At 61.1% G+C, this 114,199-nt stretch carries 95 protein-coding genes and 2 other RNA genes (1 of these 97 cut by a window edge); 42 read left to right on the top strand and 55 right to left on the bottom strand.

Annotated features, from left to right (window positions below):
- The 3 genes from HBO24_RS09610 to HBO24_RS09600 form a co-directional block, all read left to right on the top strand.
- Nucleotides 1-552, top strand: partial view of a mechanosensitive ion channel domain-containing protein gene (locus HBO24_RS09610; protein ID WP_057439525.1) — the 3' portion only. 273 nt of this gene lie to the left of the window's left edge; only the last 552 of its 825 coding nucleotides appear in the window; the start codon falls outside the window, past its left edge; it ends in the stop codon at nt 550-552.
- A gap of 86 nt (nt 553-638) precedes the next feature.
- A complete protein-coding gene (gene sigX / locus HBO24_RS09605; protein ID WP_057439524.1) occupies nt 639-1,229 on the top strand; it encodes an RNA polymerase sigma factor SigX in 591 nt (196 codons plus the stop codon).
- Nucleotides 1,230-1,336: 107 nt separating this feature from the next.
- Entirely contained in the window at nt 1,337-2,317 is a 981-nt protein-coding gene (locus tag HBO24_RS09600) for an OmpA family protein (protein ID WP_057444927.1), read from the top strand.
- A 60-nt stretch (nt 2,318-2,377) separates the two neighbouring features.
- Here the strand turns inward: HBO24_RS09600 and cobA are convergent, their stop codons facing one another.
- The 8 genes from cobA to HBO24_RS09560 form a co-directional block, all read right to left on the bottom strand.
- Nucleotides 2,378-3,115 (bottom strand): uroporphyrinogen-III C-methyltransferase, encoded by a 738-nt coding sequence (gene cobA / locus HBO24_RS09595; protein ID WP_115128713.1) that lies wholly within the window; start codon nt 3,113-3,115, stop codon nt 2,378-2,380.
- Nucleotides 3,116-3,126: 11 nt separating this feature from the next.
- A complete protein-coding gene (locus HBO24_RS09590) occupies nt 3,127-5,835 on the bottom strand; it encodes a nitrate reductase (protein WP_170059604.1) in 2,709 nt (902 codons plus the stop codon).
- Entirely contained in the window at nt 5,835-6,152 is a 318-nt protein-coding gene (gene nirD, locus HBO24_RS09585) for a nitrite reductase small subunit NirD (RefSeq protein ID WP_057439522.1), read from the bottom strand. Before nirD ends, HBO24_RS09590 begins: the two co-directional genes overlap by 1 nt.
- Nucleotides 6,149-8,602 carry a nitrite reductase large subunit NirB gene (gene nirB / locus HBO24_RS09580; RefSeq protein WP_120733858.1) on the bottom strand — a complete coding sequence of 818 codons (2,454 nt, stop codon included), beginning with the start codon at nt 8,600-8,602 and terminating at the stop codon, nt 6,149-6,151. Before nirB ends, nirD begins: the two co-directional genes overlap by 4 nt.
- 272 nt (nt 8,603-8,874) lie before the next feature.
- Nucleotides 8,875-10,542 (bottom strand): bifunctional protein-serine/threonine kinase/phosphatase, encoded by a 1,668-nt coding sequence (locus tag HBO24_RS09575; protein WP_170044412.1) that lies wholly within the window; start codon nt 10,540-10,542, stop codon nt 8,875-8,877.
- Entirely contained in the window at nt 10,542-11,753 is a 1,212-nt protein-coding gene (locus tag HBO24_RS09570) for a nitrate/nitrite transporter (RefSeq protein ID WP_057960340.1), read from the bottom strand. Before HBO24_RS09570 ends, HBO24_RS09575 begins: the two co-directional genes overlap by 1 nt.
- A gap of 247 nt (nt 11,754-12,000) precedes the next feature.
- Nucleotides 12,001-12,576: an ANTAR domain-containing protein gene (locus tag HBO24_RS09565; RefSeq protein WP_057439520.1), complete on the bottom strand. Its 576-nt coding sequence runs from the start codon at nt 12,574-12,576 to the stop codon at nt 12,001-12,003.
- 13 nt (nt 12,577-12,589) lie between these two features.
- Entirely contained in the window at nt 12,590-13,816 is a 1,227-nt protein-coding gene (locus HBO24_RS09560) for a CmpA/NrtA family ABC transporter substrate-binding protein (RefSeq protein WP_120733854.1), read from the bottom strand.
- 246 nt (nt 13,817-14,062) lie between these two features.
- Here HBO24_RS09560 and HBO24_RS29815 point away from each other — a divergent pair, with 246 nt between their 5' ends.
- The 4 genes from HBO24_RS29815 (at nt 14,063) to HBO24_RS09540 (ending at nt 17,150) form a co-directional block, all read left to right on the top strand.
- Nucleotides 14,063-14,932, top strand: coding sequence for a secretin N-terminal domain-containing protein (locus HBO24_RS29815; RefSeq protein ID WP_262152992.1), 870 nt, complete (start codon nt 14,063-14,065; stop codon nt 14,930-14,932).
- A gap of 194 nt (nt 14,933-15,126) precedes the next feature.
- Complete coding sequence (locus tag HBO24_RS09550; protein ID WP_170044408.1) at nt 15,127-15,549, top strand: winged helix-turn-helix domain-containing protein; 423 nt, start codon at nt 15,127-15,129, stop codon at nt 15,547-15,549.
- The gene (locus tag HBO24_RS09545) at nt 15,546-16,010 is read left to right on the top strand and encodes a transglycosylase SLT domain-containing protein (RefSeq protein ID WP_128592856.1); all 465 of its coding nucleotides are present in this window, start codon (nt 15,546-15,548) and stop codon (nt 16,008-16,010) included. Before HBO24_RS09550 ends, HBO24_RS09545 begins: the two co-directional genes overlap by 4 nt.
- Before the next feature lie 90 nt (nt 16,011-16,100).
- Complete coding sequence (locus HBO24_RS09540) at nt 16,101-17,150, top strand: quinone-dependent dihydroorotate dehydrogenase (RefSeq protein WP_057960337.1); 1,050 nt, start codon at nt 16,101-16,103, stop codon at nt 17,148-17,150.
- A 142-nt stretch (nt 17,151-17,292) separates the two neighbouring features.
- On the opposite strand, the gene HBO24_RS09535 is transcribed toward HBO24_RS09540, so the two are convergent.
- A complete protein-coding gene (locus tag HBO24_RS09535) occupies nt 17,293-17,508 on the bottom strand; it encodes a ribosome modulation factor (protein WP_002553055.1) in 216 nt (71 codons plus the stop codon).
- A gap of 534 nt (nt 17,509-18,042) precedes the next feature.
- Here HBO24_RS09535 and rlmKL point away from each other — a divergent pair.
- On the top strand, nt 18,043-20,313 hold the full coding sequence (gene rlmKL / locus HBO24_RS09530) for a bifunctional 23S rRNA (guanine(2069)-N(7))-methyltransferase RlmK/23S rRNA (guanine(2445)-N(2))-methyltransferase RlmL (RefSeq protein WP_057439518.1): 2,271 nt from the start codon (nt 18,043-18,045) through the stop codon (nt 20,311-20,313).
- 135 nt (nt 20,314-20,448) lie between these two features.
- Complete coding sequence (locus HBO24_RS09525) at nt 20,449-22,848, top strand: GGDEF domain-containing protein (protein WP_170059602.1); 2,400 nt, start codon at nt 20,449-20,451, stop codon at nt 22,846-22,848.
- Nucleotides 22,849-22,995: 147 nt separating this feature from the next.
- On the opposite strand, the gene dacB is transcribed toward HBO24_RS09525, so the two are convergent.
- Nucleotides 22,996-24,456 carry a D-alanyl-D-alanine carboxypeptidase/D-alanyl-D-alanine-endopeptidase gene (gene dacB / locus HBO24_RS09520; RefSeq protein WP_115128706.1) on the bottom strand — a complete coding sequence of 487 codons (1,461 nt, stop codon included), beginning with the start codon at nt 24,454-24,456 and terminating at the stop codon, nt 22,996-22,998.
- Nucleotides 24,457-24,693: 237 nt separating this feature from the next.
- Between dacB and HBO24_RS09515 the strand changes: the two genes are divergently transcribed.
- Entirely contained in the window at nt 24,694-25,038 is a 345-nt protein-coding gene (locus tag HBO24_RS09515) for a YggL family protein (protein ID WP_057444922.1), read from the top strand.
- Between the two features lie 53 nt (nt 25,039-25,091).
- On the opposite strand, the gene HBO24_RS09510 is transcribed toward HBO24_RS09515, so the two are convergent.
- Nucleotides 25,092-26,282, bottom strand: a complete 1,191-nt coding sequence (locus tag HBO24_RS09510; RefSeq protein WP_057439514.1) for a benzoate/H(+) symporter BenE family transporter — start codon at nt 26,280-26,282, stop codon at nt 25,092-25,094.
- 219 nt (nt 26,283-26,501) lie between these two features.
- Here HBO24_RS09510 and HBO24_RS09505 point away from each other — a divergent pair, with 219 nt between their 5' ends.
- The gene (locus HBO24_RS09505) at nt 26,502-27,266 is read left to right on the top strand and encodes a GntR family transcriptional regulator (RefSeq protein WP_170059601.1); all 765 of its coding nucleotides are present in this window, start codon (nt 26,502-26,504) and stop codon (nt 27,264-27,266) included.
- Nucleotides 27,267-27,509: 243 nt separating this feature from the next.
- On the opposite strand, the gene guaD is transcribed toward HBO24_RS09505, so the two are convergent.
- The 4 genes from guaD to xdhA form a co-directional block, all read right to left on the bottom strand.
- On the bottom strand, nt 27,510-28,814 hold the full coding sequence (guaD, locus tag HBO24_RS09500) for a guanine deaminase (RefSeq protein ID WP_170059600.1): 1,305 nt from the start codon (nt 28,812-28,814) through the stop codon (nt 27,510-27,512).
- A gap of 7 nt (nt 28,815-28,821) precedes the next feature.
- Complete coding sequence (xdhC, locus tag HBO24_RS09495) at nt 28,822-29,664, bottom strand: xanthine dehydrogenase accessory protein XdhC (protein WP_057439511.1); 843 nt, start codon at nt 29,662-29,664, stop codon at nt 28,822-28,824.
- Nucleotides 29,665-29,779: 115 nt separating this feature from the next.
- Nucleotides 29,780-32,179, bottom strand: a complete 2,400-nt coding sequence (xdhB, locus tag HBO24_RS09490; protein WP_170059599.1) for a xanthine dehydrogenase molybdopterin binding subunit — start codon at nt 32,177-32,179, stop codon at nt 29,780-29,782.
- Nucleotides 32,172-33,620: a xanthine dehydrogenase small subunit gene (gene xdhA, locus HBO24_RS09485; protein WP_057960331.1), complete on the bottom strand. Its 1,449-nt coding sequence runs from the start codon at nt 33,618-33,620 to the stop codon at nt 32,172-32,174. Before xdhA ends, xdhB begins: the two co-directional genes overlap by 8 nt.
- Nucleotides 33,621-33,887: 267 nt before the next feature.
- On the opposite strand from xdhA, the gene HBO24_RS09480 reads away from it, so the two are divergent.
- The 7 genes from HBO24_RS09480 to HBO24_RS09450 all read left to right on the top strand — a co-directional run bounded on the left by HBO24_RS09480 (nt 33,888) and on the right by HBO24_RS09450 (nt 43,631).
- Complete coding sequence (locus tag HBO24_RS09480) at nt 33,888-34,547, top strand: GntR family transcriptional regulator (RefSeq protein ID WP_057439508.1); 660 nt, start codon at nt 33,888-33,890, stop codon at nt 34,545-34,547.
- 2 nt (nt 34,548-34,549) lie between these two features.
- On the top strand, nt 34,550-38,038 hold the full coding sequence (gene smc, locus HBO24_RS09475) for a chromosome segregation protein SMC (RefSeq protein WP_170059598.1): 3,489 nt from the start codon (nt 34,550-34,552) through the stop codon (nt 38,036-38,038).
- Nucleotides 38,039-38,291: 253 nt separating this feature from the next.
- Nucleotides 38,292-39,155: a cell division protein ZipA gene (gene zipA, locus HBO24_RS09470; RefSeq protein WP_057444921.1), complete on the top strand. Its 864-nt coding sequence runs from the start codon at nt 38,292-38,294 to the stop codon at nt 39,153-39,155.
- Nucleotides 39,156-39,243: 88 nt separating this feature from the next.
- Nucleotides 39,244-41,601 (top strand): NAD-dependent DNA ligase LigA, encoded by a 2,358-nt coding sequence (gene ligA, locus HBO24_RS09465; RefSeq protein WP_170059597.1) that lies wholly within the window; start codon nt 39,244-39,246, stop codon nt 41,599-41,601.
- Between the two features lie 155 nt (nt 41,602-41,756).
- Complete coding sequence (locus tag HBO24_RS09460) at nt 41,757-42,923, top strand: putative zinc-binding metallopeptidase (protein ID WP_170059596.1); 1,167 nt, start codon at nt 41,757-41,759, stop codon at nt 42,921-42,923.
- Nucleotides 42,924-43,067: 144 nt separating this feature from the next.
- An RNA gene (gene ffs, locus HBO24_RS09455) (signal recognition particle sRNA small type) lies at nt 43,068-43,164 on the top strand.
- 80 nt (nt 43,165-43,244) lie between these two features.
- A complete protein-coding gene (locus HBO24_RS09450) occupies nt 43,245-43,631 on the top strand; it encodes a DUF6538 domain-containing protein (RefSeq protein WP_233092128.1) in 387 nt (128 codons plus the stop codon).
- A gap of 26 nt (nt 43,632-43,657) precedes the next feature.
- Here the strand turns inward: HBO24_RS09450 and HBO24_RS09445 are convergent, their stop codons facing one another.
- The 3 genes from HBO24_RS09445 to HBO24_RS09435 all read right to left on the bottom strand — a co-directional run bounded on the left by HBO24_RS09445 (nt 43,658) and on the right by HBO24_RS09435 (nt 46,010).
- Entirely contained in the window at nt 43,658-44,188 is a 531-nt protein-coding gene (locus HBO24_RS09445) for a hypothetical protein (protein ID WP_170059595.1), read from the bottom strand.
- 58 nt (nt 44,189-44,246) lie between these two features.
- Nucleotides 44,247-45,428: a DUF4236 domain-containing protein gene (locus HBO24_RS09440; RefSeq protein ID WP_170059594.1), complete on the bottom strand. Its 1,182-nt coding sequence runs from the start codon at nt 45,426-45,428 to the stop codon at nt 44,247-44,249.
- Nucleotides 45,429-45,542: 114 nt separating this feature from the next.
- Nucleotides 45,543-46,010, bottom strand: a complete 468-nt coding sequence (locus tag HBO24_RS09435; protein ID WP_170059593.1) for a hypothetical protein — start codon at nt 46,008-46,010, stop codon at nt 45,543-45,545.
- A gap of 208 nt (nt 46,011-46,218) precedes the next feature.
- On the opposite strand from HBO24_RS09435, the gene ffs (HBO24_RS09430) reads away from it, so the two are divergent.
- Nucleotides 46,219-46,315, top strand: an RNA gene (gene ffs, locus HBO24_RS09430) — signal recognition particle sRNA small type.
- Between the two features lie 147 nt (nt 46,316-46,462).
- Here ffs (HBO24_RS09430) and HBO24_RS09425 read toward each other — a convergent pair.
- Together HBO24_RS09425 and HBO24_RS09420 are read right to left on the bottom strand one after the other, a co-directional pair.
- A complete protein-coding gene (locus tag HBO24_RS09425) occupies nt 46,463-47,365 on the bottom strand; it encodes a DUF2167 domain-containing protein (protein ID WP_170059592.1) in 903 nt (300 codons plus the stop codon).
- Nucleotides 47,366-47,555: 190 nt separating this feature from the next.
- Nucleotides 47,556-47,870, bottom strand: a complete 315-nt coding sequence (locus HBO24_RS09420; RefSeq protein ID WP_029298195.1) for a helix-turn-helix transcriptional regulator — start codon at nt 47,868-47,870, stop codon at nt 47,556-47,558.
- A 458-nt stretch (nt 47,871-48,328) separates the two neighbouring features.
- On the opposite strand from HBO24_RS09420, the gene HBO24_RS09415 reads away from it, so the two are divergent.
- Together HBO24_RS09415 and HBO24_RS09410 are read left to right on the top strand one after the other, a co-directional pair.
- Nucleotides 48,329-49,894: a PAS domain-containing methyl-accepting chemotaxis protein gene (locus tag HBO24_RS09415; protein WP_170059591.1), complete on the top strand. Its 1,566-nt coding sequence runs from the start codon at nt 48,329-48,331 to the stop codon at nt 49,892-49,894.
- A gap of 18 nt (nt 49,895-49,912) precedes the next feature.
- Nucleotides 49,913-51,604 carry an EAL domain-containing protein gene (locus tag HBO24_RS09410; protein ID WP_170059590.1) on the top strand — a complete coding sequence of 564 codons (1,692 nt, stop codon included), beginning with the start codon at nt 49,913-49,915 and terminating at the stop codon, nt 51,602-51,604.
- Here the strand turns inward: HBO24_RS09410 and HBO24_RS09405 are convergent.
- The gene (locus HBO24_RS09405; RefSeq protein WP_170059589.1) at nt 51,583-52,350 is read right to left on the bottom strand and encodes a transporter substrate-binding domain-containing protein; all 768 of its coding nucleotides are present in this window, start codon (nt 52,348-52,350) and stop codon (nt 51,583-51,585) included. The two genes, HBO24_RS09410 and HBO24_RS09405, sit on opposite strands and share 22 nt — an antisense overlap.
- Before the next feature lie 134 nt (nt 52,351-52,484).
- Between HBO24_RS09405 and dnaX the strand changes: the two genes are divergently transcribed.
- The 5 genes from dnaX (at nt 52,485) to HBO24_RS09380 (ending at nt 58,106) form a co-directional block, all read left to right on the top strand.
- Nucleotides 52,485-54,536 (top strand): DNA polymerase III subunit gamma/tau, encoded by a 2,052-nt coding sequence (gene dnaX, locus HBO24_RS09400; protein WP_169960516.1) that lies wholly within the window; start codon nt 52,485-52,487, stop codon nt 54,534-54,536.
- A gap of 66 nt (nt 54,537-54,602) precedes the next feature.
- A complete protein-coding gene (locus tag HBO24_RS09395; RefSeq protein WP_057439500.1) occupies nt 54,603-54,941 on the top strand; it encodes a YbaB/EbfC family nucleoid-associated protein in 339 nt (112 codons plus the stop codon).
- A 141-nt stretch (nt 54,942-55,082) separates the two neighbouring features.
- Complete coding sequence (locus HBO24_RS09390) at nt 55,083-56,108, top strand: NADP-dependent oxidoreductase (protein ID WP_057439499.1); 1,026 nt, start codon at nt 55,083-55,085, stop codon at nt 56,106-56,108.
- 58 nt (nt 56,109-56,166) lie between these two features.
- Nucleotides 56,167-56,769: a recombination mediator RecR gene (gene recR / locus HBO24_RS09385; protein WP_057439498.1), complete on the top strand. Its 603-nt coding sequence runs from the start codon at nt 56,167-56,169 to the stop codon at nt 56,767-56,769.
- Between the two features lie 188 nt (nt 56,770-56,957).
- Complete coding sequence (locus HBO24_RS09380; protein WP_057439497.1) at nt 56,958-58,106, top strand: acyl-CoA dehydrogenase family protein; 1,149 nt, start codon at nt 56,958-56,960, stop codon at nt 58,104-58,106.
- 82 nt (nt 58,107-58,188) lie between these two features.
- On the opposite strand, the gene HBO24_RS09375 is transcribed toward HBO24_RS09380, so the two are convergent.
- Both HBO24_RS09375 and fnr read right to left on the bottom strand, forming a co-directional pair.
- The gene (locus HBO24_RS09375; RefSeq protein WP_057439496.1) at nt 58,189-58,737 is read right to left on the bottom strand and encodes an adenine phosphoribosyltransferase; all 549 of its coding nucleotides are present in this window, start codon (nt 58,735-58,737) and stop codon (nt 58,189-58,191) included.
- Between the two features lie 90 nt (nt 58,738-58,827).
- The gene (fnr, locus tag HBO24_RS09370; RefSeq protein WP_170059588.1) at nt 58,828-59,562 is read right to left on the bottom strand and encodes a fumarate/nitrate reduction transcriptional regulator Fnr; all 735 of its coding nucleotides are present in this window, start codon (nt 59,560-59,562) and stop codon (nt 58,828-58,830) included.
- A gap of 154 nt (nt 59,563-59,716) precedes the next feature.
- Between fnr and HBO24_RS09365 the strand changes: the two genes are divergently transcribed.
- On the top strand, nt 59,717-60,187 hold the full coding sequence (locus HBO24_RS09365; RefSeq protein WP_057439494.1) for a hypothetical protein: 471 nt from the start codon (nt 59,717-59,719) through the stop codon (nt 60,185-60,187).
- Nucleotides 60,188-60,193: 6 nt separating this feature from the next.
- On the opposite strand, the gene hemN is transcribed toward HBO24_RS09365, so the two are convergent.
- The 16 genes from hemN to ccoN (HBO24_RS09285) all read right to left on the bottom strand — a co-directional run bounded on the left by hemN (nt 60,194) and on the right by ccoN (HBO24_RS09285) (nt 75,057).
- Nucleotides 60,194-61,576, bottom strand: coding sequence for an oxygen-independent coproporphyrinogen III oxidase (gene hemN, locus HBO24_RS09360; protein WP_057439493.1), 1,383 nt, complete (start codon nt 61,574-61,576; stop codon nt 60,194-60,196).
- A 102-nt stretch (nt 61,577-61,678) separates the two neighbouring features.
- Nucleotides 61,679-62,362, bottom strand: coding sequence for a sulfite exporter TauE/SafE family protein (locus HBO24_RS09355; protein WP_057439492.1), 684 nt, complete (start codon nt 62,360-62,362; stop codon nt 61,679-61,681).
- Complete coding sequence (gene ccoS, locus HBO24_RS09350; RefSeq protein WP_057960320.1) at nt 62,355-62,582, bottom strand: cbb3-type cytochrome oxidase assembly protein CcoS; 228 nt, start codon at nt 62,580-62,582, stop codon at nt 62,355-62,357. Before ccoS ends, HBO24_RS09355 begins: the two co-directional genes overlap by 8 nt.
- 22 nt (nt 62,583-62,604) lie before the next feature.
- Nucleotides 62,605-65,055 (bottom strand): heavy metal translocating P-type ATPase, encoded by a 2,451-nt coding sequence (locus HBO24_RS09345; protein ID WP_170059587.1) that lies wholly within the window; start codon nt 65,053-65,055, stop codon nt 62,605-62,607.
- A gap of 96 nt (nt 65,056-65,151) precedes the next feature.
- A complete protein-coding gene (locus HBO24_RS09340) occupies nt 65,152-65,691 on the bottom strand; it encodes a FixH family protein (RefSeq protein ID WP_057960318.1) in 540 nt (179 codons plus the stop codon).
- Between the two features lie 14 nt (nt 65,692-65,705).
- On the bottom strand, nt 65,706-67,121 hold the full coding sequence (gene ccoG / locus HBO24_RS09335) for a cytochrome c oxidase accessory protein CcoG (protein WP_057439629.1): 1,416 nt from the start codon (nt 67,119-67,121) through the stop codon (nt 65,706-65,708).
- Between the two features lie 207 nt (nt 67,122-67,328).
- Nucleotides 67,329-67,739 carry a type II toxin-antitoxin system VapC family toxin gene (locus HBO24_RS09330; protein WP_057439489.1) on the bottom strand — a complete coding sequence of 137 codons (411 nt, stop codon included), beginning with the start codon at nt 67,737-67,739 and terminating at the stop codon, nt 67,329-67,331.
- Nucleotides 67,739-67,993, bottom strand: a complete 255-nt coding sequence (locus HBO24_RS09325; protein WP_029300038.1) for a type II toxin-antitoxin system Phd/YefM family antitoxin — start codon at nt 67,991-67,993, stop codon at nt 67,739-67,741. The genes HBO24_RS09330 and HBO24_RS09325 overlap by 1 nt, the downstream gene beginning before the upstream one ends.
- Before the next feature lie 142 nt (nt 67,994-68,135).
- Nucleotides 68,136-69,110 (bottom strand): cytochrome-c oxidase, cbb3-type subunit III, encoded by a 975-nt coding sequence (gene ccoP / locus HBO24_RS09320; protein ID WP_057439488.1) that lies wholly within the window; start codon nt 69,108-69,110, stop codon nt 68,136-68,138.
- A complete protein-coding gene (locus HBO24_RS09315) occupies nt 69,107-69,292 on the bottom strand; it encodes a CcoQ/FixQ family Cbb3-type cytochrome c oxidase assembly chaperone (RefSeq protein ID WP_003175465.1) in 186 nt (61 codons plus the stop codon). Before HBO24_RS09315 ends, ccoP (HBO24_RS09320) begins: the two co-directional genes overlap by 4 nt.
- 5 nt (nt 69,293-69,297) lie before the next feature.
- Nucleotides 69,298-69,906 carry a cytochrome-c oxidase, cbb3-type subunit II gene (gene ccoO / locus HBO24_RS09310; RefSeq protein ID WP_057439487.1) on the bottom strand — a complete coding sequence of 203 codons (609 nt, stop codon included), beginning with the start codon at nt 69,904-69,906 and terminating at the stop codon, nt 69,298-69,300.
- Nucleotides 69,906-71,348: a cytochrome-c oxidase, cbb3-type subunit I gene (gene ccoN / locus HBO24_RS09305; RefSeq protein WP_057439486.1), complete on the bottom strand. Its 1,443-nt coding sequence runs from the start codon at nt 71,346-71,348 to the stop codon at nt 69,906-69,908. The genes ccoO (HBO24_RS09310) and ccoN (HBO24_RS09305) overlap by 1 nt, the downstream gene beginning before the upstream one ends.
- Nucleotides 71,349-71,871: 523 nt before the next feature.
- Complete coding sequence (gene ccoP, locus HBO24_RS09300) at nt 71,872-72,795, bottom strand: cytochrome-c oxidase, cbb3-type subunit III (protein WP_057439485.1); 924 nt, start codon at nt 72,793-72,795, stop codon at nt 71,872-71,874.
- Nucleotides 72,792-73,010, bottom strand: a complete 219-nt coding sequence (locus tag HBO24_RS09295) for a cbb3-type cytochrome c oxidase subunit 3 (RefSeq protein ID WP_057439484.1) — start codon at nt 73,008-73,010, stop codon at nt 72,792-72,794. The genes ccoP (HBO24_RS09300) and HBO24_RS09295 overlap by 4 nt, the downstream gene beginning before the upstream one ends.
- A 3-nt stretch (nt 73,011-73,013) precedes the next feature.
- A complete protein-coding gene (gene ccoO / locus HBO24_RS09290) occupies nt 73,014-73,622 on the bottom strand; it encodes a cytochrome-c oxidase, cbb3-type subunit II (RefSeq protein ID WP_029300055.1) in 609 nt (202 codons plus the stop codon).
- Nucleotides 73,623-73,632: 10 nt separating this feature from the next.
- Nucleotides 73,633-75,057, bottom strand: a complete 1,425-nt coding sequence (gene ccoN / locus HBO24_RS09285; protein ID WP_029300057.1) for a cytochrome-c oxidase, cbb3-type subunit I — start codon at nt 75,055-75,057, stop codon at nt 73,633-73,635.
- 79 nt (nt 75,058-75,136) lie between these two features.
- Between ccoN (HBO24_RS09285) and HBO24_RS09280 the strand changes: the two genes are divergently transcribed.
- A complete protein-coding gene (locus HBO24_RS09280; protein ID WP_057439483.1) occupies nt 75,137-75,829 on the top strand; it encodes an alpha/beta family hydrolase in 693 nt (230 codons plus the stop codon).
- A 103-nt stretch (nt 75,830-75,932) separates the two neighbouring features.
- On the opposite strand, the gene HBO24_RS09275 is transcribed toward HBO24_RS09280, so the two are convergent.
- The 9 genes from HBO24_RS09275 to acnA form a co-directional block, all read right to left on the bottom strand.
- Nucleotides 75,933-77,498, bottom strand: a complete 1,566-nt coding sequence (locus HBO24_RS09275) for a PAS domain-containing methyl-accepting chemotaxis protein (protein ID WP_057960312.1) — start codon at nt 77,496-77,498, stop codon at nt 75,933-75,935.
- A gap of 84 nt (nt 77,499-77,582) precedes the next feature.
- Complete coding sequence (locus HBO24_RS09270; RefSeq protein ID WP_170044391.1) at nt 77,583-78,755, bottom strand: glycosyltransferase family 4 protein; 1,173 nt, start codon at nt 78,753-78,755, stop codon at nt 77,583-77,585.
- On the bottom strand, nt 78,752-79,960 hold the full coding sequence (locus tag HBO24_RS09265) for a glycosyltransferase family 4 protein (protein ID WP_262152995.1): 1,209 nt from the start codon (nt 79,958-79,960) through the stop codon (nt 78,752-78,754). The genes HBO24_RS09270 and HBO24_RS09265 overlap by 4 nt, the downstream gene beginning before the upstream one ends.
- Nucleotides 79,961-79,991: 31 nt before the next feature.
- Nucleotides 79,992-80,804 carry a hypothetical protein gene (locus HBO24_RS09260; RefSeq protein WP_128592863.1) on the bottom strand — a complete coding sequence of 271 codons (813 nt, stop codon included), beginning with the start codon at nt 80,802-80,804 and terminating at the stop codon, nt 79,992-79,994.
- Nucleotides 80,728-84,399: a glycosyltransferase gene (locus HBO24_RS09255; RefSeq protein ID WP_233092192.1), complete on the bottom strand. Its 3,672-nt coding sequence runs from the start codon at nt 84,397-84,399 to the stop codon at nt 80,728-80,730. Before HBO24_RS09255 ends, HBO24_RS09260 begins: the two co-directional genes overlap by 77 nt.
- A 22-nt stretch (nt 84,400-84,421) precedes the next feature.
- The gene (gene wecC / locus HBO24_RS09250) at nt 84,422-85,684 is read right to left on the bottom strand and encodes a UDP-N-acetyl-D-mannosamine dehydrogenase (protein ID WP_170059585.1); all 1,263 of its coding nucleotides are present in this window, start codon (nt 85,682-85,684) and stop codon (nt 84,422-84,424) included.
- Nucleotides 85,681-86,820 (bottom strand): UDP-N-acetylglucosamine 2-epimerase (non-hydrolyzing), encoded by a 1,140-nt coding sequence (wecB, locus tag HBO24_RS09245; protein ID WP_057444914.1) that lies wholly within the window; start codon nt 86,818-86,820, stop codon nt 85,681-85,683. Before wecB ends, wecC begins: the two co-directional genes overlap by 4 nt.
- A gap of 219 nt (nt 86,821-87,039) precedes the next feature.
- A complete protein-coding gene (locus tag HBO24_RS09240; protein ID WP_057438512.1) occupies nt 87,040-87,831 on the bottom strand; it encodes a CPBP family intramembrane glutamic endopeptidase in 792 nt (263 codons plus the stop codon).
- Between the two features lie 149 nt (nt 87,832-87,980).
- Nucleotides 87,981-90,722, bottom strand: coding sequence for an aconitate hydratase AcnA (gene acnA, locus HBO24_RS09235; RefSeq protein ID WP_170059584.1), 2,742 nt, complete (start codon nt 90,720-90,722; stop codon nt 87,981-87,983).
- Between the two features lie 190 nt (nt 90,723-90,912).
- Here acnA and rlmM point away from each other — a divergent pair, with 190 nt between their 5' ends.
- Entirely contained in the window at nt 90,913-91,986 is a 1,074-nt protein-coding gene (gene rlmM, locus HBO24_RS09230; RefSeq protein ID WP_170059583.1) for a 23S rRNA (cytidine(2498)-2'-O)-methyltransferase RlmM, read from the top strand.
- Between the two features lie 23 nt (nt 91,987-92,009).
- A complete protein-coding gene (gene tusA, locus HBO24_RS09225) occupies nt 92,010-92,261 on the top strand; it encodes a sulfurtransferase TusA (protein WP_057438513.1) in 252 nt (83 codons plus the stop codon).
- Here the strand turns inward: tusA and HBO24_RS09220 are convergent.
- The gene (locus HBO24_RS09220; protein ID WP_262152996.1) at nt 92,258-93,643 is read right to left on the bottom strand and encodes an MATE family efflux transporter; all 1,386 of its coding nucleotides are present in this window, start codon (nt 93,641-93,643) and stop codon (nt 92,258-92,260) included. The genes tusA and HBO24_RS09220 overlap by 4 nt on opposite strands.
- Before the next feature lie 142 nt (nt 93,644-93,785).
- Here HBO24_RS09220 and pdxB point away from each other — a divergent pair, with 142 nt between their 5' ends.
- Complete coding sequence (gene pdxB, locus HBO24_RS09215; protein ID WP_057438514.1) at nt 93,786-94,928, top strand: 4-phosphoerythronate dehydrogenase PdxB; 1,143 nt, start codon at nt 93,786-93,788, stop codon at nt 94,926-94,928.
- Nucleotides 94,929-94,991: 63 nt separating this feature from the next.
- Here pdxB and HBO24_RS09210 read toward each other — a convergent pair whose 3' ends face one another.
- On the bottom strand, nt 94,992-95,165 hold the full coding sequence (locus HBO24_RS09210) for a PA1571 family protein (RefSeq protein ID WP_032863322.1): 174 nt from the start codon (nt 95,163-95,165) through the stop codon (nt 94,992-94,994).
- Between the two features lie 245 nt (nt 95,166-95,410).
- Between HBO24_RS09210 and HBO24_RS09205 the strand changes: the two genes are divergently transcribed.
- Nucleotides 95,411-97,186 carry an ABC transporter transmembrane domain-containing protein gene (locus tag HBO24_RS09205; RefSeq protein WP_164844806.1) on the top strand — a complete coding sequence of 592 codons (1,776 nt, stop codon included), beginning with the start codon at nt 95,411-95,413 and terminating at the stop codon, nt 97,184-97,186.
- 63 nt (nt 97,187-97,249) lie between these two features.
- On the opposite strand, the gene HBO24_RS09200 is transcribed toward HBO24_RS09205, so the two are convergent.
- Entirely contained in the window at nt 97,250-99,178 is a 1,929-nt protein-coding gene (locus HBO24_RS09200) for a transglycosylase SLT domain-containing protein (protein ID WP_170044388.1), read from the bottom strand.
- A 212-nt stretch (nt 99,179-99,390) separates the two neighbouring features.
- On the opposite strand from HBO24_RS09200, the gene HBO24_RS09195 reads away from it, so the two are divergent.
- Nucleotides 99,391-101,307: an ATP-binding cassette domain-containing protein gene (locus tag HBO24_RS09195; RefSeq protein WP_170059581.1), complete on the top strand. Its 1,917-nt coding sequence runs from the start codon at nt 99,391-99,393 to the stop codon at nt 101,305-101,307.
- Between the two features lie 178 nt (nt 101,308-101,485).
- Here the strand turns inward: HBO24_RS09195 and HBO24_RS09190 are convergent, their stop codons facing one another.
- A complete protein-coding gene (locus HBO24_RS09190; RefSeq protein ID WP_057438517.1) occupies nt 101,486-101,923 on the bottom strand; it encodes a universal stress protein in 438 nt (145 codons plus the stop codon).
- 95 nt (nt 101,924-102,018) lie between these two features.
- On the opposite strand from HBO24_RS09190, the gene HBO24_RS09185 reads away from it, so the two are divergent.
- On the top strand, nt 102,019-102,456 hold the full coding sequence (locus tag HBO24_RS09185; RefSeq protein ID WP_057438518.1) for a hypothetical protein: 438 nt from the start codon (nt 102,019-102,021) through the stop codon (nt 102,454-102,456).
- 105 nt (nt 102,457-102,561) lie between these two features.
- On the opposite strand, the gene HBO24_RS09180 is transcribed toward HBO24_RS09185, so the two are convergent.
- On the bottom strand, nt 102,562-102,903 hold the full coding sequence (locus HBO24_RS09180) for a hypothetical protein (RefSeq protein WP_157717225.1): 342 nt from the start codon (nt 102,901-102,903) through the stop codon (nt 102,562-102,564).
- A 17-nt stretch (nt 102,904-102,920) separates the two neighbouring features.
- Between HBO24_RS09180 and fadB the strand changes: the two genes are divergently transcribed.
- The 6 genes from fadB (at nt 102,921) to HBO24_RS09150 (ending at nt 110,348) form a co-directional block, all read left to right on the top strand.
- Nucleotides 102,921-105,068: a fatty acid oxidation complex subunit alpha FadB gene (gene fadB / locus HBO24_RS09175; protein WP_057438519.1), complete on the top strand. Its 2,148-nt coding sequence runs from the start codon at nt 102,921-102,923 to the stop codon at nt 105,066-105,068.
- Between the two features lie 29 nt (nt 105,069-105,097).
- Entirely contained in the window at nt 105,098-106,273 is a 1,176-nt protein-coding gene (gene fadA / locus HBO24_RS09170; RefSeq protein ID WP_005786153.1) for an acetyl-CoA C-acyltransferase FadA, read from the top strand.
- Nucleotides 106,274-106,368: 95 nt separating this feature from the next.
- Entirely contained in the window at nt 106,369-106,605 is a 237-nt protein-coding gene (locus HBO24_RS09165; protein ID WP_029300088.1) for a DUF1653 domain-containing protein, read from the top strand.
- Between the two features lie 114 nt (nt 106,606-106,719).
- A complete protein-coding gene (topA, locus tag HBO24_RS09160) occupies nt 106,720-109,341 on the top strand; it encodes a type I DNA topoisomerase (RefSeq protein ID WP_057438521.1) in 2,622 nt (873 codons plus the stop codon).
- A 129-nt stretch (nt 109,342-109,470) separates the two neighbouring features.
- The gene (locus tag HBO24_RS09155; protein WP_057438522.1) at nt 109,471-109,992 is read left to right on the top strand and encodes a DUF6586 family protein; all 522 of its coding nucleotides are present in this window, start codon (nt 109,471-109,473) and stop codon (nt 109,990-109,992) included.
- A 122-nt stretch (nt 109,993-110,114) separates the two neighbouring features.
- Entirely contained in the window at nt 110,115-110,348 is a 234-nt protein-coding gene (locus tag HBO24_RS09150; RefSeq protein ID WP_026136850.1) for a hypothetical protein, read from the top strand.
- Between the two features lie 150 nt (nt 110,349-110,498).
- Here the strand turns inward: HBO24_RS09150 and sulA are convergent, their stop codons facing one another.
- Both sulA and lexA read right to left on the bottom strand, forming a co-directional pair.
- On the bottom strand, nt 110,499-110,978 hold the full coding sequence (gene sulA / locus HBO24_RS09145) for an SOS-induced cell division inhibitor SulA (protein ID WP_170059580.1): 480 nt from the start codon (nt 110,976-110,978) through the stop codon (nt 110,499-110,501).
- Between the two features lie 10 nt (nt 110,979-110,988).
- Nucleotides 110,989-111,597, bottom strand: a complete 609-nt coding sequence (gene lexA, locus HBO24_RS09140) for a transcriptional repressor LexA (protein ID WP_029300096.1) — start codon at nt 111,595-111,597, stop codon at nt 110,989-110,991.
- Between the two features lie 263 nt (nt 111,598-111,860).
- Here lexA and HBO24_RS09135 point away from each other — a divergent pair, with 263 nt between their 5' ends.
- Together HBO24_RS09135 and nagZ are read left to right on the top strand one after the other, a co-directional pair.
- Complete coding sequence (locus HBO24_RS09135) at nt 111,861-112,568, top strand: TetR/AcrR family transcriptional regulator (RefSeq protein WP_057438524.1); 708 nt, start codon at nt 111,861-111,863, stop codon at nt 112,566-112,568.
- A gap of 140 nt (nt 112,569-112,708) precedes the next feature.
- A complete protein-coding gene (gene nagZ, locus HBO24_RS09130; protein WP_170059579.1) occupies nt 112,709-113,719 on the top strand; it encodes a beta-N-acetylhexosaminidase in 1,011 nt (336 codons plus the stop codon).
- The last annotated feature ends 480 nt before the right edge of the window (nt 113,720-114,199 follow it).

The following is a 114,199-nucleotide window of genomic DNA, read 5'->3' as shown; positions in this document are numbered from 1 at the left end:
GTTTTGCTGATTTTTCTGGTTTCTGCGGCGCAATCACTTGGACTTGAGCGAGTTTCAGCTACGCTCGACATGCTTGCGCTGTATTTGCCGAAAGTATTCGGCGGCGCGCTGGTGTTGCTGGTGGGTGTGTTGCTGGCGCAACTGGCCAATGGGCTGGTGCGCGGCGCTGCCGAGGGTGTAGGCCTGGACTATGCCGGCGGCCTGGGGCGAATTGCCCAGGGCCTGGTGATCATCATCAGTATTTCGGTGGCGATCAGCCAGCTGGAGGTCAAGACTGACCTGCTTAACCATGTGATTGTGATCGTTTTGATTACCGTTGGTCTGGCCGTTGCGCTGGCCATGGGGTTGGGAAGCCGGGGAATTGCCGGGCAGATTCTTGCGGGAATTTATGTGCGTGAGTTGTATCAGGTGGGGCAACACGTGCGTGTTGGCGAGGTCGAAGGGCAGATTGAAGAGATCGGTACGGTGAAAACCACGGTGCTGACCGATGATGGCGAACTAGTGTCGCTGTCCAATCGGGTTCTGCTGGAACAGCAGGTCAATAGCCGCTAACCCGGTAACCCTGCTAATGTACGCCGCCGCAAACCTGGGTATCCAGGCTGTGGCGGACATTGACCTGACTGTCGGCACGACTTGTTTTGAATAAAGCCCAAACGCTGTCCACGCGCTATGACCCCCGTGAGCTCTCTGATGAGGAGTTGGTCGCGCGCGCGCACACGGAGCTGTTTCACGTAACACGCGCGTACGAAGAATTGATGCGCAGGTATCAACGCACTCTGTTCAACGTTTGTTCAAGGTATTTAGGGAACGATCGTGATGCGGATGATGTCTGTCAGGAAGTGATGCTCAAGGTGTTGTATGGCCTGAAGAACTTCGAGGGTAAATCGAAGTTCAAAACCTGGCTCTACAGCATCACGTACAACGAGTGCATCACGCAGTATCGTAAGGAACGGCGAAAGCGTCGCTTGATGGACGCGTTGAGCCTTGACCCCCTTGAGGAGGCGTCTGAAGAAAAGACGCCGGCACCCGAGGAGAAGGGCGGGCTTGATCGCTGGTTGGTGCATGTGAACCCAATTGACCGGGAAATTCTGGTGCTACGATTTGTCGCAGAACTGGAATTTCAGGAAATTGCTGACATTATGCATATGGGTTTGAGTGCTACAAAAATGCGTTACAAACGTGCTCTTGATAAATTACGTGAGAAATTTGCGGACAGTACTGAAACTTAGTTCGGTGCAAATATCTCTTACGTGTAGGCAAGTTCTGTTAGACTTGTCGCCGAGTTGTCCCCCGGTATGTGGGACTGCTTTACAATCACCAGATGGGGATTTAACGGATGAAACTGAAAAACACCTTGGGCTTGGCCATTGGTTCTCTTATTGCCGCTACTTCTTTCGGCGTTCTGGCACAAGGCCAAGGCGCAGTTGAAGGCGAGCTGTTCTACAAGAAGCAGTACAACGATAGCGTCAAGCACATCGAAGACGGCTTCAATCCTGGCGCTCGCATCGGTTACTTCCTGACCGACGACCTGTCCTTGAACCTGTCCTACGACAAGACCAACCACACCCGTTCGACTGACGGTACTGGCAACCAGAAGATCAAAGGTGATACCGGCAGCCTCGTTGCTCAGTACCACTTCGGTCAAGCTGGCGTCGACTCCCTGCGTCCATACGTAGAAGGTGGTTTCGGTCACCAGAGCCGTGGCAACGTACGTGCTGACGGCCACACCGGTCGCGATCAGACTACTTTCGCTACCGTTGGTACCGGCGTTAAGTACTACTTCACCAACAACCTGTACGCTCGTGCCGGTGTTGAAGCTGACTACGGTCTGGACAACGGCAAGTGGGACTACTCCGCACTGGTCGGCCTGGGCGTAAACTTCGGCGGTAACGCTGGCGCAGCTGCTCCAGCTCCTACCCCAGCACCAGCTCCAGAGCCAGTTCCAGAGCCAGAAGCTCCGGTTGCTCAGGTTGTTCGTGTTGAGCTGGACGTGAAGTTCGACTTCGACAAGGCCGTTGTTAAGCCTAACAGCTACGGCGACGTGAAAAACCTGGCCGACTTCATGGCTCAGTACCCAGCTACCAACGTAGAAGTTGCTGGTCACACTGACTCCGTCGGTCCAGACGCCTACAACCAGAAGCTGTCCCAGCGTCGTGCTGACGCTGTTAAGCAAGTCCTGGTTAAAGATGGCGTAGCTCCTAGCCGTATCACTTCGGTTGGTTACGGCGAATCCCGCCCAGTTGCTGACAACGCAACTGAAGCTGGTCGCGCTGTTAACCGTCGTGTAGAAGCGTCGGTTGAAGCTCAAGCTCAGTAATTACTGAGTGCTAGAAAAAAGCCCGGCTTAGGCCGGGCTTTTTTTCGCCTGCCATTTGCCTCAGGCGCTTGCCAGCAAGGCGGCTTCCACGGCTGTGGCTGCTACCGCGCCGATCACCAGGATGGCTGGGCTCTTCAAGGCAAACCCCTGGGCATCCTCCTGCATGCGCGCCAGGGAACTGCGGCATTCGCGCTGCTGGGGCATCGAGGCGTTCTCGATCATGGCCACCGGCATATCTGCGGCCATGCCTCCTTCCAGTAACTGCTGGGAAATCTCTGCAAGCTTCGCCACACCCATGTAGACCACCAGTGTCGTGCCACCCTCGGCCAGTGCCCGCCAATTAAGGCTGCTGTCGTCCTGGGTATGGGCAGTGACAAGCGTCACGCCACGACTGATTCCCCGCAGTGTCAGCGGTATGTCGCAGTTTGTTGCACCCGCCAGCCCGGCCGTGATGCCATTGACCAACTCCACGCTGACCCCTCGCGCCTTCAGCCAACTGGCCTCTTCGCCGCCGCGTCCGAAAATGCACGGATCGCCGCCCTTCAGGCGCACCACGCATTTACCCTGGCGCGCATAACGCAGCATCAAGCGATGAATGAAATCCTGGGGTGTGGAGCGGCACCCCCCGCGCTTGCCGACGGTAATCACCTGCGTACCGGGGCAATGCTCAAGTACCGCCGGGTTGACCAGATCATCAATCAGCACCACATCGGCCTCGTGCAGGGCCCGTACTGCCTTGAGGGTCAACAACTCCGGATCACCTGGGCCTGCGCCCACCAGCCAGACTTTTGCATTCATAGGTATTGCCCTCACACACTGATAGCGATTGGCTGCGAGGTGCTTGCCAATAGCCGTTTGATTTCGGGGACGCAGGAGCCACATTGCGTGCCGCAGCCCAATGCTTGTTTCAGCCCGTCCAGGTTCAGGCCGCGGCCGATGCCGGCGCATATCGCGCTTTCACTGACGTTTTTGCAGTTGCAGAGAATTCTGTTGCTGGTCGTTCCACCACCGGGCGGCGCGCTTAGCGGTGCCAGCAGCCAGCGGCGTAACTGTTCGTCGGCGCGGCCTTCCAGCCACAGGCTTTGCAGCCAGTGGCGGGCGAGGGTTTCGCCGGCCAGGCGGATCGCGGTAATCCGGCCTTTCTCGATCTTTACCCGTTTACCGATGGAGCGGCGCGGGTCGTCATAGGCCATGACCGGGCCGTCATTGAGGCCCAGCAATCGGTCGATGCTGTTGAGCAGTTGCAGATCCGGTGCTTCGGTATGGGCAGCCCGCACCAGCAGGGCCGGCCGCTCACGCCCGGTCAGGCTCAGGCTGACATAGGCAAAACGCTCACAAAGGGGGCGCAAGGCTTCGAAGTGTTGCTGCACATCGCCCTCGATCAGCGCGAACAAGTGCCAGGGCAATTGCACGGCTTCCAGGCGTACGCCGCTGTGTTTGAGTTCCGGCTGTTTCGACAGTGGGTCGAACGCCGGCTGGGTCAGCGCATTGACGCCACCCTTAAGGAAGCGATCGCCCCAATGCATCGGCAGGAATGCCTGGCCGGGTCGCACGCTGTCATCACTGGTCACCGCCACAATCACGTTGCCGCGACGGCTTTTGAGATTGACCAGGTCGCCTTCTTTGAAACGGTGCCGGCGCAGTTCGTCCGGGTGCAGGCTGAGCGATGCTTCGCTGACATGGCCAAAGAGTTGCGCCGCCGTGCCAGTACGGCTCATGCCATGCCATTGGTCACGCAGGCGGCCGGTGATCAGGGTCAGTGGAAAACGCGCGTCACGCTGCTCTTTGGCGGCGCGATAAGGATCAGCGACAAACTGCGCACGACCACTGGCGGTCGGGAAGATGCCATCGGTGTACAGCCGTGGCGTGCCGGCCTGGGCCTTTGCGGGAAACGGCCATTGCTGCGGGCCGATGCGGTCGAGCAGGGCGTGGCTGAGGCCCGACAGGTCCAGGTCCTGACCACGGGTCAGCTGTTTGTATTCATCAAACACCTGCGCGGGCGTTTCAAAGGCAAACAGGCCGGTTTTTTGAGGACGCAAGCGGCGCTCCAGGCGCTGTGCGAAATCCACGGTAATCGCCCAGTCTGGTCGCGCTTCACCCGGTGGGGCGATGGCCTGGCGCACGTGGGAAACGCGCCGTTCGGAGTTGGTCACGGTTCCTTCTTTCTCGCCCCAACTGGCGGCGGGCAACAACAGGTCGGCAAAGGCGGCGGTTTCTGTGGTACGGAAGGCCTCCTGCAACACCACGAACGGGCACGCGGCCAGAGCCTGGCGCACGTTGTTCTGGTCTGGCAACGATTGCGCGGGGTTGGTGCAAGCGATCCACAACGCTTTGATCTTGCCGGCCTGTACCTGCTCGAACAGTTCAATGGCGGTCAAGCCGGTGCTGCAGGGCAGTTGTTCAACCCCCCAGTAGGCGGCCACTTCGGCGCGATGCTCAGCGTTGCCGGCGTCGCGATGGCCTGGCAGCAGGTTCGACAGGCTGCCGGTCTCCCGGCCGCCCATGGCGTTAGGCTGGCCGGTCAGGGAAAAGGGCCCGCAACCCGGGCGGCCAATGGTGCCGGTGGCCAGGTGCAGGTTGATCAGCGCACTGTTTTTAGCGCTGCCAGCGGTGGACTGGTTCAACCCCATGCACCACAGCGACAGGAAGCTGGGCGAGGTGCCCACCCACTGTGCGCACTGGCGCAGTTGTTCGACACTGATCCCACATAATTGCGTGACCATCTGTGGCGTGTAGTCATGGACCAGCCGCTTCAACTCCACCAGACCCTCGGTATGAGCCTGGATAAAGTCGCGGTCGATCCAGTCTTCCCACAGCAACAGATGCAAAATCCCATGGAACAACGCCACATCAGTACCGGGCAGGATTGCCAGGTGCATATCCGCCAAGTCGCAGGTGTCGGTGCGCCGGGGGTCGATGACCAGCACTTTCATCTCGGGTCGGCGTGCCTTGGCCTCTTCCAGCCGGCGAAACAGTACGGGGTGGGCGTAGGCCATGTTACTGCCGACGATCATCACGCAATCGCTGGCCTCCAGGTCCTCATAGCTGCACGGCGGCGCATCGGCGCCCAGGCTGCGCTTGTAGCCGACCACTGCCGAAGACATGCACAGCCGGGAATTGCTGTCGATATTGTTGGTGCCCACCAGGGCCCGCGCGAGTTTGTTGAAACTGTAGTAGTCCTCGGTCAACAGTTGCCCGGAGATATAGAACGCCACGCTGTCGGGGCCATGCTCGGCGATGGTGTCGGCGAATACATTGGCCGCGTGTTCCAGGGCCGTGTCCCAGTCGGTGCGGCCGCGGGCCAGCTCTTTGCCCAGGCGCAGCTGCGGGTACAACGCCCGCGCCGTCAGATCGCCGGTCAGGTGCAGGCTGGAACCCTTGCTGCACAACTTGCCGAAGTTGGCCGGGTGTGCCGGATCGCCGCTGACCCCGAAGATCTGCGTGCCATCGTGCTCGATCAGCACGCCGCAGCCGACCCCGCAGTAGCAGCAGGTCGATGCCGTGACCTGGCGGTTCATCAACCTGCGTCCCGCAGGGCCAGCATCACCCGGCCGTTTTCCACCCGGGCGTGGTGATGGTGGGCGCAGCCGATATCCGGTGCCTGGGCTTCGCCGGACGCCAGGTCGATCTGCCAGTTGTGCAGCGGGCAGGCCACGCGTTTGCCATAGATCAGCCCCTGGGACAGCGGCCCGCCCTTGTGCGGGCAGCGGTCATCGAGGGCGAACACTTCATCGTCACTGGTACGAAAAATCGCGATTTCCCCTTTCGGGCCACTGACAATGCGCGAGCCCAGGGAGTTGATTTCTTCGAGGGCGCAGATATCCAGCCAGTTCATAGCACTACCTCCAGCTGTTTGACGGCGATGGTGTCGAATTCCTTCTTCAGCAGCGGCTGCTCCAGGCGCTCTTTCCACGGGTCTTGTTCAAACGACAGGGAGAATTGCAGGCGCTCATTGAGGGCCTGGCGCCGCGCCGGGTCTTCCAGCACGGCCTTCTTGATGTGGTCCATGCCCACCCGTTGCAGGTAGTGCACGGTGCGCTCCAGGTAGAAGGCTTCTTCGCGGTACAGCTGTAGGAAAGCGCCGTTGTACTCACGTACTTCTTCGGCGGTCTTGAGCTTGACGAAAAACTCCGCGACCTCAGTCTTGATCCCGCCATTGCCACCGATATACATCTCCCAGCCCGAGTCGACGCCGATAATGCCCACATCCTTGATTCCGGCTTCCGAGCAATTGCGCGGGCACCCGGACACCGCCAGCTTGACCTTGTGGGGCGACCACATATTGAACAGGTCATGTTCCAGCTCAATGCCCAGTTGCGTGGAGTTCTGCGTGCCAAACCGGCAGAACTCGCTGCCAACACAGGTCTTCACGGTGCGGATGGATTTGCCGTAGGCATGCCCGGACGGCATATCGAGGTCTTTCCACACCCCGGGCAGGTCCTGTTTCCTGATGCCCAGCAAGTCGATGCGCTGGCCGCCGGTGACCTTGACCATCGGCACGTTGTACTTGTCGGCCACATCGGCAATCCGGCGCAGCTCGGAAGGATTGGTCACACCGCCCCACATCCGTGGGACTACCGAGTAGGTGCCGTCTTTCTGAATGTTGGCGTGGGCCCGTTCGTTGATCAGGCGCGATTGCGGGTCGTCCTTGGCTTCGCCCGGCCAGGTGGAAATCAGGTAGTAGTTGAGTGCCGGGCGGCAGGTGGCGCAACCGTTGGGCGTACGCCAGTTCAGGTAGCTCATGGTGTCGGCGATGGTCAGCAAGTGCTGGTCGCGAATGGCCTGGCGGATTTGCCCGTGATTGAGGTCGCTGCAGCCGCAGATGGCTTTTTCGCTTTTGGGTTTGACGTCGGCGGCGCCGCCCACGGTGTTGATCAGGATCTGCTCCACCAGCCCGGCACAGGAGCCGCAGGAGCTGGCGGCCTTGGTGTGTTTTTTCACCTCATCGACACTGAACAGGCCCTGTTCCTGGATCGCCTTGACGATGGTGCCCTTGCACACCCCGTTGCAGCCGCAGACTTCGGCGTTGTCGGCCATGCTCATGGCTTTGTCCTGGCCTTGGTGGCCTACATCGCCCAGGGCGTTTTCGCCGAACATCAGGTGATCGCGGATCTCACTAATGCCATGGTTCTCACGGATCTGCCGGAAATACCAACCGCCGTCGGCGGTATCGCCGTACAGGCAGGCGCCGACCAGTATGTCGTCCTTGATCACCAGCTTCTTATAGACGCCACCGATAGGGTCGGAAAGGGTGATGGTCTCGGTGCCTTCGCCGCCCATGAAGTCGCCAGCAGAAAACAGGTCGATGCCGGTGACTTTGAGTTTGGTCGAGGTCACCGAGCCTTTGTAAGTGGCGAAGCCCAACTGCGCCAGGTGGTTGGCACAGACCTTGGCCTGCTCGAACAGCGGCGCCACCAGGCCGTAGGCAATCCCACGATGGCTGGCGCACTCGCCGATGGCATAGATGCGCGGGTCGTAGGTTTGCATCGTGTCGTTGACCAGAATCCCACGGTTGCACGGGATGCCGGACTGTTCCGCCAGCTCGGTGTTGGGGCGGATACCGGCAGCCATCACCACCAGGTCAGCCGGAATCACCTCGCCATTTTTGAACTGCACCGAGCCCACGCGACCATTGCCGGCGTCATGTAGGGCCTGGGTCTGTTCGCACAGGCGAAACACCAGGCCCCGGCTTTCCAGTTCGGTTTGCAGCAACTGGCCGCTGGTCTTGTCCAACTGGCGTTCCAGCAGCCATTCGCCGATATGCACCACGGTCACGTGCATGCCGCGCAACATCAGGCCATTGGCCGCTTCCAGGCCCAGCAAGCCGCCACCGATGACCACCGCGTGCTTGTGGGTGCGGGCGGTGTCGATCATGGCCTGGGTGTCGGCGATATCGCGGTAGCCTATTACACCCTGCAAGGTATTGCCGGGGATCGGCAGGATAAACGGGGTCGAGCCGGTGGCGATCAGCAGGCGATCGTATTCGGCTTCCGTGCCGTCTTCGGCGATGACTTTGCGCTTGACCCGGTCGATCTGCACCACCTTGCGGTTGAGCAGCAGCTTGATGTTGTTTTGCAGGTACCAGTCCAGGTCGTTGAGCACGATCTCTTCGAACGTCTGCTCACCGGCCAGCACCGGCGACAGCAGGATGCGGTTGTAGTTGGTATGGGGCTCGGCACCAAAGACCGTGATGTCATACAGTTCGGTGCTCAGCTTCAGCAGTTCTTCAAGGGTGCGAACCCCGGCCATGCCGTTGCCGATCATCACCAGTTTGAGTTTCTTCATGTCGTTCTCCGCAGTGGCTCGACAAATCACGCGCAAACAAAAAAGGCGTCCCGCTAGTTGCCTAGCGAGGACGCCTTTGTCCTGGTCCCGTTCTCTCGGGAAAGCCCCACCTTCGTCGTTGAAGGGGGGGCTGTATGTGGGGGTGTTGCAGAAGCTAATGCAGTGGTTGTGCCAAGTCGCGCAACGCCGGGTTTACTGGGGTTTTAGTGGATGCTCCAAGGTCTTTACGCACCATTTGAAGGCAGGACGCCCACAACTGGCGCACCTGCCTCCTATAGGGATAACAGATACAGCAACAGCAGATTGATCAGCAACGACACCAACGCCAGGGTTTGCCAGACCTTCAGCGGCTCGCGCTCCAGCAGTGGCCGTGGGCGCAGGCTCAGTTCGCGGCGGTCGGCCTGTTCCAGCACCAGCAGCCATTCCTCGGCGGTTTCGTAACGTTGGGCCGCTTGTGCCGCCACCGAGCGCTCCAGGCTCTGTTGCAACCAGTCGGGCAGGTCGGGTCGATAACGGCTGGCACTGACAGGCGTGTTGAAGCGGGGGCGCTGGAACGCTTCGATTTCACCGTAGGGATAATGCCCGGTCAGCAGGTAATACAGGCTCACGCCGACGCTGTACAAATCCTGCTGCGGTGTCGGACGTTCGCCGCTGAAGGCTTCGGGGGCGATAAAGCTGGGGGTGCCCGGCAACAGGTGAGCGCGGTCTTCGGATAAGCCGGGGCAATAGGCCAGGCCAAAATCCAGCACCCGCAGTTCGCCGTCCTCCCCCAACAGCAGGTTTTCCGGCTTGATGTCACGGTGCAGGATTTGCCGGCGATGCAGCATGCCCACCGCCCGCAGCAAGCGCTCGGCGATGGACTGCCATTGCGCCAGCGGCAAGGGGCCTTGCTGCTGGAACAGTTCGGCCAGGGTCTGCCCGCTGTATTCACGCATCACATAGTACAAATGCTGACGCCCGCTGCCCGGATGGACTTCAGGAAATGCCCGTCCCGCCACCCGGCGCAAAAACCATTCTTCCGCGAGCAGGGCCTGGGCCGCATCGTTGTCATCGTCGCGACCCGGGGCCAGGGTTTTCAGCAGCCAGGCTTGCTGCTGGGTATCACGTACCCGGTACAGCAACGACTGCCGACTGTGCGCCAGCACGCACTCCACCTGCCAGCCTTCAAAGGCTTGCCCGGCCTTCAACGGCGGCGGCAGTGGCCACTGCTGCAACTGCACCAGCGCATCACCCAGGGTCGCGGCGCCAAGCTGGTCGATGCGCACCAGCAGGGCGCTGGCATTGTCCTGGCTACCCGCCAGGTGCGCCGCATTGACCAGGGTGTTCACGGCCAGATCCAGATCGGCCTGTTCGCGCAGGATCGCGCGGATGCTGTGATCGGCCAGGGTCGCCCATACCCCGTCGCTGAGCAGCAGGAAGCACTCGCCCTGGCGCAGTTCACCGTCGAGAAAATCCACCACCAGATGCTGGTCCAGGCCCAGGGCGCGCTTGAGCACATGTTGCATGCCCGGTTGCTCCCAGACATGTTCTTCAGTGATGCGCTGCAACTCGCCCGCGAACCAGCGATACACCCGGCAGTCACCGACATGGGCCAAGGTAAAACGCTGGCCGCGAAACACCAGGGCGCTGAGGGTGGTCAGCAACGGCTGGCCGCCGCCATTGGCCTGCAGCCAGCGATTTTGTGCAAGCAACAGGCGGTCCAGGGCCTGGGCCACGCCCCAGGTTTGCGGCGTGGCGTAGTAGTCCAGGGCCAGGGCCTGCAAGGTCGAGCGCGCGGCCAGGCCGCCGTCGGCGCATTGGCTGACACCATCGGCGATGGCACACAGATAGCCCTTGCTCGCGGCCAGCTCCGGGGCCGGGGTGACCAGGCGCAGGGCGTCCTGGTTTTCCGCGCGCGGCCCAATGGCGCTGGCCTGGGCCACGCTCAGTTGCAGGCTCATCAGACCCGCGCTGCGGTGACGGCAGCCGAACCCCAGGTGGTCCTCCAACGCCGCTTCACGCCATACAGGCCGAACCACGCCAGCACGCCCAGGCTGGCGAACAGCCACAACGCCAACTGATAGCTGCCGGTGCTTTGCTTGATTGCGCCCATACCCGCCGCCAGGGCGAAACCGCCGATACCGCCGGCCATACCGATCAACCCGGTCATCACGCCGATCTCCCGGCGAAAGCGCTGGGGCACCAACTGGAAGACCGCGCCGTTACCGGCCCCCAGGCCGAGCATGGTGCATACGAACAGGGCCAGTGCAGCGTAGGAACTCGGTAGGTTGAAGCCCACTGCCGCGATGCACACCACCGCCACGCCGTACATACCCAGCAGGGTGCGGATCCCGCCGAATCGGTCGGCCAGGGCGCCGCCCAGGGGCCGCATCAGGCTGCCGCCGAACACACAGGCGGCGGTGTAGTAGCCGGCAGTGACCGGGCTCAAGCCATATTGGTCGTTGAAGTAGCCGGGCAGGGCGCTGGCCAGGCCGATAAAGCCACCGAAGGTCACGCTGTAGAAGAACATGAACCACCAACTGTCGCGGTCGCCCAGGGCCTTGAAGTAGTCGGCCATGGATTTGGCTTTCGGTCGCTCAGGGGCATTGCGCGCCAGCCAGGCGAATACGATCAAGGTCAGGACCAGCGGGATCAGGGCAAAGCCAAACACGTTGCTCCAGCCAAAGGCGGCGGCGATCAGCGGCGCCAGCAATGCGGCGAACACCGTGCCGGAGTTGCCCGCCCCGGCGATGCCCATGGCCTTGCCCTGGTGTTCGGCGGGGTACCACTGGGAGGCCAACGGCAGGGCCACGGCAAACGAGGCCCCGGCCATGCCGAGAAACAGCCCCAGCAGCAGCGCCTGTTCATAGCTGTGGATCCCCAGTTTCCAGGCACAGAACAGCGCCACAATCACGATCACCTGGCCGATCAGGCCGGCGGTCTTGGGCGACAACTTGTCTGCCAGCATGCCCATCAAGAAGCGCAGGATCGCGCCCGCCAGGATCGGTGTGGCAACCATCAGCCCGCGTTGCTGGGTGGTCAGTTGCAGGTCGGCGGCGATCTGCACCGCCAGCGGGCCCAATAGATACCAGACCATGAAACTCAGGTCGAAATACAGGAACGCGGCAAACAAGGTCGGGGTGTGCCCGGATTTCCAGAAGCTTGATTTCATCACGCACCTCAGATTGGGGATCTTGTAGAAGGCCTGGTGATGGAACGGCCAGCGAAGGCCGCCCCACCCAAACGAAAAAACGCCGCCACCGGGTTCGCCTGGGCAAACCGGATGTGCGACGTCTTTGTCGTGGAGGGGCAACCGCCGTTGGCTACCTGGGGTGTATGGTTTGCAAGTCTTGCGCCAATCGTGACACTGCCATCGCGGGCAAGCCCGTTTCCACAGTGGGCGAGGGTAGTTGTGTGTCTCAGCCTAACAATTCACTCATGGCAATAATCTGCTCGGCCACCTGGATCAACTTCTGCTGGCGGCTCATGGCTTGGCGGCGCATCAGGGTGTAGGCCTGTTCTTCATTGCAGTCCTTCATTTTCATCAGCAAACCCTTGGCCAGCTCGATGCGCTTGCGTTCCGCCAGTTGCTGGTCGCGGGCCTGCAGCTGCGCACGCAGGGCCTGATCGCTCTCGAAGCGTGCCATGGCCACATCGAGGATCGGCTGCAGGCGCTGGGCCTGGATGCCCTCGACGATGTAGGCACTGACCCCGGACTTGATCGCCTGGCGCATCACGTTGGGGTCATGTTCGTCGGTAAACATCACGATGGGGCGGGGCTGGTCACGGCTGACCAGCACCACTTGCTCCATCACATCGCGGCCGGGTGACTCGGTATCGATCAGAATCACATCCGGGCGCACTGTTTCGACGCGCGCCGGCAGGTCGATGGTCAGGCCGGACTCGTCGATCACCTCAAAACCGGCCTCGGTCAGTGCACTTTTAAGGCGCCCGACTTTGCGTGGGGTGTCATTGATCAGCAGGATTCGCAACATGGCTGGCCTCCCATCAGCGCAAGGCGTGGCGGACGACATCGTCGGCCAGGGCATGCAGGCGGAAGCTACGGGCGTAGGCGGCAGGGTCCGAGCCATCCCAGACCTTGCCGTCGATCAATTGGCTGCTGCGCATGTCCGCGCCCCAGGCTGCCACACCCACTGCCGTCGCGGCCTGGCGGTAGAGGTCCAGTTGCTGCACCTGCCGGGCAACGGCGAGGTAGTCAGGGTCGTCACGCAGCAGGCCCCAGCGGCGGAACTGGGTCATGAACCACATGCCGTCGGACAGGTACGGCAGGTTGACCTCGCCACCGCCATGGAAGCGCAACGCGTGCACGTCTTGCCAGTGGTTGCCCAGGCCATCGTCATAAGCCCCCAGCAGGCGCGGTTCGATGCAGTCGAGTGGGGCGTCCAGATATTCCCTGGCGCTGAGCAGTTGCGCGGTGGAGCGGCGGTTCTCCAGGCTGTCGTCGATAAAACGGCTGGCCTCCAGGATCGCCATTACCAGCACGCGGGCGGTGTTGGGGTATTGCTCGACAAACGCCTGGGTGCAGCCCAGGACTTTTTCCGGGTGATCCGGCCAGATCGCCTGGCTAGTGGCCAGGGTAAAGCCCTGGTTTTGCTGCACCGCGCTGGCGCACCAGGGTTCGCCCACACACAGGCCGTCAATCCGCCCGGCCTGCAAGTGCGCGACCATCTGCGGCGGCGGCACCACCACACTCTCGACATCGCGCAGCGGATGAATGCCTTGGCTGGCCAGCCAGTAATACAACCACATGGCGTGGGTGCCGGTGGGAAACGTCTGGGCGAAGGTGAGTTTTGTCCGGCTTTGGTGCACCTTGCGCGCCAGTGCCTCAGGACTGGTCACGCCCTGGTGCTGCAGGCCCTGGGACAAGTTGATGCCCTGGCCGTTCTGGTTCAGGCCCATCAGCACCGCCATGTCGGTTGGCGCCACGCCGCCGATGCCCAGGTGCACCGCATAGATCAGGCCATACAGGCTGTGGGCGGCGTCCAGTTCGCCGCTGACCAGCTTGTCGCGCAGGCCGGCCCAGGATGACTGGCGCTTGAGGTTCAGCGTCAGCCCGTACGGCTGGGCAAACCCTTGGGTCGCCGCGACCACCAGCGAGGCGCAATCGCTCAAGGCCATGAAGCCCAGGTCGAGGCTGCTCTTTTCCGGGGCATCGCTGCCGTTGACCCAGGCCAGGGGGTTATTGGCCTGGCTGTTGCCCACCTGATCACTCATCAACACCTACCTTCTGTGTGAAAAAAGGCGTCGTTCCGTAGGGCGGCTTGCAAGCCTCCTGCAGGTAACGACGCCTTTGTCCTTGAGCCCGTTCCGTCGTTGGTGCGGGCCGCGATACACAAGACAAAGCAAGGCACATGCCACGGCGCAGGGCGAGCCGTGGTTGATCAGGTTTTCATCAAGATTGCATTGCGCGGGCCTTTCACTATGGCGCTCCTTTGGGCAACACCCTTCAGGAAACCCCGCGTGCTTCTTGATCAATCTATCGCAGCGACCTGCACTGCCTTTTTGCAGCGCTGGCTGCTGGGCGGGCTGTTGATGCTCGCTGCCCTGCCAGCCATGGGCGCGACCTACCTGGCGTTGGATGAAAGCCTTTCGGGCTTCTTCACTCGACTTGCGGTGCCCTTGGGGCAGCCCATCGTGGTCAGCAAGCGGGCGGCGGGCAAGCGCATCACCGGGCAATTTGATTTTGCCGACGCGCAAGCGGTCCTCGAGACGGTGGCGTTGCAGCACGAATTGATCTGGTACAGCGACGGCCAGGTGCTACATCTCTACGACGCCAGCGAGGCCAAGAGTTCCGGGGTGATTCTGCGGCACATGAGCGTCGACAGATTGCGTGTGGTCATGCGGCGCGCGGGGCTCGACGAGGCGCGCTACCCGCTGCGCAAGGCCGGTGCGCGATTGTTTTATGTGTCCGGGCCCGCCAATTATGTCGATCACGTATTGCGCCTGGCCCAACTGATGGACCGCCAACGCCCGGCACGGCGCCAGGCGTTGCCGGAAGTCGGTGTCGTGCAGGTGCTGAATCATGACGTGGCAGACCACCAGTACGACATGGGGCTGCAAAAAATCACCGTGCCCGGCATGGCAACGCTGGTCGAGCGTCGGCTTGCCGAGCTTGGGCGCAAGGCCGGCACTGGCGCAGCGGTAATCGCCTACCCACAGGTCAACAGCCTGTTGATCAAGGGAAGCGCGCAGCAGTTGCGGTTTATCAAAGAACTGGTGGCTGAATTGGATATACCCACGGCTCCCGTGATGGGTTCTGTTTCGACCCCCCTGAGCTCTGATCAATACGAGCGCGTCCGGCGTGCATTTGCTCGTATCGCCGAGCAATGAAAGCAGGCATTACCCATGGCGAACGGGGGCTGTTGACCTCGAAAGTTCCTACGAAACACTCCCGGAAAACTTCGAAGCACAGGGTTTTTTCCTAACGTGCAATTGGCTGCGGGTTTCTATAGTCGCGATATCTCCAGGCGGTGCGATATCAATATTCAAGGCGCCGCGTATGTCAGACAGGAACAGAGGTTTGCATGGTTGCTGCAGTTGAGGGCTTGGTCAGGGGCTCCCTCGCCTTTGGTCATTGGAAGTTGCAGGGTGATGGCCGGCTGACCGCCGAAGGTCGCGACATTCAGTTACCCCCCAAGGAATGTCATGTGTTGCGCTTGTTGCTGGCCACGCCCGGCGTATTGGTGACCAAGGACTACCTGCTGGAGCAGGTCTGGCCCCATATCGACATCGCCGAAGAGTCCCTGACCCGTTGTATCTACTCATTGCGCAAGCAATTGGAGGGCGACAGGCGGTTGATCGCGACAGTGTATGGCCGCGGTTATCGCTTCAATGGCCGGGTAAGGGTGCTCGAGCGGCATGGCCAGGCAGCGCAAGGTGCGGGTGCTCCACGGCGTGCTTGCCCGGCCTGTGGCTGGTGCGCCGAAGCGGCTGTCGAGCAGGCATGAAACGAGCCTGCAGGCTGGGGCTGCTGTTACTTACCCTGGGCAAGGCGAGTGAGGCCGGGGCTTATTGTTGGGCCGAGGCCGCCCGCCAATACGATATCGAGCCGGAGTTACTGCAAGCCATTGCCGCCGTGGAGTCGGGCTATCGCGCCGAGGCCATGAACTACAGCAATAACAATGGCAGCCGTGACATCGGCCTGATGCAGATCAACAGCATTCATCTGCCGCGCCTGCTCAAGCAGGGGATTACCGAGCAGCGTCTGTTGGATGAGCCGTGCCTGTCGGTGGAGGTGGGGGCGTCGATTCTGGCCGACTTCATCAAGCAGTTTGGTTACAACTGGACCGCCGTGGGCGCCTACAACGTCGGGCCTGGGGCAGGGGGCGAGCGTGATGCGCTGCGTCTGCGTTATGCGCAGAAGATTTGGGCGCGCTACGAAGAGTTGATGCAGCATCGAAACGGATGATTGACCGGCGGTGTGCCATGCCTCGCACGTACCCGCCACCCCGGCTATAATCGCTGCCACCTTTCGCCGCCATCCGAGTCAAGCCCGCCCATGTATACCCTGGCCCGCCAGCTGTTATTCAAACTCTCCCCGGAAACTTCCCACGATCTGTCCCTGGACCTGATCGGCGCGGGTGGACGCCTGGGGCTCAATGGCCTGGTGTGCAAGGCGCCGGCAAAGATGCCGGTCTCGGTGATGGGGCTCGATTTCCCCAACCCGGTGGGCCTGGCAGCTGGCCTGGACAAGAACGGCGCTGCCATCGACGGCTTTGCGCAGTTGGGTTTCGGTTTTGTCGAGATCGGCACCGTCACGCCGCGCCCGCAGCCGGGCAATCCCAAGCCGCGCATTTTCCGCCTGCCGGAGGCCGAGGCGATCATCAATCGCATGGGTTTCAACAACCTGGGCGTCGATCACCTGCTGGCGCGGGTCCAGGCCGCCAAGTACAAGGGCATCCTCGGGATCAATATCGGCAAGAACTTCGACACCCCGGTGGAGCGTGCGGTAGATGACTACCTGCTCTGCCTGGACAAGGTCTACGCTCACGCCAGCTATGTGACCGTCAACGTCAGCTCGCCCAACACCCCGGGCCTGCGCAGCCTGCAGTTTGGCGACTCGCTCAAGCAACTGCTCGAAGCCCTGCGCCAGCGCCAGGAAGACCTGGCGGTACGCCATGGCAAGCGCGTGCCCTTGGCGATCAAGATCGCCCCGGACATGAACGACGAAGAAACCGTGCTGGTGGCCCAGGCCCTGGTGGATGCGGGGATGGATGCGGTGATTGCCACCAACACCACCCTCAGCCGTGCGGGCGTTGAAGGCCTGGCTTTCGGTGACGAGGCGGGTGGGCTTTCCGGCGCGCCGGTGCGTGACCAGAGCACCCATATCGTCAAGGTGCTGGCGGCCGAGTTGGCCGGGCGTTTGCCGATCATCGCCGTGGGCGGTATCACCGAAGGCAAGCACGCCGCCGAGAAAATCGCCGCGGGTGCCAGCCTGGTGCAGTTGTATTCCGGGTTTATCTACAAGGGCCCAGCGTTGATTCGCCAATCGGTGGACGCCATTGCGGCGAGCGGGCTTGCCCCACGTGGGACTGCAAAGCAGCCCTGAAGCTGCTGCTGCGCAGGGGTTTCAAGCCCATAAAAAAGGGCTCCTCTAAGGAGCCCCTGGGCCGAAGCCCGCCGCCCGGATGGGGCGTGCGTGGTTAAGTTGTTACATTCTTCAAGGTGGTTGTCGGAATTAAGTGCCCTGATTAGCCGACGGCGTGAAGTTCGTTGAGTCTGTGGATCCCCGCAGTGCCGGTCATACCGTCCCAGTTGTCGCCGCGTCCTTCGCGCCAGCCGTTAATCCAGGCTTGGCGTACTGACGGTAGAGTAAATGGGCAAAGCTCACGGGATTTGCCATGAACGCCATACTGATATCCGCGTAAAAATGCTCTTTCCAACGGATCACGCTTAAGTCTTCTCATAGGGTGTTTCCCTCACTTGTTGACTGTCTTGATATCCTTCGGCCTCGTCCGAGGCCGGGCAGAGTTTTTCTGCCGTTGGTGTGGCTCGCTGCCGGCGTGGCGAGCCTCTGTGTCAGCGTCGTTGTGGCGCTAACCTGTGTTGAGTTCTAACCAATAGGTCACATGGTTTCAATGATCGTTTTGTCATAAGCACGTAACGATAACGATGCTATAGCCATAAGCTGGGATGGCTTTTCGCCCCATTTATTGGGCAAAGCCAGCTATGATGTGCCCTGTATAGAGGATGGGTTTAATCCTTTAGTGAGAATACCCGCCGCTTGCAGTCGGTTATTATTCGACGAAGGGTCAGAATATTTCCTTTTGTTGCACAAATTATCTCTCTGCCCCGGCAATCAAGGCCCTGCAGGTCTGGACACCGGGGTGGAACGGCACACATTCGTGCCACGCGAGCGCTCTTCAAGAAAAGCGCTTGATTGAAAACCGAACGCGCGATGCGTCGCCCGTTCACTTATTGCTGAAAAGCCTGGAATCCCCATGTCGGACCGTTACGAACTCTTCCTCACTTGCCCCAAGGGCCTCGAAGGCCTGCTGATCGAGGAAGCCGTCGGGCTTGGCCTTGAAGACGCCCGCGAGCACACCTCGGCTGTGCGCGGCATGGCCGACATGGAAACCGCCTACCGCCTGTGCCTCTGGTCGCGTCTGGCCAACCGTGTACTGCTGGTGCTCAAGCGCTTCCCGATGAAGGATGCCGAAGACCTGTACCACGGGGTGCTGGATATCGAATGGCAAGACCATATGGTCCCAGACGGCACCCTGGCGGTGGAGTTCAGCGGCCACGGTTCGGGCATCGACAACACCCACTTCGGCGCGCTGAAGGTCAAGGATGCGATTGTCGACAAGCTGCGCACCCCGACCGGCGAACGCCCGTCCATCGACAAGATCAACCCCGACCTGCGCATTCACCTGCGCCTGGACCGTGGCGAAGCGATCCTCTCCCTCGACTTGTCCGGCCACAGCCTGCACCAGCGCGGTTACCGCCTGCAGCAGGGCGCGGCACCGTTGAAGGAAAACCTCGCGGCGGCAATTTTGATTCGTGCCGGCTGGCCGCGCATTGCTGCTGAAAACGGCGCGTTGACTGACCCGATGTGCGGCGTCGGTACCTTCCTGGTGGAAGGCGCGATGATCGCCGCCGACATGGCCCCCAACCTTAATCGCGAGCAGTGGGGCTTCACCGCCTGGCTCGGCCACGTGCCGGCCCTGTGGAAAAAACTCCACACCGAGGCCAGCGAGCGTGCGGCCATCGGCATGAACAAGCCGCCACTGTGGATCCGCGGTTACGAAGCCGATCCGCGTCTGATCCAGCCTGCGCGCAACAACATCGAGCGTGCCGGCCTGAGCCACTGGATCAAGATTTACCAAGGCGAAGTTGGCACCTTCGAGCCGCGTCCGGACCAGAACCAGAAAGGCCTGGTGATCTGCAACCCGCCGTACGGCGAGCGCCTGGGTGACGAAGCCAGCCTGTTGTACCTCTACCAGAATCTCGGTGAGCGTCTGCGCCAGGCGTGCATGGGCTGGGAGGCGGCGGTGTTCACCGGCGCCCCGGACCTGGGCAAGCGCATGGGCATTCGTAGCCACAAGCAGTATTCGTTCTGGAACGGCGCCTTGCCGTGCAAGCTGCTGCTGATCAAGGTCAACCCGGATCAGTTCGTCACCGGCGAGCGCCGCACCCCGGAGCAGCGCCAGGCCGAACGTGAGCAAGCCGCTTACGACCAGGCCCCGACCGAGCCGCAAGAGCGCCAGTACAACAAGAACGGTAACCCGATCAAACCTGCGCCTGCACCGGCGCCAGTGGTTGAGCAGGCGCGCTTGAGCGAAGGCGGGCAGATGTTTGCCAACCGCCTGCAAAAGAACCTCAAGCTGCTGGGCAAGTGGGCCAAGCGCGAGGGCGTCGATTGCTACCGCGTGTACGATGCCGATATGCCGGAATACTCCATGGCCATCGACCTGTACCACGACTGGGTGCACGTCCAGGAATACGTGGCACCGAAGTCCATCGACCCGGAAAAAGCCTCGGCGCGCATGTTCGATGCCCTGGCCGCCATTCCCCAGGCGCTGAACATCGACAAGAGCCGTGTGGTGGTCAAGCGCCGCGAGCGTCAGAGCGGCACCAAGCAGTACGAGCGCCAGAGCGCCCAGGGCAAGTTCACCGAAGTCAGCGAAGGCGGGGTGAAGCTGCTGGTCAACCTCACTGACTACCTGGACACCGGTCTGTTTCTCGACCACCGCCCGATGCGCATGCGCATCCAGAAAGAAGCTGCCGGCAAGCGCTTCCTCAACCTGTATTGCTACACCGCCACCGCCAGCGTGCATGCGGCCAAGGGCGGCGCGCGCAGCACCACCAGCGTCGACCTGTCGAAAACCTATCTGGACTGGGCGCGCCGCAACCTGTCCCTCAATGGCTTCTCCGACAAGAACCGCCTGGAGCAGGGCGATGTGATGGCATGGCTGGAAGCCAGCCGTGATGAGTTCGATCTGATCTTCATCGACCCGCCGACCTTCTCCAACTCCAAGCGCATGGAAGGTGTGTTCGACGTCCAGCGTGACCACGTGCAATTGCTCGACCTGGCCATGGCCCGCCTGGCGCCGGGCGGGGTGCTGTATTTCTCCAACAACTTCCGCAAGTTCCAGTTGGAAGACAACCTGGGCGAGCGCTATGCCGTCGAGGAAATCAGCGATAAAACCATTGATCCGGATTTTGCCCGTAACCCGAAAATCCATCGTGCCTGGAAAATCACCGCACGCTGATCGACCTTGAAGCCGCAAGCCTGGATTTTTCCGGGCTCGCGGCTTTTTTACGCTGGTCAAAAGAGGGCTCGATGGCTATAACTAACCTCTTAGCCGAAGTAGCGCTCCTGCACGCTGGTGTTTCGAGTTTTGCCTATGCCGTTGCAAGCCGTCCGCCCGAAAATACTGGGATTTATCAGCGAGCAGGCATCCGCTTGGCTGGTGGCATTGGTGGTCTTGCTGGTGGGGGTGGCGCTCACCGCCGTGCTGGCGCTGACCACGGCCGATCGGCATCACCAGCAGGTCCGCCAGCGTTTCCAGTTATTGGTCAACGAGCGCTACAGCCGCCTGGAAGAGCGTTTCGAAGACCAGGAGCAGCGCCTGGGCAGCCTGCAGCGTTTTTTCGTCAACTCCCATGATGTTTCCCGCGAAGATTTCGATGGGTTCGCCCAGCCGTTGCTGTTGCGCGCCCGTGCCTATGCCTGGGCGCCTCGGATAGCGCGTGATGAGCGCCGGGCGTTCGAACAACAGGTATCACGCCAGCGTGGCGCGCCTTTCTCCATTCGTGAGTTGAATGAAGCCGGGGCGCTGGTACCGGCGCAGGAGCGTGACGAGTACGTGCCGGTGTTGTACAGCCAGACCCAGAGCATCCTCGGCTCGCCCTTGGGGTTTGACCTGCTGGCCCAGCCGTTGCGCCGTTCGACGATCGAGCGGGCGTACCGTTCCGCAACCATTGCCGTATCCCAACCGATGTCGCTGGTGGGGGTGGAGCCGGCGTATACCATGGGCGTGTTGCTGGTAGCACCGGTCACTCGGCCGCCCACCGCGCAAATGCCCTACAACGAACCCTACGGTTTCGTCATGGCGGTGATCAGCATGCGCCAATTGGTAGCCGACGGTTTGCCCAAGCCCGCGCGGGATAACCTGGTGATGCAGATTGTCGACACCTCCGATACTCAACAGCAGCTGCTGTATGAATCGGACAATCCCGTGGGCGATAGCAGCCTGGAGTCGATCCGCCGGCTGACCCTGGGCGATCATGTCTACGCCTTGAGCCTGCGTCCCAGCCAGGTGTTTGTGCAGGCCAATCACTCTTCGACGAGCAGTATCCTGGCCATGGGCAGCTTGCTCAGCCTGTTGCTCAGTGCCTTGCTCTACGTGCTGGTCAGCCAGCGGCAGCGGGCGCTGAGGCTGGTGCAGCAGCGTACGGGGCAATTGCACCAGCGCGAGTATGAGTTGCGTGGTGCCCATGGTCAGTTGCGCAGCGTGCTCAACGCCGCGACCCAGGTGGCGATCATTGCCACGGACTTGCGGGGCGTGATCAGCACGTTCAATGCCGGCGCCGAGAAGATGCTGGGTTATCAGGCCGACCAGGTGCTCGGTCACATGACCCTCGAAAGCCTGCACCTGGCGCCCGAACTGGAAGCCCGTGCGGTGCAGTTGAGTCTGGCGCTGGGCAAACGGATCATGCCCGGCCAGGCGATGCTGGTGGAGGGCAGCGACAGCCTGCATGAGGCCCGGGAGTGGACGTTGGTGCGCCAGGACGGCAGCCAGTTGACCGTGAATATGCTGGCCACGGCACTGCTTGACGAGCATGGCTTGTGGATCGGGCACCTGGCGATCTGCCTGGATGTCACCGAGCAGAAACGCGCCTATGAGGCCCTGGCGGCTCGGGATCGGTTGCTGAAAAAACTCAGTGCCCATGTGCCGGGCGGGATCTTCCAGTTCACCCTCGAACCCAATGACAACTGGCGGTTTATCTACGCCAGCGATGGTATTCGCGATATCTACGAAATCGACCCGGGGTTGCTGCAACAGGATGCCAAGCAAGTCTTCGAGCGTATTCATCCCCAGGACGCAGAGCGCATCCGCGCCTCTATCCGCCTGTCCGCGCTGCAGTTGAGTCAATGGCGCGAAGAATATCGGGTGCAACTGCCGGGCCGGGGCCTGCGTTGGATTCGTGGCGAGGCGACGCCGGAAGAGTTACCCGGTGGCGGTACGCTATGGCATGGCTATGTGTCGGATATCTCCGATCTCAAGCGGGTGGAAGAAGAGTTGCGGGCGCTGTCCATCACCGACTCGTTGACGGGTATCCATAACCGTCGCTACTTCCAGGATCGGCTGAGGGCCGAGATGAGTCGGGTGCGGCGTACGTCGGGGTCGCTGGCGGTGATCATGCTGGATATTGATCACTTCAAGCGCATCAATGACCAGCATGGGCACGCGGCGGGGGATGGTGTGCTGCAGGAGTTGTGCCGGCGTATCAGCCTGCGCCTGCGCCGCAGCGATGTGTTCTGCCGCCTCGGCGGCGAGGAGTTCATGGTGCTGTGTCCCAATACCGATGGTGTCCAGGCCTACAGCCTGGCCGTTGAGTTGTGGGAAGTGCTGCGCAGTACGCCAATGGACGGCGTCGGCACGGTGACGGCGAGTTTTGGCGTAGCCAGTTGGCGGGTCGATGAGGGCGTGGATGGCTTGTTGCTGCGCGCGGATTCGGCGGTGTATGCGGCCAAGCAGGCGGGCAGGGATCGGGTCGAGGCGCAGCGGTTGCCTGTCTGAGCACCGTATCCCTAATGTGGGAGCGGGCTTGCTCGCGATGACGGTGTATCAGTCGCCAGATGTATTGACTGACACACCGTCATCGCGAGCAAGCCCGCTCCCACATTTAGTTCGCAGTGGTTGCAAAAGGTTGGTAAGCCAACCGCTCTATAGGCCCGGCGCAGCCGCCGCCAGCTTCGGCTGGCGATACAGATCCAGCAGCACCTGGTCCAGCACCGACGATGCGCCCCACGGCTTCGGATCGTTGAGAATCGCCACCACCGCCCAGGTATTGCCATTGTTGTCACGGCTGAAGCCGGCAATCGCACGTACCGTGTTCAGGGTGCCGGTCTTGACGTGGGCTTCGCCGCGCAGGGCTGTGGTTTTCAGGCGCTTGCGCATGGTGCCGTCACTGCCGGCAATCGGCATCGAGCTGATGAACTCGGCCGCATACGGGCTTCTCCAGGCGGCCTGCAGCATGGTCGCCATTTCTCGGGCGCTGACCCGTTCGGCACGGGACAGGCCGGAACCGTTTTCCATCACCAGGTGCGGAGCCGTGATGCCTTTTTTCGCCAGCCATTGGCGGACCACGCGCTGTGCTGCCCTGGCGTCATCGCCGTCGGCATCAGTGCGGTATTGCGCGCCGAGGCTGAGGAACAACTGCTGGGCCATGGTGTTGTTACTGTATTTATTGATGTCGCGGATGATCTCGGCCAGGTCCGGGGAGAACGCCCGGGCCAGGACCTTGGCGGTTTTTGGCACCGGGGCCAGTACGTCGCGGCCCTGGATCGTGCCGCCCAACTCTTTCCAGATCGCGCGCACGGCGCCGGCGGTGTAGGTGGCATGGTCGAGCAGCGACAGATACGTCTGCGAGCTGCAGCCATCGCCCAACTGGCCGCTGACGGTCACGGTGACACTGCCGTCGGCGGCGGTGACCGGGTTGTAGCGCACATCACCGGTGCACTGCTTGGCGTTGCTGGCCTTGACCTGATTGTCGATCTGGATGCTGGCAATCGGCGGCTCCACCGAGACCAACACCTTTCCCGAATCATTGCGGGTCACAAAGCGCAGGGCCTTGAGGTTGACCAGCAGGGCGTCCGGCTTGACCAGGAACGGCTTGTTGGCATCGTTGCCGTCGTCGTTGAACTCCGGCAGTTGGGGCTGGATAAAGAAGCCGCGGTCCAGCACCAGGTCGCCGGTGACTTGCTGTACGCCATTGGCGCGCAGGTCGCGCATCAGCAGCCAGAGCTTTTCCATGTTCAGCTTGGGATCGCCGCCGCCCTTGAGGTACAGGTTGCCCCGCAGGACGCCGCCACTGAGGGTGCCGTCGGTGTAGAACTCGGTTTTCCACTGATGGTTGGGGCCGAGCATTTCCAGGGCTGCGTAGGTGGTGACCAGTTTCATGGTCGACGCCGGGTTGACCGACACGTCAGCGTTGAACACCGTGGCGCTGCCGGGGCCATTGAGCGGAATCATTACCAGGGACAGGGCATCGTTCTGCAGTTTGGCTTTCTTCAGGGCTTCCTGGACTTTGGGTGGCAGGGTGGTATTGATCGGGGCGGCGGTGACTGAGAGCGCCAGGGGCAAAAGGAAACTGGCGAGTAATAATGGACGCAAGGATTTGATCATAAGAAGTAAGACCCTACTGCAGAGGAGGGTGAATATAGCGGGGGCTATGTAAGAAAATCCCCCAGTGGTCATGAAAGTGTCGGCATTATGCCCCAAGGTGGGGCTACTTGTGCCTCAACCATAGCTGCAAATGATGGATTTTTTTCGCGCTATCGTGCCACCCGTCTTGGATTGCCGGGCAATTCGCGCCTTAAACTGGTAGAGTGCCGGCCGTTAATACTTAAGAGGATTGTTCCAATGGCGACTAACCGTTCCCGGCGTCTGCGCAAAAAACTGTGCGTTGATGAATTTCAAGAGCTGGGTTTCGAACTGAACCTGGACTTCAAAGAAGGTTTGGACGATGAGGCGGTTGACGCTTTCCTCGAAGCATTCCTGACTGAAGCGATGGACGGCAATGGCCTGGACTACGTGGGCGGCGATGACTTCGGTCTGGTCTGCAAAGCCACCCGTGGTTCGGTCAACGAAGAACAGCGTGCCGCTGTTGAAGCGTGGCTCAAGGCTCGCCCAGAGCTGACCCGCGTTGAAGTCAGCGAACTGCTGGACGCCTGGCATCCAGAGACACCGGTTAACCCGGCTGTCTGATGTCATGAAAAAGCGACCCGCCCGGGTCGCTTTTTCGTTTCAAGGTATTAAATTCAGGCCTTGCGCCAGTTCAGAATCACCAGCGTCAACACCCCCGCAACAATCCCCCAGAATGCCGAACCGATGGAAAACAGCGTCAACCCCGACGCCGTGACCATAAAGGTGATCAGTGCTGCTTCCCGCTCCTTGGGCTCATTCATGGCAATGCTCAGGCCATTGATGATCGAGCCGAACAACGCCAATGCGGCAATCGACAGCACCAACTCCTTGGGCAATGCGGCGAACAACGCCGCCAAGGTCGCGCCAAATACCCCGGCAACCCCGTAGAAAATCCCGCACCACACGGCGGCGGTGTAGCGCTTGTTGCGGTCCTCATGGGCATGGGGGCCGGTGCAGATGGCCGCGCTGATGGCGGCCAGGTTGATGCCGTGGGAGCCAAACGGCGCCAGCACCAGTGAGGCCAGGCCAGTGGCGGTGATCAGCGGTGAGGCGGGCACGTCGTAGCCATCGGCGCGCAATACCGCGACCCCGGGCATGTTCTGCGAGGTCATCGCCACCACAAACAACGGAATGCCGATGCTGATGGTCGCCGCCAGGGAAAAGTGCGGCGTGGTCCACACCGGCGTCGCCACTTCCAGGCTGAACCCGCTGAAGTCCAGGAGCCCCATCAACCCGGACAAGGCAGTACCGATCAGCAGCGCCGCCAGCACGGCATATCGAGGCGACAGGCGCTTGATGATCAGGTAGGTAAAGAACATGCCCAGCACCAGGGCGGTGCGGTGCTGCGCGGCGACGAAAATCTCGCTGCCGATCTTGAACAGGATCCCGGCCAGCAGCGCGGCGGCCAGTGAGGCAGGGATTTTCTTCACCAGTTTTTCAAAGCTGCCGGTGAGGCCACAGATCGTCACCAGTACCGCGCAGGTGATGTAGGCACCGATGGCCTCGCCGTAGCTGACCCCGCCCAGGCTGGTAATCAACAGCGCCGCGCCGGGGGTCGACCAGGCAATGGTGATGGGCGTGCGGTAGCGCAGGGACAAGCCGATGCTGCACACCGCCATGCCGATGGAAATCGCCCAGATCCACGAGGAAATTTGCCCGGTGGTCAGGCCGGCAGCCTGGCCGGCCTGGAACATCAGCACCAGGGAGCTGGTGTAACCGGTCATCATGGCGATAAAGCCGGCGACAATGGCCGAAGGCGAAGTGTCGGCCAGTGGGCGCAGCGGCGCCTGGGTCGCGTCGGTCATGGGGCGGTGTTCCTTGTACCTGGGAAATCGTGGAATCAAGCCTAAACTCAAACGTAACTGACTGTTGCAATACAGCCGGTGGCGCAAACAGCCGTACAGTGTGTTGGCGCAACGGGTTGTGTACAATGTGCGCTGTTTTTACGCGATACTTGCCAGCGACCGCTGTACTCTTATTACAGTCAACGTCAATTCGCCGCCGTTCTCCCGACCCGAGTGCCCATGAACGAACAGTTGCAGCCCCTCAAGAAACAGCCGCGAGCCGGTAAGGCCGGTCGCAGTGGAACCCAGGACGATATCGTCTACGCGCATATCTTCGAGGCCATCCTCGAGCAACGCCTGGCGCCCGGTACCAAATTGAGTGAAGAAGCACTGGGCGAGATCTTTGGCGTCAGCCGCACCATCATTCGTCGCGCACTGTCGCGCCTGGCCCATGAAGGCGTGGTGTTGTTGCGCCCCAATCGGGGTGCGGTGGTGGCCAGCCCAAGCGTCGAGGAAGCCCGCCAGGTGTTCCTGGCCCGGCGCCTGGTCGAGCGGGCGATCACCGAATTGGCGGTGCAGCATGCCTCGACCGAAGAGCTGGCCGAACTGCGGCAGATGGTCAATGACGAGCGCGACAGCTTCTCCCGTGGCGATCGCGGCGCGGGTATCCGGCTCTCTGGCGAGTTCCACCTGAAACTGGCCGAAGCGGCAAAAAATGCCCCGCTGATCAGCTTCCAGCGCAGCCTGGTGTCCCAGACCTCGCTGATCATCGCCCAGTATGAAAGCGGCAACCGCTCACACTGTTCCTATGACGAGCACACCCAGTTGATCGATGCCATCGAGGCTCGGGATGTGGGGTTGGCGGTGAACCTGATGATGCACCACATGGATCACATCGACAGCAAGCTCAACCTCGATGAGGAAGGTGCGTCGGATGATTTGCATGCGGTGTTCTCACATTTGCTGCAGACCAAGAAGCCGGGTCGCTCCTCTATAAAACTGTAAACCCCGATCAAACTGTGGGAGCTGGCTTGCCTTAATGCCAGTCAGTCAAGCGCAGATCCCCTGTGGGAGCGGGCTTGCTCGCGAAAGCAGTGGGTCAGTCAACATCAATGTTGGCTGGGCCGACGTCTTCGCGAGCAAGCCCGCTCCCACATTTGATTTTCACTGCTTTGAGCATTGCGTTCGCTTAACTGATCGGCATTATGGCTTGCCTGCTCCCACATTGGTTTGTGGTGCCCTTCAAAATCAGCGTTGATGCACCAGTTGGCCGGCTGCATACGTCTGCATCACCGCCCGATCATCCCCCAGCGTCATCAACACAAACAACGTCTCGGCAATGTCCTTGGCCTGCTTCAAGCGATAGCTGAGCAGTGGCGTGGCGTTGTAGTCCAGTACCAGGAAGTCGGCATCGGTGCCCGGCTGCAGGGTGCCGATCTTGTCTTCCAGGCGCAGCGCTTTGGCGCCGCCCAGGGTCGCCAGGTACAGCGATTTGAACGGGCTCAGGCGTGCGCCCTGCAATTGCATGACCTTGTAGGCCTCGTTCAGCGTCTGCAGCAGCGAGAAGCTGGTACCGCCCCCCACATCCGTGCCCAGGCCCACATTGAGCTGGTGCTTCTCGGCCATCGGCAGGTTGAACAAGCCGCTGCCGAGGAAGAAGTTCGACGTCGGGCAGAACGCGACCGCTGAACCGGCTTCGGCCAGGCGCGCGCATTCGTCGTCGCACAGGTGTACGCCATGGGCGAATACCGAACGTTCCCCCAGCAGCTTGTAGTGGTCGTACACGTCCAGGTAGCCGCTGCGCTCCGGGAACAGCTCCTTGACCCATTGCACTTCCTGCAGGTTTTCACTGATATGCGTCTGCATGTACAGGTCCGGGTATTCCCCCAGCAACTGCCCGGCGAGGTTCAACTGTTCCGGTGTGCTGGTAGGCGCGAAGCGCGGCGTAACGGCGTAGTGCAAACGGCCTTTGCCGTGCCAGCGTTCGATCAGCGCCTTGCTTTCCTGGTAGCCGGATTCGGCGGTATCGGTCAGGTAGTCCGGCGCATTGCGGTCCATCATCACCTTGCCGGCGATCATGCGCAGGTCGAGCTTCTCGGCGGCCTCAAAAAATGAGTTCACCGATTGCGGGTGCACGCTGCCGAACACCAGGGCGGTGGTGGTGCCATTGCGCAGCAGTTCCTTGATAAAGATATCCGCCACTTCTTCGGCGTGGGCCTTGTCGGCGAACTGGCTTTCGCAAGGGAAGGTGTAGGTGTTGAGCCAATCCAGCAGTTGTTCGCCGTAGGCCCCGACCATGCCGGTTTGCGGCAGGTGGATATGGGTGTCGATCAGGCCAGGGGTGATCAGCGCATCCTGGTAATGGGTGATTTCGATATCGGCCGCCAGTGTCGGCAGCAAATCGCTGGCATGCCCGAGGGCGCTGATCTGGCCGTTGTCGATCACCAGCAGGCCGTCCTCGAAATACTCATAGGAGGCGTCAATCCCGACGATGGCGGGGTCGGCGAGGCTGTGCAGGATGGCGGCACGGTAGGCTTTACGAGTCAAAGGCATGGTCGTCTCAATTCATAGCTTGGCTGCGGCGAGATACCGGCAGCAGTTTGGCAATGGGTTCGGCGCTCGCGGTGTGCTGGCCGAAGTTGGCGTTATAGGTGGCGATGATCTCGCCGGCGATGGAGATGGCGATTTCCACCGGCAATTTGCCCTTCACCTCGGTGAGGCCCATGGGGCAGCGCATGCGTTGCAACTGCGCAGCCTCGAAGCCGCGCTCACGCAGGCGGTGTTCAAACTTGACGCGTTTGGTCTGCGAGCCGATCAGGCCGAAGTAGGCAAAGTCATTGCGCTTGAGCAGGGCGGCGGTCAGTTCCAGATCCAGTTGGTGATTATGGGTCATGACGATGCAGTAACTGCCCGCTGGCAGGTCGGCAATTTCATCGACCGGCTCTTCGCTGACGATTTTACGCACGCCCTGGGGGATATGCTCCGGGAATTCCTGTTCCCGCGAGTCGATCCAGCGCACCCGGCACGGCAGGCTGGCCAGCAGCGGCACCAGGGCGCGACCGACATGGCCGGCGCCGAACACGGCAATCTGCGCCTGCACCTGGCCCATGGGTTCGAACAGCAGCACGGTGACGCCGCCACAGCACTGGCCGAGGCTAGCACCGAGGCTGAAGCGCTCCAGATGGGTGTTGTGCTGACCGCTGGCGAGCATGTCGCGGGCGATCTGCATGGCCTTGTATTCCAGGTGGCCGCCGCCGATGGTGTCGAAGGTTTGCGCGGCGCTGACTACCATCTTCGAACCGGCATTGCGCGGCGTGGAGCCGAGCTCTTCGATAATGGTCACCAGCACGCAGGGTTCACCCTGGTGTTGCAGGTCGGCGAGGGCGCTGATCCAGTTGTTCATGTCTACCTCAACATTGCTGTTGTCAGTCAGGCCGTCATCGCGGGCAAGCCCGCTCCCACAAGGGAATGCATTCCAAATGAGGGAGCGGGCTTGCCCGCGATGGCAGCACCTCGGTCTAGAGCGAAGCCATCTCGGTCTCAGCCTCAACCACCGTCGCCGCCTGCAATTGACGCATTTGCTCACAGCCCCACAACACCCGCTCCGGGGTCGCCGGCGCATCAATTTTTGGTTGATGGCGATAGTCACCCAGGCTCGCCACCGCATCCTTGATCGCGCACCACGAAGCAATCCCGAGCATAAATGGCGGTTCGCCCACGGCCTTGGAATGGAACACCGTGTCCTCCGGGTTCTTGCGGTTTTCTACCAGTTTGACCCGCAAATCCAGGGGCATGTCCGCCACGGCCGGAATCTTGTAGCTGGCCGGGCCATTGGTCATCAGCTTGCCCTTGTTGTTCCACACCAGCTCTTCCATGGTCAGCCAGCCCATGCCCTGGATAAAGCCGCCTTCGACCTGACCAATGTCGATGGCCGGGTTCAGCGAGGCACCCACGTCGTGGAGGATGTCGGTGCGCAGCATCTTGTACTCGCCGGTCAGGGTGTCGACGATCACTTCGCAGCAGGCTGCGCCGAAGGCGAAGTAGTAGAACGGCCGGCCCCGCGCCTGGCTGCGGTCGTAGAAAATTTTCGGGGTCTTGTAGAAGCCGGTACTCGACAGCGACACCTGGGCGAAATACGCCTGCTGGATCAGCTCCTCGAACGTCAGGATCAGCTCACGTACCCGCACATGGCCGTTGTGGAATTCCACATCCGCCTCGCTGACGTCGTACTTGCGCGCAGCGAACTCCACCAGGCGTTGCTTGATGGTTTCGGCGGCGTTCTGCGCGGCCTTTCCGTTCAGGTCGGCGCCGCTGGAGGCGGCGGTCGGCGAGGTGTTGGGCACCTTGTCGGTGTTGGTCGCGGTGATCTGCACCCGGTCGATTTCCACCTGAAAGATCTCGGCCACCACTTGCGCGACCTTGATGTTCAGGCCCTGGCCCATCTCGGTGCCGCCATGGTTCAAGTGGATGCTGCCGTCGGTGTAGATATGGATCAACGCGCCGGCCTGGTTGAGGAAGCTGGCGGTAAACGAAATACCGAACTTCACCGGCGTCAGCGCCAGGCCCTTTTTCAGGATCGGGCTGTGGGCGTTGTACAGGCGGATCGCTTCGCGGCGTTCGGCGTACTGGCTGCTGGCCTCAAGCTCGGCGGTCATTTCTTCGAGCATGTTGTGCTCGACGGTCTGGTAGTAGTGGGTGACGTTGCGCTCGGTCTTGCCATAGTAGTTGGCCTTGCGCACGGCCAGCGGGTCCAGGGCCAGATGGCGGGCGATGGCGTCCATCACTTCCTCGATGGCGACCATGCCTTGCGGGCCGCCGAAACCACGGTAGGCGGTGTTGGAGGCGGTGTTGGTCTTGCAGCGATGACCGTTGACGGTGGCATCGCCCAGGTAATACGCGTTGTCGGAGTGGAACATCGCCCGGTCGACAATCGAGTTCGACAGGTCCGGCGAGCAGCCGCAGTTACCCGCCAGGTCCAGATTGATCCCTTGCAGGCGGCCGTTGTCGTCGAAGCCCACGTCGTATTCGATGTAGAACGGGTGGCGCTTGCCGGTCATCAGCATGTCTTCGACCCGTGGCAGACGCATCTTGGTCGGCTGGCCGGTCAGGCGCGCCACCACTGCGCACAGGCATGCCGGGCTGGCGGCCTGGGTTTCCTTGCCGCCAAAACCACCGCCCATGCGGCGCATATCCACCACGATTTTGTTCATCGACACGTCCAGTACTTCGGCCACCAGTTTCTGCACTTCGGTGGGGTTCTGGGTGGAGCAGTAGACGATCATGCCGCCGTCTTCGGTGGGCATCACCGAGGAGATCTGGGTCTCCAGGTAGAAGTGTTCCTGGCCGCCGATATGCAGGGTGCCCTGGATACGGTTTTTCGCGCTCGCCAGGGCGCTCGCCGAATCACCGCGCTGGTGGGTGTGGCTGTCCAGCACGAAATGTTTATTGCGGAAGGCCTCGACCACATCCAGCACCGGCTCCAGGTCTTCGTATTCGATCACCGCGGCCATGGCCGCCTTGCGTGCGGTTTCCAGGTCGCGGGCGGCGACGGCCAGGACTACCTGGCCGACGAACTGCACGGTGTCGATGGCCAGCAACGGGTCGCCGGGCATCAGCGGGCCGATGTCTTTCAGGCCCGGTACGTCTTCGTGGGTGATGACAATGCGCACACCGTCAAAGGCGTAGCAGGGCGCGGTGTCGATACTGAGGATCCGGGCGTGGGCGCGGTCGGACATGCGCGCATACAGGTGCAACTGGTTGGGGAATTCCAGGCGATCATCAATGTACTGCGCTTCGCCCGACACATGCTTGGCGGCGCTGTCATGCTTGACGCTACGCCCGACCCCGGACGTCAGGTCCTGGGCAAACAGCGCGGCCATTTCGGCTTGGGTTTTTACCACGGCGTGATGGTTAGACATAAGCGGTCACCCGAGTCTCGATGTGCGGCGTTTGCAATTCGATGAAGTATTTGCGCAGCAGGTTCTGGGCGCTGAGCAGGCGGTATTCCTTGCTCGCACGGAAGTCCGACAGCGGGGTGAAATCCTCGGCCAGGGCCGCGCAGGCTTTCTCCACGGTGGCGCTGTTCCAGGTGGCGCCGATCAGCAGGGCCTCGCAGTGTTGTGCGCGTTTGGGGGTGGCGGCCATGCCGCCGAAGGCGACGCGGGCATCGCTGATCACTCCGTTGTCGATCTTCAGATTGAAGGCTGCGCAGACTGCCGAGATGTCATCGTCCAGGCGCTTGGAAACCTTGTAGGCGCGAAACAGCGCGTGGCCCTTGGGCACGATGATCTTCTCGATGAACTCACTGTCCTGACGGGCAGTGACGCGGTAGTCGATAAAGTAGTCCTCCAGGGCCAGGGTGCGGCGCACGTTGCCCTTGCACAGCACGATCTGCGCGCCGAGGGCGATCAGCAGCGGCGGCGAGTCACCGATGGGCGAGGCGTTGCCGATATTGCCGCCGAGGGTGCCCTGGTTGCGGATTTGCAGGGAGGCGAAGCGGTGCAGCAGGTCGCCAAAGTCCGGGTATTCGTGGTGCAGCGCGCTGTAGCAGTCGGAGAGGGCGGTAGCGGCGCCGATTTCCAGGCGGTCGTCAAAGGTCTCGATGCGCTTCATGGCTTCAATGTTGCCGACGTAGATCATCACCGGTAGCACGCGGTGGAACTGGGTGACCTCCAGCGCCAGGTCAGTACCGCCGGCCAGCAGCCGGGCTTGGGGGTAGGCGTCGTAGAGGTCGGCCAGGTCGGCGACGGTCAGGGGCACCAGGCAGCGTTTGTCGCCGCTGTTCAGTTCGCCGGTTTGCGTCGGCGCGATGGCCTTGAGGCGGGCGATGGTCTGCGCCTCGCGGCTGTCGAACTGGTCCTGAGGCTTGTTGCAGCAGGCTTGCTCGGCAGCGGCCAGGATTGGCCGGTAGCCGGTGCAGCGGCACAAGTTGCCGGCCAGGGCTTCGTGGGCCTTGGCGCTGTCGGGGGCGTCGCTGTTTTTTTGCAGGGCGAACAGCGACATCACAAAACCGGGGGTGCAGAAACCACATTGGGAACCATGGCACTCGACCATGGCCTGTTGCACGCTGTGCAGTTGGCCCTGGTGCTTGAGGTCTTCCACGGTGATCAGTTGTTTGCCGTGCAGGGATGAGACAAACGTCAGGCACGAATTGAGGCTGCGATAGCGAATCTGCTCGGCACCTTGCTCGTCGGTATGCAGCTCGCCGACTACCACGGTGCAGGCACCACAGTCGCCGCTGGCGCAGCCTTCCTTGGTTCCGGATTTGCCCAGGTGCTCACGCAGGTAGTTGAGCACAGTCAGGTTCGGGTCCAGGTCATGCTCGCTACGGAGCTCCTGGTTTATTAAAAACTGGATCACGGAAGGCCTCGCAGACTCATTATTGTTGTTAACCGCTTTGCGCCGAATCTAGTCATGTCTGACTTTTCGGTCAACGATTTTCTGACCAGAAGGTCAAGAAAATGCGATTGCAACACCTTTGATTATGGTTCAGATCCCTGTAACCGCCGTTTTCAGGGGCGCCTGGGCTTTATCGTCTGCTTATTTCATGCCAAATTCGGCGTTGCTGGCCCAGTGATTGCGCTACACTGCCGCCCTTGTACCGATAGCAGATTTTGAAGGGAAAACATGACGTTCAAGGCGCCGGATAGTCTTGCCGAGCAAATCGCTCACCACCTCGCCGAACGCATCATTCGCGGCGATCTCAAGCCTGGGGAGCGGATCCAGGAACAGAAAGTCACGCTGGCGCTCAATGTCAGCCGTGGCTCCGTGCGCGAAGCCTTGCTGATCCTCGAGCGACGGCACCTGATCGCCATCCTGCCGCGCCGTGGCGCCCACGTCACCGAGCTCACCGCGCACAAGGTGCAGAGCCTGTGCACGCTGATGAGCGAGCTGTACATCCTGCTGGGCAATGCGGTCGCCGAAGGCTGGCAGACCCAGGCCGACATGGCGCCCTTCGTGCAGATCCAGCAACGGCTGGTGAGCAATTTCGAGCGCCAGGACATCCGCGCTTTTGTCGAAGAATGCTTCAATGTCATGCGCGCCGCGTACCCCTTTGCCAATAACCCGTACCTGCAGGAAACCGTCGAAAACCTGCAACCGGCGATGAACCGCGCCTATTACCTGGCCCTGGATCAACGCAAGGCGTCGATGAGCGAGTACCTGGCGCTGTTCGAGCAACTGCTCGCCGCTGTACTGGCCCGTGATCTGCCGCAGATCCGCCAAGTGCTCTCGGCCTATGGCCAGCGCAGTTGTTCACTGGTTATCGCAGCCCTGGCGGACGCCTAAGCGTGCGGCTCAAGTGCATCAAACTGGCGGGGTTCAAATCCTTCGTCGACCCGACCACGGTGAACTTCCCCAGTAACATGGCGGCAGTGGTCGGGCCCAATGGCTGCGGCAAGTCGAACATCATCGACGCCGTGCGCTGGGTGATGGGCGAGAGTTCGGCGAAAAACCTGCGTGGCGAGTCGATGACCGACGTCATCTTCAATGGCTCCACCAGCCGCAAGCCGGTCAGCCAGGCCAGCATCGAACTGGTGTTCGACAACTCCGACGGTACCCTGGTGGGTGAATACGCCGCCTACGCGGAAATCTCCATCCGCCGCAAAGTGACGCGCGACAGCCAGAACAGTTACTTCCTCAACGGCACCAAGTGCCGGCGCCGCGACATTACCGACATCTTCCTCGGCACCGGCCTGGGCCCGCGCAGCTACTCGATTATCGAGCAGGGCATGATCTCCAAGCTGATCGAAGCCAAGCCCGAGGACCTGCGCAACTTTATCGAGGAAGCGGCCGGCATCTCCAAGTACAAGGAGCGCCGCCGCGAGACCGAAAACCGCATCCGCCGCACCCACGAAAACCTCGCGCGCCTGACCGACCTGCGTGAAGAGCTGGAGCGCCAACTGGAGCGCCTGCACCGCCAGGCCCAGGCCGCCGAGAAATACCAGGAATACAAAGGCGAAGAACGCCAGCTCAAGGCGCAACTCTCGGCGCTGCGCTGGCAGGCCTTGAATGACCAGGTGGGCCAGCGCGAAGCGATTATCGGCACCCAGGAAATCAGCTTCGAAGCCCTGGTGGCTGAGCAGCGCAATGCCGACGCCAGCATCGAACGCCTGCGTGACGGTCACCATGACTTGTCCGAGCGCTTCAACCTGGTGCAGGGCCGCTTCTATTCGGTGGGCGGCGATATTGCGCGGGTCGAGCAGAGCATCCAGCACGGCCAGCAGCGTTTGCGCCAGTTGCAGGATGACCTGAAGGAAGCGGAGCGCGCGCGCCTGGAAACCGAGTCGCACCTGGGCCACGACCGCACCTTGCTGCTGACCCTCGGCGAAGAGCTGGACATGCTCATCCCCGAGCAGGAAATCACCAGCGCCGCCGCCGAAGAGGCCGCCGCCGCCCTGGAAGAATCCGAAACCACCATGCACGGTTGGCAGGAGCAGTGGGATGCGTTCAACCTGCGCTCCGCCGAACCGCGGCGCCAGGCTGAGGTGCAGCAGTCGCGCATCCAGCAACTGGAAACCAGCATGGAACGCCTGGCCGAGCGCCAGCGCCGGGTCCTGGAGGAGCGCGCCTTGCTGGCCGCTGCCCCGGAAGACGCGGCGATCATGGCGCTGAGCGAGCAGCTGGCCGAAAGCGAAATGACGCTCGAAGAGCTGGAAGCCAGCGAAGAGCAGCAAGTGGAGCGCCTGGAGCAATTGCGCCAGGAACTGCAGCAAGCGACCCAGGCGCAGCAGCAGGCCCAGGGCGATTTGCAGCGCCTCAACGGGCGCCTGGCCTCCCTTGAAGCCTTGCAGCAGGCGGCACTGGATCCCGGCACGGGCACCGCAGAATGGCTGCGTGACCAGCACCTTGCCGAGCGTCCGCGCCTGGCCGAAGGCTTGAAGGTCGAAGCCGGTTGGGAACTGGCCGTGGAGACCGTGCTTGGCGCGGATCTGCAGGCGGTGCTGGTGGATGACTTTGGCGGGTTTGACCTGGCCGGTTTCACCCAGGGCGACTTGCGTCTGCTCAGCCCGGCAGCCGATGGCACCCGCGTGCCGGGCAGCCTGTTGGATAAAGTCGAGGCGCCGATTGATCTGTCGCCCTGGCTGGGCCAGGTCAAACCGGTGGATTCCCTGGAGCAGGCCCTGGCGTTGCGTGGCCAATTGGCCTCTGGCGAAAGCCTGATCAGCCGCGACGGCTACTGGGTCGGCCGGCACTTTTTGCGGGTGCGCCGCGCCAGTGAGGCCGAAAGCGGCGTATTGGCCCGTGGCCAGGAAATCGTCAACCTGAGTGCCGAGCGTGAAGAGCGCGAGGCGACCCTGGAGTCCCTGGAAACCCAACTGCAAACCCTGCGCGCCACCCAGCGCCAGCAAGAGACCGGCCGCGAACACTTGCGCCGCCTGTTGCAGGACGAAGCGCGCCAGCAGGGCGAACTGAAAGCCCAGCTCTCGGCCAGCAAGGCCAAGGCCGAACAGTTGACCCTGCGCCGTACCCGTCTCGATGAAGAAGTGGCCGAGATGGGCGAACAGCGCGCCCTCGAACATGAACAAGTCGGCGAAGCGCGCCTGCAGTTGCAGGACGCCCTCGACAGCATGGCCCTCGACACTGAGCAGCGCGAACTGCTGCTGGCCCAGCGTGACAGCCTGCGTGAACGCCTCGATCGGGTACGCCAGGAAGCGCGCCAGCACAAGGATCACGCCCACCAGTTGGCGGTGCGCCTGGGCTCGTTGCGCGCTCAGCACGATTCCACGCGCCAGGCCCTGGAGCGCTTGGAGATGCAGTCCGAGCGCCTGACGGAAAAGCGCGAGCAACTGAGTCTCAACCTGGAGGAGGGCGAGGCGCCCCTGGAAGAGCTGCGCTTGAAGCTCGAAGAGTTGCTCGATAAACGCATGAGCGTCGACGTAGAACTCAAGACCGCGCAGATCGCCCTGGAAGACGCCGACCGCGAACTGCGCGACGCAGAAAAGCGCCGAACCCAGGCCGAGCAACAATCACAATTGATCCGCAGCCAGCTCGAACAGCAGCGCATGGAATGGCAGGCCCTGACGGTGCGCCGCAAAACCTTGCAGGATCAGTTGCTGGAAGATGGCTACGACCTGCACGGCGTGCTCAATACCTTGACCGCCGAAGCCAACGAGAAAGAAGCCGAAGAAGAACTTGAGCGCATTGCCGCGCGCATTCAGCGACTCGGCGCGATCAACCTCGCCGCCATCGACGAATACCAGCAGCAGTCCGAGCGTAAACGTTACCTGGATGCCCAGAACGCCGATCTGGTGGAAGCCCTGGACACCCTGGAAAACGTCATTCGCAAGATCGACAAGGAAACCCGTAACCGCTTCAAAGATACCTTTGATCAGATTAATGGCGGTTTACAGGCCTTATTCCCAAAAGTTTTCGGCGGTGGCAGCGCTTACTTGGAACTGACGGGCGAAGATCTACTCGATACAGGGGTAACGATCATGGCGCGGCCTCCGGGCAAGAAGAACAGCACCATCCATTTGTTGTCCGGCGGCGAGAAGGCCCTGACCGCATTGGCCCTGGTGTTTGCCATCTTCAAGTTGAACCCGGCGCCGTTCTGCATGCTCGATGAAGTTGACGCGCCGCTGGATGACGCTAACGTTGGACGCTATGCCCGCCTGGTTAAAGAGATGTCCCAGACGGTGCAGTTCATCTATATCACCCACAACAAGATCGCCATGGAAATGGCGGATCAATTGATGGGGGTGACCATGCATGAACCAGGCTGTTCGCGACTGGTGGCGGTGGATGTGGAAGAGGCGATGGCGATGGTGGAAAGTTAGCGCCAAGTTGCTAGCTTCAAGGGGCATGAGTGTCGGCTTGAAGCTTATGATTTGTAGCTTAATTCCTGCGTCAGCCGACACATTTTGCGTCAACTGTGTAAAGTTATCTTTGGTCGTGCTAGTTTAATGTCAATTTTTCGTATGCGTGGGCAAAACGTCAGTCAGAACATAGAGTTGGCGCCACGTTTTAAAGCGGTTTGCACGGTGCTAAACCCCTTATTTTTCAGCATTTTTTATAGAGGCAAGGGATTACATGGAAATCGGTCTGCGCGAGTGGCTGATCGTCATCGGCATTATTGTAATAGCCGGTATTCTTTTTGATGGCTGGCGCCGTATGCGCGGCGGCAAGGGCAAGCTGAAATTCCGTCTGGACCGTAACCTGTCCAATTTGCCCGACGACGACGGCGCTGCCGAGCTGCTGGGGCCGCCCCGTGTCCTGGACACCCATAAAGAGCCGCAGCTGGACGAGCACGACCTGCCGTCGATGAGCGCCCCGGTGCGTGAAGCACGCGAACCGTCGTCCAAACGTGGCAAGCGCGGCAGCGCTGCTGTGGCCGAGCCGCATCAGGGCGACCTGAACCTCGACGTGGACGAAGGCCCGAGCTTCAGCAGTCGCGATGGTGATTTCCCGGATGAAAGCCCGGCCAAGAGCGCGCCACGTGAGTCCACCAAGGACCAACCGGCAGCTGAAGAAGTGCTGGTGATCAGCGTGATCTGCCGCGACGCGGCCGGTTTCAAGGGCCCGGCGCTGTTGCAGAACATCCTGGAAAGCGGCCTGCGTTTCGGCGAGATGGATATTTTCCACCGTCACGAAAGCATGGCCGGCAACGGTGAAGTACTGTTCTCCATGGCCAACGCGGTCAAGCCGGGCACCTTCGACCTGGACGACATCGACCTGTTCAGCACCCCGGCCGTGAGCTTCTTCCTCGGTCTGCCAGGCCCGCGTCACCCGAAACAGGCGTTCGACGTCATGGTGGCCGCAGCCCGCAAGCTGTCCCAGGAACTCAATGGCGAGCTCAAGGATGACCAGCGCAGCGTGCTGACCGCCCAGACCATCGAACACTACCGTCAGCGCATCGTCGAGTTCGAGCGTCGCGCCCTGACACAGAAACGCTGAGGACGGGTCTTCAGCGTTGTCAGTAGAATTAAGCGCACTAACATATTGAGCAGCTTCGGCTGCTCTTTTGCTTTATGAGAGAACACCCATGACCGCCGCCCACACCCGCATTCTCGAGCTGCGCGCTGAACTGGATCAGCACAACTACCGTTACCACGTACTCGACGAGCCGAGCATTCCGGACGCCGAATACGACCGGCTGTTCCACGAACTCAAGGCGCTGGAAGCCGAGCACCCGGACCTGGTGACTCGCGACTCACCGACGCAGCGGGTTGGCAGTGCGGCGCTGTCGGCCTTTACCCAGGTGCGTCACGAGATCCCGATGCTCAGCCTGGGCAACGCCTTTGATGAAACCACCATGCTGGAGTTTGATCGCCGCGTTACCGAGGGCCTCGACCTGCCGGTGGGCGATCTGTTTGGCGGTGGTGCGGCGGTGGAGTACAGCTGTGAACCCAAGCTCGATGGCCTGGCGGTCAGCCTGCTGTATCAGGATGGCGAGTTGGTACGCGGCGCGACCCGTGGCGACGGCACCACCGGCGAAGATATCAGCGTGAATGTGCGCACCGTGCGCAATATCCCGCTGAAACTGCAGGGCACGGGCTGGCCGGCAACGCTGGAAGTGCGCGGTGAAGTGTTCATGTCCAAGGCCGGTTTCGAGCGTTTGAACGCCACGCAACTGGAAGTCGGCGGCAAGACCTTCGCCAACCCGCGTAACGCGGCGGCGGGCAGCCTGCGCCAACTCGACTCGAAGATCACCGCCAGTCGCCCCCTGGAGTTCTGCTGCTACGGCGTGACCACTGACATCAGCGACACCCATATCGGCAACCTCCAGCAGTTGCAGAAGTGGGGTATGCCCATCAGCCACGAGTTGAAGCTGGCCAAGGGGATTGAGGATTGCCTGGCGTACTACCGCGACATCGGTGAGCGGCGTAACAGCCTGCCCTATGAAATCGACGGTGTGGTGTTCAAGGTCAACAGCATCGCCTACCAGCGCGAATTGGGCTTTCGCGCCCGCGAGCCGCGCTGGGCCATCGCCCATAAGTTTCCGGCGATGGAAGAACTGACTGAATTGCTCGACGTTGAATTCCAGGTCGGCCGCACCGGCGCGGTGACGCCGGTGGCGCGCTTGAAGCCGGTCAAGGTGGCCGGCGTCACCGTATCCAATGCGACATTGCACAATATGGACGAAGTGGCGCGCCTGGGCTTGATGATCGGTGACACCGTGATCATCCGCCGTGCCGGTGATGTGATCCCACAGGTCGTGTCGGTGGTTGCCGAGCGTCGCCCGGAAAATGCCCGCGCCGTGCAGATCCCGGAAAGCTGCCCGGTGTGCGGTTCCCATGTGGAGCGCACGCAACTGGTCAAGCGCAGCAAGGGCAAGGAAACCGTCAGCGAAGGTGCGGTGTATCGCTGTGTCGGGCGCCTGGCCTGTGGTGCGCAGCTCAAGCAGGCGATTATCCATTTTGTCTCGCGGCGGGCCATGGATATCGACGGCCTGGGCGACAAGACCATCGAGCAGTTGGTCGATGAGAAACTCATCGGCTCGCCGGCGGACCTGTACAAGCTCAAGTACGAACAGATCATCGACCTGGAAGGCTTCGCCGATGTTTCCAGCAAGAAACTGATCGCCGCCATCGAAAACAGCAAGACCCCAACCCTGGCGCGGTTCATCTACGCCCTGGGTATTCCCGATGTGGGCGAGGAAACCGCCAAGGTCCTGGCGCGTTCCCTGGCGTCCCTGGAGCGCGTGCAGCGGGCGTTGCCGGAAGTGCTGACGTACTTGCCGGATGTGGGTCTGGAAGTGGCGCACGAGATCCACAGCTTCTTTGAAGACGGGCACAACCAGCAGGTGATCGGCGCGCTGCTGTCGCCGGACGAGTGCGCGCTGGTCTTGCAGGACCAGGGTGAGCTGAGTGCCGAGTTCGCTGCCAGTACCACCCTGGGCGGCCTGCTCGACAAGTTGCATGTACCTTCCGTGGGGCCGGGAGCCGCGCAGAAACTGGCGGACAAGTTTGGCTCCCTGGAGGGTGTTATCCAGGCCGATTGGCTGGACATGCGCCAGGCGCTGCCGGAGAAGCAGGCCAAGGCCGTGCGTGAGTTCTTCGATAACCCGGACAATGCCCATCGTGCGCTGGCCATCGAGCAGCAGCTCAAGGACTTCGGCATGCATTGGCAGAGCGAGAAGAAGGTGGTTGAAGGCTTGCCCGAGGCGGGGCATACCTGGGTGCTGACCGGCTCGCTGGAATTGATGAGTCGCGACGTGGCCAAGGCAAAGCTCGAAAGCCTGGGGGCCAAGGTGGCGGGTTCGGTCTCGGCGAAGACCCATTGCGTGGTCGCCGGGCCGGGTGCCGGCTCGAAACTGGCCAAGGCCAGCGAGCTGGGGCTGAAGGTCCTGGACGAAGAGGCTTTTGTCGCCTTTCTGGCCAGCCACAACATTCCCCTCTGATGATCGTTCCCACGCTCTGCGTGGGAATGCATCCCAGCACGCTCCGCGTCCCAACAGCGGACGCAGAAGCTCATGGCGTCATTGTCAGGCAGAACGTGGGAACGATCTTGCGCGGTAAATGATCTAGTCTTGGGCACGCCCCTGGAGAGATCGCCATGTACCGCTTCTTCGAACAGCTCAGTTCGCGCATCGCCGCGCCATTCATGGGCGGGGCTTCGCGCAACAGCAAGGTCTGGCAGTGCCGTTGCGGGCAATCCCTGTTTTTTCGCAACAGCCAATGCCTGGCCTGTTCGGCGCTGTTGGGTTACCTGCCCGAGCAAGGCCGGCTGGCGTCCCTGCAACCGGGGTCAGTGGTCGATACCTGGCTGCAGGACGACAACCTCGACGCCGGCGCCTGGCGCCGCTGCGCCAACCTCGATACCCCTGCGGCCTGCAACTGGCTGATCCCGGCCTACAGCACCGCGCCTCTGTGTGTGGCGTGCAGCCTTAATCGCACCATTCCCGACCTGTCGATTCCGGAAAACCCCGAGCGCTGGCGCAAGGTGGAAACCGCCAAACGCCGGCTGGTGGCGCAATTGATCAGCCTGGGGTTGCAGGTGATCCCCAAAACAGTCGACGAGACCAATGGCCTGGCTTTTGACTTCGTGGGTATCGGCCTGGCAGGCAAGGCCCCCACCACGGGCCATGCCAATGGCTTGATCACCCTGGATATCAAGGAGGCCGACGACGAGCACCGCGAGAAAATCCGCGTGCAGATGCGCGAGCCGTACCGCACCTTGCTCGGTCACTTCCGCCATGAGGTCGGCCACTACTATTGGGATCGCCTGATCGCCGGCAGTCATTGGTTGCAGCCGTTTCGCAGCCTGTTCGGCGACGAACGCGCCAGTTATACCGACGCCCTCGACCAGCACTACCAGAACGGCCCGCGCCCGGACTGGCAGCAAACCTGCGTCAGCGCTTACGCCACCATGCACCCCTGGGAGGACTGGGCAGAAACCTGGGCCCATTACCTGCACATGATGGACGCGGTCGACACCGCTCTGGGGTTTGGCATGAGCGCACGGGAGATGGACCTGGACTACCAGCCATTTCCCCTCACCACCCTCTATGACCCGCAGCACCCTGGCGGCGCGGCGTTCCTGTCGTTCGTCAACGCCTGGATCGAGCTGGCCGGCATGCTCAACGAACTGTCCCGCAGCATGGGGCAGCCGGATTTCTATCCCTTCGTGCTACCGCCGGCGGTGATTGCCAAGTTGCACTTCATCCACTTGGTGATCCAGGAAGAGGGCGGCCGTGCGGATGAGGTATTGAAAGCCCAATGATCAAAAGGTGCGAGGGTGTTCTTGAGGGCTATGGCAAGTACTTGAACCTCTTGGCTTTTTAATCCTGCGCCAACGGTTGTAACTTCCGATGAGATCGGTACAATGGCCCCGCTTGCCGAGAGGCCAGCGTCGTTATGGTGACCCCATCGGTCCCCCCGCAACGATTACCCGTGAACCTGGTCAGATCCGGAAGGAAGCAGCCACAGCGGGAACATTGTGTGCCGGGGTGTGGCTGGTGGGGTTGCCTCCAATCATCCAAGTGATTGATTATTAACGGTTTTTCACCCTTTGCCACGCGGTGGTACAAGGAGTGATACATCCGTGTCGACCATCCCGTCCTACCTTTTGCTGTCCCTCCACTCGGTCTACTACTTCCGAATCGTGGTGCCGGATGTCATTCGCCCGTTATTCGCCCAAAGAGAAATTCGTCGCTCCCTGCAAACTCGCTGCAAGCGGGAGGCGCTGATTCGTGGGCGCGACATTCTGGCCCAGGTCCAAGGTCTGTTCACGCAAGCGTTCCAGGGGAGTAGATCCTGTGTTGAGCTTCTGCGCGGTGCCTGGGAGGCAGGCGGCAAGCGTCTTGCCTGTTGGGCGTCGTGGCTGCGTCAGCAGCAGTTGCTTGGCGTCGCCATGCCTTTGCCTGAAGTCTTACTCACTAAGGCAAGACAGATTTTTTGGCAGAAAATAGTCGGCACCCTCTGCGTTTGATCGGCCAGGCTCTTATTGGCTTTAGGTCAGGAGGTCTGAGGGGGGCGGCGAGTTTCGTACATAGGACATTTTTCGTTGTACGCAGACTCATAGTCGATCTGGAGGCGAATGAGACCGCCGAGATACACCTCGACATCTTCTAAGTTTTTCTTGCACGCGACTTTACATACCTCAATGGAGCTGCCCGCAGGCAGTACAAAGGGAGGATGGAAGAACTCACGGCTCAGCAATTCACAGTTGGGCACGTCAGCAAAGGCCGCATCGACAAGCGCGGTGCCTTCTCCTTCCACTAGTTTGTCGCGGTAGTAGACTCTCGCCTGCGTGAGGATTGCCGGGCCTAGGCCGTCATTCCGTACCGTCAGGCTGTAGATTCCATCCTCCATAAGGGAATGGCCTTCAAGCTGTGGCTTTACTGAAAGCCTGTTATGAACTCTAGCCAGATGCGCTTGCCAGCCCGTCGCGATAAGGGCCAGAACCGAAATGCCAATGGCAACCCAGGAGGCCCAATCTGTTCCGCTTGAGGACTCCACCACGATGTAATGGATGTCGTAGGCCATATAGCTCCCTCGATACTCGGTAGAAATTGTTGGTTCCCAGTAGCTGGGCAGACCCCCGTTACTGTGAGAAGGGTTCGATAGCCTTGAAGATGCCTGTTTTTGTCATCTGCCTGCGCAGGTCAAAGCGAGCCAATGCTTCAACGACGTCGATGTCCGCCAGACGTCCAAAGTCGATATCACTCCAAGCTCCCCGGCCAACACGAACAGAGAAGAGATACTCATCGGTGATGCGTCCTGTTGCTTTATCAGGGCGCTGCGAATAGCCGGAGAAAACTACTGTGGAGGCCTGGGGTAGAGCAGCAAAGGTTTCGCCAACTATCCTGAAGGCAACAGCGTGGATGTGGGCCATGTAGAGTTTCTGAACAGCTGTGGCTGACATCGCCTTTACCGATAACTTCAACCCTCTACTAGGCACACTAGCTGTGGAGGTGGGCATGTCTTCTATTTCCGGTAGGTCAACATCCAGAAGTACAAGCTGGCCATCTTCAAGCAGCTCCAAAGAAATTGCGGTCTCTCTGGGCCATTGTATGTCCTGTAGGTTGTCCTCCAGCCAGGCCTCCATATCAGATATTTTGGTGTAAATACCCTCGTTAATTAGGAACTTTCTGTCCTGTTCTAACTGGATATGTTTTGCTCGGTTGTTTGACCAGTCGTCATAGTAAGCAGTAAAGTTTTTTTGAATTTCGGCGTTCTGCGTTTCTAGGCGTAGCATCCGTTTCTTGAATAACCTGTCTAGCAGAGAAGGCTTAAGAGGCCGGGGAGCGACGGGCTCTGGTTCTCCGAAGTGCACCTCAACAAACACGGGCCTAGAAGTACTGCTGGGGGTGTCCAGGTGGATGGTCCCTAAGGCTTCAATGTTGCCGTTAATTTCGTCGCATTTGCGTTGGATCACAACAAGGATTACATCTTTGTTTTGCTTTTTGACTGCCTCAATTACATGTTCCGGTAAGTCATTCCCTGCCGCGTCCTGAAAAGTGAGACTCCCGTCGTCATGCAGGCTGCATGTCACAGAAACAAGCGTGGATGTAGATTTTGTTGGGGCTGGTTTGGTACTACGTGAGGGGCCGGAGAGTTTTTGACTACTGGAAATGCCCATGAAGCTGGTGTTTAAGCGGGCTCCTCGTTTGCCAATCCCTACTGATGCGCCTCGCGGGCCGAGCGTCCAACCAACGCCAGCCCCACTCAAGTTCATTCGTATGCCAGGAGCAAGCTTGATTGATTTCCTGAATCGCATCGCCATGACTAACCCTCCCTGTCGTTTTGCCACTATCTGTGACCTTGGGCAAGACTGCGGAAACCAGCCGCTTTTAGCAAGCCACGGCAAGAAGGGTCCAACCGCCCAGGTGTAGGAGACTCATTCGGCGATGCGCCTTTTGATTTCCTCCACTGTGCCGATTAAGTCGTTGCCGTCGCGATGCCGTAGTAACCCAAACTTCGCCCCAAACGCCTCCGACTCTTCATTGGTCGACTCGATACCGATGTTGCTGTATCCGACGCGCTCTGCGTACTCCACCAAGAATGCCATGAAGCGCCGCCCGTGGCCTTTATGAGTGGGCGTGAAGCCTATCCGGGCGATGACCAGGCAGTTGGTCCCTGCCCATTGCCCCCTCTGCGGGGTAACTCGAAGGTAGAGGTCATATTTGACCGTCCTTGCGTTTACCGTAGTCACCAGGCCCAGCGTCACATAGTTGCGCTTATAACCGAACTGGGCGGCAAGGTAGGGCGCCAGCAGCTCCGCGAAATGCTCAGCTCTTGCACGCGCCTCCTTGTTCTCCCGCTGCTCTGCTTCTCGGTCACGCTCCTCAAGCATTGGGGTATTCATAGCTTGTTCCTCATTGGTCGAAACGGCCGGCACACCTTTTAGTTGGGCCTGGTAGGCGCCTTCAGGTGGTACAAAAGGGAGGCAAGTTGGTGATACAAATGGCTTGCGCAGCATCCCTTCACAAGCCTTACAAGGACGCCAAATTCGAATCCGCGTGATGGTGAAGAATCGTACAGAGCATCGCTTGGAAGCTCTAGGATGGTGACCCCATCGGTCCCCCCGCAACGATTACCCGTGAACCTGGTCAGAGCCGGAAGGCAGCAGCCACAGCGGGAGCATTGTGTGCCGGGGTGTGGCTGGTGGGGTTGCCTCCATAAAGCCCCCTCGCAACAACCCTCTTGTTTATTCCGCTATCCAATTCATCAGAATTTTTCACTTGCCCAGGCCTGATTGCGTCCGGGGCCAAGCTATCTGTACGCCGCGATTGCTCGCGGCGTTTTCGTGTGTGGCGATCAGCCTTTGTTGCGGTTGAAGAACTTGCGTGCGCCTGCCAGCAATGCCACCACGCCAATCACCAGAAACTTCTTGGCGGCCAGCAGGAAGATGCCGATCTTGGCAAACAGCCCGGCCTTGCCGGCAATCCCGCCAGCGACCAGCGCGGCCAGGCCATAAGAGGCCAGCTTGTCGGTGCTCGGGTTGTAGTCGGTGTAGAGGTTGCCGTCGGTGAAGTTGGTGAAGGCCAGGACCTTGGGCAGTTCCTGCTTGATGGTGAGCAGGTCGGCCATGGCGGCGACGGCGTTGAGTTCCAGCACGCCCTCGCGGCCCAGCACGCGGATGCTGTAGTTGAGGGTGTTCTGCTCGGCGTCGTCGGCTTTCAGTTCCCGGGCCCAGTACATCTTGTGGGACGGTTGATCGTAGTGCGGCGGTTCGGCCCAGCCCAGCAGGTGCAGGCCGGCATAGCCTTGCTTCTGGCGTTCCTGATTGTCCTCGGCATCGTCTTCCTGCATTTGTTTGAGCAGTTCGGTGTAGTCGATTTTTGCCGCATCTTCGTCGGAAATATGCCCGTCGTCCTTGTAGCTGACAATCACGCCCCAGCCGCGTGCCGACAGTGGGCTGACGGCCTTGGGCACGATCATGCCCAGGGTGTTGAAGCCCGGCGGGTTGCCCCAGCCGTCGGTGAGCAGACGTTCGGTGTCGTTGGGGTCCAGGTAATAGAACTCGTCGTTGAGCTTGAGCGTAGCGATGCCGCCGGGCAGGGTGACGGTGCCGGTTTGCTGCTTGAGGGAGGCGAGGAAGTGCTCGGCGGTTTCGGCGGGCGCGCTGGCTTCGACAGGCGCCGGGGCTGCGGTGGCATAGACCGGTGCGGCAGGCAGGCTCAAGGCAGCTGCCGCCACCAGCAGGCGGAGGTAGTTCATGGTAGTCCCTTACATTTTGAAATAACTTCGCGAGAGGATACCGAATCTGCCTGGGCCGCGCGAGTATGCTGGCAAAAGGCGTGGCCCAGCGCCTGCCAGGAGAGGGGCTGTCCGGTCGGATCATGTCAGTAGGCAAAGAGCAAAGAACAGGCGACGTCAGTGGCCTGCTCTTTTTTATGTCGTACGAGCTCTAAGGCTTGGACAAGGCCTGGTCTACCGCCGCTATCAGCTTTCCCAGATCCTTCGGGGTGGCTTTATGAATGACACCGAACAGATAAGCGCGCTGTTCTTCCTCATCGCCCAGATCGGCAAAAAAGACTTTCAGCTTCACTCCCAAGGCCTCCGCAAACAAGAACAGAGCGTCAACGCTGGGTGTATAGGTGCCGGTTTCGAAGCGGCTAATGGTTTTAGGGTCAAAACCGGTTTTCTCACCTAGTTCAGCCTGAGTAAGCCCCGCTACCTTTCGGTAGCGTCTGATGGCTGGACCCAAACTTGAAATTTGCATCGCTCAATTCCCATTTAGAATCAAGAACTTAACGATAAATATTGGCATTAGACAACGGCACGCACCATCACCTTTTCTTGCAAAATGTGATGTAATTCGTAGAATCGGCGTTTAGGACAAGTATTTGGCGGTGTCGTTTCACAGGGCACCTTTATGAAACAGGAAATCATTGCTTTCTCCTCACTTTCATAAAGGTAGTTGCAAAACAGTTGCTTGGCCGCAGCGCCAGGCTCGCTCTTGCGCGCCCACGCAACCCCCGCCTTTCACACCAGACGCTCGAATTAAAGCCTAGTTGATCTTCGCTAAACCGAAGGTCAGGTGCTGGGCAAAACCTGGTTTGGCCGCCCAATGGCGCCAGCCAGCCGATTGACGGTTTACCCGTCTGGAAATACCCCTCCATCTGCAGGATCTATCCGATCCTGAGCAGGTGGATCGAATGCTGTCCATGGAGCTTTAAAGTGCGCGTCAATTTGCCGGTCACCACAGTTGAACAGACTTTCGGGGAGCAGCAACGGCTCATTTCCGCAACTGACATCAATAGCCACATTACTTACTGCAACGCCGAGTTTGCCGCCATGAGCGGCTTCACCCAGGCTGAACTGATAGGCAGTACCCACAATCTAGTGCGCCACCCGGACATGCCGCCCGCGGTCTTTGAGCTGATGTGGCGCTACCTCAAGGCCGGCCAGAGCTGGATGGGCGTGGTCAAGAACCGCTGCAAAAACGGCAACTTCTATTGGGTCAGCGCCTATGTGACGCCGATCCTCGAAGATGGTCGCCTGGTAGGTTATGAGTCGGTGCGGGTCAAGCCGACGCGCGAGCAGGTGCGGCGTGCCGAAGCGCTCTACGCACGCTTGCGTGCCGGGCGTTCGGCGGTTTCGCCGTTGCAGCGCCTGGGCCAGGTCGGCAATGCCCTGGCCGTTCCCGCCCTGGCGGCAGTGCTCGCTGGCGGGGCGATGCAATGGTTGCCGGGCGGGTGGGCGCAGGCCTCTGTCGCGCTGCTGTTTCTTGGCCTCGGCGCCTGGGCGCACCTGCGTCTGGGGCAGCAGCTCAAGCAGATTGTCGAGCACACGCCCAATACCTTTTCCGACCCTATCAGCGCCATGACCTACAGCGATGCGCTGGGCCCGGCTGCGCAACTGGAAATGATCCTGATCAGCGAAGAGGCGCGCTTGAAAACCGCGCTCACGCGTCTGAGCGACCTGGCCACCCAGATGGCCGAGGCTGCTGCTCATTCCAGCATGTTATCGGGCACCACCGAGTCGGCGCTGCTGGAGCAACGCGCGGAAACCGATATGACCGCCGCCGCCATGACCGAAATGGCCGCGTCCATCGCCGAAGTGGCAACCCATGTCCAGCAGACCGCCAGCGAAGCCCGCACCGCCAATGACCTGGCTGAGCAGGGCAGCCATGTTGTCGGCACCACACGCGAGGCGATTCAACTGCTGGCTAGCACTGTCACCCAGATCAATCAGGCGGTGGGCCATCTGGCCGATCAGACCCAGGAAATCCGTGTGGCCGCGAGCATGATCCAGGCCATCGCCGACCAGACCAACCTGCTGGCCCTGAATGCTGCTATCGAAGCGGCGCGGGCCGGCGAGCAAGGCCGTGGTTTTGCCGTGGTGGCCGATGAAGTGCGGGCGCTGGCGGGCAAGACCCGACAGTCGACCGAGCAGATCCAGGGCATCATCCAGAGTTTGCGTGCCGGGGCCGATCAGGCGGTGGACATTGCCAGCACCGGTATTCAAGAGGCCGAGCAAGGCGTGCAGCAGGTACTGCAAGCGCAACAGGCACTGCTGGGCATTCGCCAGGCGGTGGAACGCATTACCGGCATGAGTCAGCAAATGGCTGCAGCCTCACAGGAACAATCCCACGTCGCAGAGGATGTTTCACAACAGATCAATAACGTCGCGGCCACGGTACAAAAGACAGCGGGCAACGCCAACGCTGCAGTCACCCGGGGCCGGGAACTTGAAAGCATCTCTTCCGGGTTGCGTGCCCTGGTCGAGCGGTTCAACCGCTAGCCACCTAGAGCCACATTCATGGATGAGAAATACCGCAGGGCCGTGGATGCCGCCGCCATTTTCTCCGAGACAGACCTCACCGGCCGCATCACCTACGTCAACGACCAATTCTGCGACATGTCCGGCTACAGCCGCGACGAGTTGCTGGGGCGTAACCACCGGATCCTCAGCTCCGGATTGCACCCTGCCGGGTTTTTCCAGGGCATGTGGCGCACCATCACTGAAGGCCGGGTCTGGCGCGGGGAAATCTGTAACCGCGCCAAGGATGGCTCGTTGTACTGGGTCGATAGCACCATGGTGCCGCTGGTCGATCAGCGTACCGGGAAGGTGCAGAAGTACGTGTCGATTCGTTTTGACGTCAGCGAAAAGCGTCAGTTGCTGCAGACCCTGCAATGGCGGGTCGGTCACGATGTGCTGACCGGGCTGCCCAATCGCGCTTACCTCTCCGAATTGCTCGTGCAGTCCCTGGAGTTTTCCCGCAACGAGCAAATCCCCCTGGCGGTGTGCATGCTCGACCTGGATGGCTTCAAGGCCGTCAACGACGGCTATGGGCATGCCAGTGGCGACTTGTTGCTGGTGGAGGTTGCGCGTCGCCTGCGTGAGATCATTCGTGGCGAAGATGTGGTCGCCAGGCTGGCCGGTGACGAGTTTGTACTGATCCTGCGCTACGTGCGCGATGCCGATGAGCTTAACGGCGCGCTGCGGCGGATCCTCACGGCCATCTCCGAGCCGTATTCGATCCAGGGCGCGCAGATCAACGTGTTTGCCAGTATCGGCGTGACCTTGTTCCCCCTGGACGATGAGGACGCCGATACGTTGCTGCGCCATGCCGACCAGGCCATGTATGTGGCCAAGCAAAGTGGCCGCAACCGCTACCAGCTATTTGACGTGTCCCTGGAGCAGGAGGTCAAGGCCACCCACCAGACGGTCCAGCAGATTCGCCAGGCCCTGGCGGCGGGGGAGTTGTGCCTGCACTTCCACCCCAAGATCAACCTGCGCCAAGGCCAGGTGGTGGGGTTTGAAGCGTTGCTGCGCTGGCAGCATCCGATGCGCGGGTTGGTGGCGCCCAAGGATTTCCTGTCGTTGATCGAGCAGACCGACCTGATCGTGGATGTCGGCGAGTGGGTGATGGATCAGGTGCTGGCGCAGATGCGCCAGTGGCAGGAGGCTGGGCACTGCTGGCCGGTCAGCGTGAACATCGCGGCCCGGCATTTCCAGCGTGCGGATTTTGTCGAGCGCCTGCAGCAACTGCTGGCCCAGCATCCCGATGTCGCGCCACACATGCTTGATCTGGAAATTGCCGAATCGGTGGCCATCGACCATATCCAACGGGTCACCGAGCACCTGGCGGCGTGTCAGGCGCTGGGGGTGCGGTTTTCCCTGGATGATTTCGGCACCGGCTATTCCTCCCTCAGCTACCTCAAGCGCCTGCCGACCCAGACCATCAAGATCGACAAGTCGTTTGTGCGTGACATCCTGCACGACAAGGACGACCTGGCCTTGACCCAGGCGGTGATCGGCCTGGCCCGGGCATTTGGTCGCGAAGTGATCGCCGAGGGCCTGGAAACCCTCGAGCATGGCCAGTTGCTGCTGCGCATGGGCTGCGAAGTGGCCCAGGGTTATTACTTCGCCCAGCCCATGCCGGCTGACGAGGTGCCGGCCTGGGCCGTCGGGTTTGACCTGCTCAACTATGGTGCGGGCGACGATTGAGGCGGTCGCTCGCGGTCGCCGGTGTAGAGCCTGATGATGTCGTCAATCTCCCCCGACATCTTCATGCGCAGCAATGTGCGCAAAATTTGCTGCACGGGCAGGGCTGGGTCGTTACGCACGTAGCAGCCCAGGCTCTGCTCATCGATCACGGCCACTACGTGCAGCCTGCGGCCCACGGGTAGCCGCTGATTGAAGCGCTCCAGGGCCCATTCGTTGGTGACGGCATACTTGAAGCGTCCCGCCACCAGCTTGTGCAGCACTTGCTCTTCGCTGCGGGCGTCGTCGCGCTGCAGTTGGCCGTTGGCGAACAGCGGCTCGAGGGTCGGGTAGCTGTAGTTGAGCACGGTGCCGATATTCTGCGCAGCCAGCTTCGCCACATTCACCGACAGCGGCGGGACGTGGGCGCTGACCAGCACATTACGCTGCACCAGCAAGGGGACGCTCCAGACATAATCGCCGGACAGGTTACCCAGCCACGCCTGTGCGACGTAGCAGCGCACATCAACCTCGTCATGTTCCATGGCTGGGGCGATGCGGGCCCGGGCCAATACCTGGAACTGCGCCGGATGGCCAACCTGGGTGGCCAGGCTTAACATCAGGTCATACAAAATGCCCTGGGTCGGCTGGTCGGCCTCGATCTGCACCAGGGGCATGGCCCAGCTGTCGGAAATGGCGAAGCGCAACGGGGCGGGTGCCGCCAGGCTCAGTGTGGTGATCATCCATAAAGCGCCCAGGACTACGCGCATAAACTCTCCGAGATCAGCCCTTGGGAGGGAAGGTCACTACCAGCTTAGTCAGATTAGGCGAGCGTGCCGGATGCAATTTCGCCCCTGCTCCGCTAGCATTACCGGCTTCCGCTTCCCAGTTGCGACGGTTTTCGATGAGTTATCAGGTTCTTGCACGTAAATGGCGTCCGCGCTCGTTCCGCGAAATGGTCGGCCAGACCCATGTGCTCAAGGCTCTGATCAATGCCTTGGACAGCCAGCGGCTGCACCACGCCTACCTGTTCACCGGCACTCGCGGGGTGGGCAAGACCACCATTGCGCGGATCATTGCCAAGTGCCTGAACTGTGAGACAGGCATCACCTCCACCCCCTGCGGCACCTGCTCGGTGTGCCGGGAGATCGACGAGGGGCGCTTTGTCGACCTGATCGAGATCGACGCCGCGAGCCGCACCAAGGTCGAGGACACCCGCGAACTGCTCGACAACGTGCAGTACGCCCCCAGCCGTGGCCGCTTCAAGGTCTACCTGATCGACGAAGTGCACATGCTTTCCAGCCACTCCTTCAACGCCCTGTTGAAGACCCTGGAGGAGCCGCCGCCCTACGTTAAATTCATCCTGGCCACCACCGACCCGCAGAAACTTCCTGCAACGATTTTGTCGCGGTGCCTGCAGTTCTCCCTGAAAAACATGACACCCGAGCGGGTGGTCGAGCATTTGACCCACGTGCTGGGTGTGGAGAACGTGCCGTTCGAAGACGACGCGCTGTGGCTGCTGGGCCGCGCCGCCGATGGTTCGATGCGCGACGCCATGAGCCTGACCGACCAGGCCATTGCCTTCGGCGAAGGCAAAGTGATGGCCGCCGATGTGCGTGCCATGCTCGGCACCCTCGATCACGGGCAGGTGTTTGACGTGCTGCATGCGTTGATCGAAGGCGATGCCAAGGCGCTGCTCGAAGCCGTGCGCCATTTGTCGGAGCAAGGCCCGGACTGGAATGGCGTGCTCTCGGAAATTCTCAACGTGCTGCACCGCGTCGCTATCGCCCAGGCGCTGCCTGAAGGGGTCGATAACGGCCACGGCGACCGCGACCGCGTATTGGCCCTGGCCCAGGCGTTGCCGGCCGAAGATGTGCAGTTCTACTACCAGATGGGCCTGATCGGGCGCCGAGACCTGCCCTTGGCCCCGGACCCGCGCGGCGGCTTTGAAATGGTCATGCTGCGCATGCTGGCGTTCCGCCCGGCGGACACCGCCGATGCGCCGAGACAGCCGCTAAAGCCAGTGGGGATCAGCCAGGCCACAGTTGATTCCGCCAAACCAGTGGCTGGCGCGGCGGTCGTCGCGCCAGTGATCGCGCCGGAACCTGTGGCAGTCACTGCCGCCCCGGTCGCGGTTGAGCCGGTGGCGCCTGTAGCGGTGCCGGAGCCGGTTGCCGAGCCTGAGCCCGCGCCTGTGGTCGATCTGCCCTGGAACGACCCGGTAGAGGCCGTGGCCGAGCAGGAGCCTGCAGTCGAGGCCGTGCTGGAAACCACCAGCGAGCAGCCCGAGCTCACGCCCATGCCCACGCCGACCCCCGACAGCGTAGTGCCGGACGCGCCGGAATGGGTCGCCGCCCCCGTGCCCGAGCCGACCATCGCCGAAGTGGACGCCGCTACCCCCGGCATCGACCTGGATGACGAACCGCCGCTGGACGAAGATTACATCGAGCCGGACATGGATTCGGCCTACAGCTACCTGGACGACCTGGCCAGCGAACACACCGCCGAGCCCGCGCCGGAGCCCGAGGCAGAACCTGCCGCGATGCCGGCCACCGGCCTCGCCCTGCAATGGCTGGAGCTGTTCCCGAAATTGCCGATCTCCGGCATGACCGGGAGCATCGCCGCCAACTGCACGCTGATTGCCGTCGATGGCGATCATTGGCTGTTGCACCTGGACCCGGCCCACAGTGCCCTGTTCAACGCGACCCAGCAGCGCCGCCTCAACGACGCCCTGAATCAGTTCCACGAACGCACCCTGACGGTGACCATCGAGCTGATCAAGCCCGAGCAGGAAACCCCGGCCCAGGCCGCCACCCGTCGCCGGCTCAACCGCCAGCGCGAGGCCGAGGAGTCGATCCAGGCCGATCCGCTGATCCAGCAGATGATGGAGCAGTTTGGCGCGGTGGTGCGACACGATACTATTGAACCTGTCGAAGCCCAGGCTGCAGCGGGCTGATAATTGCAGGCGCCGTGCCTTGAGGCTCGGCGCCGTATTGATCCACGTACTTTTGAGGTGATTCCCATGATGAAAGGTGGCATGGCCGGCCTGATGAAGCAGGCGCAGCAGATGCAGGAAAAAATGGCCAAGATGCAGGAAGAACTGGCCAACGCCGAAGTCACCGGTAAAGCCGGTGGCGATATGGTCAGCGTAGTGATGACCGGTCGTCACGACATCAAGCGTGTGAGCATCGACCCAAGCGTATTGCCGGGCATTGGCGAAGACGACCTGGAAATGCTCGAAGCCTTGTTCGCTGCGGCCGTCAACGACGCCGTGCGCAAGATCGAAGCCAACAGCCAGGACAAAATGTCCGGCGTGACCGCGGGCATGCAACTGCCGCCGGGCATGAAGCTGCCGTTCTGATCGACTCGCGCGACTGCAAAAATGCCAGGCATCGTGCCTGGCATTTTTGTTTGTGTCGGGCACAATCGAACGTCAGTCTTGCAATAGCTGTCTGCACTCTATACCGCTGAATTCAATCACCGATATAAAGGAGCCCCGCTGATGACCGAAGCCATGACCCTTAACCAGCGCATCGTCCTGGTATCCCGCCCTCAGGGTGCGCCCGTGCCGGAAAACTTCCGCCTGGAGCGCGTGGCGCTGCCAGACCTCGCAGACGGCCAGGTTCTGCTCAAGACCCTGTTCCTGTCCCTTGACCCCTATATGCGTGGGCGCATGAGTGACGCGCCGTCCTACGCCGCGCCGGTAGAAATCGGCGAGGTGATGACCGGCGGTGCTGTGAGCCGCATCGAACAGTCGCGCAACCCCAAGTTCGAGGTGGGCGACCTGGTGGTCGGCGCCACCGGCTGGCAAAGCCATAGCATCAGTGACGGACGCAACCTGATGCCGGTGCCCAAGGGCCTGCCGAGCCCGTCCATGGCCCTGGGTGTGCTGGGCATGCCCGGCATGACGGCCTACATGGGCCTGATGGATATCGGCCAACCCAAGGCCGGGGAAACCCTGGTGGTGGCGGCGGCCTCCGGTGCGGTGGGCTCGGTGGTCGGCCAGGTGGCCAAGCTCAAGGGCCTGCGGGTGGTGGGCGTGGCCGGCGGTGCGGACAAGTGCCGTTATGTGGTGGAGGAGCTGGGGTTTGACGCGTGCATCGACCACAAGAGCGCGGACTTTGCCGAAGAGCTGGCCCAGGCCTGCGACAAAGGGGTGGATATCTATTATGAAAACGTCGGCGGCAAGGTCTTCGACGCTGTGCTGCCCTTGCTCAATCCCAAGGCACGGATCCCCCTGTGTGGCCTGATTGCCGGCTACAACGCCCATGAGGCGCCCACCGGCCCTGATCGCCTGCCAGCGCTGCAACGCACCCTGTTGACCAAGCGCGTGCGTATCCAGGGGTTTATCGTGTTCGACGACTATGGCGACCGCCACCCGGAATTTATCAGCGCCATGGCGCCCTGGGTGCGGGACGGCAAGGTCAAGTTCCGCGAAGACGTGGTCGATGGTCTGGAGCAGGCTCCCGAGGCCTTTATCGGCCTGTTGGAAGGGCGCAACTTCGGCAAGTTGGTCGTGCGTATTTGACGCTTATCCGAGGCGCGGGTATAAACCGCGTCTCGTTGTTTTGTCGGACCTTTGCCCCATGAGCTTCAGCCCTCTGATTCGTCAACTGATCGACGCCTTGCGCACCTTGCCGGGCGTGGGCCAGAAAACCGCCCAGCGCATGGCGCTGCAACTGCTGGAGCGTGACCGCAGCGGTGGCTCGCGACTGGCCCAGGCCTTGAGCCAGGCCATGGACGGTGTGGGCCATTGCCGCCAGTGCCGCACCCTCACCGAAGAAGAACTGTGCCCGCAATGCGCCGACCCCCGTCGCGACGACACGCTGCTGTGCGTGGTCGAAGGGCCGATGGACGTCTACGCGGTGGAGCAGACCGGCTATCGCGGGCGCTACTTCGTGCTCAAGGGCCACCTGTCGCCGCTCGACGGCCTGGGGCCGGAGGCCATTGGTATCCCGCAGTTGGTGGCGCGCATTGAAGGGCAGGGTACCTTTACCGAGGTGATTCTGGCCACCAACCCGACGGTGGAAGGGGAAGCCACGGCGCATTACATCGCGCAACTGCTGACCAACAAAGGCTTGATCACCTCGCGCATCGCCCATGGCGTGCCATTGGGTGGCGAGCTGGAACTGGTGGACGGCGGCACCCTGGCGCACTCGTTTGCCGGGCGTAAACCTATCGCGCTCTAAGCCCAATATCCTCTGGCACGCCGGCTTGTGTGGGAGCTGGCTTGCCTGCGATGGCATCGCCTCGGTCCTCCTGATACACCGCACTGCCTGCATCGCAGGCAAGCCAACTCCTCCATGGGTTCTGCGTTCGGCTTGATAACCAAGCAAGCGCTTGGTAAGTTCGCTCCATCTCTGCATGGAGCTTGCCGATGTCTGCCTACCAGGAATATTTCGACCCCAGTCACCAATTGGTCCGCGACAGCGTGCGCCGTTTTGTCGAGCGCGAGATTCTGCCGGGCATCGAGCAATGGGAGGAGGCCGAACACTTCCCCCGCGAGCTGTACCTCAAGGCCGGCGCGGCGGGGATTCTCGGCATTGGCTACCCTGAAGCCCTGGGCGGCAGCCATGAGGGCGACCTGTTCGCCAAGGTCGCCGCCAGCGAAGAGCTGATGCGTTGTGGCTCCGGTGGTGTAGTGGCGGGGCTGGGCTCGCTGGATATCGGCCTGCCGCCCGTCGTCAAATGGGCGCGCCCCGCAGTGCGCGAGCGCGTGGCCCCGCAGGTGCTGTCCGGTGAGAAGATCATGGCCCTGGCCGTCACCGAGCCCGGTGGCGGCTCCGACGTGGCCAGCCTGCAAACCCGTGCGGTGCGCGATGGCGATTGTTATCGGGTCAGTGGCAGCAAGACTTTTATCACCAGTGGCGCACGCGCCGACTACTACACCGTCGCCGTGCGTACCGGCGGGCCTGGCTTTGCCGGCATCAGCCTGTTATTGATCGAGAAGGACACGCCTGGCTTCACCGTCGGCCAGCCGCTGAAGAAGATGGGCTGGTGGGCGTCGGACACTGCCGAGCTGTTCTTCGATGATTGCCAGGTGCCGGTGGGTAATCTGATCGGCGGCGAAAACATGGGCTTTGCCTGCATCATGGGCAACTTCCAGAGCGAGCGCCTGGCCCTGGCATTAATGGCCAATATGACCGCGCAGATGGCCCTGGAAGAGAGCCTGAAGTGGGCTGCGCAGCGGCAGGCCTTTGGCAAGCCGATTGGCAAGTTCCAGGTGCTCAAGCACCGCCTGGCGGAGATGGCCACGGCGGTCGAGGTTTCCCGCGAGTTCACTTACCGCCAGGCGGCGAAGATGGCGGCGGGCAAGAGCGTGATCAAGGAGATCTCCATGGCCAAGAACCTGGCCACCGACACCGCCGACCGCGTGACGTATGACGCGGTGCAGATCCTGGGTGGCCTGGGCTATATGCGCGGCAGCCTGGTGGAGCGGCTATACCGCGACAATCGGATTTTGTCGATTGGCGGCGGGACCCGGGAGGTGATGAATGAAATCATCAGTAAGCAGATGGGGTTGTGATTGAGGGGGCTCCCACCTTTGAATGGGTTCACAAATCAAAATGTGGGCTTGCCCGCGATGAAGCCCACAAGACCCGCGCAAATTACCGCTCAGTCAACCCAAACTGCGTCAAACAGAACGTAGGGATCCCCATATCCTCCAGACGCTGCGAGCCGCCCAACTCCGGCAGGTCAATAATCGCCGCCGCCTCAAAAATCCGCGCGCCCATGCGCCGTGTCAGGTTCGCTGCAGCAATCAAGGTGCCACCGGTGGCGATCAAGTCATCGAACATCAACACCGAGTCCCCTTCACACAGGCTGTCGGCGTGTACTTCGAGGAAGGCTTCGCCATATTCGGTCTGATAGCCCTCGGACAGCACGTCCGCTGGCAGCTTGCCTTGCTTGCGGAACAGGATCAGCGGCTTGTTCAGTTGGTAGGCAATCACCGAACCGATCAAAAAGCCTCGGGCGTCCATCGCGCCGATATGGCTGAACTCGGCTTCGACGTAGCGGTGGATAAAGGTGTCGGCCACCAGGCGCATGGCCTTGGGCGACTGGAACAGCGGCGTGATATCACGAAAGATCACCCCAGGCTTGGGGAAGTCGATGACGGGGCGAATCAGGGATTTGATGTCGAAGGCGTCGAAAGTCATCGTCGGGAGTCCTGGGCGCAAAGACCCAGCAGTATACCTGCGGCCTCGCCGGTTGGCTTGGCCACAAGTGTCGCGCCCCTCGTGCGCCGATCAGCCGTCGAGGGAGCCGCCGGCCAGCGCGCAGAGCTGGATCGGGTCGAGGATGTGCACTTCCTTGCCCTCGGCGGCAATCAGTTCGTTCTGCTGGAAGCGCGTGAACACCCGGGACACGGTTTCTACCGCCAGGCCCAGGTAATTGCCGATTTCGTTGCGCGACATGCTCAGGCGGAACTGATTGGCCGAGAAACCACGGGCGCGGAAGCGCGCCGACAGGTTGACCAGGAAGGTGGCAATCCGTTCGTCGGCGGTTTTCTTCGACAGCAACAGCATCATTTGCTGGTCGTCCCGGATTTCCCGGCTCATCACACGCATCAACTGGCGGCGCAACTGCGGCAATTGCAGGGCCAGTTCATCCAGGCGTTCGAAGGGAATCTCGCACACCGACGTGGTTTCCAGAGCCTGGGCCGACACCGGGTGGATCTCGGTGTCCATGCCCGACAGGCCAACCAGCTCGCTGGGCAGGTGGAAACCGGTGATCTGCTCTTCGCCGCTATCGCTCAGGCTGAACGTCTTCAAGGCGCCCGAGCGTACTGCATAGACGGAATCGAACTTGTCACCCTGGCGAAACAGAAACTCGCCTTTCTTCATTGGGCGACCACGTTTAACGATTTCGTCCAGCGCATCCATGTCTTCCAGATTCAGCGAAAGTGGCAAGCAGAGGGGAGCCAGGCTGCAATCCTTGCAGTGAGCCTGGCTATGAGCGCGCAGTTTAACTGGCTCGGACATTTCTTAAATCCTTGTGGGAAAACACACATAAGACGTAAGGGTACCGCACTGAGGGACTATCAAGCCAGCCTGTACAAAAAACCGGCAGAGGTATAAAGGTTTTTACCCGGTGGCCGATGAACTGCTAACGACAATGAGCTTGGAGGCTCACGATATGCTTTCCATCGACGGCAATCTTCCGTCCCGCACCACTGTGCCGACGCTGCTTGAATCGAAAAAAACCAGCACCGTGGGCGCCGGTACCGAATCAACGGCGCTGGGTGAAACCCAGCCTGCCGAAGGCGTGAGCGTGACCTTCTCCGGTGCGTCGCTGAAGGCTGCCAGCGCCGAGAAGACGGCCAACGACGATATCGAAGAAAGCGGGCTGGACGAGAACGTGCAGAAACTGCTGAAAATGATTCGCCAGTTGAAGCAGCAGATCGCGGAAAAGATGGCAGAGATGTCGGCGATCATGTCCGACAAGCGCCTCAGCCCGGAGCAGGTCCTGGCGAAACTGAGCGGCGTGCAATCGGCGCTGGGCGGCTTGCAAGCCTCGCTGACCGGCGCCTATGCGTCGTTGAGCGAAGCGATGAAGAACCTGAGCGCCGAAGACGCGGTGAAGGCCGCCTCGTTGATGGCCAAGTAACCCGGCTCAGATCACCCGTGAAAAGCGCTGCCTATTCTGTTGCTCCAGATAGGCATCGAACACCATGCACACCGAGCGCACCAACAGGCGCCCGGCTGGCAGCACCCGGATTCCCTTGGCGTCGAGTTCGATCAGGCCGTCACTGGCCATTACTTCGAGTTGCGGCCAGAGCTCGGCGAAATAGCCGCGAAAATCCACGGTGAAGGCCTGCTCGATGCTGTCGAAGTCCAGGCTGAAGTGACAGATCAGCTGTTGGATCACCGCCCCTCGTAAACGATCGTCCGCCTTGCACAGCAGGCCGCGACTGGTGGCCAGTTGCGCGCCGGCCAGGGCATTCTGGTAATGACTCAGGTCGCTGCTGTTCTGGCAGTACAAGTCACCAATCTGACTGATGGCCGAAACGCCGAGCCCGATCAAATCGCAATGACCGTGGGTGGTGTAGCCCTGGAAATTGCGTTGCAGGGTGCCCTCTTCCTGAGCGATGGCCAGTTCGTCGTCGGGCAGGGCGAAGTGGTCCATGCCGATGTAGGTGTAGCCGGCGGCTGTCAGCTGCTCGATGGTTTCCTGCAGCATCTGCAACTTGACGGCGGGAGCCGGCAGGTCTTCGCTGTTGATCCGTCGCTGGGGCAGGAAGCGTTCCGGCAGGTGGGCATAGTTGAATACGGACAGGCGGTCGGGTTGCAGGCTGATGACTTCGGCCACGGTGTGGGCGAAATGCTCGGGGGTCTGCTTGGGCAGGCCGTAGATCAGGTCAATGTTGATCGAGCGAAACTGCAGGGTGCGCGCGGCATCAATCACCGCGCGGGTTTCTTCCAGGCTTTGCAGGCGATTGACCGCCCGTTGCACCTCGGGGTCCAGGTCCTGCACGCCGATGCTCACACGGTTAAAGCCCAGTTCACGCAACAGGCCCATGGTGGCCCAGTCGGCTTCCCGTGGGTCGATCTCAATGCCGTAGTCGCCGGAATCGTCATCCAGCAGGTTGAAGTGTTGGCGCAGTTGCGCCATCAGTTGGCGCAATTCGTCGTGGCTGAGAAAGGTCGGGGTGCCGCCGCCAAAATGCAGCTGCTGCACCTGTTGGTGGGGGTCCAGGTGGCAGGCCACCAGTTGAATCTCCTGCTCCAGGCGCTGCAGGTAGGCCTGGGCGCGACCGCGGTCCTTGGTGATGACTTTGTTGCAGGCGCAGTAGTAGCAGATGTTCGCGCAGAACGGCACGTGCACATACAGCGACAGCGGGCGCACGGCCTTGCGGCTGTCGCGCAGGGCGTGCAGCAGGTCGAAGGTGCCGACCTGGCTGGTGAATTGTACGGCGGTGGGGTAGGAGGTGTAGCGCGGTCCTGCCAGGTCGTAGCGATGAATCAGATCAGTGTCCCAACGAATGGCGTCGAGCATGCGGGCGTTCCCCGGATTGGCTAGTGGGCCGAGTCTAGGGGCATGGCTGGGCGGTCATCTTGATTTGTATCAACGGGGAGCGGCGCTATGCCACATGGCCTTTTAGTGGCCCATCAGCCAGTGCTGATGGGGCCCGGGTAGGGTCCAGATACCGAACACAATCACCAGCAGGCCGCCGGCCATGCGCACACTGCGCTTGCGTAACAGCGCGGTGACGCGCTCCGCCGCCAGCCCGGTGGCGAGCAGTACCGGCCAGGTGCCGAGGCCAAAAGCGAGCATCAGCAACCCGCTGTCCACGGCGTTGCCCTGGCTGGCCGCCCACAACAAGGTGCTGTAGACCAGGCCGCACGGCAACCAGCCCCACAGCGCGCCCAGCAGCAGGGCGCGGGGCAGGCTGGACACCGGTAGCAAACGGTTGGCAAACGGCTGGATATGCCGCCACAGGCCGCGCCCGAGGCTTTCGATACGGGTCAGGCCGCTCCACCAGCCGGCCAGGTACAAGCCCATGCTGATCAGTAGCAGGCCGGCCAGGATGCGCATGAACATCGCCGCCGGGCTGTTGGCCACGGCCCAGCCGGCCAGGCCGATCAATACGCCGGCGGCGGCATAGCTGAGGATGCGTCCCAGGTTGTACGCCAGCAGCAGGCGAAACCGCCGGCTGCGCTGTTCCGGGGGGATGGCCAGGGTCAATGCGCCCATCAGGCCGCCGCACATCCCCAGGCAATGGCCGCCGCCCAGCAGGCCGAGGATCAGCGCGGAAACCAGCAGCGGCGCGAGGTCAAGCATGGGGCGGCGCCGGCTCGTCAGGCTTGGCCGGTGGCTGCGGGTGGCTGCTGGCCTCGTCGACAGCGGCCAGGTGCTTGGGATCCTGGTCGTCGAACAGCACGCTGTGGGCCGGCCCGTCGAGGTCGTCATACTGGCCGCTGTCCACCGCCCAGAAGAAGATGTAGATGGCGATGGCGACGATCAGCAGCGCCGCGGGAATCATTACGTAAAGAGCTGGCATCGCTACTCCATGCCCGCGCGGCTCAAACCGGTAGCGGGCGGGGCTGTGGGGTGGTGCTCGCGGCACTGGCGCGCGGCAGGCGCGTCAGGCGCAGGGCGTTGAGCACCACGGTCAACGAACTGAGGGACATGCCGATCGCGGCCCAGATCGGCGTGATCCAACCGAGGGCGGCGAACGGCAACATCAGGCCATTGTACAGCCCGGCCCACAGCAGGTTTTCAATGATTACCCGGCGCGTACGCCGCGCCAGGCTGAACGCTTGCACCAGGGCATCCAGGCGGTTGGACAGCAGCACCGCATCGGCACTGGTTTTTGCCAGGTCAGTGGCCGAGCCCATGGCCACGCTGATATCCGCCGCGGCCAATACCGGCACGTCATTCACGCCGTCACCAAGCATCAACACCTTGCGGCCTTCCTTGTGCAACTGTTGCAGCACTTGCAGCTTGTCATCCGGGCGCAGGCCGCCACGGGCTTCATCAATCCCCAATTCGGCGGCAACGCTGGCGACCATCGGCGAGCTGTCGCCCGATAGCAGCAAGGTACGCCAGCCCCGCGCCTTGCACGCGGCCAGCAGTGCCGGCGCATCGCTGCGCAGGCGATCATCCAGGACAAACCAGGCCAGGGCGCCGCCGGTATCGCCCAGCAGCAGCCATTGGCCAGCGTCTTGCGGCGAATCGGGAATCGCGCAGCCGCTTAATTCACAGACGAAACCGGGCTGGCCGATCCGCAGCAGGCGTTCACCGACCCGGCCTTCGAGCCCCAGGCCGGGGGTGCTGAGCACTTCATCAGCCGCCAGCGGGGCGCGGCCGAAGGCCCGGGCAATCGGGTGTTCGGAGCGGTTTTCGAGGGCGGCGGCCAGGGCCAGGGCCAAGTCGCTGCTCATGCTGCCCAGTGGCCGGATGGCGCGCAGGGCCAGGCGGCCTTCGGTGAGGGTGCCGGTCTTGTCGAAAATCACTGTGTCGATCTGGTTCAAGCCTTCCAGCACATGGCCTCGGGTCAGCAACAGGCCGAGTTTGTGCAGGGTGCCGGTGGCGGCAGTCAAGGCGGTGGGGGTTGCCAGGGACAAGGCGCATGGGCAAGTCGCCACCAGCATTGCCAGGACAATCCAGAACGCCCGCGAGGGGTCCAGCTCCCACCACAGCAGGCCAATCACGGCGGCGGCGATCAGCGAGCAAAGCAGGAACCATTGCGCGGCGCGGTCGGCGATCTCGGCCAAGCGTGGCTTTTCGGCCTGGGCCCGCTCCAGCAGGCGTACGATGGCCGACAGGCGGGTGTCATGGCCCAGGGCGCGCACTTCCACGGTCAGCGCGCCTTCGACGTTGAGAGTGCCGGCGGTGACGCTATCGCCGGCTTGTCGCGGTTGTGGCAGGTATTCGCCGGTGAGCAGGGATTCATCAATGCTCGACTGGCCATCCAAGATCACCCCGTCAGCCGGCAGGATCGCACCCGGATGCACCAGCACCCGGTCGCCCAGGGCCAGTTCGGTGAGCAGGATGCGTTCGCTCTGGCCATCGCCTTTGAGGCGCAGGCACGAGGCCGGCAGCAGGTTGACCAGTTGGGCAGTGGCAGCGGCGGTGCGTTCTCGGGCGCGGCGCTCCAGGTAGCGCCCGGCCAGCAGGAACAGGGCGAACATGCCTACGGCATCGAAATACAACTCGCCCACCCCCGTGATGGCGGTCCAGATGCCCGCCAGGTAAGCGCCGCCAATGGCCAATGACACCGAGACATCCATGGTCAGGTGGCGGGTGCGCAGGTCGCGCATGGCGCCCTTGAAAAACGGTGCGCAGCTGTAGAACACAATGGGGGTGGTCAGAAACAGCGCGACCCAGCGCAGGATCACGTGCAGCTCGGGGCTCAGGTCGATATTGAATTCCGGCCAGGTGGCCATGGTCGCCATCATCGCCTGGAACCACAGCAAGCCGGCGACCCCGAGTTGGCGCAGGGCCAGGCGGTTTTCGCTGGCCAGTTGTTCGGCGGCGCGGTCGGCCTGATACGGGTGAGCGGCGTAGCCAATCTGGCGCAGCTCGCTGAGCACCTGGCTCAACGGCAATTGCGCGTCGGCCCAGCGCACATGCAGGCGATGGTTGGACAGGTTCAGCCGCGCCTCGGCCACGGCCGGCAGGCTGCGCAGGTGTTTTTCGATCAGCCAGCCACAGGCGGCGCAACTGATGCCTTCCATCAACAGGGTGGCTTCGGCCAGGTCGCCGTCGTGGCGCACGAAGGGCTTTTGCACATCGGCGCGGTCGTACAGCGCCAATTCGTCGACCAGTTGCACCGGCAAGGCTTCGGGGTTGGCCGAGGCTTCACTGCGGTGCTGGTAGTAGCTTTCCAGGCCGCCCGCGACAATTGCCTCGGCCACCGCCTGGCAACCCGGGCAGCAGAGCTCGCGGGGCTCGCCGAGGATCACCGCGGTGAAGCGGCTGCCGGGCGGGACGGGGAGGGCGCAGTGGTAGCAGGGGGTTGGGGTGGTCATGGCTTTGGATCTGTGTGGGCAGGGAGGGCCTCATCGCGGGCAAGCCCGCTCCATCTGTAGGAGCAGGCTTGTCCGCGATGCGCGAAGCGCAGGCTTTCAGTTCTTCAGGTCTTCAGCACCCTGCAACGGCTCGTCACCCAACTTCAAGTCGGTGCCATGGCTGACTTCTTCCTCTTCAAACATACGCCAGGTACGGTCGCCTTCGACCCCCAGCAGCTCGACGAAGCGGCGGCCTTCGACCTTGTCGGTCACCTGGCCGATATAACGCCCCGGCTCGCTCTGGCTGCGGGTGAGCACGACCTTGCGGTCTTTCTCCGGCTGGGTCGGCGAAATCAGGTTCAGTTCCAGAGTGGTCGGCCCGCTGTTGCCCGTGAGAAACAGCTCCACTTCCCCGGTCAGTTCATCCAAGTGCAGGGTGGCGCGCATTTGCAGGGTCTGGGCCAGCAATTCGCGGTCCAGGGAGCGGTTGATGCCTTTGCCGGCCTCGTAGTAGTTGTCGTTGACCAGGTTGTCCGGGTTGTTCACCGCGATGGTCACCATGGACAAGGTCAACGTCACCGAGCAGGCCAGGATGGCAATGATGATCCAGGGCCAGAGGTGCTTGTACCAGGGGCTTGCGGCAGTTGCTACGGGCATTGTTCTGCTCTCTTTTAACGAATTTGTGGGCCGATGAATCGGCTCTTGGCTTCAACGTGGACGCTGTCATCGTCAGCATCCTTGAGGATGAATTTCACCTCGTTGGTGCTCGATGGCATTTGTTCCGGCGCGCTCGACAGCTCCACCGGCATGGTGAAGATTTCCCCGGCGGCGACCTTGATTTCGCGCTTGCCTTGTAGCTTGAGGTCCGGCAGGCCGCTGGCGTCCAGCACGTAGGTGTGATCGCGCTGGTCCTTGTTCATGATTTTCAGGCTGTAGACGTTCTCGATCCGCCCTTCGGCGTTTTCGCGGTACAGCACGCGGTCCTTGCTGACGTCGAAACCCACCAGCGAACGCATGAAGAACGCCGTGGCCAGCAGGGTGATCATCGCCAGCAGCACCAGCGCATAGCCGATCAGGCGCGGACGCAACTTGTGGGTCTTTTGCCCCGACAGGTTATGTTCGGTGGTGTAGCTGATCAACCCACGAGGGTAGTCCATCTTGTCCATGATCGTGTCGCAAGCGTCGATACAGGCCGCGCAGCCAATGCACTCAATCTGCAGGCCGTCACGGATGTCGATCCCGGTGGGGCAGACCTGTACGCACATGGTGCAGTCGATGCAATCCCCCAGGCCCAGGGCCTTGTAGTCCACGCCTTTCTTGCGTGGGCCACGTACTTCGCCGCGACGCGGATCGTAGGAAACGATCAGGGTGTCTTTGTCGAACATCACGCTCTGGAAGCGCGCATACGGACACATGTAGATGCACACTTGCTCACGCAGCCAGCCGGCGTTGCCGTAAGTGGCGAGGGTGAAGAAGCCAACCCAGAAGTACGACCAGCCATCGGCCTGGCCGGTGAAGAACTCGAAGACCAGTTCGCGAATCGGCGAGAAGTAGCCGACAAAGGTCATGCCGGTGACAAAACCGATCAGCAGCCACAGCGTGTGCTTGCTGAGTTTACGCAGGAGCTTGTTGGCGCTCATCGGCGCCTTGTCCAGCTTGATCCGCTGGTTGCGGTCGCCTTCGGTGACCTTTTCGCACCACATGTAGATCCAGGTCCACACGCTTTGCGGGCAGGTGTAGCCGCACCAGATACGCCCGGCGTACACGGTGATAAAGAACAGGCCGAACGCGGAGATGATCAGGATGCCCGACAGCAGGATGAAGTCCTGGGGCCAGAATGTCGCACCGAAAATGAAGAATTTGCGCTCTGGCAGGTTCCACCAGACGGCCTGGTGTCCGCCCCAGTTCAGCCATACCGTACCGAAGTACAGCAGGAACAGGCCAGCACCGCCGAGCATCCGCAGATTGCGGAACATCCCGGTGAAGGCTCGAGTGTAGATTTTCTCCCGCGAGGCGTAGAGATCGACAGTGTTGCTGGTTTTTTTGGCAGGCGGGGTAACGTCGTGTACCGGAATCTGATCGCTCATCATTGCATCCCACGGCAGTGGAGATTTGCCTCGGCCAGTACGTGCCAACCGGGGTCAAAATAGGGGTCTAGCAGTGGCGCAATGATACGCCTGTAGTACGGGTGAACGGGTGCGACCTTTGGTCGCGTTGGGGGAAATCAATTGATGGTGTACGTGACTTGAATCAATTGACAGGATGAGTATGGACGGTTTTTCAGGGCTCGAAGGTCATTGGTCCCACGGGTTGATCAGTTTCACGCCGCTGCTTTGGAAGTCGGCGACATTGCGGGTGACCACGGTCAGGCCATGAACCAGAGCGGTTGCGGCGATCAGCGCATCACCTTCGTTAGCGCGATCTGGCACATGCAGGCTGGCGCAGCGCAAGGCCACGGCAGCGTCAATTGGCAGGATCCTGGCATCGAAGGCCGGCATGACATGGCGTTTGAGCCAGGTGCGCAAGACCTTGCCCTGCGCGGGGTCACGGCGTTCCATTCGCAGCACCCCAGTCTCCAGTTCCTTCAAGGTAATCGCCGAAATATACAGGCGTGGCGCAGCGACGGTTTTGGCCCACGCCACCACATTTTTGTCGGCTTGGGGTTTGCGTAACTCGGAAATGACATTGGTATCGAGCAGATACATCAAGAGAGGTCCACGGGTCGATGGATAATTACGGCACGTTCGGTTTCAAACTCGATATCCGCCGCTTCGGGCATCACCAACAGGTCAACAATATCGGCGTTGATGCCTGTCAATTTTTGGTAGTCCTCAATACTTAGCAGCACATGAGCAGGCTTGCCTCGGTCGGTAATAAAAACCGGTCCTTGGCGCGCGGCTTTTTTGGCACCGCTTGTGTCTTGGTTGAATTCGCGGCTGGAGATTGTCGTGATAGTCATGGGGCGCCTCCCAGCGGGATGGGGGAATGTAGTTACGTTACTACGGCGCAGTTGCAAGCTACAAGCGGTCGATGCGCTTCACTGGAAACAAAAAAGCCCCGTCAGCATGCGCTATACGGGGCTTTCTCTTGCGGCTTGCAGCTTACTTCTGTTCTTGCTGCTCTTTGTGCGACAGGCTGTAAACATATGCCGCCAGCAAGTGCACCTTGTCGTTACCTTGCAGTTGCTCCTGTGCAGGCATCTGGCCCTGGCGGCCGTAACGGATGGTCTGCTGCAGTTGGGCGAAGCTGGAACCGTAGATGAACGCGCCCGGGTGGGTCAGGTCAGGTGCGCCCATCGCTGGCGTACCTTTACCGGCCGGGCCGTGGCAGGCCACGCAGTTGGCGGCGAAGAGTTTCTCGCCGTTGGCCACGTCGGCCTTGGCGCCTTCCGGCAGCTTGCGGCCATCGAGGTTGGTCAGCACAAAGCCGGCCACGTCGGCCACGCCTTGTTCGCCGATGACTTCAGACCAGCCCGGCATCACCGCATGGCGGCCGGCCATGATGGTGGCCTTGATGGTCTCCGGCTCGCCGCCCCAGCGCCAGTCGGCGTCGGTCAGGTTGGGAAAGCCGTAGGCGCCCTTGGCGTCGGAGCCGTGGCAGACCGAGCAGTTGGAGGCGAACAGGCGGCCACCCATCTTCAGGGCTTGCGGGTCCTTGGCTACTTCTTCAATGGGCATTGCTGCAAATTTGGCGAAGATCGGCCCAAACTTGGCGTCCGAGCGTGCCATTTCCTTTTCCCACTCGTGCACGCCGGTCCAGCCGCTCTGGCCGTTGGCGAATGGGGTTTGCTTGTCGTTATCCAGGTAGGCATAGCCCGGCAGCAGGCCTTTCCAGTTGCCCAGGCCCGGGTACAGCACCAGGTAACCCAGGGCAAACACGATGGTGCCGACGAACAGCATGAACCACCACTTTGGCAGTGGGTTGTCGTATTCCTCGATGCCATCGAACGAGTGGCCAACTGTCTCGTCCGTTTGCTCGGCGCGCTGGCCCTTGCGGGTCGACAGCAGCAGCCAGGTCAGGGCAAAAATGGTACCCAGACTGAGGACTGTGACGTACAGACTCCAGAACGTAGTCATTCTTTGTTACTCCTAGAAGCTTGCTCGACGTGCTTGATGGCTTCGGGATCATCCGCAAAAGGCAGCAAGGTCGCGTCTTCAAACTCTGACTTGCGCTTGGGGCTGAATACCCACAACGCCAGGCCGATAAAGGCCACCATCACGACAACGGTGCCCAGGCCTCGAATCATCCCGATATCCATTCAGATCACCGTTTGCTTTTGATGATGGTGCCCAGGCCTTGCAGGTAGGCCACCAGCGCGTCCATTTCGGTCTTGCCCTTGACGGCTGCCTCGGCACCGGCGATGTCTTCGTCGGTGTAAGGCACGCCGAGGGTGCGCAAGACTTCCATTTTCTTGGCGGTGTCTTTGCCGTCGAGCTTGTTTTCCACGAGGAACGGGTACGCCGGCATTTTCGACTCGGGCACTACGTTGCGCGGGTTGTACAAGTGCGCACGCTGCCAGTCATCGGAGTAACGACCGCCAACACGGGCCAGGTCCGGACCGGTACGCTTGGAACCCCACAGGAACGGGTGGTCCCATACGCTTTCACCGGCGACCGAGTAGTGGCCGTAGCGTTCGGTTTCGGCACGGAACGGGCGGATCATCTGCGAGTGGCAGCCGACGCAGCCGTTGGCGATGTAGATATCGCGGCCTTCCAGTTCAAGGGCGGTACGCGGCTTCATGCCTTCGACCGGCTTGTTGGTCACGTCCTGGAAAAACAGCGGAACGATCTGGGTCAGGCCGCCGATACTCACGGCGATGACCATGAAGAAGGCCAGCAGGCCGATATTCTTCTCGACTACTTCGTGCTTCATCAGTGAGCTCCCACGACGGCGATCTTGGTGGCGGCTTCAGCCTCTACAGGGTTGGAAGCACGCACGGTGCGCCATACGTTGTAGGCCATGAACAGCATGCCGCTGGCAAAGAACGCACCACCGAGGGCGCGGACGATGAAACCAGGATGGCTGGCTTGCAGCGCTTCGACGAAGGAATAGGTGAGGGTGCCGTCGTCGTTGATCGCACGCCACATCAGGCCCTGGGTGATGCCGTTGACCCACATCGAGGCGATGTAGAGCACGGTGCCGATAGTGGCCAGCCAGAAGTGGGTGTTGATCAGGCTGGTGCTGTGCATCTGCGCCCGGCCATACAGCTTGGGAATCATGTGGTACAGCGCGCCGATGGAAATCATCGCTACCCAGCCGAGAGCGCCGGCGTGTACGTGGCCGATGGTCCAGTCGGTGTAGTGGGACAGCGAGTTGACGGTCTTGATGGCCATCATCGGGCCTTCGAAGGTCGACATGCCGTAGAACGCCAGCGACACCACCAGAAAGCGCAGGATCGGGTCGGTGCGCAGCTTATGCCAGGCGCCCGACAGGGTCATCATGCCGTTGATCATGCCGCCCCAGCTCGGAGCCAGCAGGATGATCGACATGGCCATGCCCAGGGACTGTGCCCAATCTGGCAGTGCGGTGTAGTGCAGGTGGTGCGGACCGGCCCAGATATACAGGGTGATCAGTGCCCAGAAGTGCACGATGGACAGGCGATAGGAGTAGATCGGACGCTCGGCCTGTTTCGGCACGAAGTAGTACATCATCCCCAGAAAGCCCGTGGTCAGGAAGAACCCTACGGCGTTGTGGCCGTACCACCACTGGATCATCGCATCGGTCGCACCGGCGTAGGCCGAGTAGGACTTGAAGAAACTCACCGGCAACGAGGCGTGGTTGACGATGTGCAGCATCGCCGTCACGACGATGAATGCGCCGTAGAACCAGTTGCCAACGTAGATGTGCTTGGTCTTGCGCTTGACGATGGTGCCAAAGAACACGATGCCATAGGTCACCCAGACGATCGCCAGAAGGATGGCAAGGGGCCATTCCAATTCCGCGTATTCCTTGGTGGTGGTGAAGCCCATTGGCAGGGTGATGATGGCGCCCACGATAACCGCTTGCCAGCCCCAGAAGGTGAAGGCGGCGAGACCGTCGGAAATCAGTCGCGTCTGGCAGGTTCGCTGCACGACATAGTAGGAAGTGGCAAACAGTGCACATCCGCCGAAGGCGAAGATCACCAGGTTGGTGTGCAGCGGGCGTAGGCGTCCAAACGTCGTCCATGGCAGGTCGAAGTTCAACTCCGGCCAGACCAGTTGCGAGGCGATGAAGACACCGAGCCCCATGCCAAGGATCCCCCAGACCACCGTCATGATGGCGAACTGGCGGACTACCTTATAGTTATAAGCAGTCGGACTGATTGCTGTGCTCATTCTAAGGTTCCACGGTTTAGGTGTTTTATTAGGATAAAAATCGGTCGCAAGTATGGAGAAAGCGGGGTGCCATTGCAACGTAACGCTGACCTGCGTCAATGCTTTACAAACCAGATTCTGCGCCCTTTCCATGTTTGGCGTAAGGACAAAATCAAAAATGAAAAGCTGACGGGTCGGACAGGAATTTTGCAGGGGTGCAGGCACTTGCGCGCAGGTCTGAGCAAACAAGCTGACGCAGTGACGAATGGTCAATGGCGTGACAGCCGGTAACTGTCAGCCTTTGCGCCTGTCACCTTGCTTGAATGTCAGACTCATCGCGTGCAAGTCGGTCTGCGACCGCTCAACACCGGTCTACTGTCGGAACAAGCGTAGACCCGAATGGCGGGAGGGGAAAGGTGTGCTTTAGAAGGGTGCGACAATGGGGCGCAGGGGGCAGCGGTGAGTGGCAAGTCTGGAGCGGGAGAGGGGGAGGGCTGCAAGAGCCGAGTTGAGAGCTCTTCTCTTGCAGCTTGTAGCGTGCAGCTTACTTCTGCTCTTTCTGCGACAGGCTGTAGACGTAGGCCGCCAGCAGGTGGACCTTGTCGTTGCCTTGCAGTGCTTCCTGTGCCGGCATCTGGCCTTGGCGACCGTGACGGATGGTCTGTTGCAACTGCGCCAGGCTGGTGCCGTAGATGAAGCCGGCAGGTTGCGTCAGGTTCGGCGCGCCCATGGCTTCTACGCCGTGGCCCTCTGGGCCGTGGCAGGCCACGCAAGTGGTGCTGAACGCTTGCTGGCCGGCGGCCAGGTCAACCTTGCTGTCAGCCGGCAGTGGCAACTTGGCCAGGTCGTGGCGTACATAGGCAGCGACGTTTTTCACACCGTCTTCGCCCAGCACTTCACCCCAGGCCGGCATTGCAGCGTGGCGACCGTTCATGATGGTCAGCTTGATTGCATCCGCCGAACCACCCCAGCGCCAGTTGTCGTCCGCCAGGTTCGGGAAGCCGTAGGCGCCCTTGGCATCGGAACCGTGGCACACCGCGCAGTTGGAGGCAAACAGGCGACCGCCCATTTTCAGCGCTTGTGGGTCTTTGGCGACCTCTTCCACGGGCATGGCTGCGAATTTGGCGAAGATCGGCCCGAACTTGGCGTCGGCCTTGGCCATTTCCTTGTCCCATTCCTTGGTCTGGGTCCAGCCGTCTTCATAGCCCGGCAAGACGCCTTTCCAGTTGCCCAGGCCCGGATAGAGGATCAGGTAGCCGACGGCAAATACCAGGGTGCCGGCGAACAACAGGAACCACCATTGGGGCAGAGGGTTGTCGTACTCCTCAATCCCGTCGAAGGCGTGGCCCATGGTCTGGTCGACGCTGCCCTTGGTCTCGCCCTTGCGGGTGCCGAACAACAGCCAGGTCAGGCCGATCAGGCTGCCGAGGGTCAGTACACAGATCCATGTACTCCAAAAGGTAGTCATGGCCGAATGCTCCTTGTTACAGGCTCTTCTTGAGCGTCGGATGGGGTGCCGGTGGCGTCAGGCTTAGGCTCATCGGCAAATGGCAGCAGGCAGGCCTCGGCGAACTCCGGGTTGCGCTTGGAGTTGAACACCCACAGCGACAGGCCGATGAAGGCAATTGCCACCACCAGCGTGCCGAGGCCGCGGATCATTCCGGTATCCAGTTCAAAACCCATGGTTCACCTCTTGCTCTTGATTGCAGTGCCGAGCACTTGCAGGTAGGAGACCAGAGCGTCCATTTCGGTCTTGCCCTTGAGGCTGTCCACGGCGGCGGTGATGTCCGCGTCGGTGTACGGCACGCCGAGGGTGCGCATGACCTTGAGCTTGGTTTCGGTGTGGCTGCTGTCGACCTGGGCGGTGACCAGCCATGGATAGGCCGGCATCTTCGACTCAGGCACGACGTTGCGCGGGTTGTACAAGTGCGCGCGGTGCCAGTCGTCGGAGTAGCGTGCACCTACCCGGGCCAGGTCCGGACCGGTACGCTTGGAGCCCCACAGGAACGGGTGGTCCCACACGCTTTCGCCGGCGACCGAGTAGTGGCCGTAGCGTTCGGTCTCGGCGCGGAACGGCCGGATCATTTGCGAGTGGCACTGTACGCAGCCTTCGCGGATGTAGATGTCACGGCCTTCCAGTTGCAGCGCGGTGTAGGGCTTCATGCCTTCGACCGGCTTGTTGGTGACGTCCTGGAAGAACAGCGGGACGATCTGCGTCAGGCCACCGATACTCACGGCAAGCACCATCAGCAGCATCAGCAGGCCGACGTTCTTTTCAATCGTTTCGTGTTTCATCATCGACTCCTCAGGCCATCTGCGCCGCAGCGGCTACTTCGGCAGGTTGTGCCGAACGCACGGTGCGCCAAGTGTTGTAAGCCATCAGGAACATGCCGCTGAGGAAGATCGCACCACCCACCAAACGCACGATGAAGCCTGGGTGGCTGGCCACCAGGGTTTCGACGAAGGAGTAGGTCAAGGTGCCGTCTTCGTTGACTGCACGCCACATCAGGCCCTGGGCAATGCCGTTGACCCACATCGAAGCGATGTAGAGCACGGTGCCGATAGTGGCCAGCCAGAAGTGCGCGTTGATCAGGCCGAGGCTATACATCTGCTCGCGACCGAAGACTTTCGGGATCATGTGGTACAGCGCGCCGATGGAAATCATCGCCACCCAACCCAGAGCGCCGGCGTGTACGTGGCCGATGGTCCAGTCGGTGTAGTGGGACAGGGCGTTGACCGTCTTGATCGCCATCATCGGACCTTCAAAGGTCGACATGCCGTAGAACGCCAGCGATACAACGAGGAAGCGCAGGATCGGGTCGCTGCGCAGCTTATGCCAGGCGCCCGAGAGGGTCATCATGCCGTTGATCATGCCGCCCCAGCTTGGCGCCAGCAGAACCAGCGACATCACCATGCCCAGGGACTGTGCCCAGTCCGGCAGCGCGGTGTAGTGCAAGTGGTGAGGACCGGCCCAGATGTACAGGGTGATCAGTGCCCAGAAGTGCACGATGGACAAGCGATAGGAGTAAACCGGACGCTCGGCCTGTTTCGGCACGAAGTAGTACATCATCCCCAGGAAGCCTGCGGTGAGGAAGAAACCTACGGCGTTATGGCCGTACCACCACTGCACCATGGCATCCGTCGCACCGCCGTACAGCGAGTAGGACTTGGTCAGGCTGACCGGGATTTCCAGGTTGTTGACGATATGCAGGATCGCTACGGTGATGATGAACGCACCGAAGAACCAGTTACCGACGTAGATGTGCTTGGTGTTGCGCTTGGCCACGGTGCCGAAGAACACGATGGCATAGGCGACCCAGACAATGGTGATCAGGATGTCGATCGGCCATTCCAGCTCGGCGTATTCCTTGGAACTGGTATAGCCCAGTGGCAAGCTGATTGCCGCCAGCAGGATCACCAATTGCCAGCCCCAGAAGCAGAACGCGGCGACTTTCGGCGCGAACAGCTGGGTCTGGCAGGTGCGTTGCACCGCGTAGAAGGAGCTGGCAAACAGCGCGCAGCCACCAAACGCGAAAATCACCGCGTTGGTGTGCAGTGGGCGCAATCGACCGAAACTGGTCCAAGGCAGGTTGAAGTTGAGTTCGGGCCATACCAACTGGGCGGCGAGAAAAACCCCGAGCCCCATGCCGACGATGCCCCACACCACCGTCATAATGGCGAATTGGCGGACCACCTTGTAGTTATAGGCGGTACTTAAAGTAGTGTTCATGGTTCCCCATCCACGGTTCAACCCAAGCAGATGCAGCACTTGGGCTGGAGTTATAGGCAGACTAAAAAGCGAGGCAAGCATGGGCAAAGAGCACAAGGCCAGTATTGACGGGGATCAATGGGCGCAGTGTGTGGGTGAATACGGTTGGTTGTGGAATGCAGCCACGCGCGAGGGCGCTGGCCCATCACCCACGCTGATCCTGGCCCACGGTGCTGGCGCGCCGATGGACTCCGGCTTTATGGACGACATGGCTGCACGCCTTGCCGGGCATGGCGTGAACGTATTGCGCTTCGAGTTTCCCTACATGGCCCAGCGCCGCGTGGACGGGGGCAGGCGCCCACCGAATCCGGCTCCAAAGCTGCTGGAATGCTGGCGCGAGGTATATGCCCAGGTGCGACGTCATGTCGCTGGGCCTTTGGCTATTGGCGGCAAGTCCATGGGCGGGCGGATGGCCAGTTTATTGGCCGATGAATTGGCGGCTGATGCACTGGTGTGTCTGGGGTATCCGTTCTACGCGGTGGGCAAGCCAGAGAAGCCACGGGTCGAGCATCTGGCCGGGCTGAAGACCCCGACCTTGATTGTGCAGGGCGAACGCGATGCGCTGGGCAATCGGGCGGCGGTGGAGGGGTATGTGCTGTCGCCGAGCATCGAGGTGATGTGGCTGGTGGCGGGGGATCATGATTTGAAGCCGTTGAAGGCTTCGGGGTTTAGTCATGCGCAGCATTTGGAGGCTGCGGCGGGGAAGGTGGCAGGGTTTCTCGGCGCCTGTTAGGGCCTCATCGCGAGCAAGCTCGCTCCCACATTTTGAATGGATTCACAAATCAAAGTGTGGGAGCGAGCTTGCTCGCGATAGGGCTAGATCAGGCAGTCAATCCCTAGCGGTTAAACCGCTCCACCAGCGAATACTGCGTATTCGCCGTATGCGTCAGCTCTTCACTCAACTGCGCCGAGTTCAACGCCTGCTCCGAAGTCTGGTCCGCCAACAGCGCAATGGTGCTGATATTGCGGCTGATCTCTTCGGCCACCGAGCTTTGCTCCTCGGTCGCGGCGGCGATCTGGGTGGTCATGTCGGTAATATGCGCCACCGCCTCACTGATCCCCACCAGCGCCGCATCAGCCTCCATCACCCGTGCCACGCCTTCTTCAGCCTGGCGATGCCCGGCATCCATGGTCTGCACGGCGGTGCTGGCGGTCTGTTGCAGCTTGGCGATCAGGGCATGGATCTGCCCGGTGGATTCGCTGGTGCGTTGCGCCAGCTGCCGCACTTCATCGGCCACCACCGCAAACCCACGGCCCATCTCACCGGCACGCGCCGCTTCGATGGCGGCGTTGAGGGCCAGCAGGTTGGTCTGGTCGGCAATGCCTTTGATCACATCCACCACGCCGCCGATTTCGTCGCTGTCCTTGGCCAGTTGGGTCACGGTTGTCCCGGTCTCTCCAACCACCACCGACAGGCGCTGGATGGCTTCGCGGGTTTCCCCGGCAATGTCCCGGCCACGGCTGGTCAGGCGATTGGCTTCCTGGGTCGCATCGGCCGTGCGCTGTACATGGCTGGCGACTTCCTGGGTGGTAGCAGCCATCTGATTGACGGCGGTGGCCACCTGCTCGGTCTCGACGCGCTGGCGTTCCAGGCCGGTTGAGCTGTTGTGGGCCAGGGTGTTGGACTGGCGCGCTTGGTCGTTGAGGTGTTCGGCGGTGTCCTGCAAACGGGTCAGGCAGGTCTTCAGGCGGGCTTCCTGGCTGAGGATCGACATCTCCAGTCGCGCCTGCGCGCCACGGCTGTCGGTGTACATCTGAGCAATCAGCGGGTCGGAGGTGGTCTGTTCGGCCAGGCGCAGCAGGCGCTTGAGGCCGCGCTGCTGCCAGCTCAGGCCGAGCAGGCCCAGGGGCACCGACAAGGCGGCGGCCAGGGCAAAACCCCAGTGGGAGTCGAACCAGACGCCGATCAGGAAGCTCAATTGGCTGACCAGGATAAACGGCAGCCAGTCCTGCAGTACCGGCAACCATTTATCGCTGCGCGGGATGGCCGACTTGCCCTGGTTGATTCGTTGGTACAGCGCTTCGGCACGGCGGATCTGCTCGGCGGTCGGCTTGACCCGCACCGATTCGTAGCCGATCACCTGTTCGCCGTCGAACACCGGGGTCACGTAGGCGTTGACCCAGTAGTGATCGCCGGTCTTGCAGCGGTTCTTAACGATGCCCATCCATGGCAAGCCTTGTTTGAGCGTCGTCCACATATGCGCGAACACGGCCGCCGGCACATCCGGGTGGCGAACCAGGTTGTGCGGGGCGCGCATCAGTTCATCCCGGGAAAACCCACTGATCTCGACAAACGCATCGTTGCAGTAAGTGATCACGCCTTTGGCATCGGTCGTGGAGATCAACCGTTGTTGAGCGGGGAAGGTGCGTTCGCGCTGGGTAACGGGTTGGTTATTACGCATGATTGATCAATCCGCAAGGCTTTGACAGGTTGTCGGCCCCGGCGGGCTTTTATTTAACTTATTTTTGCAATAATCAGCGGGTTTCTATCGGGTGCCCAGGATGTCCATCGCCATGCGCTGGTGGATGGTGGTCCGTGCGTAATCGCGAACGAATGCCGAGCGGTCGGTGGGCTCGAGCTTGAGTCGAGCCAGTGCGGCGATGGCGGACTCCACATCTGCCGGGGCAAACACCGAAGCGTTGGCGATATGGGTAGTGGCGAAGTGTTTTGAGTAGCCTTCCAGGCCTGCCAGGATCGGCTTGCCGGTGGCGGCGTATTCGAACAACTTGGAAGGAATGACCTTGAGGAACGCCTTGAATGTATTGAGGTGCAAAAAAAGCACATCAGCCTGGTCATAGTGAGTGATGAGCTGGGCGCGGGGGGTCGGTGCAATCAGTTCGACATTCGTGATCTGCCGGCTTTGCAGTTCATCCCGCAACTTTTGTAGCGTGCCGCCATGGCCGATCACGAAGAAGCGCGCCCTGTCAGCCAAGCGTTCAGCCAACTGCGGGATGATTTTTTCCAGGCCCTGGCCTGCGCCGATATTGCCGGCATAGACAATTTTCAGGCGATCGGCAGGTGCGCAGGGGGTGTCCTGTTGGAGTGCTGGCTGGCAGAAGAGGGCGTCAATGCCATTGGTGAAGGTGGAAAACGTCTTATGCGGGTAGCGCTCGACGAAGTAACTGAGAAATCCCGGTGACACCAGGTTGATCCGCGATGCCTGGTTTATCGTAAGCTGTTCGACCACGCAAAACAGCCGGGCCAGGCACTTGCCCATAACGCCGGGGAACAGGTCGGGCAATACATCGACGAAAATATCGCGGATATCCAGATAGAGCGGCGTCTTGCGTGCGCTGGCGATAGACGCCGCCAGGGCGGCGGTCATCAGCCGCGAGGAGGAGGCGAGGATCAAGTCGTACTCTTTGCCCTTTATCGCTTTGCGCACCCCATGGGCATAGGCAACAAACCCCCAGGCCTGATCGCGGAAGTTCCTGGGGTGCTTGGGCAGGGCTATGCGCGTAATACAAAGCCCTGGCCGCTGTTGGGCATCGCTGTCTACCGTGCAAGAGGTGGCATAGCGGTTGGGATGAGTGGTGAGCAAGTCGATCTGCACCTCGTCGCCCGGGTGCGCCAGCAGGGCCTCGACCATCGCTTCGACTCGGAATGCCGCCAGGTCAGGCGGGTAATAGAAGCTCAGTAGCAGAATTCGTATGGTCATGGATGGCCCTGGTCCTTGCCTGCCAACCGGTGGTACAGCCCCACCAGTTCGGCTTCTTGCTGTTCCCAGTTCAAATATCTGGCGGCAATCAGGGTATTGCCGGCATACCTGCGGCGTAACGCGGGATCACCCAGCAGGCGGGTGAGGGCTGTTTGCAGTTGCACGTCGTCACCCGCCGGTACCAGCAGCCCGATGTCATGGGCTCTGACAATCCGGCGAATTTCCGGGAAGTCCGTGGCGATCACCGGCAGCCCGGCGATCACGTACTCGAACAATTTGTTGGAGTCGGTGGTGAAGTGGTTCAGGCAGGTGTTTTCGATGGGTTGCACACCAATGTCGGCCGACGCGGTGTAGCTGGGCAAATCCGCCAGGGGCACCACCGGGATAAAATGCACCCGTTCGGCCAGGCCCAGTTCATTGCATAACGTCATTAACGGCACGCAGAGCTTGCCGCCGCCGATCAGCACGAAATAGGCATCCGGTACCCTTGCCGCTACCCGCAACAGCCGTTCCAGCCCGCGTCCCTGCTGCAATCCTCCCTGATAAACGATGATCGGCCAGGGCTGCAACAGCCCCAGTTCGTTGCGGATCCGTTGCGTCGGCGGGCTGTTGCTGAACCGGGGGCGATTCTGCAGCACCTGCGGGCGGGCAATCGCGTATGCCCGGGCAAAGAACTTCGCCCGCGTCTCGGTGGTGGTGATGTTGCCGTCAGTCCTGGGCATCAGCGTGCGCTCGATCAGCGCTACCCACTTGCGGTAGCGCCCGTAACCTTCGCGGCTGGTGCTGAGCTCATGGGCGTCGTACACCAGCTTGGCGCCACTGAGCCGGGCGGCGAGCCAGGCGCTGGGCAGGGTATTGACGTCATGGGCGTGGATCACCGTGGCGCGGTGCCCGGCAATGCGCGCTATCAGGCCGATATGGGTCCACAGCCGGGCAACTACGCGCAGGACGGTCATTGGGTTGCCAGCAGCCGACGCGCTCGGCGATTGTTGCGCTTTGACACGGCGCCATCGCCATAACGGACGTCGTGCGACCCGAACTACCCGGGTGCCATCCATGAGGGTTTCCTTACTACGGGTCACGCCGGGGGTATGCAGCGCGAATACCGTGACTAGATAGCCAGCCGACTGAAGGGTCTGGGCTTGTTTCAATACCCGGGCGTCATTGCGAAATTCGTTCCATACGAGCATGGCAATACGAGTCACGGGAACCCTCTCCTGTTCGGCTAGTTGAGAATCAATGGGCGAAGAACAGGGCATTGATTTTCTGCTGATGGTTTTTCAGATAAATAGCGTCCTCAATCATCGACTTGAGCCGGGCAAGACTTTGCCGGACCAGAATCAACGAGATAAGGGCGATATAGATGGGGGTAGGGGTCATGTACAGAAAGTCCATGACCATAAAGGCAAATGTTCCCAGGAAGCCCAGGGAGGACAGGGCATTGAGCAGCGCATGATGGTGGCGCTGCACAATTGAACGGATGCGGTCTTTGCGGTTGTATAAAACGATGATCAGTGTGGTGACGACCGCAATGTAAGTAAGGGCGATGGTCAGTAACGCGGGGTAGATGTAAAGGAGTGCGCCGAGGGTAATTGTCACGAAGCTGGCCGCTGACAAACCTCGGGTGAACCTGGAAAACGCCAGTACCGCCAACGGTCGCTGATGACTCAAGCTGTGGGACTTTTGGTTGTGCTTCATCAGTTGGTAGGCGCCCGTTCTGGAATAGCGCGACGCAATCAGCTCGGACAGTAAGTACAAGCCATAAAACAGAGCGGTCAATAAACTAAGGCCGATAATCAGCCAGGGCTTGCTGAATGACTTGAGGGCCGGGGGTAAATACTCGGGTATCGACTCGGAGCCCAACAGGATGAGTATTTTGATCGGCAACAGGAAGGTCACGATCAATAGGCCTTGCGCGCAGAAGTGGGCGGTATGGGCGGTGAAGGTGGCGGTCGGAGTGACCCGCATGAATTTACGAGCCAATGACATGCACCAGCCCAGAGTCGATAGCAGGGTGATCTGTAATGTCGACGCTTTCTCGATGGTCATTTGAGTCTCGTATGAGGTTGAGTTCAGCCTGTGATATCTGCAGCGTGTCACTTTGCATAACCACCCGTTGTCTGGCGCGCAGGGACTTTTCCTGGAACGTGCGGGGGTTCAGGAACAGGGTTTCAATGGCGTCGCTCAGCTCGATGAAGCTCTCTGGGGCCGCGAGAAAACCACATTCATCATCGACAAACTCCGGTATTGCGCCGACTCGATTAGTAATCGGCACTAAGCCCGAGGCCATTGCCTCGTCGCGAGAAACACCCTGGGTGTCCATGCGACTGGGGCACAGGAACACCCCATAGTCTTTATGTAGTTCGGCGATTTCGGATTGTTTCAAGTAACCCTTGTCAATCCGCACATTCGCGTATTGGCGCAGGGGGGCCAACGTTTCCTCAAATAAAGGCCCGTCCCCGATCAGGCGAAATTGCAGTTCACTGAACCAGGGTTTTTGCGCCAGCAACTGGATGGCCTTGACACTCAGGTCATTGGCATAAGTGCGCGATACATAGGGGCGGATCGAGAGGATTTTCTTGCGTTGTTCAGGCGGTTTTTCCTGATAGGAAAACAACTGGGTATTAATCGGGTTGTGAATGATCCGGTACTGGTTTTTGGGTAAGCGAAAACCCAGGTCTTCCATGACTTCCTCGGCAAAGTGATGGGAGACGAACACCAGTTGCAAATGGGCCGGCATGGGGTTCAACAGGTTGCGCCAGAAACCCAAGCGCCGCTCGCTTTCAAGTGTGCCCAGTTGCTGTTGTTCTGCGCTGAGGTAGTTGTGCGCCCGCCGCCACCATGGCTGGATTTCGGAGCCATGGACCCAGACAATTGTGGGGAGGGCGTGCTTGCGCAACACCTCCCACATCTGCGGATCCAGGAAGTGCACCAGCACCGATTGGTATGACCCCGACCCGAGCATGTTTGCCAGGGCTGCCTGGGAGCCGGTGATGACATCGACGTTTTCAAACTCTTGGTAACTGACCGGCTCATTTGGCCGCAGGCGGAACACATCCACCGCTAGCCCTTGCGCTTGATACGCGCTCACACGGGTATGCAAAAAGCCGTTCCGGTACAGGTCGTCATAGGCCGGGTAATGGTTGCTCAGCAGCAAGTGCCCGGCTTTGCCGAGCAGTGTCGATGGCTGCGTATCGCGATGGCCCAGGACCAGCGCCTTGATTGTTGTGCTGCCACTTGCGTAAGCGCGGATCCCCAGGCGCACGCAGGCCGTTTCGGGGGGGACATCACAGCTCAGGTTGCAATTAGCCGTGTGCAGCTGATGGCTGATGCGTTGTTTCTGCGCATCTAGAAACAGGATGACCAACTGAATATTCAGGCCTGGGGTGGCATCGAGGAACAGCTTCAGGGGAGCGCTGCTAGCCAGTTGGTCCACGGGCAGGTCCTGCCGGGCATAGTGGTATTCGTGCCGACCGTCCGCGAGGGTTGAACTGATGTGCCAGGTACCTGCGTCGACCTCGGCTTGCAGCAACCTACTGCCTAGTGGGGCAAACAGCTTTGCCAAGGCTTCGCCGCTGATGTACGGCGTGCTGACACTCACTTGCAGCGGGGGGATGGTTTCTGCGTGACGTTGCAGTGTGTCGAGGGTGATACCGCTAGCCGCCTCAACATCATCCACCACGGCGCTGACGTGCTGTGGGTTGGCGCCAGCCGCATTTTTGCAGTAGTTGAAGGCATCGGTTGCCAGGGCCAGAGGGTTTCGGTACTCGAGGGAGGGCAGGGCGTGGAGCCAGGCGCAGGCAGTTTGCCCGGCCAGCGACGAGGGTTTGATCAGTGCGCAACGGGCGGCGATGGCACTGCTGCAACGGTAGTCTTGCCCTGCGTTCTGTAGATGGATGCCATGCTCGTCGGCTGCGTAGTGCGCCACCTTGCCGATCACGCTGGTCTGGCTGTAGCGCGTGGCCAGGGCCAGGTCGAGCAAGTAGTGGGGGCCGTAATAGTCCTCGGCGAGCATCCCGCCCACCCAGGCTGCGCCGTTGGCCAGTTCAGCCACGGTAATGGCATTCAATTGCTTGCGGCTGATCAGGCGCAAGCGTGGGTCCGTAGCGGTTGCCCCCGAGTGCACCACTACCGTCATGAGGATATTGCTGTAGCGCTGGCGCTGCAGGTGCCGGGTCAGTGCCAGCAGCTCGGCGTTGTTGACCGCGTTGGCGATGATGCAGATCGTGGGCAAGGGATCGTCTTGAGGCGTGCCGGTGACTTTGGCCATGACATACCGCAAGCGATGAGCGTAGGTGTGTTCCTGCATCACCTTGCGCAAGCCGGCCAGGCGCAGTTTGGCGCTGTATTGCGGGTTGTCCGCCAGTGTCTTGAGCTGGTTGAGCATGTGTGAACTGTTGTCGGTGGCGATAACCAGATCCCCCAACAGCACGCGCAGGCCGCGGGAGAAATTGCTGACAGTCAGGGTGTTGGAGCCCAGCAGCTCGAAGACGCGTCGCGCAAACATCGACTGGGATTGCTTGACCGAGTTGAGATTGATCCCGTAGCGATAGCCTTTGTAGGCCAGGGCCATTTGATCGGCTCTCAAGGTCCCCACGATGTAAGGTTGATACTCCACAGGGAACTGATAGTTGGAGTCTTGTTTACCGAGGTTGCGGTCGTAGATCTCCAAGGGGCGCAAACGTGACAGTTCACTGATGAGGTTGACGAGGTCGCGGATCCGATCGGGATAACGGACGTAGTAGGAACCGGCAAAGCAGAACCCGTCCTTGCGTTCATACAGCTCAATCGGGTTGTGCACCGCCGGCTGGCAGGCAAAGGGCAGCAGGTAGACGCGGTCGTGTCCCAGTGCGCCTTTATAGCGGTGAATGCAGTCGATATCGGTGGTGAATACAAAGTCGAATTGCTTGGCCGTATTCAGGAAGGTGTCGTAGTGCACGGGGTCTTCCTTGTTCCAGAACACCGTAGGCACGTGGTGTTCCCTGCACCACTGCACGACGCCCCGCAGCTCTTCGCAATTGTGCCCCACCTTGTTGCGCCACACGTCATCCTGGCCGCGCCATGCCGACTCGATAAACAGCAATTCGGGTTGGAACGCTTCGAGTTCCGCCAGGTAGCGGGTCGGGGTCAGTTGCAGCAACTGGCATTCATGGCGGTAGGCATCGTAGGTAAATGCGTCCATCACGCAGGCCATTCTTAATGGCTTGGTATTCTCCTGGGCGCCTGGCAGCAGATGGCGGTGGACATGCTCGGCCTCTGCCAGCGGGCGGGGCGCGGGGGGCGCGATAACCGGCGCGGTGGCAGGCAGCGACTGCCGTACATGCTCAACCTTTGTGGGGGTGCAAATCGGGCGGTTCCTGCGGGCTTGCCGGTACAGCCTGAACAAGATCGCCGGCAGGCGCAGCAATGCGCCCAGCGAGCGGGTGCCGGTCTTCAACTGGTAGCCCAATTGATAGGTGAGGCTGGCGCGAGTCTTGATCAGCCGCTGTTCTGCCAGGTGGCGCTTGGCATTGGCACTGTTCAGGCTGTCGTCAAGCGTGGCGATCTGCTCAAGAGCGCGGGTGAGGGCCGCCTGCAATTGTTCGCTGTTCGCGCGTTGCTCCTCAAGGTCCTGGCGCAGTTGCTTGTGTAAGGCGCGTTCCATCGCATTCATCCTTGATTCGTTCTCAAGCCGCCAGCACGCCGGCAGCATCAATCACCAGAAGGCCATCGCGCAGGGCGGGCATCGACATGAATTCGCGATGCCTGACCAGCACGACATGAATCTGCGCCCGCTCGAGGGCGTCGGTGGTATCGGTCAGCGCGTGCATCGCCATGTCGGCGGGCAGCCCCTCGATGTTCGGTTCTACCAGCAGCAGTTTTACCCCCAGCTCCTTGCCCAGTTGCCGGGCGATACCCAGGGCGGGGCTTTCACGCAGGTCGTCGATATCGGCCTTGAACGCCAGGCCATAGCAGGCGATCCGTACGCTGCCTGCCTGCAGGTCGGTACGCTTGAGCAGCAGCGTGGCCAACGCCAGCTTGACCTGTTGGATCACCCACTGCGGCTTATACTCATTGACCTCGCGGGCCGTACGGATCAGGCGCGCCAGTTCCGGGGTCTGGCTGACGATGAACCACGGATCGACGGCAATGCAGTGCCCGCCCACACCCGGACCTGGCTGGAGGATGTTCACCCGCGGGTGATGGTTGGCCAGGCGAATCAGCTCCCAAGGGTTGATCCTCAACTGTGCGCAGATCATTGACAGCTCATTGGCGAAGGCAATATTGACGTCGCGAAAGCTGTTTTCCGTGAGCTTGCACATTTCTGCCGTACGCGCGTCGGTCACAAGGCACTGGCCTTCGACGAACGTCTGGTACAACTGGGCAGCAGCGGCCGAACAGGCCGGCGTCAGGCCGCCGATGATCCGATCATTGCTCACCAGTTCGCGTAGTACATGGCCCGGCAACACACGCTCCGGGCAGTGGGCGATGCGGATATCGCTGGCTTCGCCGTGGGTTGCCGGGAAGGTCAGGTCGGGGCGCGCCCGGGCAAGCCACTGGGCCATGCGCTCGGTGGTGCCCACCGGGGAAGTGGACTCGAGGATGACCAGGTCGCGTTTTTTCAGCGCCGGGGCCAGGGTTTCGACCGCTGCCCGGATATAGCTCAGGTCGGGTTCATGGTTGTCCTTGAATGGCGTGGGGACGGCGATCAGGAACGCCTGCGCAGGTTCCACCGTGGTGGTTGCCCGCAGGTAGCCTTGGGTGATCACCGCGTGAACCAGCAGCTCCAGCCCGGGCTCGACAATATGCACGGCCCCGCGATTGATGATGTCCACGATGCGCGGGTTGATATCCACGCCGACCACCTGTTTTTTGCGCGAGGCAAAAATGGCTGCGGTTGGCAGGCCGATGTAGCCCAGGCCGATGACGCAAATCTTCTCGACACTCATGCGGCGGCCTCGTTTTTTTGTGGAAGGTCCAGTAGCGCTGCCCGAATACGCAGGCAAGCGTTACCGTCGCCATAAGGGTTATGGGCGATGCTCATTTGCCGATACTCGGCCTCGTTCTCCAGCAATTGGTTGAGGTGATGGGTGATGCAACCGATGTCGGTGCCTACCAGCCTGACGGTGCCTGCCGCGACCGCTTCGGGGCGCTCTGTGGTCTCGCGCATCACCAGCACCGGCTTGCCCAGGGCGGGTGCTTCTTCCTGGATGCCGCCCGAATCGGTCAGGATCAGGTGGGCGCGGGTCATCAGGTACACGAAGGGCAAGTAATCCTGGGGGGCGATCAGGTACACGTTGTCGATCCCCGCCAGCAGACGTTTCACCGGCTGCTGTACGTTGGGGTTCAGGTGCACGGGGTAAACAAAGGCCACGTCCGGAAAGCACCGGGCGCTGTGAGCCAGGGCCTGGCAGATACGCTCCAGACCTTCGCCAAAGTTCTCGCGGCGATGACCCGTCACCAGCACCATGCGTTGCCCCAGGGGCAGGAAGGCAAACTGCCGATCAAGCCTGGCGCGGATCGGCACCAGTTTCTCCACCGTACTGAGCAGCGCATCAATCACGGTGTTGCCCGTGACATGGATGCTGTCCGGGGCTACGCCTTCATTGAGCAGGTTTTGCCGGGATGTTTGCGTGGGCGCAAAGTGGATCGTCGCCAGACTGCCGGTCAGGCGCCGATTGCCTTCTTCCGGCCAGGGCGAGTACAGGTCGTTGGTGCGCAGCCCGGCCTCGATGTGGGCAATCGGGATCTGCCGGTAATAGGCCGCCAGGCTGGCGGCGAAGGTGGTGGCGGTGTCGCCGTGAACCAGGATCACATCCGGTTTGAAGTCATCCAGCACCGCCTGCAGCCCCTGGATGATGGCCGTGGTCACATCCGTCAGGTTTTGGCCTGCCTTCATGATGTTCAGGTCGTAATCAGGTACCAGCTCAAACAGCTCAAGCACTTGGTCCAGCATCTCGCGATGCTGCGCGGTGACACAGATTCTTGCGTCGAAATCGGCATCAGCTGCCAGTTGGATCGCCAGCGGCGCCATTTTTATGGCCTCCGGACGAGTACCGAAGATGGACAGGGTCTTGAGAGTCATGGGCGTGGGTTCTTATTGGGTACCTGACACACAGGCGTGGGTTCCCTCATCGCAGTCCCGGCAATTGAAAGCTCTGCTGGTTGGGTGAGTACGAAAGCTCCTAGGCATTCTGCCGAACGGGGGTAGGTGCGACCACTGACCGTACGGCTAGGTTTTATCGAACCCCGAACACACAAAAGCCGCCCGAAGGCGGCTTTGTGTTCAGTGCAGAGTGGCGGCTCAGCCCGCCAGCATCGGGTAGGTAAACAGCCCGAAATGCAGCAGGTTCAAGCCAAAGTGTGTGGCAATCGCTGCGCCCAGGCCGCCGAAGCGGTAGGCCAGGCCATACCCCGCGCCGGCGATACTGGCCAGCAGCACCCATTGCCAACCCGCGCCCACATGCACCAGGCCAAACAGCAGCGAGGCCAGCAGCAAGGCGAGGTTTTCGCCATAAGGCAGTTGCTTGAAGCGCCGGCTCAGGCCGCCCTGGATATAGCCGCGAAACAGTGCTTCCTCAACCAGGGTCACCAGTAACAGGTTGTTCAACACCCAGAGCCAAGCCTGGTCCGGCCATTTGGGCGCCCAACTGATAATGCCCAGAAGCACCGCCCCGCCGAGGGCGGCGATGGTGGTCAGGGTCAAGGCCAGGGCCGTGGCATAGATCGACAGGCGCAACGGGCGGCGAGCGACGATCCACGGGCAGACCAGCAGCAGCCAGAAACCAATCAACGGTTTGTCCTGGTTCAGGTACATCGAGAAGGGCACGGCATCGGCGCTGAAGCGCTGCGGGTCGATCCCGCGACCGTTGTAGAAACCGGGCAGCCAGTGCATCGCCAGGCCCAGGGCCAGCACGATAAACAAGCCATGGCCAAGGTAGCGCGCCCATGGGATGTGTTGTTGGCGCACGGCGTAACCTGCCACCAGCAATAGGCCGATGGACACCAGGGCCAGTAAACCCAGTTGCCCGTAGGCCAGGGCCAGTGCATAGCCGATGGATAGAAGTGCCAGGTACAGCCAGGGTAAAACGGGCATTGAAAATCCTTGTGACGTTAAAAATGACGCAATTGCTTTTGCAGGAACCGGCAAGCCGGTTCTTGCAACGGGTGCGTATTATAGCGGCGGTACCTGGAGGCAAAAATGAAAACACCGCCCGAAGGCGGTGTTTTGTATGGCTTGACGCGTTATGAAGCAATCAGCTGACGCAATACATAGTGCAGAATCCCGCCCGCCTTGAAGTACTCAACTTCATTGAGGGTGTCGATCCGGCACAGCACCTCGACCTTCTCGCTACGGCCATCTTCGCGGGTAATCACCAGCGTCAGGTTCATACGTGGCTCGATCTCGGCATGGGTCAGGCCGAGGATGTCGATCTTCTCCTTGCCGGTCAGTTGCAGGGCCTTGCGGTTCTGGTCCAGCTTGAACTGCAACGGCAGCACGCCCATGCCCACCAGGTTGGAGCGGTGGATGCGCTCGAAGCTCTCGGCGATCACCGCCTTGACCCCCAGCAAGTTGGTGCCCTTGGCGGCCCAGTCGCGGCTGGAGCCGGTGCCGTATTCCTGGCCGGCGATCACCACCAATGGCGTGCCGGATGCCTGGTATTTCATGGCCGCATCGTAGATCGGCATCTTCTCGCCGGTAGGAATGTAGAGGGTGTTGCCCCCTTCTTCGCCGCCGAGCATTTCGTTGCGGATGCGGATGTTGGCGAAGGTGCCGCGCATCATCACTTCATGGTTGCCGCGGCGCGAGCCGTAGGAGTTGAAGTCCCGCGGTTCCACACCCTGTTCGCGCAGGTAGCGTCCGGCAGGGCTGTCGGCCTTGATATTGCCGGCAGGGGAGATGTGGTCGGTGGTCACCGAGTCGCCAAGCAGGGCCAGGATATTGGCGCCCTGCACATCCTTGATCACCGGCAGCGGCCCGGCGATGTCATCGAAGAACGGCGGGTGCTGGATATAGGTGGAGTCTTCCTGCCACACATAAGTCGCGGCCTGCGGCACTTCAATGGCTTGCCACTGTGCGTCACCGGCAAACACCTCGGCGTATTCCTTGTGGAACATGCTGGTGCTGACCTGGGCCACCGCGTCGGCGATCTCCTGGCTGCTGGGCCAGATATCGCGCAGGTAGACCGGCTGGCCATCCTTGCCGGTGCCCAGGGGTTCGCTGCTGATATCAATGCGCACGGTCCCGGCCAGGGCATAGGCCACCACCAGCGGTGGCGAGGCCAGCCAGTTGGTTTTCACCAGCGGGTGCACGCGGCCTTCGAAGTTTCGGTTGCCGGACAGCACCGACGCTACCGTCAGGTCGGCTTGCTGAATGGCTTTCTCGATAGGCTCAGGCAGCGGCCCGGAGTTGCCGATGCAGGTAGTGCAGCCATAGCCCACCAGGTCGAAGCCCAGTTGGTCCAGGTAGGGGGTCAGGCCGGCGGCGTTGTAGTAGTCGGTGACCACCTTGGAGCCGGGCGCCAGCGAGCTCTTTACCCAGGGCTTGCGGCTCAGGCCCTTTTCCACGGCTTTTTTCGCGACCAGGCCGGCGGCCATCATCACGCTCGGGTTGGAGGTGTTGGTGCACGAAGTAATCGCCGCAATCACCACCGCGCCGTTTTTCAGGCGATAGGTCTGGCCTTCGAAGTCGTAGTCGGCTTCACCCACCAGGTCGGCATTGCCCACCGCAACACCGCCACCGCCTTCACTTTCCAGGCGACCTTCTTCCTTGCTGGCAGGCTTGAACTGCAAGTCGAGGAAGTCGCTGAAGGCCTGGCTCACATCCGGCAGCGAGACCCGGTCCTGTGGGCGTTTCGGCCCGGCCAGGCTGGCCTCGACAGTGCCCATGTCGAGGGCCAGGCTGTCGGTGAACACCGGTTCTTCGCCGGCGTTGCGCCACAGGCCCTGGGCCTTGGTATAGGCCTCGACCAGCTTGACGGTGGCGGTAGGCCGGCCCGACAGGCGCAGGTAGTCCAGGGTCACGTCATCCACTGGGAAAAAGCCGCAGGTGGCGCCGTATTCCGGGGCCATGTTGGCGATGGTGGCGCGGTCGGCCAGGGGCAGGTCGGCGAGGCCGTCGCCATAGAACTCGACGAACTTGCCCACTACGCCTTTTTTACGCAGCATCTGCGTGACCGTCAGTACCAGGTCGGTGGCGGTGATGCCTTCTTTCAATTTGCCGGTGAGCTTGAAGCCGATCACTTCCGGGATCAGCATAGACACCGGCTGGCCGAGCATCGCCGCTTCTGCCTCGATACCGCCCACGCCCCAGCCCAGCACGCCGAGGCCGTTGATCATGGTGGTGTGGGAGTCGGTGCCCACCAGGGTGTCGGGGAAGGCGTAGGTGCGGCCATCTTCGTCCTTGGTCCACACGGTGCGGCCCAGGTACTCCAGGTTGACCTGGTGACAGATGCCGGTACCCGGCGGCACGACGCTGAAATTATCAAAGGCGCTCTGGCCCCAGCGCAGGAACGCATAACGTTCGCCGTTGCGCTGCATTTCGATATCGACGTTTTGCTCGAAGGCGTCGGCATTGCCGAACTTGTCGACCATCACCGAGTGGTCAATCACCAGGTCCACCGGCGACAGCGGGTTGATGCGCTGCGGATCGCCACCGGCCTTGGCCACGGCGGCGCGCATGGCGGCCAGGTCGACCACGGCGGGTACGCCGGTAAAGTCCTGCATCAATACCCGGGCCGGGCGGTACTGGATTTCGCGATCGGAGCGGCGCTCCTTGAGCCAGGCGGCAAGGGCCTTGAGGTCGGCGCCGGTGACGGTTTTGTCGTCCTCCCAGCGCAGCAGGTTTTCCAGCAGCACCTTGAGGGACATCGGCAACTTGTCCAGGTCTCCCAGGCTCTTGGCGGCTTCGGGCAGGCTGAAGTAGTGGTAGGTCTTGTTGTCGATTTGCAGGGTCTTAAGGGTTCTCAGGCTATCAACGGATGACATTACATGACTCCTTATGGTCCGCACGGCTACGGACCTGACGGGACGAACAGAGCTTATAAGCTAGCCCGGTTTTCAGTAGCAGGCTAATTACTGGACTCTATGGGCAAGTCCAAGGTTCCGAACTCAGCTATCATGCGCGCGTTTTCATGACAGGCATTGCGATAGAGCAAGCCAGTTGCCAGGAGATTCAATGAACACCCTTTTTATGCACTGCCGCCCGGGTTTTGAAGGCGAAGTCTGTTCCGAGATCGCGGAACACGCCGCGCGCCTGAACGTTTCCGGCTATGCCAAGGCCAAGACCGGCAGCGCCTGCGCCGAATTTGTCTGCACCGAAGAAGACGGCGCCCAGCGCCTGATGCGCGGCCAACGCTTTGCCGAGCTGATCTTCCCAAGGCAGTGGGCGCGTGGGGTGTTCATCGACTTGCCGGAAACCGACCGCATCAGCGTGATCCTCGCGCACCTGCGGGATCTCCCGGTATGCGGCAGCCTGTGGCTGGAGATGGTCGATACCAACGACGGCAAGGAACTGTCGAACTTCTGCAAGAAATTCGAAGTGCATCTGCGCAAGGCCCTGCTGGCCGCCGGCAAACTGGTCGAAGACCCGAGCAAGCCGCGCCTGCTGCTGACCTTCAAGAGCGGTCGCGAAGTGTTTATGGGCCTGGCCGAGTCAAACAACTCGGCGATGTGGCCGATGGGCATCCCGCGCCTGAAATTCCCCCGTGACGCGCCCAGCCGCTCGACCTTGAAGCTGGAAGAGGCCTGGCACCACTTTATCCCCCGCGACCAGTGGGACGAGCGCCTGCACGGCGACATGACCGGCGTAGACCTCGGCGCAGCGCCAGGCGGCTGGACCTGGCAGTTGGTCAATCGCGGCATGCTGGTGACGGCGATTGATAACGGCCCCATGGCCGAAAGCCTGATGGACACTGGCCTGGTGCAACACTTGATGGCGGATGGTTTTACCTTCACCCCCAAGCAGCCGGTGGACTGGATGGTCTGCGATATCGTTGAGAAACCGGCGCGTAACGCGGCCCTGCTGGAAACCTGGATTGGCGAGGGGCATTGCCGCGAAGCGGTGGTCAACCTCAAGTTGCCGATGAAACAGCGCTACGCCGAAGTAAAACGCCTGCTGGAGCGCATCGAAGAAGGCTTCAAGGCGCGGGGCATCCGGGTAGAAATCGGTTGCAAGCAGCTGTACCACGACCGTGAGGAAGTGACCTGCCACCTGCGCCGCCTGGACGTAAAGAAACCCAAGGCCCGCTAAAGACGACCTTGTAGGAGTGAGTGATGAGCGACATTTTTGACCCTGCCGTCGACGGCACCCTCGACGCCACCGGCCTCAACTGCCCGGAGCCGGTAATGATGCTGCACCAGCACATCCGTGACCTGGCGCCCGGCGGCCTGCTCAAGGTGATCGCGACCGATCCCTCGACCCGCCGCGATATCCCCAAGTTCTGCGTGTTCCTGGACCATGAACTGGTGGAACAGCGCGAAGAGGCGGGGACTTACCTGTACTGGATCCGCAAGAAGCTCGCTTAAACCGCCGTGCGGATGCGCTTGCGCGCACTGCGTGACAGGCGCACCACCAGCATCGCCGCCGCGCAACTGAGGCCGACGATCAGGCCCTGCCACAAGCCGCTCGGGCCGCTGGGCTGGCCCAGCCAGTCGGTCAGCCCCAGCAAGTAACCCACCGGCAGGCCCAGGCCCCAATAGGCGAACAGGGTCAGGACCATGGTCACCCGGGTGTCCTGGTAGCCACGCAACGCGCCGGCGGCCGTCACCTGGATCGCATCCGAGAACTGGAACAGCGCCGCAAACACAATCAGCATCGCCGCCACCTGGACCACCTGCGGGTCGGCGGTGTAGATCGTGGCGATCTGCTCGCGAAACAACAGCATCAGGCTGCACGATAGGCAGGCATAGGCCAGTGCGGTGCCCATCCCCACGCCAGCGGCGAAGCGCGCTTCACGGGGTTCGCCACGGCCCAGGGCCTGGCCGACCCGCACGGTCACAGCCATGCTCAGGGAGTAGGGGATCATGAACACCAGGGAACTGAAGTTCAGGGCGATCTGATGCCCGGCGACCACGGTTGCGCCCAGGCTGCCGATCAGCAGGGCGATCACCGCAAAGATGCTCGACTCGGCAAATACGGCGATGCCAATCGGCAGGCCGATGCTCAGGATACGCTTGATCACCGACCATTTCGGCCAGTCGAAGCGTTTGAACAGCTCGCTGGCGTGATAGGCCGGGGCCCAGCGGGTCCACCCGACGAAGCCCAGCATCATTGCCCACATCACAATCCCGGTGGCCCAGCCGCAGCCCACGCCGCCCATGGCCGGCACACCGAAATGGCCATAGATGAACACGTAGTTCAGTGGAATATTCAACGCCAGCCCGCCCAGGCCAAGGAGCATGCTTGGGCGCGTGCGGCCCAGGCCGTCACTGAAGCAGCGCAGCACGTAGTACAGCGCCACCGCCGGCATGCCCGCCGCGATGCCGTGCAGGTAGCCCATGCAGGGGGCGATCAGCTCGGGATCAACGTTCATCGCATGCAGGATCGGTTCGGCACTGATCAGCAGCAATGATGCGGTGCCTCCCACCACCAGCGCCAACCACAACGCCTGGCGCACCAGCGGGCCGATCTCGGCGTGGCTGCCGGCGCCAAAGCGCTGCGCGACTTTTGGGGTGGTGGCCAGCAAGGTGCCGGTCATCAACAGATACACCGGAATCCAGATGGAGTTACCCAGGGCCACCGCCGCCAGGTCTCGCGCACTGACGCGCCCGGCCATCACCGCATCGACAAAACCCATGGCGGTGGTTGCCAGTTGCCCGATCATGATCGGCAGGGCCAGCGCCAGCAGGCTGTGGACTTCCCGGCGAACGCGGGCAGGGCGGGAGAGGGTTGTGGTGGCAGTGTTCACGTACAGATGTCCGATAAGGGAGAACTCAGGACGGCGCATTCTACGCCTTGACGGATGGGTCAGGAAAATACCTGTGTAGCGGATTTGTAAACGCGCCGCAGGCTGGTGCCTGTACACTGCGGGTCCGCCAAAGGAGCCTGCCATGCTGATTGTTGCCGACGAAAATATCCCGCTGCTCGATGCGTTCTTCGAAGGGTTTGGCGAGATCCGCCGCGTGCCCGGTCGGGCCATTGACCGCGCCGCCATTGAACAGGCCGATGTGCTGCTGGTGCGCTCGGTGACCAACGTCAACCGCGCGCTGCTGGAAGGCACGCCGGTACGGTTCGTCGGCACCTGCACCATCGGCACCGATCACCTGGACCTCGATTACTTTCAGCGGGCCGGTATCCAATGGTCTAGCGCGCCGGGTTGCAACGCCCGGGGGGTGGTGGATTATGTGCTGGGCAGCCTGTTGACCCTGGCTGAAATCGAGGGCGCAGACCTGAACCAGCGGACGTATGGCATCGTCGGTGCCGGTGAAGTGGGCGGGCGCCTGGTCAAGGTGCTCAAGGGCCTGGGCTGGAAAGTGCTGGTCTGCGATCCGCCACGCCAGGTCGCCGAAGACGGTGATTACGTCAGCCTGGAACAGATCATCGAGCAATGTGACGTGATCAGCCTGCATACCCCGCTGAAAAAATCCGGCAGTGGCTCGACCTGGCACCTGCTGGATCGCCAGCGCCTGGAGCAGTTGCAGCCGGGTACCTGGCTGATCAACGCCAGCCGCGGCCCGGTGGTGGATAACGCGGCGTTGCGCGAGGTGTTGCTGGACCGCGAAGACCTGCAGGCGGTGCTGGATGTGTGGGAAGGCGAGCCCGAAGTGGATGTCGAGCTGGCCGAGTTGTGCGTGCTGGCGACCCCGCATATCGCCGGCTACAGCCTGGACGGCAAGCAGCGCGGCACAGCGCAGATCTACCAGGCGCTGTGCGCGCACCTTGGGCAGCCGGCGAGCATTCAGTTGAGTGACTTGCTGCCTGAGCCTTGGCTGGCGGAGGTTAACCTCAATGCCAGCACCGACCCGGCCTGGGCCCTGGCGACGCTGTGCCGCAGCGTCTACGACCCGCGGCGCGATGATGCAGATTTCCGCCGCAGCCTCGTGGGCACTGTGGAGGAGCAGCGCAAGGCGTTCGACCTGCTGCGCAAGCACTACCCGGACCGCCGCGAGATTGACGGCTTGAAGGTGCGGATCAGCGGTGAGTCGGCCGCCTTGCAGACCCTCGTCACCAGCTTGGGCGCAAGCCTTTGCTGATCGACATAGCGCAGGCATAAAAAACCCGGCCACCTGGGCCGGGTCTGAAAGAGCTGGGGCGTATCAGCCTTGCTGGGCAGGCTTGACCAGTTTCTGCTCCAGTTCGGCGCAGGCGCCCTGGATCATCTCTTCGGTAATCTGCACTTCACGGCCTTGTGCATCGATGTACGAGCAAGGCAACTGCTGTGGCTGGCGGATTACTTCAACTTTGTCAGTGCTGCTGGTTTGCAAGGACATGGCCTGTCTCCTCATCAGGTTGTGTACCTACTCTAATTCCCCCGCGTGACCGAGCTGTTACAACTCCATGGCCCGTCGACGGATCGAATGCCCACTCCAGCAGAAATCACGCTGGATTTCCAGCCGGAGTTTAGACCGATAGCCTCTAGGGCCTAGTCTTGCCGGGCATAATTAACCTGACTCATTGTGATTTGCCCAAGTTCAATCCGATTGCAGTGTAGGCTTGGGGTTGTCTTCCTCAGGTGATGCTTTCCATGCTTTCAGCCCGTCAACGCCGCGCCATTCGCCTGGCCACCCGCTTTATTGCCCCCTATCGCTGGCAGGCCGTCGGCGCCTTGCTCGCGCTGATCGTCACCGCAGGCATTACCTTGTCCATGGGCCAGGGTATTCGGCTGTTGGTGGACCAGGGCTTTATGACCCAATCGCCGCACCTGCTCAACCAGTCCATCGGCCTGTTCATGATCCTCGTGCTGGGCCTGGCGGTGGGCACGTTTGCGCGCTTTTACCTGGTGTCGTGGATCGGCGAGCGGGTGGTGGCGGACATTCGTCGGTTGGTGTTCAACCACCTGATCTACCTGCATCCGGGGTTCTACGAGCACAACCGCAGCTCGGAAATCCAGTCGCGCTTGACCGCCGACACCACATTGCTGCAATCGGTGATCGGCTCATCCTTGTCCTTGTTCCTGCGCAACGCGTTGATGGTGATCGGCGGGATTGTGTTGCTGTTTATCACCAACCCCAAGCTCACCAGCATTGTGGTGGTGGCGCTGCCGCTGGTGCTGGCGCCGATCCTGATCTTCGGTCGCCGCGTGCGCAGCCTGTCGCGCCAGAGCCAGGACCGGATTGCCGACGTCGGCAGCTACGTGTCCGAGACCCTGGGCCAGATCAAGACCGTGCAGGCCTACAACCATCAGGTGCAGGATGAGCAGCGCTTCGCGCGGACGGTGGAGGAGGCGTTCACCACGGCGCGCAAACGCATCGTCCAGCGTGCCTGGCTGATCACCCTGGTGATTGTGCTAGTGCTGGGTGCCGTCGGCGTGATGCTGTGGGTGGGCGGCATGGATGTGATTGCCGGGCGCATCTCCGGCGGTGAGCTGGCGGCCTTTGTGTTCTACAGCCTGATCGTCGGCAGCGCCTTTGGCACCTTGAGCGAAGTGATCGGCGAGTTGCAACGGGCTGCCGGGGCGGCAGAGCGGATCGCCGAGCTGTTGCAGTCGAGCAATGACATCCAGGCGCCGGCGACTGGCGCGATCAAGTTGCCGCAGCGGGTCAGTGGCCGTCTGGAGCTGCAAGACCTGTATTTCTCCTACCCCTCGCGTCCCGACCGCTATGCCATCGAAGGCCTGAACCTGAGCGTCAAGGCCGGCGAAACCCTGGCTCTGGTCGGCCCGTCCGGGGCGGGTAAGTCCACCCTGTTCGACTTGCTGTTGCGTTTCTATGACCCGCAGCAGGGGCAGGTGCTGCTCGAAGGCCAGCCGCTGACCGATCTCGACCCGCTGGACCTGCGCCGCTGCTTTGCCTTGGTGTCCCAGAGCCCGGCGCTGTTTTTTGGCAGCGTCGAAGACAACATCCGCTACGGCAACCCGCAGGCCAGTTTTGCCCAGGTCGAAGAAGCGGCGCGCATTGCCCATGCCCACGACTTCATCCTGCAAATGCCTGACGGTTACCAGACCCATCTGGGGGATGGCGGCCTGGGCCTTTCCGGTGGTCAGCGCCAACGCCTGGCCATTGCCCGGGCCTTGCTGGTGGATGCGCCTATTCTGTTGCTGGACGAGGCCACCAGCGCCCTGGACGCGCAGAGCGAGCATTTGATCCAGCAGGCGTTACCGCAACTGATGCAGGGGCGTACCACCCTGGTGATCGCCCACCGCTTGGCCACGGTAAAAAACGCCGACCGGATTGCGGTGATGGATCAAGGGAAATTGGTCGCAGTGGGCACCCATCAGCAGCTGATTGCCAGCAACCCGCTGTATGCGCGGCTGGCGGCCCTGCAATTCAGCGATGGCCACGACGAACCCTAAAAAAATGCCCGCGTCTCACAACGCGGGCACTTGCAGCTTCAAGCGGGCAGCATCTACCGGCTGTTACTGGTCATCAAAATAACGTTCGTGCCAGTCCACCAGCGGCTGTGGCGAGTTGAGCTTCTGCCCGTAGATCACCGAATAAGACAGCACGTTCTGCACATACTGGCGGGTTTCGTCGAACGGGATGCTCTCCACCCACACGTCGAAACTCAGGTGGTCGGCGCCGCGCAGCCATTGGCGTACGCGGCCAGGGCCGGCGTTGTAGGCCGCGGAGGCGAGCACGCGGTTGCCGTTGAACTGGCTGTGCACCTGGCTCAGGTAGGCGGCGCCGAGTTGGATATTCTTGTCCGGGTCCAGCACCTGCTGCGGTGACGCCAGCGGGATGCTGAACTTGCGCGCGGTTTCCTTGGCGGTGGCGGGCATCAGTTGCATCAGGCCGCTGGCGCCGACGCCGGAGCGGGCGTCATCCATAAACGCGCTTTCCTGACGGGTAATGGCAAACACCCAGCTCGAATGCAGGCCACGGACCTTGGCTTCACGCACCAGAGTGTCGCGGTGGGCCATGGGGAAACGGATATCCAGGTCGTCCCAGTACTTGGCCTGGCTGATGGTGCGGATCGCCGGGAAGTACCACTTCATGTCGTAGGCAAGCTTGGCTTGGGCAACCATTTCGTCACGGTTGAAGTGGCGGCTGACGTGATACCACTCGCGGCGGCCGTCGACGATCTGGCCACGGGCATAAAATTCCAGGGCGCGGCGTACACCCGGGGTATTGCGCACCTTGTTGACCAGCGCCTGGCTCATGACCAGCGGCTGATTATTGAGTTGATACGGGGCCTGGGAGCGATCCGCGGCAAGGAAACCATAAAAATCCCGCTCCTTTGCCAGGCCCTTGTACAGCACCAGTGCATGGGGGTTCTTCGGCTCGGCCAGTTCCAGGGCGCGGGCCTGCCAGTAGCGCCAGCGGTTGGTGGTGGCCAGGTCCTGGGGCAGCTTGCGGGTCAACTGGTAGGCATCTTCCCAGCGGGCCAGGCGCAGCAGCAGGCGCAGGCGCCATTCGGAGACGGTGTTGTCACGCAGCTCCGGGTCGTATTTGGTCATCACATCCAGGGCGCGCGGGTCGTAGCGGCGCGCCAGGGTCAGGCCGATTTCCCGGGCGATGGAGACTTTTTCGTCACGGGAGAAGTGCATGCTGCTGGCATACCCATCCAGCAGGGCCATGGCTTGTTCCGGATCCTGGCGCGCCAGGCGGCGCAAGCCCAGGCCGACGGCGTCGGACATGGCCTCGGTGGCCGGCAGGAAGCGTGATGGGTCGCTGAGCATGGCGGGCTTTTGCGCCACATCCACCATCAAGCGGCCCTGGGCGCCCAGGGTGGGCAAGGTTTTCACCAGGCTGTTGGCCAGCGCATAGTTACGGGCTTCGGCGGCCAGCTTGGTGCGGTCCCAGATTTTCTGTTCGGTCAATTGCCCGGCGGCGGCCCATTGGCCAAAGGTGGCATCGCAGGCGGCGGGTTGGGATTTACCGGTCATCCACAGGGCTTCGGCGGTCTTGTAGCCTTCGGCCTTGAGGTTGTGGCTCAACTGGTATTGGCCGTGGAGGCAGTCCAGTTCGGTGAAATTGAGCTTGGCGTCGTAGTACTTTTCAAAGGTCTGCCAATCGCCACGCTCGGCCAGCCAGCGCAACCAGCGCAGTTTCATCCAGTTGGCCTGGGGCAGGTCGCCATGTTTGGCCAGGAACTGTTCGATTTCCTGGTTGCTCGCGGACTTCAGGCGGGCGGTCAGTTCGTCATAGGCCAGGTAAGGCGTCAGCGGATAGTCGGCCAGGGCCTGGCTGTATTGCATGTACGGCCCGGTGTCACCTTTGGCCAGGGCGCGCTTGGCTTGGTCGTAATATTGGCGTTGGGTGGTCAGGTCCACGGCCTGGGCGGTCTGGACGGCGGTGGAGGAAAGAAGCAGGCAAGATAAAAAGCTGAAAAGGCGACTGCGCATGAGACGTCCGTGCAAAGAAATCAGGACTAGTGCCGGCGCCGCCGACACTGATTACCCCTAGCTTAGCCTTTTGCCTACAGCCGGTGAAAGCTTTGCTGGCTGCTTCGCTGAAGTTCTCAAGAAATGTCCTACAGAACGTGTCGGGCACGAAAATGCCGGCCGCTTCACCCCCCAATTCAGGTAGAATGCGCGCCCAGTTTTTGGAGAAGCGTATGACCCTGCTCAAATTCAGCGATGTGTCCCTTGCTTTCGGCGCTATGCCGTTGTTGGACAAGGTGTCCTGGCAGATCGCCCGTGGTGAGCGGGTGTGCATCATCGGCCGCAACGGCACCGGCAAGTCCAGCATGATGAAGCTGGTAAAAGGCGACCAGAAGCCCGATGACGGCTCCGTGTGGCGCGCCCCGGGCCTGAAGATCGGCGAATTGCCGCAAGAATTGCCGGTGGCCGACGAACGGACCGTGTTCGACGTGGTTGCCGAAGGCCTCGACGGTGTGGGCGCATTGCTTGCCGAATACCATCACCTGGCGCAGAACTGCGTCACCGATGCCGACCTGGACAAACTGATGCAAGTCCAGCAAGACCTCGAAGCCCGTGATGGCTGGCGCTTGCAGCAATTGGTCGACAGCACCCTGAGCCGCCTGCAACTGCCGGCCGACAAGACCCTCGCCGAATTGTCCGGCGGCTGGCGTCGCCGTGTGCTGCTGGCCCAGGCCCTGGTTTCCGAGCCGGACCTGCTGCTGCTCGACGAACCAACCAACCACCTGGACATCGGCGCGATTGCCTGGCTTGAAGAAGCCCTCAAAGACTTCCAGGGCGCCGTGCTGTTCATCACGCACGACCGTTCTTTCCTGCAGAACCTCGCCACGCGCATCCTCGAGCTGGATCGCGGCGGCCTGATCGACTGGAACGGCGACTACGCCAGCTTCCTGGTGCACAAAGAAGCCACCCTGGCCGCTGAAGAAACCGCCAACGCGCTGTTCGACAAGAAGCTGGCCCAGGAAGAAGTGTGGATCCGCCAGGGCATCAAGGCCCGCCGCACCCGTAACGAAGGCCGTGTACGGGCCCTGAAAGCCTTGCGTGTGGAGCGCAGCGAACGTCGCGAGCGCACCGGCAAGGCCAATATCCAGCTCGATACCGCCGACAAGTCGGGCAAGCAGGTGATGGTCCTGGAGAACGTCAGCTTCCATCACCCGGATGGCCCGTTCCTGATCAAAGACTTCTCCATGGTCCTGCAGCGCGGCGACCGCATCGGCCTGCTGGGTGCCAACGGTACCGGCAAGACCACCCTGCTCAAGCTGATGCTCAGCGGTCTGCAACCGACCAGCGGCACTGTGGAAGAGGGGACGCGCATCGACGTGGCCTACTTTGACCAGTTGCGCCACCAGTTGGACCTTGAAAAGACCGTGATCGACAACGTCGCCGAAGGCCGCGACTTTATCGACATCGACGGCCAGAGCCGCCACGTGTTGAGCTACCTGGGCGACTTCCTGTTCAGCCCGCAACGTGCGCGCACGCCGGTCAAGGCGTTGTCTGGCGGCGAGCGTGCGCGCCTGCTGCTGGCCAAGTTGTTCAGCAAACCGGCCAACCTGCTGGTGCTCGACGAACCGACCAACGACCTCGACGTGGAAACGCTGGAGTTGCTGGAAGAGGTCCTGCTGACCTTCAACGGCACCGTACTGATGGTCAGCCACGACCGGGCATTCCTCGACAACGTGGTCACCAGCACCCTGGTCTTCGAAGGTGAAGGCAAGGTGCGCGAATACGTCGGTGGTTACCAGGACTGGCTGCGCCAGGGCGGCTCGCCGCGCCTGCTGGGCGTGACCGAGAGCAAGTCTGGCAAGGCCGACTTGAACTCTGCTGTGGTTGCACCGGCTGCCGCCGCGCCGGTTCAGGAAGCCGCGCCGGCTGCCAAGAAGAAGCTCAGCTACAAGCTGCAGCGTGAGCTCGAAGCCCTGCCGGGTGAGATCGAAGCCAAGGAAAAGCAGATTGCTGCAGTGGAGGCCGACATGGCTGACGCGGGCTTCTACCTGCGTCCAGCGGCAGAAACGGCCAAGGTCATCGAGTCCCTGGAGAAGCTGAACCAGGAGCTGGAAGTCTTGGTTGAGCGTTGGGCCGAGCTGGATGCCTGATTGATTCAGCCGCAATAAAAAACCGGTGCTCTTACGAGTACCGGTTTTTTTATACGAAATGCACTTCAACAGGTAGGAGCTGGCTTGCCGGCGATAGCGGTCTGCCAGCCACCCGATGTATCAACTGACAGGCTGCTATCGCAGGCAAGCCAGCTCCTACATCTGATGTGCAGTGCTCTTACGAGCTTTTTACCAGCTTCACTGCCAGTACGTCGCACGGTGCGCCGTGCAATACGTCGTTGGCGGTCGAGCCCAGCAGCAACGCCAAGCCGTGGCGACCATGGCTGCCGACCACGATCAGGTCGCAGTTCTGTTCCTTGGCCAGATGATGGATTTCCTGGCGTGGCTGGCCGTAAGTCAGGTGGCTTTGGTCTTTTTTCAGTGCGGGATACTTGGCAATCAGTCGGTCCAGGCGCTCCTTGGCCTGGTCGAATTGCTGCTGTTGCAGTTGCGAAAGGTCCATCGGTACGTCGCCGCCAAAGGCCATGGCCATGGGTTCGACGATATGCACCAGGGACAGCTTCACGGTATCGCCGGCAATGGCCACGGCGCGCTTGATCACCGGATCGCACTCTTCGGTCAGATCCACGGCGACCAGAATATGTTGGTAAGTCATGAGGCGTTCCTCCAGGGGACTGCAATAAGTTCAGTATGGCTGCTTTCAAGCGGATGGGGTCAAATCCGCTCATCTAGAAATTCGGGAGTACACATATGACGGTCTGGATAGTGGTGTCAATCCTTCTAGTGGTCTTGAGCCCTCTGGCATGGCTGCGGCCCTCGCGCCACCAGAGCGGGCGCATGGCCCTGCGCATGGAGGCGCGACGCATCGGCCTGGCGATGCAACTGTCGCCCCAGGAATGGCCGCACTGGCTCAAGCAGGAGCCGCCCAGCCCCTGTGCGCAGTACTGTCGGCCACGGCGCGGCAGCAAACCCGCGCTGTGGGTTTACTGGCAGCAGGAGCCGGGTGTGTGGGTCAACCAATGGCAGGAAATCTGCGTGGACGAGAAGTTGTTGCCGCATTTTGCAACGCTGCCGGCCAATGTCTTCAAAGTGGAGGCGGACAAGCAGATGATCGCCCTGTACTGGGGCGAGAAGGGCGAGTCCAGCGACTTGCAGGCCATCAGTGCGTTACTCAAGGCCCTGGCCTGAGGCAATAAAAAGCCCGACATCATCATCGGGCTGGAGTTGGCCAGGCAGGCCGGTCATTCTGCGTTTCATCGCGCCGCGCATTCGCGCCGGCGTTCCCACATGCGGCTAGCCTAGCCGGATATCCGCCGCTGTACAGGCCTTTGCTGGCTCTTTTGGATTATTGATCAGGTGAATACCTGCGCATTGATTCGCCTTGGCGGTTATGAAATGACTGAAAAGTCGCGTTTTTACGGCGCTTTCGGGCGATTGACAATTGTCGGAATTTGGCTGAAGGTGGCGTACCCAAATCAAACGGGCGTATGAATTGAGTGTTTGTCTGTCAGGCATCTCATACATAATCCCGACTATCGCATTGGCGGGTGTGCCTGGCGCGTTGGCGTGAGCATTGACGAAATGATCAATGCCCGACCAGGGGCCAGCGTCCGATGTGTACTGTTCAGCTTCCATATCGTGGAGATCAGTTGATGATTTACGAAGGTAAAGCCATCACGGTTAAGGCTCTTGAAAGTGGCATCGTCGAATTGAAATTCGACCTCAAGGGTGAGTCCGTCAACAAGTTCAACCGTCTAACCCTGAACGAACTGCGTCAGGCCGTAGACACCATCAAGGCTGATGCATCGATCAAAGGTGTGATCGTCTCCAGCGGCAAGGACGTGTTTATCGTCGGCGCTGACATCACCGAATTCGTCGACAACTTCAAGCTGCCCGATGCCGAGCTTGTGGCTGGCAACCTCGAAGCCAACAAGATTTTCAGCGATTTCGAAGACCTCAACGTGCCGACCGTTGCCGCGATCAATGGCATCGCTCTGGGCGGCGGTCTGGAAATGTGCCTGGCTGCGGACTTCCGCGTCATGGCTTCCAGCGCGAAAATCGGCCTGCCGGAAGTCAAGCTGGGTATCTACCCGGGCTTCGGCGGTACCGTGCGCCTGCCGCGTATCATCGGTGCCGACAACGCCATCGAGTGGATCGCCGCCGGCAAGGAAAACCGTGCTGAAGACGCGCTGAAAGTCGGCGCCGTCGATGCTGTGGTTGCTCCGGAAAAACTCGCAGAAGCGGCACTGAACCTGATCAAGGGCGCCATCAGCGGCGAATTTGACTACAAGGCCAAGCGTCAGCCTAAGCTGGAAAAACTCAAGCTCAACGCCATCGAACAAATGATGTCGTTCGAAACCGCCAAGGGTTTCGTGGCCGGTCAAGCGGGCCCTAACTACCCGGCGCCGGTCGAAGCGATCAAGACCATCCAGAAAGCCGCGAACTTCGGTCGCGACAAGGCCCTGGAAATCGAAGCTGCCGGCTTCGTCAAGCTGGCCAAGACTTCTGCTGCGCAGAGCTTGATCGGCCTGTTCCTGAACGATCAGGAACTGAAGAAAAAAGCCAAGGCCTACGACGAAATCGCCAAAGACGTAAAACAGGCTGCCGTACTCGGCGCCGGGATCATGGGCGGTGGCATTGCCTATCAGTCGGCGTCCAAAGGCACGCCGATCCTGATGAAAGACATCAACGAGCACGGTATCGAGCAAGGCCTGGCGGAAGCTGCCAAGCTGCTGGTCGGCCGCGTTGATAAAGGTCGCATGACCGCTGCGAAAATGGCTGAAGTGCTTAACGGCATTCGTCCTACGCTGTCCTACGGTGATTTCGGCCATGTCGACCTGGTGGTCGAAGCGGTTGTCGAGAACCCGAAGGTCAAGCAGGCGGTACTGGCTGAAGTCGAAGCCCAGGTCAAAGAAGACACGATCCTGGCGTCCAACACCTCGACCATTTCCATCACCTTGCTGGCCAAGGCCCTCAAGCGTCCGGAAAACTTCGTCGGCATGCACTTCTTCAACCCGGTGCACATGATGCCGCTGGTAGAAGTGATCCGTGGCGAGAAGTCCAGCGAGCTGGCTGTTGCCACCACCGTTGCCTACGCCAAGAAAATGGGCAAGAACCCGATCGTGGTCAACGACTGCCCGGGCTTCTTGGTCAACCGCGTGCTGTTCCCGTACTTCGGCGGTTTCGCCAAGCTGGTCAGCGCTGGCGTGGACTTTGTGCGTATCGACAAGGTCATGGAAAAATTCGGCTGGCCCATGGGCCCGGCGTACCTGATGGACGTGGTCGGCATCGACACCGGTCACCACGGTCGCGACGTCATGGCTGAAGGCTTCCCGGACCGCATGAAGGACGACCGTCGTTCGGCTGTCGATGCACTCTACGAAGCCAAGCGCCTGGGCCAGAAGAATGGCAAGGGCTTCTACGCCTACGAGACCGACAAGAAGGGCAAGCAGAAGAAAGTTGCCGACCCATCGGTTCACGAAGTGCTGGCACCCATCGTCTACGAGCAGCGTGAGGTGTCTGACGAAGACATCATCAACTGGATGATGATCGCCCTGTGCCTGGAAACCGTACGTTGCCTGGAAGACGGCATCGTCGAAACCGCCGCCGAAGCCGATATGGGCCTGGTGTACGGTATTGGTTTCCCTCCATTCCGTGGCGGTGCGCTGCGTTACATCGACTCGATCGGTGTGGCCGAGTTCGTTGCCCTGGCTGATCAGTACGCTGATCTGGGCCCGCTGTACCACCCGACTGCGAAGCTGCGCGAGATGGCCAAGAATGGCCAGAGCTTCTTCGGTTAAGTGCCCAGACGACTAGAGCGAGAATATTTATGAGCTTGAATCCAAGAGACGTCGTGATTGTCGACTTCGGTCGTACTCCGATGGGCCGCTCCAAGGGCGGCATGCACCGCAACACCCGTGCCGAAGATATGTCGGCGCACCTGATCAGCAAGTTGCTGGAGCGTAACGTCAAGGTCGACCCGAACGAGGTCGAGGACGTGATCTGGGGCTGCGTCAACCAGACCCTGGAGCAGGGCTGGAACATCGCGCGCATGGCCTCCTTGATGACGCAGATCCCGCACACCGCGGCCGGCCAGACCGTCAGCCGCCTGTGTGGCTCGTCGATGAGCGCGCTGCACACGGCCGCCCAGGCGATCATGACCGGCAACGGTGATGTATTCGTGGTCGGTGGCGTGGAGCACATGGGGCACGTCAGCATGATGCACGGTGTCGATCCTAACCCGCACATGTCGCTGTACGCGGCGAAAGCCTCGGGCATGATGGGCCTGACTGCGGAAATGCTCGGCAAGATGCATGGCATCACCCGTGAAGCCCAGGACGCCTTTGGCTTGCGCTCCCACCAGTTGGCCCACAAGGCGACTGTGGAAGGCAAGTTCAAGGATGAAATCATCCCGATGAACGGCTACGACGAGAACGGTTTCCTGAAACTGTTCGACTACGACGAAACCATTCGTCCGGACACCACCCTGGAAAGCCTGGCGGCCTTGAAGCCGGCGTTCAATCCAAAGGGTGGCACCGTGACAGCCGGTACGTCGTCGCAGATCACTGATGGTGCTTCGTGCATGATCGTGATGTCGGCCCAGCGTGCCCAGGACCTGGGGATCCAGCCTCTGGCGGTGATCCGTTCCATGGCCGTAGCGGGTGTGGACCCGGCGATCATGGGCTATGGTCCAGTACCGGCCACACAAAAAGCCTTGAAGCGCGCAGGTCTGAGCATCTCCGACATCGACTTCTTCGAGCTCAACGAAGCTTTCGCCGCACAGGCCCTGCCAGTGCTGAAAGATTTGAAAGTACTCGACAAGATGAACGAGAAGGTTAACCTGCACGGCGGTGCGATTGCCCTGGGCCACCCATTCGGTTGCTCCGGTGCACGTATCTCCGGCACCTTGCTTAACGTGATGAAGCAAAATGGCGGCAACCTGGGGGTTGCAACCATGTGCATTGGTCTCGGCCAAGGCATTTCCACCGTCTTCGAACGCGTCTAAGCGTTGGGTTGACGGAAGCCGGGGCCCAGTGCCCCGGTTTTTGTTTTTTGGAATTTTTAATTTTTTTTTAATAAATTTTGTAAGAGGGTCAGAGCATGAAAGTCGAACCAGGGCTCTACCAGCATTATAAAGGTCCCAAGTACCGCGTTTTTAATGTGGCACGGCACTCCGAGACCGAGGAAGAAGTGGTGTTCTACCAAGCACTGTATGGCGATTACGGCTTTTGGGTGCGTCCCTTGAGCATGTTCCTGGAGACCGTCGAGGTTGACGGCAAGCAGGTCCCGCGCTTTGCTTTGGTGCAGGTCGAACCCAGTCTTTTTTCAGGGCAATAACGGCAGGTTGCGCGCAATGCTGCGCTTGACCTCACTGTGTTGCCACTATATATAGCGTTGCCGCGTCAGGCGCCAACCGCCTTTCTCTTCTCGAATTCAGGAATTTTCCGATCCATGGGCAAATCGCTGGTCATTGTGGAATCCCCGGCTAAGGCCAAGACCATCAACAAGTACTTGGGTAACGAGTACGTGGTGAAGTCGAGTATCGGCCATATCCGAGACCTGCCCACCAGCGGTTCGGCTAGCGCCAGCAAGGAGCCTGCTGCCAAGCGCGGCAAGGCGGCTGCGGGCGAAGGTCCGGTGCTCTCGCCTAAAGAGAAGGCGCGCAAGCAGCTGGTCTCGCGCATGGGTGTGGACCCGGATCATGGCTGGAAGGCCAAGTACGAAATCCTTCCGGGCAAGGAAAAGGTGATCGAGGAGCTGCGCCGGCTCGCCAAGGATGCTGACACCATCTATCTCGCGACGGACTTGGACCGCGAAGGGGAAGCTATTGCCTGGCACCTGCGCGAAGCCATCGGTGGGGATGACAGCCGCTATAAACGCGTGGTGTTCAACGAAATCACCAAGAAGGCGATCCAGGAAGCCTTCTCCAAGCCGGGCGAGCTGGACATTGACCGCGTCAATGCCCAACAGGCGCGGCGCTTCCTCGACCGCGTCGTCGGCTACATGGTCTCGCCACTGCTGTGGGCGAAGATCGCCCGTGGCCTGTCCGCTGGCCGTGTGCAATCGGTAGCGGTCAAGCTGGTGGTGGAGCGTGAGCGCGAGATTCGTGCGTTCAACCCTGAAGAGTACTGGGAAGTCCACGCGGACCTCGGTACCGCCAAGGGCAACAACGTGCGCTTTGAAGTGGCCCGCGAGAAAGGCGAGGCCTTCAAGCCGCTCAACGAAGCCCAGGCCATGGCCGCGCTGGACAAGCTCAAGGCTTCCAGCTACAGCATCGTCAAGCGTGAAGACAAGCCCACCAGCAGCAAGCCGTCGGCGCCGTTCATCACCTCCACCCTGCAACAGGCCGCGAGCAACCGCCTGGGCTTTGGCGTGAAGAAGACGATGATGATGGCCCAGCGTCTGTACGAAGCGGGCTACATCACTTATATGCGTACTGACTCCACCAACCTGTCGGTGGACGCGGTGGCGATGGCGCGTACTTATATTGAAAGCGAGTTCGGCAAGAAGTACCTGCCGGAGAAGCCAAACGTCTACAGCAGCAAGGAAGGCGCACAAGAGGCTCACGAAGCGATTCGTCCGTCCGACGCCAATACCGAGCCAAGCAAGCTGACCGGCATGGAGCGCGACGCTGAGCGCCTCTACGAGCTGATCTGGCGCCAGTTCCTGGCGTGCCAGATGCTGCCGGCGCAATACCTGTCCACTACCGTCACAGTGGGTGCCGGTGACTTCGAGCTGCGTGCCAAGGGCCGGATCCTCAAGTTCGACGGCTATACCCGCGTGATGCCGCAAATCGCCAAGCCGGGTGATGACGACGTGCTGCCAGACATGGCCCAGGGCGATGCGCTGAAACTGATCAAACTCGATCCGAGCCAGCATTTCACCAAGCCACCACCCCGTTATTCGGAAGCCAGCCTGGTCAAGGAAATGGAAAAACGCGGTATCGGTCGTCCTTCGACCTATGCGGCGATCATTTCCACGATCCAGGACCGTGGCTACGTTGCCTTGCACAACCGTCGTTTCTACTCGGAAAAGATGGGCGATATCGTCACTGAGCGTCTGTCCGAGAGCTTCTCCAACCTGATGGACTACGGCTTTACTGCCGGCATGGAAGAGAATCTCGATGACGTGGCCCAGGGCGAGCGCGACTGGAAAAACGTACTCGACGAGTTCTACGGCGACTTCAAGAAAAAACTCGAAGTAGCCGAGAGCCCGGAAAACGGCATGCGTGCCAACCAGCCGGTGATGACGGATATTCCGTGCACCACCTGCGGTCGTCCAATGCAGATCCGTACCGCGTCGACCGGTGTGTTCCTGGGTTGCTCGGGCTACAGCCTGCCGCCCAAAGAGCGCTGCAAGGCCACCGTCAACCTGGTGCCAGGTGATGAAATCGCTGCCGATGACGAGGGTGAATCCGAGTCGCTGGTGCTGCGTGGCAAGCACCGTTGCCCGATCTGCAGCACGGCCATGGACGCCTACCTGCTGGACGAGAAGCACAAGCTGCACATCTGCGGTAACAACCCCGATTGCAACGGCTACGAGATCGAAGAAGGCACCTATCGCATCAAGGGCTATGAAGGCCCGAGCCTGGAATGCGATAAGTGCGGCAGCGAGATGCAGCTCAAGACCGGTCGTTTCGGCAAGTTCTTCGGTTGCACCAACCCGACCTGCAAGAACACCCGCAAACTGCTGAAAAGCGGTGACGCGGCGCCGCCGAAGATGGACCCGGTGAAGATGCCCGAGCTCAAGTGCGAGAAGGTCAACGACACCTATATCCTGCGTGACGGCGCTTCGGGCTTGTTCCTGGCCGCCAGCCAGTTCCCGAAAAACCGCGAAACCCGTGCGCCGCTGGTGCTGGAGATCGTGCCGCACAAGGATGAAATCGATCCGAAGTACCACTTCTTGTGTGAAGCGCCGAAGAAGGATCCCGACGGTCGCCCGGCCGTGATCCGCTACAGCCGCAAGACCAAGGAGCAGTACGTGCAGACCGAAGTGGACGGCAAGCCTACGGGCTGGAAAGCCTTCTACGATGGTGGCAAGTGGAAGGTCGAGGATAAGCGCCAGGGCGCTTGATCCAGCACCTGCGTTGAAGTAAAGGCCGCCTTCACAGGCGGCCTTTTGGTTTGCGCTTGCAGTGGACTTGTCTCATCCTTGACACTGTTCAGCCAGCATCACATCTATGTCGTTGTGGAGACTGCCGTCATGGCCAACGAACTCTATACCCGTACCAACCAGAAAATTTACTTCGCGGGTTTGTCCCTGGAAGCCCTTGGCCGCGCCGAGGAAGGAAAGGAGATGAACGCTATCGCGCTGGTCCAGGCGGGGCGAGAGTCGGCGTTGTTTCACCTGTACGGGGCCTTGCTGGGCCTGTGTCATGAAATTGCCGGCTTCTATCGTTTGCCTCAGGCGAATGCGCCGCGGGCCGAGGATATCCTGACCCGTGAGGTGCAGGAGTCGCTGGCTATTCCTGAGTTGGCTGAATTGGTGGAAATGGCCCGCAGCCCCGACAGTTGGCTGGCACGCTTGTTGGCTGCCCATTCGGCGATGTTCCAGCCGCCGCGTGTGCCGCACAAGCCCAAGGGCGATGTGACCCAGCCGCTGATCGTTGCGGTCAGCCTGGAAGAAGAAGGGCCGGAGCCACTGAGCCGGGCCGAACTGGAGAGTTGGCGCCAGGAGCTGAAGAAGCTGGCGATCCGCTTTCGGGATGGATTGAACGAGTGCTGAGTCGGGTGTACTCGGCAGGCCTTTGACCATTCATCAAGCCGCACGGCAAGCTGCCTCAGATACCGAGCGATGCAGCCCTCATGCCTGATATAATGCCGGGCTATCCTGGAGAACAGATTTTTATGCCAACGTCCTTTCTGGAAATTGTTGAATTGCCCGACGGCCGAATTGAGCTGCGCAGGGCTGAGGACGAGGGTTCTCTGGTGACTTTGGATTTTTCCGAGGACGCCAAGGCGTTCCTGCAAGGCCAGCATGTGGAAGTGGCAAAAGCCATGTTGAGCGTGGGTGTGCAGATGGCGGGGCGCCTGGCTGAAGGCGAACCTGAAAAAGACGACGGTCCACGGGTTCTTCACTGAGTCCGTTTGGCGTTTTTTAAGATTCAAATGTTCAATCGGCTTCTCAATTCTGTAGAAGCCTTGCGTCCATCGCAGGCACTGACTTGACGTCAGGCTGCAATCGGACGACCTGTGCCACTCCCGAGAACGCGTTGCGCGCCAGTCTCGGGTTTATCCCAATCGAATATTCAAACTTTGTGCATCGCCTGTGCGCGCTGCGCTGATCAACTGCTGCTTGGCCGACGCGCCCAGCGGGTTCAGCCAGCTGACGACGGTGTGGCTACGCCCCAGGCGCAATGCCTCGCAGGTCAGTTGCTGGGCGCTCTGGGCGCCGCGTGGTTGCAGCAGCAGGATGCGCTCGCGGTTCAGGCCCGCGTCCCGCAGCCAGGCCTGGGTCAGGCTGGAGGGCGGGGCGATCAGGGTCAGCCAGCGGGCGTCCTGTTCCTCGCTCAGTTCACGCAGGATCGGCGCCAGCAAGCTCAGGCAGTTCCCGGCAGCACCGCGCAACGACAATTCACTGAAGACCTCCGGTTCGGCGGGGGCGGTCCATGGGGACTCCACTGCCTCGCTGAGGATAGGTGCAAGTGGCTGGGCCAGAAAGGCCTCAAACAGCGGCAGTTGTGTATGTTGTCGCGCGTGTGGGAACTGCATGATGCCTCCGTTAGCGGCGAATTACGCCGACACTCAAGCCTTCGATCACCAGGTCCTGATCCTTCAGGTTGACTTCAATCGGCGAAAACTCAGGGTTTTCTGCCAACAGCCAGACTTTGCTGCCTTCGCGCTTGAAGCGCTTGACCGTTACTTCATCGCCAATGCGGGCCACGACGATCTGGCCGTTACGCGCTTCGCGGGTGGTGTGCACGGCCAGCAGGTCGCCGTCGAAGATGCCCACGTCCTTCATGCTCATGCCATGGACCCGCAACAGATAGTCGGCGCGAGGATGGAAGAAGGTCGGGTTGATGTTGCAGGACTCTTCGACGTGCTGTTGTGCCAGAATCGGCGCACCGGCAGCGACCCGGCCGATGATAGGCAGTGTCGATTCGTCAGCCTTGGCTTCGAAGCCAGGGATACGAATACCGCGGGACGCACCCGGGGTCATTTCGATCGCACCCTTGCGGGCAAGGGCCTTCAGGTGTTCTTCGGCAGCATTGGGGGATTTGAACCCCAGCTCCAGGGCGATTTCTGCCCGGGTCGGCGGATAGCCGTTGTCGTCGAGGCAGCGCTTGATAAAAGCGAGAATCTCAGCTTGGCGTGGCGTCAGTTTTAGCATGTTGATCGCTCTGTCTTTTTATACAGTGACTGGGATTATATACAGTGAACTGCGCTTGGCAATCATCGTTTTTGCCGACTCCGCCGGACGGTCATCCGTCGGGCCCTGCAAAGCCTGGAGACAGCGCTGCCTACAGGCGATGGAAGATGTGATTAAATAGGTGCGAATCGGGTGACTGACCGGCCGGAAAACGGACCTGCAGGCTTGACATTGCACAAGGTGAAACGTATGTTTCAAACAAGTGTTTGTCAGGCGGAGTAGCCATGGCCCAGTCGGAAACCGTTGAACGCATTCTCGATGCTGCCGAGCAGTTGTTCGCGGAAAAAGGATTTGCTGAAACTTCATTGCGGCTTATCACCAGCAAGGCCGGGGTCAACCTGGCAGCAGTGAACTATCATTTCGGCTCGAAAAAAGCCCTGATTCAGGCGGTGTTCTCGCGCTTCCTGGGGCCATTCTGCATCAGCCTCGACCGTGAGTTGGAGCGGCGCCAGGCCAAGCCTGAGAATAAGCCGAGCCTGGAAGACCTGCTGGAAATCCTCGTCGAGCAAGCCCTGGTGGTACAGCCGCGCAGCGGCAACGATCTGTCGATCTTCATGCGCCTGCTGGGCCTGGCGTTCAGTCAGAGCCAGGGCCACTTGCGACGTTACCTCGAAGATATGTACGGCAAAGTATTCCGTCGCTACATGTTGCTGGTGAACGAGGCGGCCCCGCGTATTCCCCCTATCGAATTGTTCTGGCGCGTGCACTTCATGCTCGGTGCTGCTGCGTTCAGCATGTCCGGGATCAAAGCCTTGCGCGCCATCGCCGAGACCGATTTCGGCGTCAACACCTCCATCGAGCAGGTGATGCGCCTGATGGTGCCGTTCCTGGCCGCAGGTATGCGCGCGGAAAGCGGCGTCACCGACCCGGCCATGGCCGCCGCTCAACTGCGCCCGCGCAGCAAGTCCGTCCCAGTGGCGGCCAAGGTTTAGCCACTGGCGTCTGGGCGCAACCGCGTGCATCCGCTAAGCTAGCCGCCCATGCCGATTTCAACTATTTATCCGCACTTCACCGCCTTGCCTGGCTTGACCTGGCTAGGCGGTGAAGTGCGCGCGTCATTCAAGGAAAATTTATGACTGCTGCCCTGCAAGGCTCTTTGATGGTGGACGTCGCCGGCACCTGGCTGACGGCTGAAGATCGCCACTTGTTGCGCCAGCCTGAAGTGGGCGGCCTGATCATTTTTGCGCGCAACATCGAGCATCCGCGCCAGGTGCGGGAGTTGAGCGCCGCCATTCGCGCAGTGCGCCCGGACCTGTTGCTGGCTGTGGATCAGGAAGGCGGTCGGGTCCAGCGCCTGCGCCAGGGGTTTGTGCGCCTGCCGGCCATGCGGGCGTTGGCGGACAATGCCAATGCCGAATACCTGGCCGAGCAGTGCGGTTGGGTCATGGCCACGGAAGTACTGGCCGTCGGCCTGGACCTGAGCTTCGCCCCCGTGCTGGACCTCGACTACCAGCGCAGCGCCGTTGTAGGCACGCGCTCGTTCGAAGGTGATCCCGAGCGTGCCGCGTTGCTGGCCGGCGCCTTTATCCGGGGCATGAACAGCGCTGGCATGGCCGCCACCGGCAAGCACTTCCCGGGTCATGGCTGGGCCGAGGCAGATTCCCACGTCGCCATTCCCGTTGATGAGCGCAGCCTGGAACGACTGCGCACCCATGACCTGGTGCCGTTCGCGCGCCTGAGCAAGCAATTGGCCGCGGTCATGCCGGCCCACGTTATTTACCCACAGGTGGATAACCAGCCGGCCGGCTTCTCGCGTCGCTGGTTGCAGGACATCCTGCGCGGCGAATTGCAGTTCGACGGGGTGATTTTCAGTGATGACCTGTCCATGGCCGGTGCCCACGTGGTGGGGGATGCGGCGAGCCGGATCGAGGCTGCTTTAAGTGCTGGCTGCGACATGGGCCTGGTGTGCAATGACCGCGCAGCGGCCGAACTGGCCCTGAGTGCGGCCCAACGCATGAAGGTCACGCCATCGGCACGTATTGCCCGTATGCGTGGGCAGGCGATTGCGTCGACTGACTATAAGCAGGATCCGCGTTGGTTGGCGGCGCTTGGCGCGCTTCGGGATGCACAGTTGATCGAATGAGATTGAGGTGCGCCCATCGCAGGCAAGCCAGCTCCCACATTTGATTTGTGGCGGTACCAAAAATCTCTGCCCCAGTGAGCCCCCCCCTGTGGGAGCGGGCTTGCCCGCGATGGCGGCAGCCCAGTCACTCTTTCTGGCGGCTGACCCACCGCTATCGCAGGCAAGCCAGCTCCCACATTTGATTTGTGGCGGTACCAAAAATCTCTGCCCCAGTGAGCCCCCCTGTGGGAGCGGGCTTGCCCGCGATGGCGGCAGCCCAGTCACTCTTTCTGGCGGCTGACCCACCGCTATCGCAGGCAAGCCAGCTCCCACATTTGATTTGTGGCGGGGCCATAATTCTCTGCCCCAGTGAGCCCCCCTGTGGGAGTGGGCTTGCCCGCGATGGCGGCAGCCCAGTCACTCTTTCTGGCGGCTGACCCACCGCTATCGCAGGCAAGCCAGCTCCCACATTTGATTTGTGGCGGTACCAAAAATCTCTGC

It is taken from the genome of Pseudomonas sp. WS 5410 (assembly GCF_012985645.1).
Lineage (GTDB): Bacteria > Pseudomonadota > Gammaproteobacteria > Pseudomonadales > Pseudomonadaceae > Aquipseudomonas > Aquipseudomonas shahriarae.
The sequence above is the reverse complement of the archived record's forward strand: the minus strand, read 5'-3'. Positions and strand labels throughout refer to the sequence as shown.

What these genes read in the sequence shown, in the direction of transcription:
- HBO24_RS09395 (WP_057439500.1), top strand. Translation starts at nt 54,603, where the DNA reads ATGATGAAAGGTGGCATGGCCGGCCTGATGAAGCAGGCGCAGCAGATG.
- ccoS (WP_057960320.1), bottom strand. Translation starts at nt 62,582, where the DNA reads ATGCCAGCTCTTTACGTAATGATTCCCGCGGCGCTGCTGATCGTCGCC.
- ccoO (WP_029300055.1), bottom strand. Translation starts at nt 73,622, where the DNA reads ATGAAACACGAAACGATTGAAAAGAACGTCGGCCTGCTGATGCTGCTG.
- HBO24_RS09510 (WP_057439514.1), bottom strand. Translation starts at nt 26,282, where the DNA reads ATGACCGACGCGACCCAGGCGCCGCTGCGCCCACTGGCCGACACTTCG.
- HBO24_RS09255 (WP_233092192.1), bottom strand. Translation starts at nt 84,399, where the DNA reads ATGGAACGCGCCTTACACAAGCAACTGCGCCAGGACCTTGAGGAGCAA.
- HBO24_RS09135 (WP_057438524.1), top strand. Translation starts at nt 111,861, where the DNA reads ATGGCCCAGTCGGAAACCGTTGAACGCATTCTCGATGCTGCCGAGCAG.
- HBO24_RS09435 (WP_170059593.1), bottom strand. Translation starts at nt 46,010, where the DNA reads ATGAATACCCCAATGCTTGAGGAGCGTGACCGAGAAGCAGAGCAGCGG.
- HBO24_RS09390 (WP_057439499.1), top strand. Translation starts at nt 55,083, where the DNA reads ATGACCGAAGCCATGACCCTTAACCAGCGCATCGTCCTGGTATCCCGC.
- HBO24_RS09460 (WP_170059596.1), top strand. Translation starts at nt 41,757, where the DNA reads ATGTACCGCTTCTTCGAACAGCTCAGTTCGCGCATCGCCGCGCCATTC.
- tusA (WP_057438513.1), top strand. Translation starts at nt 92,010, where the DNA reads ATGAGCGACATTTTTGACCCTGCCGTCGACGGCACCCTCGACGCCACC.
- HBO24_RS09515 (WP_057444922.1), top strand. Translation starts at nt 24,694, where the DNA reads ATGGCGACTAACCGTTCCCGGCGTCTGCGCAAAAAACTGTGCGTTGAT.
- nagZ (WP_170059579.1), top strand. Translation starts at nt 112,709, where the DNA reads ATGACTGCTGCCCTGCAAGGCTCTTTGATGGTGGACGTCGCCGGCACC.
- HBO24_RS09545 (WP_128592856.1), top strand. Translation starts at nt 15,546, where the DNA reads ATGAAACGAGCCTGCAGGCTGGGGCTGCTGTTACTTACCCTGGGCAAG.
- ccoG (WP_057439629.1), bottom strand. Translation starts at nt 67,121, where the DNA reads ATGAGCGATCAGATTCCGGTACACGACGTTACCCCGCCTGCCAAAAAA.
- pdxB (WP_057438514.1), top strand. Translation starts at nt 93,786, where the DNA reads ATGCTGATTGTTGCCGACGAAAATATCCCGCTGCTCGATGCGTTCTTC.
- HBO24_RS09355 (WP_057439492.1), bottom strand. Translation starts at nt 62,362, where the DNA reads ATGCTTGACCTCGCGCCGCTGCTGGTTTCCGCGCTGATCCTCGGCCTG.
- zipA (WP_057444921.1), top strand. Translation starts at nt 38,292, where the DNA reads ATGGAAATCGGTCTGCGCGAGTGGCTGATCGTCATCGGCATTATTGTA.
- recR (WP_057439498.1), top strand. Translation starts at nt 56,167, where the DNA reads ATGAGCTTCAGCCCTCTGATTCGTCAACTGATCGACGCCTTGCGCACC.
- HBO24_RS09505 (WP_170059601.1), top strand. Translation starts at nt 26,502, where the DNA reads ATGAACGAACAGTTGCAGCCCCTCAAGAAACAGCCGCGAGCCGGTAAG.
- fadB (WP_057438519.1), top strand. Translation starts at nt 102,921, where the DNA reads ATGATTTACGAAGGTAAAGCCATCACGGTTAAGGCTCTTGAAAGTGGC.
- HBO24_RS09330 (WP_057439489.1), bottom strand. Translation starts at nt 67,739, where the DNA reads ATGTATCTGCTCGATACCAATGTCATTTCCGAGTTACGCAAACCCCAA.
- HBO24_RS09190 (WP_057438517.1), bottom strand. Translation starts at nt 101,923, where the DNA reads ATGACTTACCAACATATTCTGGTCGCCGTGGATCTGACCGAAGAGTGC.
- acnA (WP_170059584.1), bottom strand. Translation starts at nt 90,722, where the DNA reads ATGTCATCCGTTGATAGCCTGAGAACCCTTAAGACCCTGCAAATCGAC.
- sulA (WP_170059580.1), bottom strand. Translation starts at nt 110,978, where the DNA reads ATGCAGTTCCCACACGCGCGACAACATACACAACTGCCGCTGTTTGAG.
- HBO24_RS09410 (WP_170059590.1), top strand. Translation starts at nt 49,913, where the DNA reads ATGGATGAGAAATACCGCAGGGCCGTGGATGCCGCCGCCATTTTCTCC.
- cobA (WP_115128713.1), bottom strand. Translation starts at nt 3,115, where the DNA reads ATGAATGCAAAAGTCTGGCTGGTGGGCGCAGGCCCAGGTGATCCGGAG.
- HBO24_RS09535 (WP_002553055.1), bottom strand. Translation starts at nt 17,508, where the DNA reads ATGAGAAGACTTAAGCGTGATCCGTTGGAAAGAGCATTTTTACGCGGA.
- guaD (WP_170059600.1), bottom strand. Translation starts at nt 28,814, where the DNA reads ATGCCTTTGACTCGTAAAGCCTACCGTGCCGCCATCCTGCACAGCCTC.
- HBO24_RS09260 (WP_128592863.1), bottom strand. Translation starts at nt 80,804, where the DNA reads ATGACCATCGAGAAAGCGTCGACATTACAGATCACCCTGCTATCGACT.
- HBO24_RS09590 (WP_170059604.1), bottom strand. Translation starts at nt 5,835, where the DNA reads ATGAACCGCCAGGTCACGGCATCGACCTGCTGCTACTGCGGGGTCGGC.
- HBO24_RS09155 (WP_057438522.1), top strand. Translation starts at nt 109,471, where the DNA reads ATGGCCAACGAACTCTATACCCGTACCAACCAGAAAATTTACTTCGCG.
- HBO24_RS09180 (WP_157717225.1), bottom strand. Translation starts at nt 102,903, where the DNA reads ATGGAAGCTGAACAGTACACATCGGACGCTGGCCCCTGGTCGGGCATT.
- HBO24_RS09295 (WP_057439484.1), bottom strand. Translation starts at nt 73,010, where the DNA reads ATGGGTTTTGAACTGGATACCGGAATGATCCGCGGCCTCGGCACGCTG.
- HBO24_RS09315 (WP_003175465.1), bottom strand. Translation starts at nt 69,292, where the DNA reads ATGGATATCGGGATGATTCGAGGCCTGGGCACCGTTGTCGTGATGGTG.
- ccoP (WP_057439488.1), bottom strand. Translation starts at nt 69,110, where the DNA reads ATGACTACGTTCTGGAGTCTGTACGTCACAGTCCTCAGTCTGGGTACC.
- HBO24_RS09200 (WP_170044388.1), bottom strand. Translation starts at nt 99,178, where the DNA reads ATGCGCAGTCGCCTTTTCAGCTTTTTATCTTGCCTGCTTCTTTCCTCC.
- HBO24_RS09325 (WP_029300038.1), bottom strand. Translation starts at nt 67,993, where the DNA reads ATGACTATCACGACAATCTCCAGCCGCGAATTCAACCAAGACACAAGC.
- fadA (WP_005786153.1), top strand. Translation starts at nt 105,098, where the DNA reads ATGAGCTTGAATCCAAGAGACGTCGTGATTGTCGACTTCGGTCGTACT.
- ccoO (WP_057439487.1), bottom strand. Translation starts at nt 69,906, where the DNA reads ATGAAGCACGAAGTAGTCGAGAAGAATATCGGCCTGCTGGCCTTCTTC.
- HBO24_RS09340 (WP_057960318.1), bottom strand. Translation starts at nt 65,691, where the DNA reads ATGCCCGTAGCAACTGCCGCAAGCCCCTGGTACAAGCACCTCTGGCCC.
- rlmM (WP_170059583.1), top strand. Translation starts at nt 90,913, where the DNA reads ATGAACACCCTTTTTATGCACTGCCGCCCGGGTTTTGAAGGCGAAGTC.
- HBO24_RS09420 (WP_029298195.1), bottom strand. Translation starts at nt 47,870, where the DNA reads ATGCAAATTTCAAGTTTGGGTCCAGCCATCAGACGCTACCGAAAGGTA.
- HBO24_RS09375 (WP_057439496.1), bottom strand. Translation starts at nt 58,737, where the DNA reads ATGACTTTCGACGCCTTCGACATCAAATCCCTGATTCGCCCCGTCATC.
- HBO24_RS09600 (WP_057444927.1), top strand. Translation starts at nt 1,337, where the DNA reads ATGAAACTGAAAAACACCTTGGGCTTGGCCATTGGTTCTCTTATTGCC.
- HBO24_RS09240 (WP_057438512.1), bottom strand. Translation starts at nt 87,831, where the DNA reads ATGCCCGTTTTACCCTGGCTGTACCTGGCACTTCTATCCATCGGCTAT.
- HBO24_RS09210 (WP_032863322.1), bottom strand. Translation starts at nt 95,165, where the DNA reads ATGTCCTTGCAAACCAGCAGCACTGACAAAGTTGAAGTAATCCGCCAG.
- xdhC (WP_057439511.1), bottom strand. Translation starts at nt 29,664, where the DNA reads ATGAACAACTGGATCAGCGCCCTCGCCGACCTGCAACACCAGGGTGAA.
- nirD (WP_057439522.1), bottom strand. Translation starts at nt 6,152, where the DNA reads ATGAACTGGCTGGATATCTGCGCCCTCGAAGAAATCAACTCCCTGGGC.
- HBO24_RS09565 (WP_057439520.1), bottom strand. Translation starts at nt 12,576, where the DNA reads ATGTTGCGAATCCTGCTGATCAATGACACCCCACGCAAAGTCGGGCGC.
- HBO24_RS09480 (WP_057439508.1), top strand. Translation starts at nt 33,888, where the DNA reads ATGACGTTCAAGGCGCCGGATAGTCTTGCCGAGCAAATCGCTCACCAC.
- nirB (WP_120733858.1), bottom strand. Translation starts at nt 8,602, where the DNA reads ATGAAGAAACTCAAACTGGTGATGATCGGCAACGGCATGGCCGGGGTT.
- HBO24_RS09195 (WP_170059581.1), top strand. Translation starts at nt 99,391, where the DNA reads ATGACCCTGCTCAAATTCAGCGATGTGTCCCTTGCTTTCGGCGCTATG.
- HBO24_RS09280 (WP_057439483.1), top strand. Translation starts at nt 75,137, where the DNA reads ATGGGCAAAGAGCACAAGGCCAGTATTGACGGGGATCAATGGGCGCAG.
- dnaX (WP_169960516.1), top strand. Translation starts at nt 52,485, where the DNA reads ATGAGTTATCAGGTTCTTGCACGTAAATGGCGTCCGCGCTCGTTCCGC.
- HBO24_RS09275 (WP_057960312.1), bottom strand. Translation starts at nt 77,498, where the DNA reads ATGCGTAATAACCAACCCGTTACCCAGCGCGAACGCACCTTCCCCGCT.
- wecB (WP_057444914.1), bottom strand. Translation starts at nt 86,820, where the DNA reads ATGACTCTCAAGACCCTGTCCATCTTCGGTACTCGTCCGGAGGCCATA.
- lexA (WP_029300096.1), bottom strand. Translation starts at nt 111,597, where the DNA reads ATGCTAAAACTGACGCCACGCCAAGCTGAGATTCTCGCTTTTATCAAG.
- HBO24_RS09575 (WP_170044412.1), bottom strand. Translation starts at nt 10,542, where the DNA reads ATGAGCCTGCAACTGAGCGTGGCCCAGGCCAGCGCCATTGGGCCGCGC.
- ccoN (WP_057439486.1), bottom strand. Translation starts at nt 71,348, where the DNA reads ATGAGCACAGCAATCAGTCCGACTGCTTATAACTATAAGGTAGTCCGC.
- HBO24_RS09425 (WP_170059592.1), bottom strand. Translation starts at nt 47,365, where the DNA reads ATGAACTACCTCCGCCTGCTGGTGGCGGCAGCTGCCTTGAGCCTGCCT.
- HBO24_RS09570 (WP_057960340.1), bottom strand. Translation starts at nt 11,753, where the DNA reads ATGAAATCAAGCTTCTGGAAATCCGGGCACACCCCGACCTTGTTTGCC.
- HBO24_RS09205 (WP_164844806.1), top strand. Translation starts at nt 95,411, where the DNA reads ATGCTTTCCATGCTTTCAGCCCGTCAACGCCGCGCCATTCGCCTGGCC.
- hemN (WP_057439493.1), bottom strand. Translation starts at nt 61,576, where the DNA reads ATGCTCGACGCCATTCGTTGGGACACTGATCTGATTCATCGCTACGAC.
- ligA (WP_170059597.1), top strand. Translation starts at nt 39,244, where the DNA reads ATGACCGCCGCCCACACCCGCATTCTCGAGCTGCGCGCTGAACTGGAT.
- HBO24_RS09345 (WP_170059587.1), bottom strand. Translation starts at nt 65,055, where the DNA reads ATGACCACCCCAACCCCCTGCTACCACTGCGCCCTCCCCGTCCCGCCC.
- ccoP (WP_057439485.1), bottom strand. Translation starts at nt 72,795, where the DNA reads ATGACTACCTTTTGGAGTACATGGATCTGTGTACTGACCCTCGGCAGC.
- HBO24_RS09365 (WP_057439494.1), top strand. Translation starts at nt 59,717, where the DNA reads ATGCTTTCCATCGACGGCAATCTTCCGTCCCGCACCACTGTGCCGACG.
- HBO24_RS09550 (WP_170044408.1), top strand. Translation starts at nt 15,127, where the DNA reads ATGGTTGCTGCAGTTGAGGGCTTGGTCAGGGGCTCCCTCGCCTTTGGT.
- HBO24_RS09445 (WP_170059595.1), bottom strand. Translation starts at nt 44,188, where the DNA reads ATGGCCTACGACATCCATTACATCGTGGTGGAGTCCTCAAGCGGAACA.
- HBO24_RS09440 (WP_170059594.1), bottom strand. Translation starts at nt 45,428, where the DNA reads ATGGCGATGCGATTCAGGAAATCAATCAAGCTTGCTCCTGGCATACGA.
- HBO24_RS09560 (WP_120733854.1), bottom strand. Translation starts at nt 13,816, where the DNA reads ATGAGTGATCAGGTGGGCAACAGCCAGGCCAATAACCCCCTGGCCTGG.
- HBO24_RS09185 (WP_057438518.1), top strand. Translation starts at nt 102,019, where the DNA reads ATGACGGTCTGGATAGTGGTGTCAATCCTTCTAGTGGTCTTGAGCCCT.
- xdhB (WP_170059599.1), bottom strand. Translation starts at nt 32,179, where the DNA reads ATGTCTAACCATCACGCCGTGGTAAAAACCCAAGCCGAAATGGCCGCG.
- HBO24_RS09525 (WP_170059602.1), top strand. Translation starts at nt 20,449, where the DNA reads ATGCCGTTGCAAGCCGTCCGCCCGAAAATACTGGGATTTATCAGCGAG.
- HBO24_RS09270 (WP_170044391.1), bottom strand. Translation starts at nt 78,755, where the DNA reads ATGACCATACGAATTCTGCTACTGAGCTTCTATTACCCGCCTGACCTG.
- rlmKL (WP_057439518.1), top strand. Translation starts at nt 18,043, where the DNA reads ATGTCGGACCGTTACGAACTCTTCCTCACTTGCCCCAAGGGCCTCGAA.
- HBO24_RS09405 (WP_170059589.1), bottom strand. Translation starts at nt 52,350, where the DNA reads ATGCGCGTAGTCCTGGGCGCTTTATGGATGATCACCACACTGAGCCTG.
- HBO24_RS09165 (WP_029300088.1), top strand. Translation starts at nt 106,369, where the DNA reads ATGAAAGTCGAACCAGGGCTCTACCAGCATTATAAAGGTCCCAAGTAC.
- wecC (WP_170059585.1), bottom strand. Translation starts at nt 85,684, where the DNA reads ATGAGTGTCGAGAAGATTTGCGTCATCGGCCTGGGCTACATCGGCCTG.
- fnr (WP_170059588.1), bottom strand. Translation starts at nt 59,562, where the DNA reads ATGTCCGAGCCAGTTAAACTGCGCGCTCATAGCCAGGCTCACTGCAAG.
- HBO24_RS09150 (WP_026136850.1), top strand. Translation starts at nt 110,115, where the DNA reads ATGCCAACGTCCTTTCTGGAAATTGTTGAATTGCCCGACGGCCGAATT.
- HBO24_RS09540 (WP_057960337.1), top strand. Translation starts at nt 16,101, where the DNA reads ATGTATACCCTGGCCCGCCAGCTGTTATTCAAACTCTCCCCGGAAACT.
- topA (WP_057438521.1), top strand. Translation starts at nt 106,720, where the DNA reads ATGGGCAAATCGCTGGTCATTGTGGAATCCCCGGCTAAGGCCAAGACC.
- ccoN (WP_029300057.1), bottom strand. Translation starts at nt 75,057, where the DNA reads ATGAACACTACTTTAAGTACCGCCTATAACTACAAGGTGGTCCGCCAA.
- HBO24_RS09380 (WP_057439497.1), top strand. Translation starts at nt 56,958, where the DNA reads ATGTCTGCCTACCAGGAATATTTCGACCCCAGTCACCAATTGGTCCGC.
- dacB (WP_115128706.1), bottom strand. Translation starts at nt 24,456, where the DNA reads ATGATCAAATCCTTGCGTCCATTATTACTCGCCAGTTTCCTTTTGCCC.